Below are 115,343 nucleotides of genomic sequence, written 5' to 3' on the forward strand. Positions count from 1 at the left end.
CAGCACTGGGCGGCGAATTCGCCGGAGTCGATGCGTCGGAGACGCGGAAGGTACGTAAATGTACCGCGCAAAATCGATGCAAATCAATAGTGCGAAAGCCGCCCGAGCAAGAAACATCCTTCGGCCCATGGCAATTCCGATAAGGCCCATGTTTTCGCCGCCTTTTCAGGAATGCACCCTTTACATGTTAAGACTTCGTCGAACTGGTTCGCATGTTCGCCGCGATCCCTTGACTTTGCTTTTTGCGAGGCATTCTCGTGTGTATCAAAACGACTCTCGAAGGCCTAAACATGCTCGCAACCGGCATCGCCGCGTTATCGATCCTGTTTCTATATCGCCGATCAACTCGTACGCGACTGTCAAAAGGCGTTGAAGGAGAACGATCCGTCGAGGCCGAGCTGCGCTCGGTGCTTGATTGGTTATGTCCCGGCGAATACCGACTGTTCGGCGGGTTGATCGTCGAGCACGCGCCCGACACGGACTTCCCCACAGCTGAGATCGATCATCTAGTCATCACACCGTTTGGCATCTTTGTGATCGAGACCATAAATTGGTCAGGGAAGATCGGTCGTTCTGCCGCGCACGACCGCGTCACGCGCACCGCTCCTGGCGGAGCGATATCGGAGAGACGCTCGCCCGTAGCTCAAAACACTTCGAAAGTCCGGTACATCTAATCGCTCGTAACACCGATTCGGACCGTCCACTCCGTGAGCGTATTTTCCGACACAACTGTTGACCTTGATCCGCGCCTTCCGCAGAGCGTGGTCCGACGCGACGATCTTCGACAATATCTAAGAACGGCCTTTCGCACACACGAAGAAACTAAGGCGCATCCGGTACTCGTCGATTTGGCATACCAAGCTGTATTTCGCAATGCCATTACGGATCCGAAGGCGCGCAAAGCTCATGTGACCCGGATTCAGAGGTCAGGACAGGCGTCGTTTGTATAATTAATTGGTATTTACCCTAAAGCTTTTTTCACACCGGTCGTAATCCTTTTAAACCAGCGAGCCGACCGGTCCGTCCAAAAGGCGCTCCAAATCGACCCCTTTACGCCGACTAGCGCCTCATAAAGGCGCGTAGTCTTCGTCCGCGTATTGATCGCCTGTGCTGGAGACCAATAAAAACATAATGATTGACTTTCACACACCTACTCGTAGTTCAGAACACGACGGACGGAGCTTTGCTGATCGTTTCGCCGAACTGCTATCCACGAAAGCATTAATTAACGTTCGTTTCGTCGACCCTGACCCATTTAGACCGCTCTTTTCGGGCGTCGTCGATGACGAAACGCTTAGATCTATAGTCCGCGACGCGAGCGCGATTCTAATTCCCGAGTCCCTCTCGGCAAGTCTACTGATCGGCGTGCGTATGACGCAGATTTGGTTCGTCCTGCGCAACGGCTTCGTGGCAGCTGGCGAAGGCACCGAAAAGGCCCACAAGCGTGCGGTGCAACTGATCTATCGCCTCGGAAGTGCCACTACCGGTTATGCAACCGGCACGATCTACCTCTATTGCCGCGCGTTTGGACTTTTCGCGGTTTGTCCGGAATTGCTAAGCGTCTTCCCGATTTGGGAGATTGGACAGCTTCTGGGCAAGCGATTGTCGACGTTACAAGCCGCTGTGCTTGAAAAGCAGCGCAATCCATCGCTTTCCCGTGAAGAACTGCGAGAGCTTGTTCTCCGTCTTGAGTCGACAACAGTGCACGGCGCGTGACGCCTCTGCCACGAAGTCAAAACCCCCGTGATAAGGAGTGATAGCGTGTCCGATATTATCGAAGCCGACGAACCTCTCGAGTCCGAAGAATCGCCTCGCGATCTCGTGTCTGCCCCATTTGAAATCCCCGGCACTGACGACGACGCGCTCGTAGAAAGACTGTTTCAGTCGTCCACGTCGAAGGCGAGTGGCCCCTCGCGACTTACTCGCGTGCGAGCACTTCTTGAGGGAGTGCTCGACGAGACTGGGGTTCACGTCATCGCCCAAGCCCTCGACGACATCGATACGTCACGTCGTCGAATTCTTGCAGAACACGTTGCAATGGGCAGCCGCCTCGAGCAAATTTATCAGGTCATCTATTCGTGGCTGATGAAAGAGGGCGGCGAACCGAAGTCAGCGGCTCGCCTGGCCAGCAAGCTCCTTTATAGGTTCGGAACAGCAGAGCTAAACGTTAAACAGCCGACCGTCTATCTCTATGTCCGCGCCTATCGCCGTTTCTCCGATAACCACGACGCCCTCCACTTGTTCAACATCGGTGAGTTGAATGTCCTCATCGGGAAGAGCGATGAACAAGTTGGCGTCGCAATCGAGGAAAAGAAGGCAAACCCAGACATGTCGCGCGACGAACTAGTCCGACTGGTGAACGAGTTGCAGTCCGACAAGGAAAAGGCCGATATGCGCGTCGAGGCGGTGCAGCAAGAGCTCGTTAGCACTGTCGATACGTTGCAAAATCAGCAGCTCGATGTAAAGCGCCTCGAGCGCGAACTGGCCAAGCTCAATGAAGAGCGCGACTCGGCGTCAAACGTCGTCTCGAAATTGCAACTCGAATTGACTACACGCAGCGCGTCCATCACATCTATGGAGCGCACGATCGTCGATTTGAGCGCAGATCTCGCGCGTAAGGAATTGGACCTCGAGACTGCAAGGACAGAAGCGCAGACAGCCGCAACAACGTCGGCGGCGGCGCCACAGAGTCTTGCCGCACTGGAAGATGCGATCGAAGCTCACAAGAGAGAGCTACAGACGCTTTCGACACAGATTTCCGAGAAGCGCGCCGAGATTGATCAGCAGTCCCAGCAGCTTCGCACACTTAATTCAGCGTTGACCGACGATAACGCAGTGTCCGCTGCCGTCGGCGAGTGCATGCTTCATGCGGAGCGCTTCACGTCGACCTATAAGTCTCTGCGATTGGCGCTGAGTGCGTCGACCGATCAAACGCGCTATTCGGCGCTCGTGAACGAAGTCAAAGCGACGTTTGCGACACTTCTCAACGAGATGACTGACGGGAGCGGTGCCAACCATGCTTGAGGACTCCGCCCACCCATCAGATCGCTTGCTGCTACCTCGTTGGATCGCGGAGCGCATTCGCCACTTTAACTATCAGGTCATCGACTGGATCGACTTGTCGCTCAAAAGTAGCCAAGCACCCGAGTCAGTCTTCAAGATTTCAACCGAAGACATTGAGAAGATCCGCGAGCCTGCCTCCGACAAAGCGAAGCTCCTCGCGACGTCGTTCTTGATGGTTGAACCCACGTTAAGCAAGGTCGAAGACTGGGAGGCCTTAATCGACGCGAGAACGACAACGCAGATCTCGTCGCTGACCGATGCATGCCCCTCGCTCGGACAGGTCACTCGGGCAACGTTCTATTATCAAAATAAGGCCTACATCTCGTTGCTCATCGAGGTGCTCAACATGAGCTTCGTTGCCGCGCCGATTTGCGGCATCAGCCTCGACGTAGCCCGCTTCCTTCTTCAGGTTCCGCAGCATCGTTTGGAAAGTGCCATTGCGCGATCGGCATTTCCTCTTTTCCGCTGGAGAATTACGGTACCGCTGTTTTGGCACGACCTTTCGACCGGCACCTTGAAAGGCGAGTCTCTAATGCACTATCTGATGCGCGGTTCGCCCGTTCGGATCGACGATCTTCCCGCGGCCGAGTTGATTGGTGACCGCGGCTTTACCCGACTCCAAGCTGAGACGTATGCTGACTTCTTCCTTCGACTCGGCGCTCGCGCATCGACCGTGTCAGAGAGCTTCCATATGACAGCGACGGCCGCGCGCTCAGCTTACAAGCGCATCCATGACGAATCATCGCCAGTGGGCAAAAAGCCGACTTCGGTCGCCTGGTATGTGGAGAGCTCGCGCAACCGTATGCATGCAACCGTGTTCACCTGGCTGTATCGTGCAGCACTGGGCGCCGGGGCAAACGCTCCCGAAGCACATATCGCGGCGTATGCGCTCTATCGACGGCAATTCGGAGGCGACTTCGTGCTTGCGCTCGAGCGCGCGTGCAGTCTCACGAGAACCATGGCAACCGACTCGACGCTAGCCGTCGTTGCGTGCCGTTCGTGCGGTACACCGTACATCATCGCGAACAACGACACGAAGGTCGAATTACCGAACCGGTACCACTGCCCTGTTTGCACCAACACCCTGAACCATGGGCGTGGGCGCGCGAAGGGAAAAATCGACAAAACCGATCCGAGCTAGCGCTAATGGACGACTTCGCATACATCTTTAGGGACAGCGTCGCTGCGTATCTTCGCGGCGACGGCGACCATCGCTTTCGTGTCTATGATCGGTACTATCGTTCACGCAGGCTCGAGCTCAAGGAGCGCTTTGAGCTTGAGACAGCCAATGAAGAGTATTCGGGTCGATTCATTGTTCATCGACGGTCGGTTCGTTCGTTTTTTCGATCGCGGATTGTGAAACGGCTTGGCGGTGCCGCGATCTTCGTCACTATCGGATGGCCACTGGTGTGTTTCGCTGGCGGAGCGCATCCCTACATCACCTCCGCAGTGCTGTTGGGCGGCTTCATCACGATGAGACGCGCGGTTAGAAAAAGGCGCTGATGATGCATCATTTTTCTTCAGATCGCTCGTCGATCAATATGCTCGGTCGCTTACTCCAAGGCGCGAAGGACGCACCGGCACTGAAAGTCGAGGTTCGGGCGAATGGCGACACTTCGCTTGGCCACGCTGCCGTCCAAAAACTCATTCAAGACTTACGCGTGCGAAGGATCGAAACATTCGAGCTTCGAATGGGCGCGAAGACGATGCATGTGATCGTCAACTATTTTGGCGAATAACCACATATCGACTCGACACGCGACATGCTGCCTCGGGCGTCGACGTTCGTTTAATTAAAGAATTAATAGTTATCGCCGTTATCGCAGATACCGTGATCTAACGGTTTTTCAATTACCGTATATCTAGACGTTATGCAATCTCACTCGAACGGAAGATTAGCTTTTGTCCCGGCTGCGGCCTTGCTCGCCAGCATCGCAGTGGCCTCCCTTGCCGGATGCAGCGGCAAAGAGGACGCGAACAAGGGGAATTTCTCAGCGGCAATTCAAAAATTCCTCGACACCTCGCCAGCGTCCTGCGCTGGCCTGCCTAAAAAGGAAGCGCCCTTCTGGGTGGAGAAGGAGGAGAGCATACTTTTCGCTGATGCACAGAAGAAAGCATCTGCACTCGCAACGGCTGGACTGTTGTCCGCAAATGATGCAGTCATCGTTGCGCCGTACGGCTTCAACAAGAAGATTGCCGTCACTCAGTATTCGTTGACAGACAAGGGCAAGAGCTTTCTGGTCAAAGGCGGTTCGGGAAATGTTGGTCAATTCGACGCCTTCTGCGGCGGAAAACTCACTGTAAAAGAGATTTCGAATTTCTCGAAACCGAGCGACGCCTTCGGCAAGACAGTTACTGAGGTGAATTTCCAATTTGAACTGCGCGATGCCCCGGATTGGTTCAGAGATCCAGCCATTCAAAGCGCCTACCCGACCACGGCTGTCGGAGTAAACAAGCCGGGATCGGGAAAAGCCATTTTGGTTCTCACCAACGACGGTTGGGTGCACGAAGCACTTTTCCAACGTAACGGTGGCTGAATCTCAACGACGCGAAGTCCTTGCTACTTTTGCTCGTTGGCTTAGCGCGGATAGAACTCAATGGATTGCCCCGACGAAGCGGAGAGTATTAACTGGAATCGCTCACTCTTGCGTTGGCTTGACTTTGAAACAGACTCGGTAGGATGGATTTAGGGATGTCGGAAACGGCACCCAATCCAAGCAACTCAGACCCTGGGAAAACAAAAATGAACGCATCACACCTTCGACTCAGCCTGATCGCTATCGCTTCGACATTCGCTCTCGCCGCATGCGGCGGCGGCGGTGGCGGCGACAGCTCGAGCACGGGCGCTGCAACGCCCCCAGTTACCCCTCCCGCAGCGACCGTCAACGTCTCGGGTTCGGCGCCAGCTGTCAGCGGCGATCCGGTCGCAGGCCTGCTCATTCCACAGGACTTCCGCCCTGCTTCGCCGGGTTCGTGGGACATCCTGTCGGAGAATCTTGCAGTCGCAAATCTGACCTCGCAATCGAACGGCGCTTACACAAAACTCGCGATCAACAACAGCAGCGCGAATGTGATTCAGATTACCTCCGGGACCGTCTCGGACGTCGCGGGCGACGGCACGTACGCAATCGGCCGCTGGACGAACGGGGTAACGACCTCCGGCTCACTTTCGGCGAACCAGGGCGTTCACTATGTCGTCGCAAAGCCCCTTAATTTGACAACTAGCGGTAGTCTCGCGACATGGAATTGCACACTGGCAAGCGCTACGAAGCCGACGGCTGTATCGGGGGCGGTGGCGCCGGGTACGTTGAACTCCGTTACCGCGAACGTGAATGTAGGCGGTCTCGGTATCAATTCGATTACGTTCAATGTTTCAGTTGGCAGCGATTCGAGCGTTTCGATCACGAAGACAAACGTATTGCCGGGCAACTTCCTTGGCGACGGATCGACTTATGCAATGTCGTCGGAGTTTGTCGGTACCGACCCAAGTAACCCCATGCTGGCAATCGGGTACGCATTGCATCTGCCGACCACAGGTGATGTCAACGGCGTCGCTGTTCTCCAATGCCATTAACGCTGAATATCTGCGCTAACTGAAAAAAGGCCGGAGAATTAGACTCCGGCCTTTTTTCATTTGTTAGCCTCCTCCGGTGTCTTGCGTAACCCAATTGAGCACGTAGAAATAAGGCAAGTTGCTAGGGCAGACCGGTGAAGAAGGATCGTTATTGTTGTACGGCATGTAGTACGGGGTTATCTCCCACCCCGCCAAAACGTATGAGTAGCTCCATCCGCCGACTGACGTGCAAATGCCGAAATACTGTGTCACGCCGGAAGATGGCATATAAGAGCTACCGACCGCTGCGCCGCCGTCACCGCTCGCAGGATGCCATAGCCCGTCGTTTTGGCATGAAAGACTCTTGCCCGTGTTGTCAGATCGAATCGCGCCCAGCCGCTCGCCGGCGCATGACGCACCCGCTGTAGCGTAGCCGCCCCCCACGGCAGTGTTAACCGATCCTGCAGACGTCACCGTCTGACCGCTTACAGCGGCCGTCGCCACAACTTGCCCGGTGAACACCGACCCGCTCTGCATTTCGCCATTGATGTTTGCGGAGCCAGTGACCGCTAGTGCGGCACCGGTGAGATTGCCACCCGCCGCAACATTACCAGCAGCGTTCATGTTGCCGAGCGAGGAGACCTGTCCGCCCTGCACCGTGCCGTTCGCCTGCATGTTCTTGGCGTTGCCGATGCTTTGGTTATTGGCGGGCATGTCGCCTGTCAGATCACGCGACCCATTGCGCGGATACAACCCGTCGACGACATTGCCGAGGTACGACGACGCACCGACATGCATCGCGAGCACACCGGCACTCGCTGGCGCAACCGGGTTCGGCTCATTCCATTCATTTCCAAGCCCGACGATCAAGTTAGGAGATTCAGCGTACGACATGCCGGCGTCGGCACCCGCGATGGCGACGGCCTGAGTCAGAACGTCTTCACGCACTCGGCCGCTCGTGTCGCGATACGGCTGCGTCGAATAGATGATGCCGTTAATCACGCAATCGGTGCTCGGGCAATTCACGGGCGTGAGCGTGGTTGCAAAAGTGAGCTTCAAGGGCGTGATTTCGTTGAAGCCAATCGGTAGCAACTTCAGCGCCTTCAGGTCTGCGACGGTCGGCTTGAGCGGCTGTTCAATGTTGGCCGAAACTATGTTGCCAGGCGGCCCGGCCGACAACGTGGCCGCTGTGTTGTCCGAGGTCGACAGCGCGGTGAAGTTATCGAAGATGTATGTGTTCTCGGCCTGCTGCAACGTGGCCATATACTGCCCCGTTGCCTGTGCCGTCACCGCGTCGATTGCGTCGTTGTTATTCTGAACGGCGTACGTCAGCGCGATTGCGCCGACTATCAGGCTCAGCGCCTGCTCGCTAAGAAACATAGAGGTGCCCGGGGAAGTGAACGCGTCGCGTCGACGCGGATGGCCTTACATCGCATCCTAAAGAAATCGCGAGCCGCGCGGAGGCGCAAAAGCTCGCGATTTCGGGGGGTCTTTTCGACCGAGTGGCAGACGACTTACCCCATCACAAACACGAGCGTGTTGTCGTCGTTGGTGCAGTTGATTTTCGTTTGATCGGCCTGACCGCCGACAGCCTTTACCACGTCACCATTGAGCAGGATCTCGCCCGCGCTGTTGGCGAAGGCAGAGACCAACGTCGAGCACGACAGCGCCGGCATGCTGGTCACCGTGTATTGCACGGAGTCGTTCGGGTTCGTCAACTGGCCCGGCTCAGCTGTGAAGTTACCGCCACCCGGCACGACCGTCACGTTGCCAGCCGCATCCTTGAGCGACGTGCGATCGATAAAGTAGCCGTTGTTGTGGAGCACGTTGTTCGAGACGACGCCATAGTTGCCGGCGAACCCGCTCTTGACCTTGCCCGCAACGGACGTCAGTTCGCTCGCGAGATTCTGGCTTTCCGTGTCGACCGAGTTGCTCCCGAAGACGGCGTAATAACCGATCGCAAGCGCAACGGCGAGCAGGAGGTACAAGCCATATTCGACCAGGATCGTCGCGCCCGCTTGATTGCGCGTGCGTCGGTTCAGCTCGGCAATCGGATCGTGCACGATCACCGTGGTGTCACGTGCCGCGATCATGTCGTCGTTGATAAGTTCGTTGTTCGTCACGTCATTTGCCTTCATGGATTACCCCGTTGGATTGGAAAGGTTGAATGTGTATTCGATTGCCCGACTGTCCCACGACGTCTATCGTCCGTAGACGCGCGCGGCCCGCGCCTTCATTGACATCTCTTGCGTGACCTGATAGCTCGAGAGCGACAACACCACCATCACAAGCAACAGCGTGACCGTCAGAAACGTCGTGATGCGCGATGCCTTACGCTTGATCTCGTGCGGCGCGGTCTTGATCATTTGGTCACTGACCGCCTCGAGCAGCTTCGATAAGTCCTCCTCGTATTCGGATCTGTCCTGTATCCGGTGCAAGGTGCGTTTCTCGAACATGCCCGTGTCAAAAACCTTTGCCCCGATATGCGGCGTGTATTCGAGCTTGTGCAAGATGCGATCGACGTGATGCCTGAGCCATGGATATGCGCGCTGGCGCATCTCTTCGAGCGCAGGCATGAGCGTTTGGCTTTCTTTGCCGCCCCAGCGCTTTGTAACTGCCGAGAGGCCGGCCAGAAACTGCGCGCCCTGAAACAGCCGGAATATCTGGTAAAACAGCACGTTCTCATCGAGCCAACTGCGCATCCGGCCCGTGTACCGCGTCATCGACCAGCTCACGGAGGCGATGAGCCCGGCCTCGGCCACAAGCAGCACCCATCCCCACGACCGAACCAGCGCGCCCCACGAGTGAAACGCTTTCCCGAGCGGCCCGTATTGATCGACCGTTAGATACACCGACATCGACGCTTCAAGCCGTGGCTCCAACACGAACGCGTATACGCCGAGGTAGACCTGGATAATGAGCACAGTGATCGCGATCGCAGCCATCATGGCCGTGACCATTCGCCGTGTTTCATCGAACGCCGTCAGATTCTTCGAGAGTGCATACAACGCTTGCTGAAGATCGCTCGATCGCTCGCCTACGCCCAGCACCGCGAGGTCTTCGTCGGGAATGGTGCCGCGCAGGATGTCGCTAAACGTTGCCGCCTGTTCATGGCCGTCGATACCCTCGTAGCGCGCGAGCCAGATCGACGAAAGCACGCCCTTCGGTTCGTCCGGATAGCGCTGCGCATCCTTCGCGAAGAACTCCGTGAAAGGGACGCCCGGGTTCGCCTCCATGCGCGACGCGAGATCGAAGTAATACTCGGCGCGCTCATCGCTGAATCGATACTTGACCCAGAACAAGCGCCGGCCGAAAGCGCGATCGCCCGCGTTGTTAAAGCGACGCGTGACGCCGTTCGCAACGCCTTCGAGCTTCGCTTGAATACGACTGAAGAGACTCATGCCGTAACCTCCTCTGCCACTCGCGACGTTGCGGCCAAGCGCGACGCCGTAGCTCGGTCGACGAACACTCGCTGTTTCCGCTGATCGCCCTCGTACACATCGAACGAACCAAACTTCGCCTCGACCACGCGCGGATCGATGAGACCCTGCGCGACCTTGTACATCGCCATTTCGTAGACCGACTTGCCAGTGCAGTCTTCTTCGTGGAAGCCAGCGGTGCGCAATGACCGCAGATAGCGTCGAAGCTCGATACCGCGGTCTTCGCGAATCAGCATCAACGCCTCCTCGTCCGGCTCAAACATTTCGGCGACGACCGTGCGGCCAAGCAGTCCGTTGAACATTTCCGCGGGCAGGCCGGGACGCGAGCAATGCGAGCAGCCGTTGAGGTTGCGCACGCGCATTGCGTCGGCATCAATGCCGAAGACGCGCTCGACGCGACGCAGGTAGTCGTTATCCAGCAGGGATGTCGCCTGCAGTGCACAGTGGGGACACGTAACGCGGATGAGCGCTTGATAGACATACAGATTGATGAACCCAGGCGTGCCGAGCACGGAACGCGGAATGCGCAGTTCGCTGTCCGACAGCCGATCGGCAATCCCCGGCGCCGACGGCGCGTGTACGCTCGATAGCGCGCGCAGACCGGCACCGGCGATGTCTCTAAACAGCGACGCCGTGGCGAAGTCGCGAATCTCACCGATGAAGACCGCGTGCGGTTTCTGGCGCTTCATCATCCGCTTCTGGACGATGAAAGGATCGGTTTCCGCATCCTCGTCGTCCATTCGGCGTGCAACGCTCACGGCATGCATGCCCGGGACGTCGATTTCGTGCGGGTCTTCGATGCCCCACTTATTCCACTCGCCCGGCAGCTTCGACATTTGCGTTGCGAGGGTGCGAGTCTTACCGGAGCCCACGACCCCGGCATTGATCACCCCGCCACCGTGAAGCAGCGTGTTGCGATCCCAGAGGAGGTTTTGCTGAGCCGTGAAACCGAGCGCTTGGAGCGTGCTGAATTCTTCTCGATGGTCCTCGAGCTGCATCCGCATGGTCGTGACGTGGCCATCGACCGTTTGCTGCGAGCCCCAACGAAACGAGAGTTTCTCGCCGTCGATCGTGGCACGAATGCTTGTCTGCTGTGGCAGCGTCATGCTAAACGAGCTTTGAGCGCCGCCGCGACCCTTCTGCCAAAGGTACGCCATCGTTTCAATCAGGTCCGGCGACTTCGGCCGAAACTCGCGCGGTCGCACCATGTTGTCGTCGATACAGAACGCCACCTGAGAGAATGGCCTGGCGTCAGCGATTTCGAACTGAAGATCGGACGCCTCGTATTTCCGTGCGAACCGCACCACGTCGGTAAAGAAGCCCCAGAACGCATTCGTATTCTGCGATCGCGTCAGTTGTTTGAACGCCGCTGCATGATCAGTGCTTTCGACCGACCCGCGACCGAGCGCCACCATCACGGACGGCAGCGCGACGTAGTAAAACGGCTCGGCCTTCTCATGCGTGAACGACAAACGCTGTGCGATTTCCTCGACGATGTCCGAGCGCAGCTCTTGCTCGAGCAATACGATCGCTGCGACCGGGCGCTTGCCGTCCGCACCCGCCGGGCTGATCTCGATCGGACAGACCTCGTAGCGCAGCGACTGACCGATACGAAGGTCGTCGTATAAGGCACGGCTGAACACGGGTAGGTCGTCGACGTGTTCGATGCATTGCTGCGCGCGCGCAGTAGCCGACTTCGGGCTAGCTTCTGAAAATTCAACGTCAACAGCACCAGCCCGTGACACGGGGCCGTGTCGGTCGACGACGGGCGTGTGCGCGGTAAGCACACGGATGCCGTCACTGGAGCCGCCAGCTGTGTTCTCCACCACGGAGGCGCTGCGCGTTCGGAAGAAACTCATTGCTCCCTCGCTTGTTGTTGCGCTTGCGCCTGCATAGGCACCGGCAGGAATACCGGCGGTGTTTGCTCGCCTTGTGCTGCGGCGGGAGGAACGGGCATCCCCGAAGCCACGGCCTGAGGCGGCAGAGGGGAGCGTTGTGCGAGGGCTTTGCGCGGATCCGCGGCCGACTCGACAGCTTTGCCGTCGTCGATCTCGGTTTCCGCAAAGACACGTTCGCGCCCCTTTTCGAGCGTGGTGCCCTCGACCGTCACGGCGACGACCTTGTAGCCTCGAATCGTCGCGCCCCTATAGGCCGGATAGACGATGCCATTCCAACGAACCAGCGACCGCAGCGATGGCTTCATGCCGATGGCGCTCGCGTCCAACCCGTACACCGCAGTGGTCGCGGGCGGCGTCGATTTCGGGGCATCGCCAACTGGACCCGAGCTCGGTGCGACTGGGCCGGTCGGAAAGCCCCCTTGATTAGCGACACCGGCCCCGCCGGCGCTCGCTTGTGCTTTGGCGAGCGCCGACAGCATCGTGCTTTTTGTTGTCTGCGCATCGATATCGATCAGCTCCCCAGCCGTCGTACCGGCATGAGCCGTAACCGAGACGACGGCGAGCGCCGCGACGAGAATCCGATAGTTGGTTTTCATGGGAGTGACTCCTATTGCTTGGCGTAAACAGAACCCGATGCCACGAGCATGAAGACCGAGGACTTCAACCCCGGCGTTGTCTTTCCGTGATAGTCGAGATGGAGATGTTCGAGCGTGACGTTGTGCGGGAATTGCGCGATGAGTTCGGTGTTTCGAACCGGACCCTTCACTTCCCACTTCGCCGACTGCATCGGCGTGATGCCGAATCCAATGGGCACGGCGCGCCCATTCGGAAACAATCCAAAGCGACCGACACTGGTGTTGGTGGAGGCGGCCGCGATGTCGCGTAATTGCGTGCCGAACGTCAAATTGGCGTCGTACACCGACGCCGGATTTAATAGCCGCTCGGCGAGACGTTGAGCTCCACCGGTCGGCGCCGCGAACACGACGCTGATTTGCTTGCCGTCCGTCGAAAGCGTCGGGCGTGGCCATTCCTTGGGAGCCTCACCGACGAACGACTCGTTGGTGGCCTGCGCAAGTTCTGGCTTGAAGAGCACAGCGCACTGGAGCGTTCCGCCCGATGCCGCGCAGTCCATGCCCGAGAGATGCCAGCCTCCGACCGCGAACGGCATGGTCCGTAGCCACTGATACCAAGGGCCCACAGCGCTCGCGCCGAGCGACATTGCGCTGAGTTGGATTGACAGTTGCTTTTTGTACGCCTCGGCCGCTCTCTGCTCAGGGGTCACGCGATGCGCGAGCTCCTGGTACTCGGACCATTTCGCGTGACCAACCTTTGCGCCAAACAAAACGAGGATGACCCCGATCACGACCGCTTTGCGCTTCTTCGACGACACGATGCGGCGCGGCTTACGCATGAGCGCGGTCGAGGTCGCGGCCGTGGCAAGCTGCTCGAGCGACAGCGCATAAGTACTCGAAACTTTGTCCGCGCCGATCACATCGACGAGTGCCTCGTTATTTCCCGCGAGCACGAAATTCGATCCGCACACTTTCGCGAACTCTTGCGCGCGCTCGGTCACCACCGACGCCTCGTTGAGGACCACGTCGAAGCCGACGCGCGGACGACCGCGCACAACTCCGATCATCAAGAAGATCGGCGCGCTTGCGCCTTGCTGCAGTCGGTACACGAAGAGGCTGTTAGCACCGAGATCGGCCATCGATGCAAGCGCGGCGGCGGCCGCATAGATATCCTTCGCCGGCACATCGCGATCGGTTGCCGCGAGAGCGCCCATATGTAGCGCTCGGCCGTCGTGCCAAATCGTCTTCGCGTTCATGTCGCGAGCCACACGCGCGGCCATCGTCGCCGGATCAGCGTCGTCGATCAGCGGCTTCCACGAAAGACCAAAGGCGAGCTTCTTGCCGTTGACGTCGAGAATCACAGGCCGGCCCCCAGATCCTTGATGCTGGCCGTCATCAACACGAGCGTGAACGTACGCGTGTGATTGGCCGTCTCGGAACCACCTGCCCAAACCGGGAGCTTCGCGCCGAGTGTGCGCTTGTCGTACTGATTGCTCGTCTGGTCGAAGCCGGTCACGATCACGGTTTCGCCGTTGTGCATCGGGACCAGCGTTCCGCCAATGCCGTTACCGGTGATGTCGGGCTCTTGCACTGTCTGCTGATTCGCCCCGCTGCCCGAGTTGAATTCGGCGAGATCGTTCAGTTGCGACGAGTCGAAACCCATCGTCAGGTAGATGTCGTTTTTCGTGATATCCGGATAAACGACGAGCTTGAAGCCGACCGAACCTTGCGACGTCGTGATGCCCGGCACACCGCCGGTGCCACCCGCCGTGGCGGTCGCCGGCGTCGTGCTGCTGACATAGCTGAAGAGTTTGCGGCTGTTCGTGCTTCCTGAGTGACGATTGCGAACCATCATCGGCGCGCCCGTCGACGTCTTCACGTGGCCGATATCGCTCAGCGCCTTGATAATGCCGCTCGTCCCCTTGAAGCTACCGCTCGTGAGATTCAGAGCGAGGCTCCCTGCATTGGCGCTAACCAACGACAGCGGAGCCGTGGCCGCAAGCGAGAAGCCCGGTACCGACGAGAGCGCCTTGCTCAAGAGGACATTCCAATCAACACCGGCTTCGCCGTCGTCGTTGATCGTGACCTGAACCTGTTCGAAATTCAGTTGGACCGCTCGCGACAAGATGCCGATCTGATCTTTCATGATGTCGTCGGCGCGCTCGACGGCTTCTTTCGTGTCAGTCAGCGTGATCGTGCCCGTCGCATAGTTCGCGTCGACACTGCCCGCCTGCGTCATCGCGGGTGCAAGGCTTTTCTTGAGTTCGTCGAGCTCGTCGAGATCCTTGACCTCGGACTTGTTGGGCTGATCCGTCTGCGATTGCTGGACCGAGCCGCTCGACGAACTGAGTTGCTGCGTCGATTGCTGGAATGTCGTTGTGAACGAGTCCTTGGACGGCGCGACGGGCACCTTCCACGTCTTCGTCGTCAGACGATAGAGGCGGATGACGTTCTTGTCCGAGTCGTATTCCCAGTTGATCGAAAGGCGGGTCGTGATCAAGTCAAGGATCTGGGCAAGCGGCATCGCCTCCTTGTCCCTCAATTGCACCGAGTCGGGCGAGTCTGTCGACGCAATGCCAGCTTGCATTCCATTGGGCAGCGGCGAGCCATGCGAGGGTGCCGGCCCCAGTGCCGCGAGCGCCTTTCCACTTCCACCGCTCGACTTCTCGTTGGACTCACCCTTGCCCAGTTGCAACGGCAGCAACATCGCCATCGGGATATACACGTCCGGGGCGACCTTCACGGGAATACCGGACGCCTTAAAGATACGTTCAGCGGCAACCGCGAGCGTCACCGACGGTTCAGGAAACAGCACGACGGTGTTCACATTGCCCTGGAGAGCCAGCGGCAGCGTTACCGATCGTGCGAGCGGCACCGCTTTGCCTGCCAGATACGGCTTATCGACGTCCTCTTCCGCCTCGATCGAGGCGCGGTCATGTTTGACGGACGCGACGAACTGATCGCTGACGGATCCGTACGATTGCAGTGCAGTGTCCGTTTCGTGTTTGGTCTTCATCGCGAGCTCGGGCGAAACGCAGCCGGTGAGCAAAGACGCAACGACAAGTGCCGCGACGACGGGGCGGAGGGCAAACTTGGAGAATGTCATCGGCGAATCTTCCTTATTGAGCGGCAGCAGTGCGGGTCGGGTCACATTGCGTCGTGAACGACACGACACGCATCGTGTCGTTCGAGTAGAAGCACGGCTTGATCGGGGTATCGGTCAGTTCAGTCGATCGCAGTGCGCGACGAGCGGCAGATTTGAAGTCGCTCGTGAACGTGTCGTCGCCCACGATCGGCACGTCCTGACCGTAGCTCCAAACGAGCTTCCAGCCTTCTTGTTGAGTCCAGTGGTCGAGCAACTGGCGGAAGTTGGTGTCACTCGTATTCACGCTCCATGTCTTGGCGGGAGCGGTCGTTGGGGTCACCGCCGTAGCGGTCACGTCAACGGTTGCAACAGCCGTGGTCGTGACCGTTCGCAACGTCGAAACTGGAGCGGACGCCACAGCGGCCGGCGATGTCGATGCGTCGAGCACGCGAGGCGCAGCCGGCATCGGCGATGCGGATGTCTGCACTTGTGCGCCACTTGTCACTGAGGACGACGACGAAAGCAATTGCCAGCCATCCCCTTGCGGCGCAGTAGGTGGCGCAACGGGCGCTTGCGAGGCGAGGGCGTTGCCGACCAATGAAACGGCGGCAAGCAATGTGAATCGAAGAACTGTGCGGTTCATAGTCTTGGTCCCTAGCGGCCCTCGCCGCGCAAAACGTTGTAGATCTGAGTGGCGTATCGAATCTGTTTGTCAGGGGATGTCGCGTTGTACGCGCCCACGGCATCCCACGTCCGTCCATAGCGATCGAAGTTCGAAGCGAGGATCCAGGCGCCGATATAGGCGCTCACACACGCGTCGAACAGACTCGTGCGTGTGACCCCGAAGCGCTCGAGCTTCGGTAGCCATGACGAGTTGATCTGCATGAGACCGAGATCGTCTGATCCATTTGCGTTATGGTTCACGGCGCGCGGGTTCATCCCAGACTCGTGCTTCGCGATCGCGTGCAAAAGCGTCGAATCGACACCGTGATAGTTCGCCGCGTCGTCGAGGCAGTCCGCGCGCGAGACATTCGCCGCCGAAGCAGCGAAGCAAGCGAGCGCAACTGCAACGTGGTACTTCACGACGCGGCTCCCGAGCGCTCGTAGAAACGCACGACGGGCTCGCGCTTCACGTCGAGCACAGCACCGTCCGCGACAATGGTGAGCTTTTCCGGGGTTCCATCGAACTTGAAGTAGCGTCCCTTCTGCTCGCCATGACCAATGTGATTGGCGTCAAAGACGTTGACGTGAATGACCGAGTCGGAGAACTTGAGGTAGGTCGCGCCATCCTTGTCGAACACCGCTTCGAGGCCGGCCGTGTTGTCTTTGGCGAAGACGAAGTCCACGTTGCGCGTGCGTGCGACTTCTACACGCGTCTTACCGTCAGACACGAAAAATCGATCGGCACGATTGAACGTCATCACATGCGCGGCTTCGTCCCATCTCGGTTTCAACGACTTCCCGTCCGCGTCAGTGACCGTGAGGTCCCCGGGTTTGCTCACGAACCGCAGTTCAATGTGCGCGTCGTCACCATCACGAATGGCGTCGGCGCCAAACGCGCTCGCGAGCGTCGGCGCAGTCGTTGACGGCGAGGCGCTCGCTGATGCGGACGCGCCTTGCGTCGATGTGCTCAACGAAGGTGCGTCTGCAACGACCGTCTTTACGGTCGGGTCGGCGATCGCAGGAGCGCGGCTCGCTGCGTCGTAGTCCATGCCGCCCGACTTCGGCGCGCTGTCGCGCAGTGAAATGTGCTTCGAAGCAAAATCGACCTGCGCGTACAAGCCCGATTGCTTCATTAGCCGATCGAGCGCCTGCATCCAGTTCTCGCCGTCCTTGGTCGCGAACGTGACGCTGTTCGTCAGATCGATGTTCTTCATCGCAGAGCCGGACCACCCTTGGGGCACGAGCGCCTTCACAACGCCAGACAGCGGAGTCGTCGTTGCGAGCGGGCGCACCGCATCAATCGCGCTGCGCTGGCCAACCAGGATGAGCCGATCGGAGAAGCCCGCGAAATTCCCCGGAAGATCTCCGTTCGCATTACCCGGCTCGCCCATGAAGCTGTTGCCTTTGCGCCAGGTCGCGCTCACCGTGTCACCGTTGACCATGTATTGAAACGAATCCGGTACCGACGGAAGCACGACGTACGGACCCTCGCGGTGCGCGCCGGCAGCGACAACAAGTTGGCCCGCCCGCGGTTGCACGTAGGTATTTGCACCGTCGTTGAACACGAGTGCGGGCCGGTTCGCCGTGCTGGCCGCGATCTGATAGTCAAAGTCGAACGGATCGGTATTGGATGCGAACGCGTGTCCGCACATCAACGCTACCGAAAGCGCAATGAGTGTTCGTTTCATAGACCGAGGTTGACCTGATGAAGATGGGCAACAAAGCGCGCAAGGTATGCGGCGCCGGGGGTTGGGTTGGCACTGTGGTAATAGGCGATCGCCTTCACCGCGGAGCCCCTCTTGCGGTAGTTCTCGTTGAGAATGTCCTCGGCAACCGCGATGTTTGTTTGTGGTGCGAGCGCCGCCCATGCCGACGCAAAACGCTTCGAGTGGTAGCACCAATTCACCTGCATCAATCCGACGTCGAAGTCACACCGCTTTGCAGCCAGTAGGTATTGGATTGCCGAATAGGCGTCCTGCCGCGAAGCGAAATAAAAGCCTTTGCCGGCGACGTTTAAAGTCCAGGGCCAAGGGCGACCCGAGAACGCCGACTCGTTGAGCGCGACGCTGGCAAGCAAAGAGGCGTCGACACTCGAATGCATCAGATCGAATGGCGTCTTGGTCGAAGCACACGCCCAACCACCACGCCCCTCGGCGACTGCGGCTTGCGCCTCATCGCTGAGCACATTGGGCCGAAGCCATCCGGACGCGATGAACGAACGCTCGACCCTGGCGACGTCGAAAGCCGTTCCGATCATCGGAGCCGATGCCGCTTTAAACGCATCGATACCGCAGTAGTAGACCGGCTCGCCATCCAACTTCGCGACCGTCATCTCACCCGTCGCGCGGTTCGCGACTAACACCTCGTTTGGCGCAATGAATCGCTCAATCGTCGCGCCGTGGGCGAGAGACGAAAGCGCGAGCGATGCCGCTACTGTCGCGATCGTGGTCTTATTCAACATACGGCTCCATCGTGATGTCACGGTTGAGCCGCAGATAGAAGACTTGAGCCTGCTTGGTCGTGATCGTCGGCGGGATTTGCAGATTGCGTTGCATGACCGTCTGCGAAGTCTGAGCCGCGACCTGACCCGCCGTCGTGCCGTATGAGGTCACTCCGTTGGGGCCGACTGTTTGCGCCGTCGTCGAATTGTCGAAACGGTGCTCGAGCACAGCGATGAAGAGCGACGTGCCGAAGATCTTCAAGAAATGATTGTTCACATCGCCAGACACGCCGGTGTAACCGTTCGGGTCCCCACCTTGCATGCCGAGCAGCGGCACGATTTTGTGGTTCGGCAGCGTCAGGCGAACGCCTGCGACCTGGATGCTTTCTTGCCCCACCGCGATGTCGCCGCTGTACTTGAAATACAACTGCGTGCCTTGAGGAATAGCGAGACACTCGCCACGCTGACCCCCGTAGATGTTCTCGGCCACAGTCGCAGTGCCGTCGCCCGGCAGATCAGAATCGAGCGCGTCGTTGGATTCGACTTTCACCCGGAACCCCATGGGGACCGTGCATTTGGGCAACTGAGCGGTGATGCCTGTCGAGTCCGGGAGGGATTGTTTGGACGCAGAGCTCAGAAACTGCTCGCGACGGGCGCTGTTGCCGGCCGCTGTCGGTTGTTCATTCGGCGCTGCACCGGCGAGCGCTCGCGCCGCGTCGAGTTGCTGTTGCGCGGCGACCTGCCCTTTCGCCAGCGCGGCCATCGGATCGGGTATGTCGTCCGCCGGACTCGCCGGCCCTCGCGAATAGTTTCCCGACGACTTGCCGCGCTGTGCGAAGAAGCCGCTCGTGAAAATGTTGTCTTGCTCGTTATCCTTGGCGAGTTGTTCTACGTGGCCGTCCTTGCCCAGTTGCGGTTGGAAGTCGCCCGCCGTCAGCGCCGGTTTAACGCCTTGGTTCTCGCCATTTGCGTTTTCCTGATCGCGTTGCGCACGTGCAGCCTCGTCGCGCGCCTGAGCCTCTTGCGCCTTGATCTGTTGCTCGAGGTCGTTGCGCACGTCCGGTACTGCAGACGCAGGCTGAATCTGTGCGGCCTTCTTTGCTTCCGCGTCAGCCTGTGCCTTCGCTTCGCTTTGAACCTGATAGTGAAAGCCAAGAATGCCAATCACGGCCGCGGCGATTGCCCCGACGCCGAAAATGATATTTCGTGGGATCTTGCCTCGACGCAGCGCGGCCTTCGGATCTTCGGGTGTAGTCGACATTGCGATCCCCGCTCAAAACAGACCGAAGAGACGCTTGGACTTCCGTTCGACCGTGACCTTGTCCTCGCCGGATTGCAACACCACTTCGTCGGCAAGTCGCTCGATGACGATGAATCGGCCACGTCGAATGAAGTTGGGCGTAACCGTGTCGCCGTGTTCCAACAGCATCGGAATCGGCCAAATTTGGGACGATTCGGGGATGCGCATATACATGAACTTGCCATCGTCGAAGACGAGGTCGGGCTTGAAGCCGGCCGCGCCACTGACGGTGTAGAGCGTGTTCATCTTCTCGGGCGTCACGCCCGGCAGCACAGACTCATCGACCGCAGCAAGATCCGATGAGGCGGCACTCCCCTCCCCGGCCCGGCTAGATGTCGATCCCTTGTTCAGCTTCGTCAAAATCGACTCGCCGTAGCGAAACTTCACGCGCTGATAGAACAGCCCGCCCATGGGTGAAGAAACGAGCGTGAAATCGTATGTGCGCTTGTTCGTCACGACCTCGAGCGTGTTGACGAGATCGGGCTTATGGGGCTTCACATACACGTGGTTCGCGCCGTCCGTATCAATATCCCATTGCAGCGAGTCTGCGAGCGCCGGGTCGGATGCGAGCCGTTCGTCCTTGGCGAACTCGATACTTGTTGTCTTCAGCGGCGCAGTCAGAAGCTTGAAGATTTGATCGTCGCTGTAGGGAAACACGGCAATGCGAGCGTCTTCCGGCATGGTGACGGGATCGGTGCCGCCGTTGTACGGGTTAGCCGGGTTCATGATCTCGCCGATATCGCCACTTGCCGGCGAAGGAACACTGGCGTGAGGGCCGGGCTTGGCCGAAGCAGCGCCAGCGACGGCCACTGTCGCGACGGTAACGATCTGAAGGAGGCGGGACAAACGACGCATAGCTGAGCTCTCGGATGGCCGACTAGGCGGCGTTTTTCTGGACAGTGAAGAAGACGGGATGAAAGCCGTAGGGGTTCAGCGTGACGGCGTCGTCAGCCGTAACGGGCGTGACCTGATACCGCATCGTGAGCGTGTAGTGCTCAACGATCGGCTTCGCGCCGTATGACTCGATCGTTGTGGTCGTAAAGTCGACTGCGACGGTTGAATCAGGGAGGATGGTCGCGCCGCCAAGTTTGGGCAGTCGCACCAGCTTGGGGTTTTCGGTGATGCGCTTGAACGGTTGATCCTCGTCGAGCCACGTGCGCAACTGATCGACTGCGGCGCCATTCATCTGCTGCTTGACGGTGTTCACGTTCAGCGCGAGCCGCGAGTCTTGCAGATGAGGTGTAAGAATTGGCTCGATCGTAAAAAGACGCGTCACGATATCGCCGGCAGACCACCGGACGGCCTGATCGTCAGGCTGATATTGCGAAAGCTTGCGAACGATCGGTTTGCCTTGGACGTCCGACGAGACACCGACAACCGTGGTTACGGACGGCGGAGGATTACGTGTCCAAACGGATCCAGCGGCAATCACGCCAACGACGAAGGTCGCGACTTTCCAATGGTTCGCCTCGAGACGGCCTCGCGTCTTCAAATCGAAGACGACTCCATTGGGATCGTCCTCGGCGTACATGCCTGGTGCTTTTGCTATCGCACTCGCAATGTCTTTCTTTTTGAACAGTCGCACGATCCCCGACCCCGAAGTTGTCTGGGGTGTATTGGATCAACGCGACCTGATCGTGGGGGGCGAAAAGCTACCCGATTTACCGCAGCTTATCGAGAATAGGTGGGAATAATTATTTTAGGGAATTTAGAGCGACGCGTACTCTTAACAAGAAGTGGCAGCATTCCTGATAAGAAATCAATGACAAGTCCCTTATCGTGTTTGCTGTGAACTTGTGTCTAGAAGCCGCAAGGCGCTACGTTGTGCAGAAGAGAGCAGACGCATCGTCGAATGCTTCGTAAGCGCGTGGGCATCCCGGGATTTCAATCGCGGACGTCGCGTTGCATTACCGAATCAACGCGAATTTGCTGCGACGCTAGATAGCCACGCGCGATGCCAGCGATGTCGTCGCCAGCGCACCCTCACCCGAAGCACTGGCCGCGTGTGTGCCGCTGCCGATCGCGCCCTCATCGCCCGCTCCCACGCAAGACATCGTCGTCGAGCTTCATCCCGGCGCGACGACCGTTACCTTGCGGTGGCCGGTGAGCGCGGCCAAGGACTGCGGCCAGTGGCTACAAGGCTGGTTGCGGTCAAACGACGCGTCCGAACGAAGGCGTTCAGCGCCAACGCTCTACCTCGACCGGGCCGCGCAGTGCTTTGCCGTCAGCCCGTACGCGCGTGACTGCAAGCGTCTCGACGCCTCAATCGCCAAAATCGTCGCCGCGGACTTGATGGGCTAGAGCTTGTGAGGCGATCGGCGGACCAGCAACGAACTACGAGGGCTTCAACTTTGACGACTTCATCTGCACAAAGACGTATCCCGCGAAGGCGTCTTTCAAAGCTGAGTGATCGTCGAAGCTTGTCGCTGTCAGGCTTGCCATCGGATCAATATTCAGTCGCCTGAGCGTGAGCTTCCCCGCTGGCGTGCGCTTGTACAGTCGACGCCAGTCTTCCTGTTGCTCAGCTGACGCAGATTGGTAGACCTCCCACCCCTGTCGAATCTCGTCGTTCTGGCGATCACGCGCGCTCACGTCCTGAGCCGCCGCTTGCAGAGCGGTTTGCGTTTGAGTGTGACTTTTGGCCGCTGCAGCTTCTTGCTCTCGTAACGCAAGAGACTGCTGGACTTCGACCATTTCGCGCTCGGCGTCTGACACGACCCACCCTTCCTTGAGTGCCTTCATAAAGAAGCCGGCCGGGCTCTTCGTCACCTTTCCAAGTTTGAGGCTGAAGCGGGTGCGATCGATTGCTTGTTGTAGCCGCTCGTCAGAATACGTATCTCGATTGCCGGCGATCTGATTGAACTGCGTGGTCGAGAGACCAAACTCTTTCTTTAGCGTTTGATAGATCGCTTGGGCGTGCTCGTGCGTGTGCAATACGCGCTCTGCCAGATCCTTGCGAGAAATGCGAAAACGCAAGCTGCCGATCTTGCGCGAGCCCGGAAGATTGCGGGTTTCATAGCCAATCGCGAGGTCGGACACTTCGTTGATCTGCTGGACCGCAGGATCCAGCCAGTCACGTTTGAAGTATTTGAAGATCTGGGCGTTGGCGCCCATCTCGCCCTGCCATCCCCGAAGATCATCAAGAGGAATCCATTCGGTCATCGTCTCGTCCGCGAAGGGCTGAAGATGGTCGTACATGACACGGGCATAGGAGAGCGTGAACATCGACGTGATACGCAAACTCAGCCAATGCGATTTGCCGGCACCGCGGATGATCCCGGTCAAATCCGGGGGCACGCGAAATTGAAACCGTCCGCCCTGATACGAAATGCGTCCGATCAACTGAGTCGAGCCGAACGGTCGATCTCCATGCTCGTCGGCGGCAGTCGTCGCCTGGATTAGCGCCTTCTGCGCCTCGGTGATGACCTGCTCCAAGTGCGCGTTGTTGCGACTCGAGTACCGCATCAGCCACTTGAAGTAATCAAGCTCCACCTCGTAGAGGTCTCGCGGATGCTCCTCTTGGGCGACAATGAAATATGCCGCGTCAATGAGTCGTCGGGCCGCAACGCCAAGGTCAACGATACGGATCAGGATGTTGTTACGGGCAAAGCCAATATCGGATCGCGCGTGCTCGACGCTGACTCCTTCGCTCGCGCTCTCCTCGAACAATGCGAGCGCAATCTGCCGGGATGTTGCCAGCTGCCCTGCTTTTGCCATGCATCCCTCCCGCGCGTTCGAATGGGAATCTAAGATGGGTGGTACGTTAGCCGCGAGAAGGTGAAGTGTCAATCATTTCGACCTCACCATACCGCGGACACCTTCACAATTTTCCTCACCATTGGCCTTTTCACCTCACCTTTGCGCCAAATTCCCTCACCTCGAGCGCCAAGACTTCTCACCTTGCCGGGGAATACGCCTCACCTTCGATCTCAATAAACATCACCTCCGACACACCTCACCTCACCTTGCTAACGTAAGCATATGTTTTTGCAACATATTTGTTTCTCGGTTGGTTGTTGGTTAGTTTCTTTGTTATAGAAATACGAACAACCGTATCCATTGGGTGCGGCGGTGACGAAAACCGGCGTGGGGAAACCATGAGACCGAGTGAGCAGATTTTCGAGTTTTGTGTCGGTGAAATCAGGGTGATCCAAACGTCTCATGGTGAGGCGTTCTGTGACGGGACGAAAAGGCAGCCGTTTTTGAGCTCTTTAGCTCGTCAAAGGTGAGGCAAATTGTGCCTCGCGTGCGAGGTCGGGGATTGCCGCGCAGTGGGCTGCGTCACAATTAACCTCACTTTGCTTGCGCTGCGTCCGTATCAATCGGTGAAGGACGATGGAATCTTTGGGCGCAAACGTTGGTGGAGCGCCGTGCGGCCTAGAAAGATCTACATTTTTCTGGAGTTTCAGAGGTTACATCGCTATTCTACGGTTCAACTGCATCGAACACAAAAGCGTGAAAACGCTTTTATAGCTCGAGCAAAACACCTCACCTTTGAATCGTAAAGGACGCTTCCCATGAAAATGAGTGAATTGCCGGCTGTCGATAGGAGCGTCAAGCTCTCGCAGCTGGGTGAATTCGCAAAACGTTTGTCGGTGATGACAGATGATTTGCGAGACCAGATTCTTGCACCTCGGCCAAGAAAAACGCCTCCCCTCTTCACTATCGGTGAGCTAACCGAAATGTGCGGTGTTGATCGTCAAAAGATTAACTATCTAGCCACAAAAGAGGGCGCCGATCTACCCCCAGGCCAAGTGCATGGGACGGGCCGGGCGAGAGTATTTACCCTGGCAGAGGCTAGAACGTGGGTTCAGCGCGTAAGCGACATATACCAGACGGGGCCGGCTGGAGACGGCAGAGCTCACCGCGGTCGCGTTCTGATTACGGCGAACTTCAAGGGCGGCTCGTGCAAAACGACGACAACGATGTGTATCGCCCAGGGTTTGAGTTTGCGCGGACGCAAAGTGTTGGCAATCGATCTTGATCCGCAAGCGTCGCTGTCGGAGCTCTGTGGGCTCTACGCTGAGAAGGATGTGACGTGGGAGGACACCGTTCTTCCCTTCATCTACGATCCATCGCTCGAAGGTGGTTTGGCCACGAAAGTGCAGACGACCTACTGGGATGGGCTCGACGTTATCCCGGCACATAACTATTTGCACGATGCCGAGTTTCATTTGCCGACGGCGCAAAAGGAGAATCCGGGATATGAGTTTTGGTCGGTGCTCAGACGTGGAATCGAGCCCCTGCTCGCGCAGTATGACTACATCATTTTGGACACGGCGCCTTCCCTGTCATACATGACCTTGAACGGACTAATGGCAGCCGATGCAATGGTGATGCCCTTGGTCCCTGAAAGTCTCGACTTCATTTCGTCGGTTTCATTTTGGTCCCTCTTTTCGGAAGTGGCCGCCGGATTTGTCGAGCACGAGCTGGACAAGACCTACGACTTTATCTCCGTACTGCTTTCGAAGGTGGACTACGGGACAACGTCGTCGGCTCCCGTCGTTCGCTCCTGGGCCCAGCGAGCATACGGTGACTGGTTATCGACAACCGAGGTACCGGTCAGCTCGGTGATGAGCAATGGTGCTCTAGCTTTTTCGACTGTATTTGATCTTTCTCGAGCGGATGGCGTCGCTAAGACGCTTGCTCGGGTTAAGCAACCGTTGATCGATTATTGCAAGTGGATCGATGACCAGTTCGTGGCGCAATGGAGGGCGGCAGCATGAGCAACTTGCGAGAAAGAATGATGAGCAAGACCGCAGATCTTCGTGCGGCCAAGGACATCGAACTCGATTCGCAGCAGGAAGCCAAGCCTGCGCCACGCACAGCGCCGGGTATGGCGGCGGCGCTTGCATCGGCGCAGAAGCGCGTCGCTGAGTTGGAACAAGATTCTGCGGTGAGCGAGTTGTCGGTATCGGACATCAGCCCGAATCCTTGGCAGCCGCGTCGTGTGTTTAACGCGACGAAACTCAACGAGCTCGCCGAGTCAATTCGTGAAGCTGGGCTGGTTCAGCCGATCGTGGTGCGCAGGGCACCTGGTGGATACCAGATCGTTGCCGGCGAGCGTCGGTGGCGCGCGCATAAGCTCATCGAACGGGAAGCAATCAAAGTCGTGATCGTCGATCTCTCGGATGAGGATATGGCGATGCTGGCGCTTGTGGAGAATGTGGTGCGTGACGATCTCACGGACTATGAGATTTCGCGATCGATACGCGCGACGGAGAAGGAGTTTCCGAATCGCAAACGGATGGCTGAGGCTCTCGGAATCTCGCGCGGAGAGTTGTATCGATACTTGGCATTCGCAGAGCTGCCTGATTTTGTCGTTAAGGATCTTGACGAGCAGCCTCGTCTGCTTGGCGGCAATGCTGCTCAGGACATTGTTGCATCCCTTCGCAATCGGGGCACAGAGGTAGTCGAGGAAGTCAGGAGTCTATGGAAGCAGGTCGTCACGGGTAAATTGGATCAGACAAAGCTGGCTCGCGCCATCAACCAAACCCTGAATAGCGATGGCCGCCGGAGTGCCGTTTCCGATAGAAACATTGAGAAGATATTCTCTGGTAAGACTCAGGCCGGTTCGATCACGAAGGATTCGGGAGGGCTGACTGTGAAGATTAAGGCTGGCGTCCTTACGGCAGAACAGGAGGCAAGCATCAGAGACCTCATAGGGAAACTCTTTTCTGCGAGTGAGTGAGCGTTGTCGATGTCGACAATATTGAGCCCGCGGTTGCGGGCTTTTTTGTGTCTCTAATAGAGACACACCTCTATGCACGGGGTGCCGGATGGGGGAGTCGAAGTCATGATGTCTCTATTAGAGACACATGACTTCGGTGGCGATGCGAGTTCGTGTCGCACTTTTTCGAATTGTTCTTGGAGTGTCTCTATTAGAGACACTCATGTGTCGGACGTGCGCCAGCTTGCGCGAACAGACTGGCAAACGCGCGCGCGAATAGGTGTATTGGTGACCTCTCCGTGCTCGAAACCGACCGACGCGTGAGCGCGTCGGGACTGCACTAAAAAGATGTGGTCGGCGGGCGGACGAAAAACCACGACGACTCCGGCGGTCGAGTGTCTCTATTAGAGACACTCGACAAGTCATACCTAAGCCGCCCGCTGCGGTTGCCAAATCCTCGAATGTCTCCCGCGCTACCCTAGTGTCTCTAGTAGAGACACTTCCTGACGATGAGTGTTGCCAGCGACAACTAGCCGCAAAGACATCTCCGGACGAACCTCCGGCGCATGTGGAACCTACCTGACAGTGCCACTCCGAACACTCGGCCCGTTTCTCGTGAATGACGGCACCAACCCAGAACCTGCATTTGTCATTTTGAGCCCGGTGGATGGCTCGCGGGCGTGCACGTGGAACGAGGCACCGACGAGGCACCGACGAGGCACCGACGAGGCACCCGGTTTTACATGTGTACGGGGTCGATTCAGCTACGCCGTCACACGTTCACGAAGTTGTGAAGAGACGCCAACAAAACCGTCTTCGGGTCCACGAGAGCTTGACCGAAGAAAGAGGCTAGTCACGCCGCCCAACCATAGGCGACTCCGCTGACTGAAATTTGGTTCCACCCGAGGTTGACTCTGTCCGGCCGCTAGCCGCGCTGCACAGGTCCTTGCGCGTATGGCGACTCGGGATAGATAGGTCCGAACTCAGGGGATACGCGAAGCGTCGAAATGCGGATCACGAAGGCCACTGGCTGCGCCGCACCACGCACTATCGAAAGCCGTGTCCACTCGATGTAACCCGCTTTTGAATCAAGAACCGACGAGAGCACGGACCAATCCGTCCCGCGTGCGGTACAAGCACTTTCCTGGCGGCGACCGATTCTGGCCCTTAGCATCGAAAAAATTCATGCTAAATGCGACATCGACGGGACATGCGAGCGAGACTGGACCGACTCCAATCACGTGAAATTCGTCTGCCAAGACCCAGCGAGCACGCAACGAGCGAATGTGCCTACTCTGCGAGAAGGTCAACAAAATCGAAAACTAGAGCACCTTAGTCGGGCTAAGCCGACGGTATCTCCGCCGAGGCCAATATCTCGCCGCCTCGCGCAATGCGAGCAGCAGAAGTTGTCGCAACACTTTTGGATAGCCGCGCTCAGACTTGGGCCTGTCCTCGTGAAGTTAGGATCGGCTTTTTGCCGTTGCGTGCCCGAAAGCCTGACTCGAGCAGCAGACAAAGAGTGTCGAAGTACGTTGAAATCAACCTGTCCCTAATAATGAGCAGGCGAGCGATGCAGGTACGAAAATCGACAGGTGAACGAGTAACCGATACGGAATGCAACGCGATAGCTATGAGTGCGTCACAGGGAACCGCGACGAATAGTCAGAACTCATTGGCGAATAATCTTCGCAATCGCGAGGCCTCGAACGAAACTTACCTGGCGATGAAGCTCGCTTCGCCATGGGCTCTGCACCGAAAGACGGACACCGACTGCCGCCTGTCACGCGGAGAACAAGCTATGTAGCGTTGGCGAGAAATGGGGTAGTTTTCAAGCGATCGCAGGAAACGCGGCATTTCGTGAAACAATCGAATACGTTCTATAAATGCTCGAAAGCCACGTTCAGCCGAAGGTTTGCGTGCTTTTAAAGGCCAATTCGCACCAATGTTTCACGGCCGCGCGCGTCCCAGCGAGGTGAGCACGAATAGAGAACGGTTCGTGGGCATTACTTGCGAGCCGCCAAGCAAATCGTATTGAATGATACGTAATGTGTCACAGGAATGGGCTTTCCAGCCAAGTTAGCGAGCGTAGATCCCGCCAATCGCCTGGACTGACACTTCTCTGCCGCCAAGCGCGACGCCGCTGCGCTTCCCCCTTAGGATTCTCGCGCGCGATGGGGTTACGTGAGCGAGCGGCGACATCGCGGACGATTCGGAATATGGCGTTGCGGGGGAGAGGAGGGGATGACTTGATGATCTTTCGCTCGCTAGCCCTGTGTGTATATTGAAGCGCAATCCTGGCCGGCCCGTCGGATAGCACCAACAACCAAGGCGGCGGCGCGCGCATTCTCGAAGCATGTGCAGTCCCCGGGCCTCAAGAGACGTGGGCTCGAATTTCACGCTCCGCAGGGAAGGCCGATCCCTCGCCTGAACGCTTCAGACACACCCGCCCGGTGACACACAACGAGTCGATAGGTCGAGGCTACCCGACTGAGCTTGGGTAAATCCGCCAGGTCAAGTAGACGTATGCAGCCAGCAACTCGGCTGCGACGCAGGAGATCGGATGCGGTTTGCCCAGAAAGTCAACGCGTGGGAGTTCCTTGCACATCCGCCACCCGCGCGGCGCCGACAATTGCGCCGTCACTTGCTTCGAGCAGGACTGCCAGATGCTCACCCGCAACGCTGTTCGCATTCAACGTCACCATCGCGCCCGACCATTGGCCAATTGGTACGAACTCGCGCACGACGTTAGATTCGGTGAGCGTGCGGCCTGCGTTCTCTCCTCGTCCAACCGGCGTGACGCGACGCGTGTCTTAACCCACGAGTACAGCGCGTGCGTGTCCGGTTCCCGCTCCAATCGTCACCGAAATGTGACCGCCTTCACGTGTTCCGCTCACCGTCGCAGCAGTATCGATGTTGCGCACCGCTTGATCGATCGCATTGTTGGCCGCAGTGCGATTCGATCCCACGACTTCGACCTTGCCGTCGATAACCATTTGCGGCGTGTATTCAAAGCCACGAAAGCGCTGAGCGTATCGGGCTTGGCGTGCATCGGCGTCGTCGAGCGAGAAGGGATCTTTCCACCCGAGCTGATTCCAATACGTGACATGAAACGCCAGCGGCAGAACGTCCGCACGCGTGTCATTCAATTCCGATAGAAAGCTGTCAGCAGGCGGACATGACGAACAGCCCTCTGATGTGAACAGCTCGACGACAACGGGACGCGGCGCAGCCGCGAGCGCGTTCGTCGCCAGTAGCGTTGCTGCGCAAAGCACGGTGAATAAGCGAGCCATCATGGCCTGACTCCAGATATCGTCGATGTATGTATTACGTTCGCCCGCCCGGCATAGTTACAGCAAAGCTCGCGCGACGTGCGACGCGTATAAATCTTCACAACGCTGTAACCACGTTCGCTTCCACGACGAATCCATAAGTACCCGATCGACATGGTGATCGACATGGATACGATGAAAGCGGAACCCGCTCTTGCGCACACAATCTCTGCGCGCGATCCCCAGATTCACCCGATATGGCTGCGCCTCACGCATTGGATTAACGCGTTCGCGGCGCTGATCATGATGTTTTCCGGCTGGCGCATCTACGATGCGTCGCCCGTGTTTCGGGACATCATCATTCCGCCGGCGATTACGCTGGGCGGCTGGCTCGGTGGTGCGCTGCAGTGGCACTTCGCGGCGATGTGGCTCCTGGTCTTCAACGGGCTCGTCTATCTCGCGATCAATCTGGCGAGTGGCCGGTTCACCGCAAAGTTTTTTCCACTCTCGCCGCGTGCCGTGTTGTGCGATCTCGTCGCTGCCCTGAAAGGCAGGCTCTCGCATGCCGATCTGGGGCATTACAACGCGGTGCAGAAGCTTGCGTATCTCGCCGTCATCGTTGATCTGATGGTGCTCGTACTGTCCGGGCTCGTAATTTGGAAGTCGGTTCAGTTTCCGCTGCTGCGCGCACTGATGGGCGGCTACGACAACGCGCGCATCGTTCACTTTTTCGCGATGTCGGCAATGGCGGCGTTTGTCGTCGTGCATGTCGCGATGGTCGCGCTTGTACCGCGTTCGCTTTTGATCATGTTACGTGGCCGCTGATTCGTTGGAACAAACGACATGAACATCAAGGAAGCACGCCTTTTCACGCTCGACCGCGAAGCTATTCTCGCTGATGCGCGACGCGAACTGGATATGCCAGCCCGCCGCCGGTTCGGCAAGCAGATGCTGACGGTCGGCGGCCTGTCGTTGCTGACCGGCTGCTCGATCACCGACAACGACTCGGTCAACAAGTTTCTCACTGCGGTCTCGCGCCTGAACGATCGCGCGCAGGCGTTGCTGTTCGATCCGAAGTTACTTGCGCCGACTTACACCGAAGCCGAGATCACACGGCCGTTTCCTTTCAACGCGTTCTACGGAATCGACGAAGTTCCGGAAGTGAGCGGAAGCGACTATCGCCTGACGGTGAGTGGTCTCGTCACGGGACAACGTACCTGGTCGTTGCCTGAACTGTATGCGCTTCCTCGGGCCGAGCAGATTACGCGGCATATCTGCGTCGAAGGTTGGAGCGCGATCGGCCGCTGGGGCGGCACGCCGTTTAGCGAATTCCTGCGTCGCGTCGGCGCGGACACCTCGGCGAAGTACGTCGGCTTTCGTTGCGCGGACGATTACTACGAAAGCATTGACATGCCGACCGCGATGCACCCGCAAACGCTGCTCACGTTCGACTACGACGGCGAGCGTTTGCCTGCGAAATATGGGTACCCGATGAAGCTGCGGATGCCAACCAAGCTTGGCTACAAGAACCCGAAGCATATCGTCGAGCTCTTCGTGACCAACAAATACCCGGGCGGCTATTGGGTCGATCAGGGCTACAACTGGTTCGGCGGTTCCTGAATGGATTCAGTTTTCGGCCCCGGCATATGCCCGGCGGCCAATATCACCCACCAAGGAGATCAGAAATGAAACGAATCATCACAGCAGTATTCGCCGCGACAATCGCAATGGCCGCATCTACGGCGTTCGCGCAAGCAAGCGGCGCAATGGCAAACGATGCAATGGGCAAGGATGCAATGGGCAAAGACGCGATGGGCAAAGACGCGATGAAGAAGGACAGCAAGATGAACAAGGACAGCAAGATGAAGAAGAACGACGCGATGGGCATGGACCATCCTGCATCGGGCGCGATGTCGAAGTAACCGAGGTGTGTCATGGGGCGGGTGACTCACCCGCCTGGCGTATTTTCTCGCTGGCCTTCGGCCAGACTCCCTGACACGTTGAGAGCGAGTGCTATGGGAAGAATTGATCGAGATCGTCCGCATCAAACTGTCGTCGTATCCGGTACGGACGATACGCGCAAATCGCTCAATAGTCCGTTGGTCGATTGCGCAGCATCTCGTAGGCTCTCCGCCGCGCGGCCATCTTGCTTCGATCAGGAGGATCGTAGTCTCGAGAACGTTCTCGCTGCGCCACTAGCTCCCCCTAGATTTCGCAATGGCGGCCGTCGGCATAAGCGTGTCAAGCCTTCCCGACAGCACACGGACAGCCTCGCCGCGTCCGCGCTCTTCCAGCAGCTCGCGCAGGAGCGACAAAAAGTGGATCAGATCAGAGGCGGCGTGGCGGGCAAGAAACACGGCGATCGTGTCGTCGACCTCGCTGGCGATATTTTCGGGGGACAGCCTGCTACCGATGTGAGAAGAATGCTTCGCCAACTCTCCGCTGTACTCCATGCGGCAGCGATGATGCTCACGCGCAATACTGGGCCGTGCTTTCATTGCGTCCTTCCAGTCGGCCACCGCTGGCCTTCGCACGGAAACGCGCAGCGCCGATGGCGCCGAGCACGCTTTCCGATTTATCCGTAACACGGATCCGTGACGTCGATTCTCCTACCGAAAGGAGTGTGTGCGTCGGCAATTGCATTCATGAGCGAGAGCCGCCACGTCGTCCGGCATTCTCTCCAATACGAAAACGCGCGTCAGCCGCCTTACGCAATCGCGTGAATGCATCTGCGAAGGCCTCGGACGCCGAGCGGAACCGCGCGGATGGCGGTGGAACAGAGCAATACCCACCGCGATCGGTCATGCGCAGGGCCTGCGTCGCGATATAAAACCCGGACTCGACGTCATGGGCTACGACAACGTGCAGCTCGGAACCGAGGTACGCAACCGTCTTTCGTTCCACGAGGTGACTCTCCCTAACACGCTGCGCATAGCAGCTGTATGTAAGCCTATATGCCTCCCAAGTTGTGTCGGCCGATCGTGACCGAGTTGCGTCGACTGGCATGACCTGGGTATCGATGACGTGAATCGCCGAGCTATCAGTTGACCTTTTAGCTATCAGCTTTGCGTCGGCAGCGCGAACAGCGTGCAGCAGCTGCGGTCCAAGAATCGCGCGCCAAAGTCTGCGCGGAACAGCGGTGGAATCAGCTCGCTGTCATGCGAGTGAGGTAGTCCAAGTGCAGCCACCAAGACATGTCCCGCGGACTCAGTGACGGGAACCCAAGAGGGGCGCAAGGGATGCGAATTGACGACGTGCTGGATGCGATCGGCATGTCTCTGTCGACGTGCGATACGCTTTTTTTGTGCGTGATGACAACTGACTGTACGGCCCCGTCGCGAAGACTGTCAATCGATATCGGGTCCGTTCGATGCCACCGCGCTCGGGATCGAACTTACAAAGTATTCTGCGACAGAACACGGGCTTCGGCACACACTAGCCACGACTTGCCGATCGTCGGCGAGCCACTTGGGGAGATGATCATGGCCAAGGGCCAGCTTCGTAGCAATCGCGAGCCGAAAAAACCCAAACAGCCCGCGAAGCCGGCGGTGCTTTCCAAGTTGATTTTTCCAGTCAAAGCCACAAAGCCTGTGGCGAAAGGGACGAAAAGCCGCTAGAAGAGTGTGCTTCACCCGAGCGAGCGACGAGCTGGCCATTGTCGAAGTATCAGGTGCCGTGCAAACGAGGGTGAAGCGTGAAATTCTATGTGAGCTCGAACGGCGACGAGTGGTTGCTCAGTCGCACATCAGGTGGTGAGTTGCGTGTGACGCATGTGCCAAACCATGCCTCAGGCGGAGGTGCATCCGAGACGAGCGTGAAAGCCTTTTTGTCCGGCGACCGCTCGGGCCCTGAGCATGAGGCGCTGCGAGACTTGATGTCGCCGCCGAGCCGAGTACACGACGGCAACAGGGATTCGATTTCGTCGAATCACGAAGCTAGCGCAACGACGCCGACGTCTCTTGGCGAAAGTGGTGTGGAGTGTCGGCCGGACTCGTTGTTACTTGCCGTCGTCCGAATTCGGACGCTCGGGAATCGACAGATACTCACAAACGCCAGCGGATTCTTTTTCAAGAGGTCGGGGCGTCTGTTTCTCGTGACGAGCCGACATGTGCTGTGTGACGAAGATAGCGGTCACTTGCCGGACGCAGTGGAGATTGAACTGCACATTGACGTTCGCAATCTTGGCCAATCCATATGGTTCTCGATCCCCTTGTATAACGATGGGGTGGGGCTGTGGCGGCAGGCCGAAGACGGCGGAGGAACGGTAGATGTTGCGGTGGTGGAAATCAATCGCGATGTCTTACCTCCGCGCTCATTCATTTGCTTCTTCGAGCCGCAGCACCTGCTCGTGCCTCGAGGCGGAATCGAAATAGGTTCGTCCATTCTGATCGTGGGCTTTCCATTAGGATTTCACGATACTCTCCATCATCTTCCCGTCGCTCGCCATGGAATTCTTGCCTCCGCGTTTGGATTCCGGTTTCAGGGAAACGGCGTGTTTGTCACGGATGCGCGAATGCACCGTGGAACAAGCGGCGCTCCCGTTGTCGCGCGCGACGAATCTGCCCTCACAACAGACAGTGAGCTTCCATGGATGTTGCTGGGCGTCCACTCTTCGAGCATCGACATGAGTAGTCGTGACGTCGATGCAGACGATTCGCTTGGCCTGAATAGCGCTTGGTACGCGGACGTGCTGATGACGTTGACGGGGAACTAGTTCGTTTGGATGAGTAACAGTTGGTGGGCAATGCGAGTGGCAAAGTATTCGATCGCGAAAACGCCGAGCGGAGTCCGTTGTCGCGAATTGACTCGCACACGAAAGCGGCGCTGAGAATATTGCGCCTTCGCCTTTCACTGGGGCGGGGCTCACCAGAGTATGTACTCCGCCATGAGCCTGTCTGCCCGCGCAATGGAATGGAAGCTGCATCTGAGCGAGACAAATCCTGCGCTTAACGTTCGGTCGTCGCGCACAGGCGCCTTTGTGCGGAGCGGCTCTCAAAGCGCAGCGTGTGGATTCAGGGCAACATTGATCGACTGGCAGCTACCTCGGATGCATACTGGTTCGCTTGCCGGCCTGACTACCTTCCTTTCCTGACGAGAGGGGAATTCCCGCGATGCTTGGACGGCGATAGCCGTAAGTCACGGCCCGACCTTCCAATCCGTAGTTTCAACCGGTCAATCACGAGGCGGCTCTCGCGACTCCGAATGGAATGCGCAAAGATGAAACCATCGCCGGTACGTTTCATTCGACTCGCGGATCACTCGCGGCTACCACTGGTAGCGCGCGTGTGCTCTGCGCAGTCGAACTAGTTTCGCCCCCTTGCCTGTGCAAAGACCGCAGGAGTGATGTCGCTCAGTTGCTCGACGCCGAAGAATTCAGCGATTTGACGCGTCACATGCACGCTGAAGGGCCCATCGAAGTCACTGAGTTCGGCGCTGCGGGCGGCAATTAGAACATCGGTCGTCTCGTCGTCGTCGCGTAAAGCTTGCACTTCAGAAAAAGTGAGATCGAGCACATGGTCGGTGACGTCGACCCTTCGCGTGTCGCCAATGTCGATCGCGCAGTTGTTGGACCACCTCTGTAGATGGATTGCGGCCCAGATGCGCTTGTGAGTTTGCAATTTACGTCCTTGTCCCAAGATTGCGCGCTGGAACTGCAGTGCGAGTGTGTGCGAAGCGGTTCGTGATTTCAGTGGGAAACACGCGGTGTTCGATGGTACCGCGATGTACGTCTGCATGCGACCGAGGAGGACGGAAATCGTACCGCCGGAATCATCGCAAACGCGTGCTAATTCTCCGACGTTCGGCTGACGTTACATAGCGCTTCAAACCGAGCCTCCATTTCACTACTTTATCGTCCCGGACCACGCATCTTTATCGTGGGAAAGTCAGTGACACGACGGATGACAAGACGTGCTCGTTGCAACTAACACCCGAGGATTCGTGCGGCCTAGCAGACGGCGCTGATGCGCCGTTATAAACTAGCATTCAGGAGCAAGACAGATTTGTCTAGCTTATTCGAGCCTTTATCGGCTGTCCGGTCGGCGATGAATCGACTGCGCTTTCTGGCCGCGAATAACAGAAGCGTCCCACGTTTCGATTTTCGACGCGCCCTACCGTGGGGCAATTCAACCCCAAACGCTTGCTAGAGAAGGCTGTCTAGACCTCTGTTCACCGATTTGAGACACATCTAGCAGCGGGTGATTTTTGCTCCTGCGTTGCTGTCCCGGACCATCGGTGCATCCCGGTCGTTGTTAGCCGTTGACGTGCATCCATAGTTGCCCCAGCGGGACGGCCGGGGGATGCGGAAAAAACTTGAATTGGTTAAGCAGCGAATCCCAGACTTTTCCCGTAACCCGAAAGGGCTGAGTGCGTATCGTCGCGGTTAGAGGCGTGAGTGACGCTGCAGCGTTGCGATTCGAGCCGCGAACCGAGCGCATCCGCGCAGGAAGTCGGTATCGCTTGGGCGCATGCGTGGGTCCGCGCCCGCGAGTGGGGCTGAGGGTGAACGCCACCGCGTTTGTAGTTTGTCGCGATTCGGCGTTGACAGTACCAGCCTGCGTAATCGGGAGCATGACGCACCAGGTTTAACGCGGACTTCGGGTCGCTCTCAGCTGGTGGAGCGCTCGGTCAATCTTGTTTCGTTGCCGCTGCGTCGGGGGACCACTCAACGCCGGTTCGCGTTCGAGCAACTCTACGTACGAGTCCCACGACTGGTTTGAAACGCCCGCCGGCGCACCGTTACACATGCGTCTTACCTATTCGGCCCGGCGAATCGTCGCACGCAGCCTGTGGACTTCCCAGCGAAGCTCCAACATGACCGACGAATCGACGTCGTCAATTTTCGCGAGCCTGGCTGCGATAAGGGGTTCTCGGCGCATGGTTTGAAATCGGCGATATACTGTACAAAAATACAGTATTTTCCTCGCGACATGTACCGCACACGACCGAAATTCGACCCTACCGAATCGGCCCGCCGTTCTGCATCCTCGCAAATGGAAGAACAATCTCCGTCGGACGGGTATTTCGGAATATTGCACTGCATCAAATTTGTTACGCTGGCGCAAGCATCACACCAACCTGTAGGTCTCAGCCGCACAATCTGGGAGGCGAACCATGGTTCATGACGCCGATATTGCAGCAACCCTAATGAATCGATGGGGCATATCCGGCAACAGTAGAGACAGCACTCTCGAGCTTTTAAAAGAGGGCCGGCTACAGTTCACGATCGAGCGAGGACTCTTCGAAAGCGGTGTCCCGTCCTTCCGCCATGGAATCGAATTCGAGTGCTTGTTGTTCGGAGACGGATCGCGTGTGCTGCGGCTGGTGGACTCCAACAAGGCGAGCGGTCTTACGCCTTGGTCGAGCGTCGCTCCAGCGAAAGCTATGCCGCATGCGGCGAGTCTCGGCGCAGCCAATCGAGGCAATCATGACCGACCTCGCACTGACAGCACCACTCTATTCGCCGACTGAAGGTGTGCTCTTCTCGGCTTACGGGTTCGACCGCGGGTATGTAGGTTGTACGCTTTCATTTGAGGCCGCGCGAGCGCCCTGGCGCCGAGTATCGAGACAACAATGCTGCTAGCGTTCAAGCTCAACCAACAGCTGATTGTGCGCGTAGTCGGCAGCATGCCGGTACCACCGGATGGACAGCGCGCCGTGCTAAAGGCAAGCGAGTTGGTCTGAAACTTTCCGTACTCCACCGGAAGGGGCCTCGCGCCCGCGCGTTCCCTTGGTTGCGAAAAAGCAAGCGACTGCAACAGGATGTACTAGCGGCCATGCTCGGGCTACGTCACCGAGTTGAGCTCGACTGCGCCTGTGGTCAGACCTCCGGGAGGATCGCGCCTGGATATAGAGCGTGAAATCGAGCATCGCTCGAGGACAGCGGTCGCGCGAACACCTCGGCTCGGTTGGGAAATGACTCCCCCATTTCGCCGCCCGGCATAGCGCCCGATAAGATGGTCTGACCCCAAAAGTATTTGTTGCACTGCGTCGAAAACCCGCCTATAACCATCCATATGGATGGCGAATGGATGGAATCGTGAAAAAATTGACGACCGGGCCGAAAATCGGTGACTCAGAAAAGATCACGATCAACTTGGGCCCGGTTGATCTCGGCCAAATCGATCTTCTGGTCGAAGAGGGCTTTTACGCTAACCGCAGCGACGTGATCCGAACGGCGATTCGCAACCATCTTTCGTTGCACGCGCAGGTGGTGCGCGAAACCGTCACGCGGCGCGCGCTGGTCTTGGGGCTTCAGCATTTCTCCAAACAGGACCTCGAGGCGGTTCGCGCTGCCCACCAGCGCCTGAATATCCATGTGCTGGGCCTCGCCAGCATCGCACCGGATGTCTCGCCCGAACTCGCCCTCGCAACCATCGAAAGTGTGGTGGTTCTCGGAGCGTTTCACGCGTCGCCTGCCGTTAAGGCTGCGCTCGCCGATAGATTTCGCTAGCCGGATCGTTACCCAGGAACGGGGAAAAATGCGATGAAATTGAACGAAGGATTTTTGAGTTCTATGCGCGGCGCGATGGCGTTACTGCGCGAACATGGTCCCGCCAAGGCGACGGAAGCCATTCAACGTGCGTTGCACGCCAACGTCGCCGACAAGATGTATGACGTCGATTCGCATCAAACTGGGCAGGGCGCGTCACTCCCGTCATTTGCGAATACGGCGAACGAGCGTTTCGCGTTCGGCGCGGCAGAAGAGTGCGTCGATGTAGAGGATCTCGGGCATGTCAGCACGCATAGATATTCGAACGCCGCTGGCAGCCGTAAATATCGGTTATATGTGCCGCCGCGTGAAAACGACGATGCGCTCCCGCTGATCGTGATGTTGCATGGGTGCACGCAGAGCGCTGACGATTTCGCCGCTGGCACGCAGATGGACGCGCTTGCTCAACGACATCGATGTCTCGTTGCGTATCCTGAGCAGCCAGCCCAGGCAAACCCATCCAAGTGCTGGAATTGGTTCAAACCAGAGGATCAAACTCGCGAGAGCGGTGAGGCTTCACTGATCGTAGGAATTGCGCGCGAAATTGCTTCGACGCTCAATGTCGATCGGGACCGTGTCTTCATCGCTGGTTTATCTGCGGGTGGAGCGATGGCGGCAAATATAGTTGACGCCTATCCCGACGTCTTCGCCGCTGCCGGCGTGCATTCGGGTCTCCCAGCGCGATGCGCGCACGATTTGCCCTCCGCGCTTGCGGCCATGAAGGGTGGACGCCATCCATGGATGGGGCGCGCTGGCCACGAGACACACGCACCTCGTCGACCGATGATCGTGTTTCACGGAGACGCGGATACCACGGTTAATGTCGCTAATGCCATGCGAATCGCACAGGGCTTCGACGCGAGGCTGGACATCGACGGTGGGATACGCGCGCAGAAAGCAGGTAATCGTGCCTCCAAGGCCTCGCGGATAATATCAAGCAATGGCATCGACGCAGAGCTATGGATCGTGCATGGTGCTGGGCATGCGTGGTCGGGTGGCAATGCGCAGGGAACGTTCACGGATCCACGCGGGCCTGATGCAAGCGCAGAAATGCTCCGATTCTTTCTGGAACATCCGAAAGAATCGTAGTGCAATCGGGAGCGAAGGCGATCGAAACAGGCCTAGATTCTTCTAAGATCTGGTTCGCCGTTCTCAGGAACGGAATGCATACTCCAGCCGACGATAACTTTCGATTGCCGGGCCTCGATGTCAGCGCGAGGTGGACTACCGTCGCCGTCGTAAATGGAGGGCCAAACGTAGCGGCAACTGCGCCTCTGCATCTGCGCGATGAGCGGTGGATTTGCTGACGCAGACTTGCGTACTGCGGATGCCTCGCGGGTTAGCCCGGTCTCGCATCGCACAATGCGCGCTTCTCAACGTCCCAATTGCGCTGATGGCACGCTGTTGCGCGCAAAGCGGACGCGGACAGTGCCCACGGGTTAGCGCGGTCTATTGTCCTGAGCGTAGACGCGGCCAGAACGGGCATAAACCGCTGATAGCAAATTGTGGATGCCACGTTGGTGTCGTTCATGGGGCCATCGCAATGAATCTCAGTACGACGTCGTTATCTGGAACCGTCGGTTGCTGCGAGGCTCTTGCCGCAGCGGGCGCACACGCGGATCAACGCGACGACGAGAGTCGTGCGTGCGGAGAAGATGCTTTCAAACTCTGCAGCTCGAAAATTCCTGACGAAGACAAGGTCGTAACGTGTATGAAGCGACACGTCAGTGAGTTGTCACCGCAACACCGCGTGTACTTTGTCGCGAAGAAAACGTCCGGGTCGTTCATGGCGTGCATTGGTCTTACCGACAAGATCGTTGCGGAACGTAACGAATGCAGCCGCGCCGGAATGAGAATTTTCTTTGAATGAACTCGCGCATTTTGTGCCTGCGCAACGTCGGCGGACTTGACTTGGGGCGGTAGCTGTTGAGGATCACCTAAGGATGCGCTAATGTGCTCGACTGTCAACCTCGGATGCCGTTGCGTGGGCTCAAACGCTTAGTTCTCACTTCCGTATTCGATTGGCGTCAGTCGCGAAGCTTCTCGTGCCGACTCTTCCGCGCAGCACCGGGCTGCGCAGGCGACTTCGTTGGCGTTGGATGTCGGTGCCGAGTTGTAGGCAGTTTCGGGTTGTACGATGAATAGAACGCGTGAAACGCATCCTGTCCGTTCGCCGGCTAAAGCATGCCGAACCAATTGCCTTGCAATCAGCGATGCATGAATCCACTGTCGCAAGACAGCGAAACGGGCGTGGCGTGCGAAGCAAAGGCCAACGCCCGCTGACCGGACGTGACTACCAAGTCCGCATCTCGTCGTCACACGGATCAATGGAAGCTTCCACGCGCACGTCAAAGTAAAGCGAGCATGAGATTGCAAGCCTTTGTTCCCGTGCGTTGGGAGCGGGCACATCGGAGCCGTTCGTCTCCTTGGCTGTCGAGGGCCGGCCATGAACTGGCTCGCCGCTCGTCGCCGCGGACATGGCGCGGCCGGAATAGGCTAGCGAATTTACGGCACGTGGGGCTTGTAGCGAGACCCCATCTCTCGATCGACTCTTTTCCAACTTGGCGATGAATACGGCTCATCGCCAAGCGACGCATCAAGAAAAGCAAGGTTCCAACCGCTCTCTGCTACGTGCGGCGCATTGCTAGGTACGTCCCCACTCTCGAAAAACCGGCTGCGAATCGTGACTGATGCACGCGCTCCTTTCGGGTAGGCCGCATTTAACGCGTCCATGAACCCTGTCATCGATCAGCCACGGATGGCGCACCATCCGGCTGCGTCAACGCGAGCAATATGCGAACTAGCAGGTCCATGTCACCAGGCTTGCCGCAGAAGGCGTCGAAGCCCGCTTTTCGATAGGCCAGCTTGTCCGAGTCAAAGCTAACTGCCGTCCACGCTACGGCGGGGCAGGTAACGCCGCGGCTTCGCAATGCCCTCAACACATCAACGCCGCTCATGTCCGGCAGTGTAATGTCCAGGAGGACAACGTCAGGCTGTGCAAGTGCCGCGGATCGAATCGCCGAAGCACCATCGAGCGCCGTCGAGACGGCGTATCCATGAAGCGTGAGCACAATGGAGATAACCTCCAGGGTGTCACGATTGTCGTCGACTGCGAGAACACGGACGGGCACATGGGCGGCTTGACGCCCTCGATTCCATTGCTCGCCCGATAGAAATCGTTGTGGCATACGGGCCTACGTGTTGTTGCATTGATCTTTGGTGCGTCGTGATCGGGCGCGTCGATGGGCGTACGTCGCAGCGATGGGGCCTTAAACAGGGAGTATCGAACGCACCGCGGGGGCAAGGTGTGCTCACCGCCATGGCGCAAGGCATGTCACCCCAATGGTCCGCCTTCCCCCTTGGATCACACCAAGGATTGCGGCGGGTTTTACGAGCTCGCTAGGCTTGCGTGAGTTCTTGGCCATGGTAGTCTCCGACAAGTTGCATCCACGCATTCGTCGAAGCGATTCGCGTGCCCACCTCAATATATCGAGGTCCGGTTTTGATCGCTACACGACCTCGGGACGAGGATTCGCTTCGACTCGAGCCGCAGATCGCAAGGACGGCGTGTGCACGGCGACGGCAATTGCGTCAAGTGAAGAAGAAAATTCCGTGCGCGCTGTCGAGGAAGTGACCACAATTCTGGCTACGCGCCGACATCGATAAATTGTTTTAGTCGCAACAGGCATCGCATGGGTAAAGCATTTGAATATCGAGGCTTCTATGTCTTCGTGTATATCGAACAATCTGAATGGCGCAGTACGCAGGGATCGCGCGAAGTGGGTTATGTACCCGTGATTCAGATCGCAGAGCGCGACGAAATTACTGAACAATCCTCACGAATTCGCGTTGGCAACGTAGCCGGAAACCCTTTTGGGTCGGCGGATGCTGCAATGGACGCGGGCGGCACGGCAGCGCGAAAGTTCATCGCAGACATGATCGGACACAACGTGACGCAGGCGTTTGCCTGGAAAGAACTGCCACTCCACTGACTACCGCGACATGTCGCTGGTTTTTACACGGCTCCGCTGGGTAGGCCAAGTTACGCGGCGCAATCTACCACGCATTCTTTCCCGCGACTCGAGAGGCTCGCCTTTGACCCGCGCCTCAATGCGCCCGACGCGTGCTGACGTGGCACGTCCCGTGCGAAGACTGCATCGCGACAGTCTCTCTCGCGGCACGTCGCACCGCGTCCTAGCCGGGTTCGTTCGAATCCGAGACTCCACACTAGTCATTGACTTCCTTTCAGGGAGTGCGTGGTGACTTGTATCTACCGTTGAGTGATTGCCGCGTCACGTGGCGGGCAACGCTTTTCCTCAAAAAAGGAGAACGCGATGTTTGCTCATAACAAGCGCCTCCAATACACCTTGCGTGTGGCAGCGCCGAATCCTGGTCACGCCAATTTGCTTCTCGAACAGTTTGGCGGGCCGCAGGGTGACTCGCCGCAGCCTGCTGGTACTTCACACAAGCCGTCGCTGAGGATGACCCTGGCCGGAAAGACATGCTCTTTGACATCGCCACGGAAGAATTGAGCCATCTCGAAGTGATCGGATCTATCGTCGCGATGCTCAATAAAGGCGCCAAAGGCCAGTTGGCGGAGGCGGTCGAAGAAGAGGCCGAGTTGTACCGCTCTCTGACAGGGGGAGGCAACGATTCGCACATCACTGCGTTGCTCTATGGCGGGGGGCCAGCATTGACCAACTCGGCGGGAGTGCCGGACCGCTGCCTATATCGATACGATTGGAGAGCCTACGGCGGACCTTCGTTCGAACATCGCTGCCGAAGCACGGGCGAAGATCGTCTACGAACGGCTAATTAGCGTCACTGACGATTCTGGCATACGTGAAGCGCTCGGTTTCCTAATGACCCGCGAGATTGCCCATCAGAAATCGTTTGAAAAGGCTTTGCATTCAATTCAGCCAAACTTCCCGCAGGGGAAACTCCCGGGCGACCCCAAATTTACAAGCGTCTACTACGATCTGTCGAAAGGTGCTGACGCCCGTGGTCCTTGGAACGAAGGCAGTGACTGGGAGTTCGTTTCGCACCCGGAGCCCGCAGTGGACGGTGGCGATGGCACGGCAACCGTGAACGTTCAGGAAGCTGATCTCGATGTGCTCAAGGCGATGGCCTCTCGTACCGCCTCGGATACGAGCATTGACCCAACGACGGGCGCTGATTTGGGCTCGGGCGGGGCGACCGACAGCATATAAAAATAGGCAGTTGTCATTGGGCACCGTCGAGGGTGGTGCAATGCCCTCGGTACCGCGGGGGCGGGCGCGATTGTTGCGCAACGCTCTCGCCGCGCCACTCCTTGAGACCGTCGACATGGATATGCACAACGACTCACCCATCTCCGAATCCGAAGCACAGACCAAGGCCGCAAGCCGCACGTTCGGCGAGTCCATCGAGGAGGGCGCTCCGTTTCCGTTGGGCGCGACCTGGGACGGCAAAGGCGTGAATTTCGCGTTGTTCTCTGCAAACGCCACCAAGGTCGAGTTGTGCCTGTTCGATGATGAAGGACACACGGAACTCGAACGCATCGAACTGCCCGAATACACCGACGAGGTGTTTCACGTCTACGTCCCGGGCCTGCGGCCGGGTGCCGTCTACGGCTACCGTGTCCATGGACCCTATGACCCCGGGAATGGTCATCGCTTCAACCCGAACAAGCTGTTGCTGGACCCCTACGCCAAAGCGCACATCGGCGAGCTCAAGTGGGCGCCGGAGATTTTCGGCTACACCCTCGATTCGCCGGAAGGGGATTTATCGTTCGATGAACGCGACAGTGCGCCGTTCGTTCCGAAGTGCAAGGTCGTCGACTCCACGTTCTCGTGGTCTCATCCCGAGCGCAGCGCGCTCGGCTGGGATAGTGTCGTTTTTTACGAGGCCCATGTCCGGGGCTTCACAAAAAAACACCCGCAGGTGCCGGAGCGGCTGCGCGGTACGTTCGCAGGCATGGGCGAGCCGGTAATCGTCGACTACGTCAAGAGCTTGGGCGTCACTACCGTCGAGCTCATGCCGATTCATACCTTCGTCAACGACAGCTATCTGCTCGACAAGGGCCTGACTAATTACTGGGGTTACAACACAATCGGCTTTTTTGCCGCCGACCCACGGTATTTCTCCGGAGAGATCGAGCAGCTTGCCGAATTCAAGCACATGGTCGACCGCTATCACGAGGCGGGGCTCGAAGTCATCCTCGACGTGGTTTATAACCACACCGCAGAAGGCAACGAGCGCGGCCCGACGCTGTCTTTCAAGGGGATCGACAACGCTTCGTACTATCGGTTGCTTCCCGATCAGCGCCGCTTCTACATCAATGACACTGGAACCGGAAACACGCTGAACCTCTCGCATCCACGCGTGCTGCAAATGGTGACGGACAGTCTGCGCTATTGGGTAACCGAAATGAAGGTCGACGGATTTCGGTTCGACCTTGCCACCATTCTCGGGCGTGAACCCCATGGGTTCGACGAGGGCGGTGGTTTTCTCGACAGTTGCAGACAGGATCCGGTGCTCTCCAGTGTGCGACTGATTGCCGAGCCCTGGGACTGCGGACCCGGGGGGTATCAGGTCGGTGGATTCCCGCCGGGCTGGGCCGAGTGGAACGATACGTTCCGCGATACAGTGCGTTCGTACTGGAAAGGTGACGAGGGGAAGGTCCCGGAACTCGCAAAGCGCATCACAGCTTCGGGCGACAAGTTCAATCGCCGCGGCCGGAGGCCGTGGGCCAGCGTCAACTTCGTCGCCGCCCACGATGGCTTTACCCTGAACGATATCGTGTCGTACAACGACAAGCACAACGACGCGAACGGCGAAGACAACAAGGACGGACATTCCGACAATCGTTCGTGGAACATGGGCGCCGAAGGCCCGACCGACGATGCACGGATCGAAGAAGATCGTGAGCGTCAGAAGCGCAACATGCTCGCAACGCTGCTGCTGTCGCAGGGCACGCCAATGATCCTGGCCGGTGACGAGTTCGGGCGCACGCAAAACGGCAATAATAACGCTTACTGTCAGGATAACGAGATCAGTTGGGTCAACTGGGAGCAGATCGATGACCGAGGGCGCACCCTGACGGAATTCGTCCGGATGCTGACGACGCTTCGTCGCCGGTTGCCGGTTCTTCGACGTGCCCGCTTCTTGACCGGGGAATATAACGAAGCGCTCGGCGTAACCGATGCGCGGTGGCTGTCGCCCGCCGGTGAGGATTTGTCTCAACAGCAGTGGGACGACGCTTCGATGCGATGCTTTGGGCTGGTCGTCGATGGCCGCGCTCAAGCGAGCGGCATCCGCAAGCCGGCGTCCGACGCTACGCTGCTTTTGATCTTCAACGCGCATCACGACGTCGTTAATTTCACCCTCCCGGCAATTGCAGACGTAGATCACTGGACGTGCTTGCTCGACACGAACGTACCCATTCGCGGCGAACTGCCTGCGTTCAAATCGAGGGACACCTATCAGGTCACCGGCCGCTCGCTCCTAGTGTTTGCCCTCGAAGCCACGAGTCATGAGACGCAGCAAATATTCGACACACTTGAGTGTGATCTAACGGAAAGCTAATCCGCGATGATCGGCGGCAGGGTATGCGAGCGACCCATGCGATAGTTGCTGCTGGCCGAAAGAGCTGAACGACAGTTGCCCTGACTCGCGAACTACACGACGGCCGGGGATTTATCGCGTTGCGTAGGGAGATTCGCAGTATGGCAGATCTTAAATCTGCATACATCGGCGAGAGAATTCTTTCGGATTTGTGGACATGCTGGTCGACGAAGCGTGAGATGGTCGGTTGCGCTACCCGGGGGAGCGCCGCACCGATGACGCTGAATGTCTGAGGAATGCATCGGATCACTTACCGATTTGATGAACACCTTCCACTAGGATGATACGCGTGCGACGGAGTGGGAATGCGCAAGCTTGCCACTCGATACGAGACAAGGCATCTCGTCCAAAACCTCTAGCACATCGCTGTAAATTTCTCAAGTGAGCGAGGTGAACGTCGGGGCACTTATAGATTCTGTGAAACCCGAATCAACGTGTTACGCGCTAGCCCCATTGGTTGATAGTAAGGCATCGATATCATTCGAAATCCTAACTAGGGAATTCAAGGAATTTGATCAAACGCAAGAGATGCAAAAAAATGTTTTCCTTGGAACCTCAATCCGGTCAAGTTTCTTCCGTAAAGAGGTTAGGGGTCGGGAAAACAGGAGAACGTCATGAACATGACCGTCGGTAGAAAACTTGCAGCAGCATTCGGTGTGGTGATCGCAATTTCGTTGATCGGGAGCACTATATCGATCATCAATTTCATGCACCTTAATCAGGCAAATGGCTGGAACGTCCACAGCTATCAGGTTCTACGAACCAGCGACGAGATGCTAGCCAGTATGGTCAACATGGAAACCGGGGTGCGCGGGTTTGTGGCGTCGGGCGAAGAGAAGTTTCTAGAGCCCTACAATGCGGGCAAGGCCCGATTCCAAACGCGATTTGACGAGGTTAAGTCGCTGACGTCCGACAACGCAATGCAACAGACTCGTTTGGCCACGCTCCTTGACATGCATGAAAAGATCAGGAACGTGGACGAGAACCTGATAGCTTTGCGGCGAGACGTCAACAGCGGTAAGCAACCGGCGAGCGCTCTGATCGACTATTTCAAACAGGGCAACGACAAGCAGGCTATGGACCGGTATCGATCCGTCGCGACTGAGTTCAATCGGGCTGAGGAAACGCTCCTTGACCAGAGGTCGGACGCGGTTGCGGCGCTTAGCACGTCGACGAAGTTGACGTTGTCAATATCCGGAACAGTTACAGTCCTCTTGGCGGTGATCTTGGGAACCCTGATCACGCGGGGAATCATCCGTGCTCTCGGGGGCGAGCCTGTCCAGGCAGCAGAGGTGGCGAGTCAAATCGCAAAGGGCAATCTTGCTGCCAAGGTCTCGCTTCATGGCGCTGCGCCGGCGAGCCTGATGAGTTCGCTCGAGATGATGAGACAACAATTGGCTAGCGTCGTCGCCGACATTCAAACCTCCGCCGAGTCGATTCAAGTGTCGGCGTCGGAAATTGCCGATGGCAATCAAAACCTGTCACAGCGCACAGAAGAGCAGGCAGCATCGCTAGAAGAGACTGCTGCGAGTATGGAGCAGCTAACCGCGACAGTTCGGCAAAACACTGAAAGTGCGCTCCACGCTAATACACTTGCCGGGTCTGCTTGCGACGTTGCGACGAAGGGTGGACAAGTAGTGGACGGCGTCATCCAAACGATGCAATCGATTTCGGACAGCTCGGCGAAAGTCGCTGAAATAATCTCTGTTATCGAGGGGATCGCGTTCCAAACCAATATCCTCGCGTTAAATGCCGCTGTTGAAGCCGCCCGAGCAGGCGACCACGGCCGCGGATTTGCCGTCGTAGCGGGCGAAGTCCGTACCCTTGCGCAACGGAGCGCGTCCGCTGCTAAGGAAATCAAGAGCTTGATCACTGACTCAGTTAGCCGAGTCGCAATCGGGGCCGAGCAGGTGCAGCGAGCCGGTACGACAATGGGCGACATTGTCAAAGCTGTGCGCCAGGTAACCGACATAATGGGCGAAATCGCGGCGGCTTCTGCCGAGCAAGGAAAGGGTATTGAGCAAGTCAATGTCGCGGTCACTCAAATGGACGAGGTGACGCAGCAAAATGCAGCTTTGGTGGAGCAGGCATCGGCCGCGGCTCAGGCGATGGCCGAACAAGCAAACACACTGCGGGACGCAGTTGCTGTATTTAAAGTCGGGCAAGCGGAGCATGCGTCAAACACCGCCGTAGGTTCATCGCGGCGCGAAGGCAATCCTCACATGTTGACAGCGCGGCGTGCTCTGGCTTGATGCGCGCGCATCGATGAAGTGATCGGTGTTCACAACCGAAAAGTTGACCGGATATGAAAGATCAAACTGAGTGGGACTCGTGTCTAAAGGGTTTGCAGGAATTAGTTAGACTAAATGAGTTGGCTATGGCGGCATTTGGGGGGCAGTGCTGCGCATTGAAAGGGATGATGGACGCTGTCCTGATGTTCCTCTCTCCGGCGCAGCGCGAAGAGCTTAGGAATGTGCTTCGAAAGAGGCAGCTCGACAGCGAGCCAATATGTGGGCATACGGAAAATAGGGCGTTTTTGACTGCCTATCACGGCGAGCTGGCGAGTTTGCTCAACAAGATCGACCGTCAGCCCGCAACTATTTGACACAACGACCGTACTAGAGTTTTGTATCGGGCGCAGCGTTCGACTGTGCAGCTTATGATCGCTGACGTGCGATCGATTGCGGGATCTGCGTGGGCTCGACTCGAGGTCATGAACGAAGGCACTGGCCTCGGGCTATATCGTCAGGGGCGAACGAGCCGGTCGGCGTACGACGCTTAGGACGTTCAACTGGCGCGAACGCCACGGCTTGTGTGCGGACAAAAAAGGGCCTTTCGAGGTTCCCTTGTGTGCCTTTTAGTTTTGGCGATTTACGACGCTAGCCGGCGCATCGATGAAGTGCCCAGGTTTGTCGCGCCATCATCGTTGCTCACCGGCGAACGTTCGCGGTCAATGTGCCCGGCATGGGACGTCGTAGTTAGCGGATTCGCCTGTTGTCTGAACGCGTCGCGCCATCAATGTCGGACAGGGGAAATTTGGGGAAAGACACGGTTCTGAAGCGATGGGCGAAGGCAGAGCCACATGGAACATTGTGTTCAGCGGCCTTGTCTGAGCAACAGCTTCTCGAGTAGCACATTGGCGTTCACGGGCTTGGGAAGGTGGTCATCGAAGCCGGTGTTGATGGCCGCGTCTCTGTCCTGCAGCGAAGCTAGGCCGCTGAGCGCTAGCGCATAAATGCGCCGCTGGCCACTTTCTTGCCTTCTCACCGCCTGCATCAGAGCGTATCCATCGGTGCCCGGCATCGCAAGATCGCTTACCAGTATATCGAACGAGCCCGCAGCGAGACATGTGAGTGCTTCGCCGGCACCGCTCGCCGTCTGTACTTGCGCCCCTAGGCTACGTAGCAGGTGCGCCAGCGCCTCTTGCGACTGCGCGTCATCGTCAACGAGCAACACGGACAACCCGTTCAGGGTTGGCGGATGAGTAGAGGCCGGGGCTTGCGATTTCTCGTCGCTGATCGCGGTACTTTGCACCAGCGGCAGGCGCACGGTTAGCCGCGTACCGCGACCTTTACCTTCGCTGTTGACCGCTACTGTGCCCCCGTGCGCTGCAACCAAGTGCCTGACGATCGACAGGCCTAATCCCAGTCCGCCGTATTCGCGTGTGCGGCTTGTATCCGACTGCATGAAGCGATCGAATAGCTGCGACAAAAGCGCGGGCTCGACGCCGATACCGTTGTCAACAACGGAGAGTTCGACCAGCGTGCCCAAGTTTGTCAGTGCAACCTCGACCCGACCGCCTCGCGGCGTAAATTTCAGCGCGTTTCCGATCAGGTTGGACACCACCTGCTGCAGTCGGCGAGCATCCCCGTTCACGACGGCCTGATCATGCAACCCGGAGGAGAGCAGCGCTAGTCCCTTCGCTGCGGCTTCCGGCCGAAGACCTTCCACGACAGTACGCACAGCGGCCGCAAAGTCAACCAGCTGCGAGTCAAGCGCAAAGCGGCCGGAAGTGATTCTTGATACGTCCAGCAAGTCGTCGATCAGCGCTGCCTGTGATTGGCAATGCTGCAATATTGCGCTAACCGCGCGCTCCCGCGGGGTCCCCTCGACCTCGGAACTACGTTCGCTCGTCGTTTTCAGAACCGCTGCCCAGGCGGCGATAACGTTCAGCGGCGCGCGCAGCTCGTGCGAGACGATGGCGAGGAAATTGTCCTTGGCTGCGTTGGCCCGCTCAGCGTCGCGCTGGGCAGACCGTGCAACTTCGATGGCACGTTTGAGCTCGTCAATATCCTGTACGGCAAGCACGGCGCCGTCGATGCGGTCATCTGCGGTTCGATACGCGCGCACGTTGACCAGCCACCAGCGTCCTTCGTTGTCTTGGTACTCGCGCTCGACCTCCGTCAGTCCCTGGACGGCGGACTGCACCATGCGCTCAATGTCAGCAGCTGAGAACAGGCGGCTCAGTTGCGCCATTGGCTGGCCAACGCTGTCGGGCGGGAGACCGAACAGCGTCTGCGCCTGCGGCGAGAAATGACGTAAGCGAAGTTGCTTGTCCAACAGTACAACGGGCAGCGGGATACCTTCGACCAAGTTGGTCAAATCATCGTTGGCACGGTCGAGCTGCTGATTTCTCGAGCTGAGTTCGTCGTTTAGTGAACCCAGTTCTTGGTTTGCCGACTCGAGTTCTTGCTTGGCTAGCAGCAGTTCTTCGTTCGCGCTTTGCAGCTCTTCGTTCGTGCTCAACATCTCCTCATTGGCGGTGCGTAGTTCCTCGTTGGCCGACTCAAACTCGGCCACCACCGATTTCAACTGCGCTTGTGTTGCCTCGAGCTCGTCGGATAGCGTAGCGACTGTGCGCTCGAGTTCCTGAACCTGACTTCCTTTTGAGCGCGTGTCATATCCTGAGTCATGCACGGAAGGCGCTTCCTGTCGCAAGGGCTGCAGTGTCACCATGAAATGCGGCACGAGATCCTCGCCGCCCAACGGCAGTACTTCGAGCGTAAAGAGCTTCTCTCCGAGCGCGACGCGTTCTCGTCGAATCGTCTGACCCGTCCGTCTCGCCTCGATCAGCGCCGTGCGCACCGTCACATTTAGCTCGGGGCGGAGCAGTCTCGGAAGGGCGAGCGAGGCTTCTCCGCTTGCCGGCGCTATGAAATCCGCCACATTGCCGCGAAAATGCACCACGTTTGCCTTCTCGTCTACGACGAACCCGGGGGGCGCATAGCGCTCCAGCGCGGCGCGGGTAGCGGCTTCGATTACCGGATCGATTGGTTGCGTCCGGCGAACTGAAGGTTGATCGCCTTCGCTTGCCCACGGTCGTAGTGCGTTAGTCGGAAACACTGCTTGTTGACGCCTCGCCACCGCAACTCTGCGATAAAGGTGCGGCGCGCCCGCGTGTTCGAATCCTTCAGCCGCCGACGCCGCCTCCGCGCGCCCGAGAAGCACGAAGCCGTCCGCGCGGCATGCATAGTGCAGCGCTTCAAGCACATGTCGCTGCGCTTCTTTGCGCAGATAGATCAAGAGATTGCGGCAGCTGACAAGACCCATGCCGGAGAAGGGGGCGTGAGTCAACACGTTGTGCCGCGCGAACACACACATGTCGCGAATCGACTTCCGCACGACGTAGCCGCCGGAGGTCGCGGCGAAGGTGTTCTCGCGAAACCCCTCCGGTACATCTTCGACCGAACTTGAACTGTAGCGGCCGGCGCGTGCGAATTCGATCGACGCTTCGTTGATGTCGGTGCCGAAAATCTGTACCCGGCGGTGAAGCCCCGCGCGGTCAAGCGCATCCCTCAGCAACGTCGCGATGGTATAGACTTCCTCCCCCGTCGAGCAGGCCGGTACCCAAACGCGGATCGGATCGTCCTTCAACTCGAGCAGACCGGGAATCACCGACTGGCGTAGCACGCTGACGAATTCGGCATCGCGAAAGAACGCGGTGACGCCGATCAATATGTCGTCGCGCAATGCCGCTGCTTCACGGGCATCGCTTCGTAGAAGTTGCAAGTACGCGCCGACATCGCGATCCTTTTGCAGCAGGACGCGGCGAAGGAAGCGGCGACGCAGGTTTACGCCCTTAACGTAGCCCAGATTGATCCCAGTCTTCTGCTGCACGATAGACAACGCGCTACCGAGTTCGTCGTTGTCTTCTCGTGCTTCCGCACCCTCGTCTAAGCGCGTTGAATCACTAAATCGCTGCACCAGGCACGCGACGATGTCTTCGGCAGGCAGTACCTCATCGACAAGACCGGTGTCAATCGCGGCGGAGGGCATGCCTTGGTGACTCGCGGTCTGCGGTTCTTGCGCGATTGCGAATCCACCGGACGCCTTGAGGTCGACAAGGCCTCGTGCTCCATCCTCGCCCGTTCCAGAAAGTATGACCGCCCCGCTATTTACGTCTGGATCCTGCGCGAGCGAGGCTAGGCAGGCGTCAATGACCAGATTGGGGCCCGCTTGGCGGCGCGTGAGTCGAAAGTGTCCGTCCAGCGCGATCACGCCGGCGTTTTCGGGGAGCACATACACCCGCCCATGTTCGATTTTGCGTAGGTGAACCAGCTTCTCGACAGGTAGACGACAATTGGTCTGAAGGATGTCGGCCAGCCGGCTTTCTTCAGAGGGATCGAGGTGTGTGATAACGAGCGTGGCAAAGCCGGGATCAGGGGGAAGTGCTGCGACAATAGCGCGCAGGTCATTCAAGCTGCCCGCCGATCCGGCCAAGACAGCCACCCTCAACAAGTCTGAAAACTTCGCCCCCATCTGCCTTACTCCTGCTGATTTCCGATAGATACAGTCGATTGCAGCACGTCTTGCAGCTTCTCGCGCGGGAGCGAGAGCAATCGCTGTTCCCGCGCCGCGCGTGGATCATTCGCCTGCGACGCGACTGGCTGAGGCGCCGAAGCAGTGGGGGCGTGTCGGATCGTAGAGCGCGGATGCTTACTTCAAGCGGCCCCGAGCGGACTCGCGGGGACAGGCGCGATAGCGTCGTAGCAAACGGCGGCGAACACGGTCGGAAAACATGAGCGAGCTCGCCCGTGGAGAGCGCCACGCGGGGTAATGCTGCCGAGCGGCGATGGCCGGAGCATAACACTGTCTAGCGCCGGCGAGTCTACGGCCGAAGGAAGGTCGCGCGAAGGCGTTTTGCGACCATGCGCGCCGCGGCATGCGAAACGGGTGTCCCATGCAAGGTTCGTTGGAACCGACAAGGTAACCTCCCTCACAAGCGCCTCCGCGACTCCAGTTCTATGTTACAAGAGAAGCCGATCAGGCAGCGCAGAGGCCGCGGTTGAAGCACAAGGGGAAGCATCCTCCCTGATTCGACGGGACAAGCTCACGTCTAGCAACTATTCAGTCTTGAGCATGGTGTGTTTGGTAAAGTCTGGCGCGAAAGCTGGTACGGTGTTGTCTGTTGTCTCGGGGATTCGGCGGTCGCGCCGACTTCGAGGAAGCGCGCGATGCTGACACTCGATTGGTTATCTCCTCGTCGTTGATTGCCGGCCTGTTGAGCTACGACACGAGTCGGCGCGAGAGAGCACGCAGAAAAATTATGCCCGAACAAATGAGTATTTTGAGTTGCGACATCGTCGCCGTCGCCGCACTGGCCGTGGGTCAACCGTGGAATACGTATGCCTTCCAAACTTCGTCGCAATCTTCTTGCGCAAGCGGAAATGCTTGCTCTCGTTGTCGTATCGGAGCTTTTTGTGAGGCGGACGACCGGTCAATGGATGGCGGTGGACGAGCTCGTCGAATGCTCAAATCTTTACCTGGTAGATCGCGATGATGTGATAAGGCGATCAATGATCGCAAGCCGCGCAGGCATCGTCGCGCGAGAAATCGAGCGCGTCGATGCCTTGTCTGTTGATCATCCCGACGATCTCTTGGAAATGTTCGACTACGGAGTAACGCTAAATCGTTCGCATCCGCGATCGCTCGACGTTTACACGCGTTGTGTCGCCCACCTTATGGAGACGCGTTGGGATTTGTGAACAGGGCCTGAAGACAGGGTAAGTGGAAAGATGCCGTTGAGGCCGTTGTTGTCGCGATACCTGGCATATTTCTGCCGCGCGGCTCTTGTCAACAAATCCCGTGAGGGCACACCAATTCGGCGATGCATTTTGCTTGACACTAGGCCGCAATGGAATGCGCCCGCTCTCCGGCGCGAAAAACTTTCTGCACGCAAGGTGCTAACTACGTTTTTTGCACGAACATGCCGTGGGCGCCATGAAGCTTCACTCGTTACCTTGACGGAGCAGCGACAACAAAGCCATCGCTGCTCCACCGGGCATCACGCAGACGCGATCTCAACTCGTCGCGGTTTTGCTTCTTCTCGACGTGGGATTGTCAGAGTGAGTACGCCGTTTTTCAAAGACGCTTCGACTTTTGATGTGTCGAATTCGTCGCTGACGGTAAACGTGCGAGAAAAGTAAGGCGCGCGAACCTCGCTGTGGGCGAGTTGCAGGCTTGCCGGAACGTGCACGACAGACTCTGCCTCAATGGTTAAGCTGCCGTCATGGACCTTCACTTCGAGCTGCTCTTTCGAGACGCCCGGCAAGTCTGCCCACAGGGTGACCTTATGACGATCTTCAACGATGTCGACGCTCGGCGTCAAAGTCTGCCGGCGATTCTCCTCTGCTGCGCGCTGACGTACCGCCGCGCCCTGCTCACGTTCTGCAATTTGGGTGCTGGTGTAATCGCTCATGGTGTCACCTCATTGAACGGTAATCGAGCGCGGCTTCGACGTTTCGCGCTTGCCAACTGAGATTAAAAGACAGCCATTCACATACTTGGCCTGAACTTTATCCGGGTCTGCTTGCTGAGGGAGCTCGATAGCGCGGCGGAACGAACCGGTAAAACGCTCCTGCGCGTACTGTCTGGCCCCTTCGGGAAGTCGGTCATATTCCGTGTCCCGTTGGCCGGAAATGGTGAGCAAGCCCTTCTCGATGGACACGTCCAGCTTGCTGATGTCGAGTCCCGGGGCGAATGCCACGATCTCTATGGATTCGTCGGTCGACCCGACGTTGACTTGCGGGAACTTGCCCACACGTGTCGAACGAAGACTCGTGGGAAACCCGCCGAACAGGCTGGACATTTGGCGCTGCAAACGGTCCAGCTCACCGAAGAGGTTCGGTGCAATAAACACATCACTCATTTTCGCTCTCCTCCCGCGAGGCAAGAGGAGGCAGCATACGCGCATCATCTTAGCTGCCCCCATGCCGCGGACAATCAAGTTGAAACACGCAGCGCGAGACTGAAAGCGGCTGCCCTGTGGGGACGGAAGTAAGGGCGTCGAGAGGCCTTTCAAGGCCGCCGCAGAAAATTTTTTAGTTGAAATGTAGCCCCCGACTTCATGGATACACCAGCCCGCTAATAGCGCTGCTGCAAGTCAAAAAAGGCGATAGGTTGCGACGGACTCCTCCGTTCATTCTCCTAGCGCCTATATCACCTGGGCGCTGTGTCGCGAGTCCTACGCCGATGAAGAGAGGTTTTGTTACAAATATCCGCGTTTGATAGCTCTTGAAATTGTTGCGGGCACCTCTATTTCGGTTTGCGCCAGACAATGGGCGGACTGCACCGAGGCTTCCCGCGCCCCCGTAAAGCCTTAGCAGATAGGGGCGCCAGAAACGGAGTACTGACGAAGGTGCTTGGGCACTGGGCGGCTTCATCGCTGCCTGACGCAAGCCGTACGGCGTGACTCGTTGACGTTTGCAGGTCGCGCCGATTATCCGTGCAAAATAGCCATGAAACTGAACCTCATCATTGATTCGAGGCCGCTGGATGTAGAAGTCGATGACGTTGTGGCGAGCCTACTGGCCGTGCGGCTAGATCTTCCCGCTGGTGCTGAGAACCGCGATGCCCTTGCAAGCTATCTTAGCGAGAAGGGTGCGCCTTGGACTCTCGACGAAGAACATATGCGCAGGCGCATCTTGCGAAGACTCGTTTTGGACATTGCTGATCCAGTGCTCGTGATGCGCCATCTCATGGCAGACGGATGAGCCTCGTTCGGCCGTGTAGATCCGGAAGAGCGGTGCGTTCGAGCTATCTGATTTCAATGTGTGTCATTTGATCAAATCATGACATCCAGCAAGTCTCGTCTGCCGTCCCGACTTCCCGCAGGGCTGCACAGCAGGAACTATCGCCGATTTGTTACAGATCTCGGTCGGTGAAGAACTTACCTGCAAAGTCTCCCTCGACATGGCAGCGCTAGGCCATGGCCACCATAACATGGGATTCAATAAGCGCGGCGCGACTGCCGATGAAGGTCTTCTTCGAGGGCTTCCGATTCGGGCTGGCCAGTTACTTTCACCGTTACGAAGCGGCGTGGACCTTGGCGCGTGGAACAGAAATTCCGGTGCTATATTGAAGCCGGATCGAGGGGCTGCGTCCGGTCATACTCAAAAATATTCTGCGCATCATGTTTTCTCGAAGGTCTTCAGTTCGGCGAGCTTGAGCGCGCTTGTGCAGGTCTGCTCGACGACCGTGCCGACACAGCGTTTATCTCCTCCGTGCTGCTGTAAGTTCGAACGCTAGCCGCCCACTTTGTCGCGGTGCGTCTTCCGGTCGTCACGACTGCATCGTCAATCGGAGCGGCGTGTATCCGAATCATCGACTTCGCAGTTGTCTCCTCGCGAACAAACGGCGATCCATGCGGCTATGTTATCGAGCGTATCGGTTGACATCGAGCTTGCGCCGACGATCCGGATTTTATCGAGGTCATTCGCCAGAACGACGTCTTCAAGCTCGCTAAGGCGCGACCGAAATGGCCAAGTAAGGGGTTGTCCGCCCGCGCGAACTATCAGCCTCGTAACTCGCCAGCTGTTGGCACAGATTCGCCCAGATGTCCGCTAGACTCGTCGCAAGGAGATCGATTTCACTGCGCGCAGTGTTGCGGTTCCGTGCAGCATGAGTCCTTTGTCATCAGCGCCGACGCGTTGGAGAATTTGAGATGACCTTCGCGCTGAATCACTGCCGCCGCCGAAGCAAAACGCCTCGTGTACGCGAGCAGCATGCTTTCGCCGCGAGTTAGCTATAGCGAAACGTGCGTGCGCCCTTGAATTATTTTGGAAGGGTCCTATCTTGGCGTGTAGAGAAATCTGAGACGGAGGAAATCTTGGAATTCGACACCGACTGGCTAACTCTGGGCAGGCACCGAGTGCGGTTGCGCTCAACCAGGGGCTTCCCGTCCGAAGCGATGCGTGAAGTAGTAGAAGTGATACGCATCGCTGTCGACAGAAACATGAGCGCCCGTGCGCGGTTGGTCGAGGTGACCTGCCGACAAGAGACAAACTATAGCGTCATGATCGGAACCACCCTGGCCGAAGACAAGGTCTTCGCACCGCAGCTTGAAGCGTCGGGGGGCAGTCGACTTAAAACAACGAGGCCATGTCGACTTCAAACTGCCCGATTTACCGTAAGCGCTACACGCGCTCGAGTGATGGATTGAAATGGCTGGGGGTCGATTCGTTGCTCTCGAGGTGTCGTCAGTCGCGTCGACGCATCGTCGACGAAAATCAGTCGCGAATACGTTGGCGTTCGTTCGTCGAACCACACGGAGATCCTCAAATCCGCGCCCATCGTCAGACACTTGAGCATCTCGGTATCCAACACGACGCCGTGCCGCTCGCGCAACTCTCGCTGGCGAAAATCGAACCGAACTCGCGGCGGCACTCACGAACGAGCGAGTTCTCGATCTTTCGGTCCTTCAACCAGGTGATGGTTGCTGGTGTGATGCCGATGCCGTGAAGTGAGCGCCATGAGCCATTTGCGTTGCCTCTCCTGTGTCAGGCGCCCGGTCTGACGTTCGCCGATGCCGGTGCGTCCGACGCCACGCAATGGCATTCGCAGGCCTTCATCGATCGAATGAACGTAAGACGCGCGAACTTGGTCATTCTAACCGTCCGATCCTTGGGATCAGGTTCGTCGCGCCTTGCAATGCCGGACAAGAATGTTCCGAAACGCGCCTGACGTGCAACATGTCCATCCTGGGGGGCTAGGACACCACTTCATGGAATTGATAGGACAATTGAGTTTTCAGCAATGTGTAAACCCTGAACTATCGATTTTCCTCGCCGGAGCCATTCAGCGGGCGTCTGTAATGTCGATATAGAGGTTGACGCATAAACGCCGCAAGCACAGGAGTGGTGAAGCATGACCTTCAGACAAATGACCATGAGGACCAGTCTCGCGTTGACGTTTGGCATGCTCGCGATAATGGTGTTGCTCGTATCGGGACTTGCGATCAATGCCCTGAACGAAGCGAACGAACGCTTTGCGGGTTTCGTCGGAGGAATAAACGCGCGAGCCGAGGCTGCTGCGTCGGTGCGAGCGGCGGTGGACGACCGCGCCATGGCAGTACGCAACCTAGTGCTCGTAGCGTCGCCAGCCGACATCGAAGTAGAAAAGAAGGCGGTTAGCGATGCCGAGCAGAGAGTAGAGACGAGTCTCGCGCGATTCGATTCATTGGTATCCGGCGCTACCGACATCAGCGACAAGGCACGCGGGCTCGCGGCGGAGATTTCTCGCGTCGAGACACTCTATCGGCCAGTAGCTCTAGAAATTGACAGGCTTGCGCTAGATCACCAGCGCGAGGCTGCCATCGAGGCTATAGACACAAAGTGCAGACCTTTGCTTGCTGCTCTAATAAAGGCGACAAACGAGTATGCGAGTTATACCGGTCAGCGGGCAAACGCAATGGTCCTGGAGTCAGAGAGGCACCTCACCGGCCAGCGCAATCTGCTCCTTGGCATCTGTTTCGGTGCCATCGTGATTGCGGTTGCATCAGGTTTCTTAATTACACGCGCTCTGTTGCGCGCCCTCGGTGCTGAGCCGATAGTATTGAGAGAAGTCACAAAGCAGGTAGCCGCCGGAGACTTAGGCCCCGTTATGGGCGCGCAAGATGCACCGTCGGACAGCGTACTTGCCTCAATGAGTGCGATGCAGCTGAGTCTCGTCAGCTTGATCGGAAAGGTTCGAACGTCGGCAGACAATATTGCGATTGGGTCGAGCCAGATTGCGTCGGGTAATCAGGACTTGTCCTCGCGAACCGAAGAGCAAGCGTCGGCCCTACAAGAAACCTCGTCCAGTATGGAGGAACTGACAGCAACGGTGAGACAAAATGCGGAGAATGCGCAGCGGGCGAGTGCGCTCGCGGCGAGTGCATCGGAAATCGCGCAGAAAGGCAGTGCAGTCGTCGGGCAGGTCGTGACAACGATGACGAGCATCAACCAGAACTCGACGAAGGTCGCGGATATCACCGGAATTATCGAAGGCATAGCGTTTCAGACCAACATCCTCGCTCTCAACGCAGCTGTTGAGGCGGCTCGCGCAGGCGAGCAAGGGCGTGGATTCGCTGTCGTGGCGAGTGAGGTGAGAAATCTTGCACAGCGATCTTCAGTTGCGGCTAAGGAGATTAAGGAGCTTCTCAATGCTTCGGCGAAGAGGGTTCAAGATGGTTCAGAACTCGCTGACGCGGCCGGCATAACGATGAAAGAAGTTAATCAGGCGGTTGCACGTGTAACGGATATTATGAGCGAGATCGCTGCGGCGTCCGGTGAGCAAAGTCGTGGCATCGAGCAAGTCAGCCTTGCGATCACCCAAATGGACGAGGTGACACAGCAAAATGCAGCCCTAGTAGAAGAAGCGGCGGCCGCTTCGGCGTCGCTCGAGACCCAGGGGCGACAACTTACGGAGGCGGTCGCATTTTTCCGTGTGGGCGGTGGTTCTTTGCGGGCATGACACCGGGACAATCGAGGCCGACGCCGACTGGTCATCTTCGATTCACCGACTTTGTGGCGTAATGTGCCCACAAAAGTCCGCGCCGCATACGTTGCTTGGGTGAGCCGATCGTGACGTATCTCAATCGGATACGCCGCCAACAGTGATCTAGGCCGGTGACGAGGTCGGACGCACGCCAAACGGCAACAAGCCAGCCTACGACCATCACAACGAGATCGGTTGGATCCACCATGGGCAGGCGGATAATGAGGCCCGCCTCTGATGAAATTTGTGCGGATGCTGATTACGCTTTGTCGCCGGCTACCCTTTCTGCGACGTGGCCGCTGTTTGACCGAGGGGTTCTAACGAGGCAACCGGCGTCACCGATGCGCCCGGCTGTCACCGCTTGCAGAAGACTTGTCTCAGCAGCGCTGCGGTGGCGATTCGACGCGGGGCTTTTGACTTGTCATCGATGGCCCGGCTTAGGCGAGAGGGAGTCGCAAGTAGACGTCCGAAGCTACGCAGCAATTGATGTCGAATGCGCATTAGTTCGCCGTGAATCTCCGGAGTCTAAGGACGCAGTTGATCGAGGGCATGCCTAGGCTGCAGACAATTGCCATACAGGCCTATCGTTAGCCGCGCGGGCCGATAGGTGAAGGAGCGACGCCGCCGCAACTGGTCGTTGTCAAATTGGCGCTATACGGACGAGTGGGCGCGTTTCCGCCCGATGTTTCCGACCCATTGGACGTCGCGACCGGTCGGGCTTGAGGCTAGCCGCAGGATTCAGAGGTATTCTCATGCCGAGAATACCTCACAGCGCGCGCTTTTAGCGCAACGTAGAATGGCGACCCAATCGAACACAATTCCCGCATACGCGGGATAGGATTCCAATTCGAAAATTGGGGTAACGCAGCTATGAAAGCCTTCGGCCCAACGTTGGCTGTGATGTTCCTGTTTATCCCCGCCACGCATGCAGCGCCGGCGTGCCCTCAATATCCGCCAGTGATGAACGTCAGTGGACCGGAGTTTTATTCCGATGCTAAAGGATCGACTGTCGATCCTGCCAAAGAAGCGGAGCTCGGTCGGGATCGGCAACCCATCAACGACTTTCTTTCGTACGAGACGCAGTCGCTCGATGGCAAGCCAGCGTGGAGCAGGCTGACGGATCTCTCCTCAACCTGCGCCAATCTGTTGTTGCAAACCTGGGCGGCGGCGGACGCCATGGCGACGACGGTCGATGCGAACGGGCGCTACAGCCGTGAGGGCGGTGTTGACAAAGGAGAGTTTACGCGCGGCATGGTGATGCTCGCATTGAAGTTGCGCGCGCAAGGACAGGAACTGGGGCCGGAGGTCACACCATGGCTTGGGCACTTGGTGAACGAAAAGATCAAGGGAGATCGTCAGCGTCTCGCGCAAGGAAACAGGGAGGGTAACCTGTGCTACGAAGATGGAGCGACTGCGGCAGGTTATGCCTTGCTTACGAGTGACAGGGACGCGTTCGATTTTCAAAACGAGGTGTGGCGATACTTCCTGGCGTCCGTTCACGACGATGGCTATCTCGATTCCGAACTTGTCCGTGGCTCGCGGGCGCTGATCTACCACGATCGCGCCTTATCCATGTTGCTGGCCCTGCGCGAAATTCGAAGGACGTTGCACATCCCGGAAACAGCAGAGGACCGGTCCAAGCTGAAGGCATTATCGGATCTGGTCGGTCGCTCGATCTGTCATCCCGAACAAATGGCGACGAGAGCCGGCGTTGTTAGCGAAGAGGCGATAGGTGCCTGGGGCTTTCGCGTGCAGCCGACCTATGGCGCTGATCTCGTGAATTCTGATTGGCGACAGTGCGGCATACCGACGCCCAACCTAGTCGATCTCAATGGCGGCGGCGATCTTGACAAGATGCGCAAGGCTCTCGACGAGTTGGCCGGCACCGAGGCACGGCAAGGCTCTGCCGCACCTGGACGCTAAAGGTTGCCACCATCGCAATTGGTGGTCGGGCGGCACAACATTCGCCGGCAAAGCGGACATAGGCGCACGCGTTCAAGTGGGCAGCCCGACCGATCTGGAGCGACCGCGTGACCGCTCACGTAGCCATTGTTAATCTTGGGATCCAGACGGGGCGCCGCTAGTTCGCTAGAGACGAAGCTGGCCCATTGTGCGATAGGTGCGCGTTGACCCTCACGCTGAGCTTTAGTTGCAACATGTATGCGGCGGGACTCGCGGCAGCAGCGCGCTCGAGGTGTGGACCTCAAGCGATGAGCCCACCTCCGACGGTGCACGCGACTTCTGCTCGAGATTCGAGCCCGGCGCGATGGGTCACGTCCAGGGAATGTCCATGGTGCAAAAACCTCGTCTCCAACTGGCTGCCTGACAAATTGTGTAGCGTCCGCGCCCGTCAAAAGCAAAACCACCTGAAGCTCGCCATCAGCATCGGCATGCGGACCTGGACAGACCCCTGCAGTAACCAAAGGGGCGATGTCCCGCCTGGTGGCTCCGAATATGTGGCCAGGCGGATCAAGGCACTACGTGGCGAACTCACCTCTAGATTCGGATGCGTCTACTGCGGTGTGAATGTCTACCATGGCCTGATGAATGCCCGCGCCAGAAGTGGCAGGCAGTTTCGAAGCCGATTCTCAAGTGTTTCCGAACGTGCGACGCACCGATACGGAGCCCTTTGTTCCTCCACCGTCCGCCGCCGTCGAGCGACCCTGTTGGCCGCTGGGCGCGAAAGACCTAGGCTTGTTCGATGCGGTGCAGATACACACCAAGTTCTCTTCCCGCGGAGCACGTGGACATCAGGGGCTGGCACCGCCCTTTGTCGAGTTACGTGTCCGTCGTAACTGATCTTGTGCGGCACAACCACATCCATTCGCGCCGATCATCAACGCTGCCTCATCGCATGGGGCGGGCGTCGCTTGAATGGACAAAGCCGAGCACAACATAGCGCTCCTGAAGCCTGCGGCCGACCGGCCGACCGACCCGGCCGTCTTCGCCACCTGGCACACCTTTGCCACGTCCAACCTCCCTGCGAGTTCGCCCCGAGGCGTTCGCACTTCTCGTGTCTGCGACGTTGTACCCACTGAGGGACGGACCAGGGACTTGTGACGAACGTCGCGACGGCTGGCTGGCATCAAACGCCGGTATGTGCGGCGAACCTCGTAGGGGCCTTGGTGGCGGCGAAGTTGAACGATTCAGGGCATATGCCGAACCGTCGATCGGGGTTTTCACAAACTTCAGTTCGTTTGTATCCGTGCCGATAACTTATGAAATAGTCTCGGCTCGGTCAGGCATGCTCGTTCTTCATGGAAAAATATACCGACACGTCGGTACCTTAATTGCGACCGTGCTCACAACGGTCTTCGCGTTATCCTGTGCGTGGGAAATCAGGCTCGAAAGCTGGACCATGCATGCCCTCGGGCTCAGTTATGAGCAATCATTTGAGGCCGCCGAACGTTGGCGCTTCATCCTCACGTCGACGACGTTCGCGGCCATCGCGCTGATTATTCCCTCAGTGTGGCTGGGGCGCTCACTTCGCATCCAGAATGATGGATATCTGGCGCTAAGACGTGAGGAGGCACTAAGCAACGAACTTGCTAGCCATGACCCACTTACGGGACTCCTTAACCGACGCGTGTTCCGTGAGCATCTAGCTTCCGTGCTAGAGCAGACACCTCGCGCCGCTGCCATTTTCCTTGTCGACCTTGATAGGTTCAAACGCGTGAACGACAGTCATGGCCACGCCGTAGGAGACAAGGTCTTGTGTGAAATTGCGGAGCGCCTTAGCGATATCGGAATTGAGACAGGTGGTTGTGTTGCCCGTATTGGAGGAGACGAATTTGCCCTGCTCATCGACGACGACAACAAGGGAAGCCTTACAGCGTTGGCAAAACGCATCCTGACGGGCGTTTGCGCTCCACTCGAATCACTGGCACACATGACCTCGGTGGGTGCGACCATTGGAATAAGCATTGCTCATATCGATGCCGTGCACCCCGACACGCTTATGCGTTGTGCTGACCATGCGATGCACCGAGGAAAAAGAGCTGGCCGCGCCGCGTTTCACTTCTATGATCCGAGTTACGAAGAAGCACAGAAGCTTGACAGCCAGTTTGAATCTGATTTGATACTTGCTGTGGAGCAAGGCGGGATAGAACCGTTTTTTCAACCGGTCGTCAGTCTGCCTCATCGGAAAGTCGTTGGATTCGAAATATTGGCGCGTTGGCATTGTCCTCACCGCGGAATGCAGATGCCGGCGGAATTCATTCCGTTCCTGGACCGTCTGGGCCTGCTCCCCGAAGTGACGTTTTCTTTGTTGAAGCAGTCAATTGCCTATGCGGCGCGATGGCCCAATCAGCTGGTGTTCGCAATCAACGTTACCGCGTCGATGCTTGAAGATACGAGTTTTGCGGATCGCCTATACGACGCAGTCATCCAGTATGCGTTTGTACCAAGCAGGCTGGAAATTGAAATTACTGAGCAGGCACTTTTCTCCAACCTCTCAGCGGTCCGGGACAACCTGGTGAAGCTGCGATCATTGGGAATGAGCGTCGCACTCGACGACTTTGGGACCGGCTATTCTGGGATCTATCACCTGACCCATCTTCCGATCGACAAAATCAAGGTAGACCGCTCGTTCCTCAACCGGGAGGTCGCGGGGCACGCTCAGATTGTCTCAGCCGTCGTCGGGCTTGCGAATGGCCTGGGCGTCAAGACGACCGCTGAGGGGGTTGAGGACGAAGACGTGGTTCTTTGGCTTTGTAGCCTCCGCTGCGATTTTGCGCAGGGGTATCTTTTCGGGAAACCGATGCCGGCTAGCGACGTCACGTTCCTGTTCCAGGATTGCGGCGAAGTGCTAGAGCCCCTGCGTGGAGAACACAGAGTTATCGAGCCACAGTCATAGTATCCGTGTCCTGCGGACCATAGCGAAAACGCTTGTGCCCGTAGCCGTCATGTTGCTTCGTCGGCTCACAACACCTGTTGCGTTGGACGGTGCGGAGCAGCCGGTTCGAACATGAGCCAGACTTTGTGGGCGCGTGCCATGATCGACACACTGATGTGTCCCGTTAAATCCGGTCGGATAAAAGTGCTAGTCTGACGACGTAAACCTTCTGGGAATGTAGGCGGTCACGAATCGCAGACGGTTCTCAGTCGAACAGATCGTCGCGGTGCTCAAGCGGGCCGAGCTGGGCATGCCGGTCGCAGAGCTCACGCGTCAGGTCGGTATTTCGGAGCAGACGTTTTACCGCTGGAAGAGGGGCTTCCCCGAGCGCGAGCTCAGGCAACTGCAGGACGAAACTGCCAAGCTCAAGCGGGTGGTCGTCGCGCTGACGCTCTACAAGTTCGTTTTTCAGGACGTGCTTCCCAGGAAATTACCCTGCCCATGTCGAAGTGCGGTTCACGTCGCATTTGGATCCTGCTCAATCGCGAAGGCTGGCAGGTGACCAAGTATCTGGTCGAGCGCGTGTACTCGAAGGAGGGCTTGGCGCTGCGCGGCGAGCAGACTCGGCGTCACAAGATGATGGTGCGACGTCAGCGGCGCATGGCGCCTAGCGCCGCGAATCAGGCGTGGAGCCTAGACTTCATCTCGGATCAGTTGAGCAATCAGATACGTTTCCGCGCGCTGACGATCGTCGATGTGTTCACGCGCGAGGCGATGGCCGTTGACATGGATACGCGGCTTCGCGACGAGAACGTGGTGGCTGCGTTCAATCGATTCGACGCGCAACGGGGGCGGCCTTTGTGCGTCGCCGATAACGGCAACGAATTCTCGGGGCGCTTGGTGGACGTGTGGGCGGATCACCACGGCGTTCGGATCGACTTTAGGCGGCCGGGTAAGCCCACCGACAAGGCCTTGATCGAAACCTTCAACGTATCGTTGCGTGACGAATGCTTGAACTTCCACCGGTTCGACTCGATCGAACACACGAAATCCATCATCGAGGCCCGGCGCCATGACTACGACGAGAGTCGACCTCATATGGCTCCCAACAACGTTCCGCCCGCCGTCTTCGGCCGACAGACGCTGTTGCAAGGGAAAGGCCGGGCACTAAGCGGTCGCTAGCTTGCATCGAAAATGGACCGGAAAAACGGGGAACTTCAAATTCGCCGTTATCTTCAGATCTGCACGGTCCACATTCCCCGGCAGGACTCAGCGATATCGATGCAGGTTGGGGCAAGTAGGCGTGTCATACACGCAAGTAAGACGCGGTACCTTAAGTAGACGAAAAGTCCCTCGCCTGGCGAATGACCGGCCAGCGTGTCCACGTATGAAAATGATCTCCGAGCGACAGGACGTCGTGCCCGAGCTAGCGTCGTTCCTCACGCAGATAGGGGTCGCCGATGCTTGCAGGTGCGCCGCCACCGTCTTGCGTTTTCAACGCGACCCAGATCATGACGCCAAGCGTGATCAGGTACGGGCTCATCAGTACGAAGTATTGGGGCAACGCGACGCCGCTGGCAGCAAGTTGAGGGATCAATGCTTCGATGCCGCCAAACAGCAAAGCACCTGCGAGCGCCCGCCAGGGTGACCAGCGCGCGAAGATCACTAACCCGATCGAAATCCAGCCGCGTCCCCCCGTCATACCCGGAATCCAGAGTTTGGTGCTGACGAGCGAGATATAGGCGCCCGCTAGGCCGATGAGTGCCGATCCCGCCATCACTGCGACGAACCGGTAACGAAGCACTGCAATCCCGGCTGCGTCAGCGGCCTGGGGATTCTCGCCGACCGCGCGAAGTCTCAGTCCCGATGTCGTCCGGTACAGGTAGCTGGCGACCGCCGCAAAGATGAGCGGAGTCAAATAGACGATCGCATTTTGCTCGAACAACCGCCGGATCCACGCAACCGGAACAAACGAGGCCGGGTCGAGCACACCCAGCCCAGCCACAGGGTGATTGGTCCATCCCAGCATGGTGCCGATGAGTCCCGTACCGCCTTCGCACAGGAATACGATGGCGAGGCCCGAGATGATCTGATTGATCCGCAGCCATATGGTCATGATGGCGAAGAGGCTCGACACGACGCTCGCGCCGAACATCGCGACCAGCAAGGCCAGTTGGGGATGACCCGTTGCGATCTGCGCACCGATTGCCGCGACCGCCCCGACGAGCATGTAGCCCTCGGCGCCGAGCGAAAGCACCCCTGAGCGCTCGGTCACGATCAGCCCGAGTGCCGTCAATGCGAAGGGCACGGCGAAGTCGGGAACGCTTGCGAGCCAGATCGTCAGGAAGTCCATGTCACTCGGCTCGCGTGGCAACAGGTTGAAAGCGATGACGCACGAGAAAGTCCGAAGCCGCGACACTGATCACAAGAATGGCCTGGATCAGTTGCACCATGGAAAAAGGAACTTGATAGAAAACCTGCAAACTTCGGCCGGCAACAAACAACACGGCGACAAGCAGCGCGACACCCAATGCCCCGAGCGGGTTGTTGCGCGCAAGAAAGGCGATCAACACGCCCGAAAAACCGTATCCGCTGTAGAACGACTGAGTGAGCCGATTTTCCTGTCCCGCGCAGATCAACCATCCCGACAGACCGGACAGCGCGCCGGACACGAGGACCGCGCCGATCAGCAAACGTCTCAGGGGAACGCCGACGGCACGCGCCACGCTGTCGTTGGCATGGATGAAGCGTAGATAGAGACTCGCGCGGCTGCGCTCGAGTAGCCACCATGCCGCGAGCACCACGGCGACCGCGACGAGCAGTGCGCTGCTGAGTCCGCCTGCCAGCGTCGGCAAGCGTTCGAACGCCGCATATTGCCGGGAATGCGGAAATGCGTCATTCGGATCCTTCCACGCACCGTAGAGCAGGAATAGCAGGAAGTTGCCCGCGACATAGTTGAGCATCAGCGTTGAGATCATCTCGTTGATACCGAGGTGCAGGCGCAACGCGAGCGGTGCGATCACCCATGCCAGGCCGCCGGCAAGGGAGGCGAGCGCCATGAGCGCCATGCGTGCCGTCGGCGAACCGACGTCGTGTATCGAAACGGCGGTGGCGCACACGGCACCCATGATCATCTGGCCTTCGAGGCCGAGATTCCAGAAGCGTGCACGAAATGCGATCGCCGCTGCGAGACCCGTCACGATCAGCGGTGCAGCCTGGAAAAGCACCGCGCGCAGGCTTTGTGCATCGAACAGTGTCTGTACGATGAACTCCGAAGCCAGATCGCTCGGCGAGACCCCGGCAGCAACCAGGATCGCGCCGCTGATCAGGATGCCCAACGCGAGGGCAGCCATCACGATCGCGATCCGCCGGGTCGGCCCGATCTGTTGGCGGATCTCGATCGTGTAGCGTCGTGAGAGCCATGGGATCGACGATTTCAAAGGGCGCTGGTCCGCTGACGTTGCGCCGCCCAGGGTGGATCGTTTAAGAAACATGAGATGACACAGATTCGGAGGTCGGTGAGAGATAGGTGTGCGCCGCATCGGACGCGTCCGATATGCTCTGCGCACTCGGGGCATGGCGTCCGGAGATCATCGCCTCGCCGATCGCATGACGGTCGGCGGGCGCGTCGAACTCGGCGACGATCGCCCCGCGCGAAATCACACCTACTCTGTCGGCTAGACTCAGTATTTCGTCGAGATCCTCGCTGATCAACAGCAAACCGGCGCCCGCGTCGCGCGCGGCGCGCAACCTTTCATGAATCTGCGCCGTTGCACGGACGTCGAGACCGCGGCTCGGGCTGTGCGCGACGACGAACCGCAGATCGCGGCTGAACTCGCGCGCAATCACGAGTTTCTGCGCATTGCCGCCCGATAACAGGGCGACCTTCTGCGTCACGGTACGCACACCACGGACATCGAACGCCGAGATCGCCGCTTGTGTCTCGGCATCGAGCTTGCGACGATCGATGCGAAGCATGCCGCCATAGCGGCCCTCCTGAAGGTGGGCGACACCAAAGTTGTCGGACACCGACAGGGCGCCCGCAAGCGCGAGCCGATATCGATCCGCAGGAATCACGGCCAGACCCAGCGAGCGGCGTGCTTCCGCGCTCAACCCGGACAGATCGCCCACACCTGCCAGCTCGATCGTGCCGTGCGTAATGGAAAGCAAACCCATGATCGCCGCGACGATCTCGCTTTGCCCATTGCCCCCGACACCCGCGAGGCCGTAAATTTCGCCCGAGCGCACCACGAGGTCGACGTGATGGAGTGCATTGCGCGGGTCGCTGGAACTGCTGGAGCCCGTCGATTCGCGTGATCCCCGGGCACATACGCCCCGCATCGAGAACCGAACTTCACGAGGCGTGCCGGGCCGGCGCTCGGTCACCGGCAGCGCTTCGCCAAGCGCGGCCGCGACGAGATCGCTCTCAATCGTTGTTTGTGGGTCGAGTGTTGCGATGGTGCGCCCTGCGCGCATGATGGTCACGCGATTGGCATGGCGCTGCACGTCGGCAATCTTGTGCGTCACCAGCGCGACCGCGGCGCCTCGTCGGGTAAGCGCCTTCATCGCTTCGAGGAGGCGGCCGGCCTCCTGATCCGTCAGCACCGCGGTCGGCTCATCGAGAATGACGATACGCGCTCCAGCGAGCAGTACCTTGAGAATCTCTGCACGCTGCTGCTCGGCGATCGACAGCGTGCCAACACGGCGGTCGGGGTCGATGGCGAATCCAAGCGCATCGGCTTGCGACACGATCGCATCGCGTAACGCCTTGAGGCGATGACGGTGCGAACGAAAGTCATTGCGTGGCATGCCGAGCAAGACATTCTCTGCGACCGTGAAGGTCGATACGAGCTTGAAATGCTGGTGGACCATGCCGATCCGGTGAGCGGCAGCGTCGCGAGGACCGGTGAAACGCACGGGATTGTCATCGACATGCATCGAACCTGTTTCGGGCGCATACAGGCCCGCCGCGATGTTCATCAGCGATGATTTTCCGGCGCCGTTTTCTCCTAGCAAGGCGTGGACCTCGCCCCAATGCAAGGCAAAATGGGCATCGTCGAGCGCGACGAATCCGTCGAACGTCTTGCGGATACCGGTGAGTCGGAGTGCGTCAACCATCGTGTAGGCTCGTCGCGCAGGTCTGTTATTTTTGAGTGATGACGCCGGGCACAAACCAGTCCATCTTCCAGAGATCGGCATCCGACAGGACTTGTCCTGCGGGCACACGCAGCTTGCCGTCGCGATCGGTGATCGGCCCTTGATAGATCTGCTTGCCGTGAATGATCGCGTCGCGCTCGGCGAGGATGATCTTTTTCTTGTCGGCAGGCACGGCCGCGCCGAGTGGCGAAATGTCGGTACCGCCGTCCTTCATCTCGATGAATGCTCCGTACGGCGCCGGCTTCCAGTTACCCGCCTCGATCCGCTTGATCTCGGGCACGAGGAACTTGTCCCAGACCCAGACTGACGAACACACCGTCGCTTTGGGCGCGAATTCGCTGAGATCGCGATGATGGCCGGTGCCGTAGACGCCACGCTCTTGCGCCACAACCTGGGGCGTTGGCGTATCGACGTGCTGTCCGATCACATCGGCACCGTGGTCGATGAGCGCCATCGCAGCAGCGCGCTCCTTGACCGGATCATTCCAGGCGCCGGTGTAGACGACGGTCGTTGTTGCGTTCGGATTGATTTTGCGTGCACCCAGCTCGTAGGCGTTGATCGTCCAGTTCACGACGCCAAACGGATTCGCAGCGACAAAGCCGAGCTTGCCGGTCTTCGAGACCGAGGCTGCCGCCATGCCGCATAGATACTGGCTTTCGTAGGTGCGGCCGTAGAACGACTCGAGGTTCGGGCCGTTCGTGGTTCCCGATGCGTCGAGGAATGCGACCTCGGGATGTTTGGCGGCGAGGGCCTTGAACGCGTCGGAATAGCCGAACGCGGTTCCGATAATGATGTTGGCCCCGCGTGAGATAAAGCGTTCGACGACCGGGTCGATCGCCGATGCATCTTCAGGGATGCTTTCGACGAACATGATCTTCTGACCGAGCGCCGCTTCCATTTTCTGGCGTGCTTCATCGAAGGCCTGGCCCCATCCACCGTCGTTCTTGGGACCGAAGTCGAGCATTGCGATCTTGGGTTTGTCTTTCAGTGTGAAGCCGTCGGCGATCGCCTCGGTCGAAGCCAGCGCCGCGAGCGAGGAAAGGACGATGCCGGTGAGCAGCTTTCGAAGCATGGAGTGCCTGTCGTCGTGAAGTGAGAATGTTGTGGAATCTCGAACCCGAGTGCTCGCTGCGCGTGAACGTCGTGACTCATTGCACGTGTGAGCGACGTGCCTGCTCGATCACGTGATTGATCCGGAACACATTGCCCTCGGGGTCGAGCAGGACGGCCTGATACCAGTTGTAGTAGGTCACGTAGGGCGCCTTGACGAGCGTGGCGCCGCTTTGCTGAGCGACGGGAACGAGGCGATCGACATCGGCCTGAGTATCCACGTCGAAGTTAAGCAAAAACTTGATGCCGCGCGTGTCGGCATATTCGTCGAGATGGAGCAGCCCGTATGCGTCGTGCGCGTTAAAACCAATGCACGTATGGCCCGCATCGATGCCCCGGAAAATCGGCGAGCGGATGGCTTCGACCTCGTCGAACCCGAAAACACGTTGATAGAAGCCGCTGAGCGCCACGACGTCGCTCGCAAAGACATTGACATAGGATAGGTGGGCCATGGTTACGCTGCTTTGGTCCCGCCGAACGTGGTTTGCTTGACGAATTTGGACGTTAGATGATCGCCGGAGGAAATAGGTGCGTATTTCGGGCGCTCACCAGGTGCAAGACAGCTCGGCAAGCATTCGACCATCGCGTCGTAGTTCGGCTGGTGAAAGAACACAAGCGATAGCCTCCGATTGGTGCTCGCTTTGTCGGCTGGCGGATTGATCACGCGATGGACGGTCGAGATCCATTGATCGTTAGTCCACTGCATCATGAGGTCGCCGATATTCACCACGAGCGAGCCTTCGATCATCGGGACATCCACCCAGTCGCCGGCCTTATTGAGCACCTGCAGTCCTGTGTCATCGGGACGCACGATGGTGAGACTGCCGTAGTCGCTATGTGCGCCGGCGCGCAACTGATTCGGCAACGGGGTCTCGGTCTGCGGCGGATAGCTCAGCACGCGAAACATGCTGATGTGTTTGTCGATGCGCGCGTCGAAGAAGTGCTCTGGCAGGTCAAGTGCAAGCGCAAAAATGCGCATGAGCGAGCGCGACAGTTCGCTCATCACCTCGAAGTACGAGTCCCACGATTCCCGAAAGTCCGCGATCTGCGGATACGTATTCGTAACGAAGTGCGGTCCGGCCGCCGGGCCTCGATGATAGTTGTCGTCCGGCACATTGGCAGGACCGATCGAGAACGATTCCTTCAGATCGCCCGGCGCGGCTTCCTCGAGGCTGTACGAGAGTCCTTCTTCCGACACGGCGCTATAGCCCCGTACTGCATCGAAGCGCGGGCGGTCGACCTTGCGTTTGTCCGCAAGAGGCAGCGCGAAGAACGTGCGGGAAACGGCCGACACGCGATCGATGAGCTCGACCGGTACCCCATGGTTGGTAATGACGAGAAACCCGATGCTCCGACAGGCGTCGTCGACCTGACGGGCAACGCTTTCGCGTCCCTCTGGTGTTCCCTCAAAGTACGGGGCAAGGTCGATGACGGGGACTTGAAGCAACGTCATGGAAAGCTCCTGATTTGAATGAGCAGGGGTGAGTGCTCATGTGAGTCACCCACACGCACTCGACATCCCGGGTGTGTGTTTCATGTCTTTGGAACGGGGCAACGTTTGCTCCGCGGCGCGGAATCTCAGGCAACGTTCGTGCCATGTGTTGACCAAATGGTCAACTTGCAAGGCGTGGTGCGTGTGGCGCCGTACTTGACGTGGCGCAGCGAAGCGCGAGGGGGCGTCGACGATGGTCAGCGTGGTGCATGTGGAGCATGCGTGCGGTGCACGGGTCGGATCAGGGTGTGGAGATGACGGAGCGCGCACCAAGATGGATGCAGATCAGTTTGCCATTGCATTCAGGCGTGCGAGCACATCGGCGCTGTCGGAGACTTCGGCGAACTCATAGGCCATCGTGGTCAACGCGATGCGTTGGACGTCCTGTGCCGACACAGGGCCAAAGCCCATGTCCGGATAGGGCATCGCTGCGTTGGCGTCGGCGAGTACAACGACTTTGTATTCGCGGTGCACGGCATCGCGCACGGTTGTTTCGCAACATACATTGGTCACCGTCCCGCAGATCACGATGGTGTCGACGTCTCGTGCACGCAGGATCGTGTCGAGATCGGTGTTGTGAAATCCGCTATAGAAGAGTTTATCGACCACGATATCGCCACGCTGCGGCGCGAGCGCGTCGATGATCTCGATGCCCGGTCCGCCGCGGGCGAGGATCTCGTCCACATTCGGATACAGATCGCGCATGCGTCCCGTGTCGGAGCCGTCTCCGCGCACGACGTGACGCAAATAGATGACAGGCATGCTTGCCGCACGGAACACGTGAGTCAACGCACGGATCGGTGCCACGATATCGGCGGTCGACGGCACGTACAGCGCACCGTCGGGTTCACAGAACACGCGCTGCATGTCGACAACGATGAGCGCCGTGCGCCGGAGATCAAGATTCCAGCGGACCTTCTGGTTTGGAATGGGCATGGGATGAGCTCTGTAAGCGGGGAGTCTGCGCACGACCTCGTCTGACCGGTGCCATGCAATCGAGGAGGTTACCGCGTGCTTTGCGCTCGGGCACTCACGTCAAAAAGGTGTTGTGCGATGACGAAACCGAAGTGGTTCAGGCTGGCTTAAATATGCCTGCTCCTTTGTCGTGCGGACCCGTGGGCTGATCTTCAATGGAAAACCCGCGGCGCTATTTGACAACCACTTGACGTTGATCCCATAGAACTTCGACAAGGCTCTGTTCGAGCATGTGGCTGCTTGCGGCTCTGTGCGAATTCGCGGCGTTGTGCGGGCGCTACCATGCAGGCGGATTGCCGTGACGATTCACTGTCCTATTGACAGGACAGTGAATCGCACATCGATTTCACTGAAAAAGTTATTAATCTGTGTACATTTATTCACCGGCTGCACGAGTTCGGGTGCTGACCCGGGCCTCGGCTCCAGTCGCGTGAACGCGAGGTCGTCGATTCGCAACCCGTAATTCGCGTCGTCTCGGCCCGACTGCCGTCGACTCAAAGCATGCGCCCGGCCGTCTGCCTCACAGAAGACGCGATCGATAGCATCTGCCACGACCGTTCCATGCGCCACTGCCGAGTATATGACGCCGACGTTCCTGGAAAGGTTGGCTATTCAGAATGTGATGCCGATGGACGGTAGCCGTCCCGAGACCGCCGCCTGACAGAATTTTGTAGAAAAAGAACGCATGGATTTGTTCGTGATTGATTGACCGAATTTAATTTTGGAAGTGACATGGGAAAAATGAAAGTTTCATCCCGCCTGGGCATTGGGTTTGGGCTGGTTTTGAGTTTGCTTTGCCTTTTTTCCGCACTTGGTTTTTATGCTGGAAGCGAGCTGAACGTTAGGCTGAGCAATATCGTCCAAGTCAATAATGCCGAGTTGAATCTAGCGAACGAGATGAAATTCTCCGTCCTCAATCGCGCGCTGGTCATTCGAAATATTCCGTTGCTGACGGATGCCGCCCAGGTTTCGCGGCAGATTTCACTCGTCGACCAGGAGGCCGCCATCTATCGCGACGCGCATGAGAAGTTGGGCCGTTTGTTTCGGGAAACCGAAGCGACTGAGCGCGAGCATACGCTGTTTTCCCAAACCGAGCGGGACGAGGCCGCAGTGCTGCCCGTGTGGGCGAACGTGATCTCGTTGGTGCGGGCCAACGATATGGCTGCCGCGATCAGGGTAATCAACGATCAGGGTGCGCGACCGAGGCAAATATGGACCACCCGACTCGACGAGCTCAGCGAATTCGAAAGCAGCCTGAATGATCAGGCTGCGGCGGAGGCGATTGCGATTTACTCGCGCTTGCGGCTGGCTACGTGGATCGCGGTCACTCTGGCGCTGAGTATTGGGATTTGCGCGGCGCTACTGATAGCGCGCAGCGTTCTCCGACAGTTGGGTGGCGAGCCGGCCGACGCGCAGGACATGGCCCGCCAGATTGCGCAGGGCGATTTGTTGCAGGGAATCAAGATCAAGGAGGGCGACACAAGCAGTTTGATGGCCTCGCTCGAACTGATGCGCCAGCGGCTGAGCGTGATCGTTGCGGGCATCAAGGCAGCCTCCGAGTCCATTGCGACGGCGGCCGGCGAAATCGCGCAGGGAAACGTCGATCTCTCACAACGCACGGAGGAACAGGCTGCATCGCTCGAAGAAACCGCGGCAAGCATGGAGCAACTGACTTCCACGGTTCGACAGAACAGCGAAAACGCGCGCCAGGGCAATGCATTGGCCTTGAACGCGTCGCAAAGCGCGGCTTCCGGCGGTGACGTCGTGCAAAAGGTGGTGTCGACGATGGGCGATATCTCGGCCAGTTCTACGCGCGTCTCGGAGATCATCTCAGTGATCGAGGGCATTGCCTTTCAGACCAACATTCTTGCGCTCAACGCGGCCGTCGAAGCTGCACGCGCCGGTGAACAAGGACGAGGCTTCGCAGTCGTCGCTTCCGAGGTGTGTATGCTTGCCCAGCGAAGCGGTACTGCCGCCAAGGAGATCAAGGAACTGATCGTCCGTTCGGTGGACCACGTGAACGCGGGCGTAAGTTCGGTTCAGGAGGCCGGTGTCACGATGAGCGAGGTGGTTCGCTCCATTAAACGTGTTACCGACATCATGGGAGAGGTCGCGTCTGCCTCGAGCGAGCAGAGCACAGGCATCGATCAAGTCAATATTGCCGTGGCGCAGATGGACGAGGTTACGCAACAAAACGCGGCGTTGGTCGAACAAGCCTCCGCAGCCGCGCAGGCGATGTCGGAGCAGGCGCGAAGCCTTCGCGAAGCGGTGGCGATCTTTTGCGTCGACGAACACTTGGATGGCGAGCATGGCGCCAGCGGAAGCGGAACTGTTGTGCAAGTTGCCGCGACGAAAACCGAGTTCGCCGGGCGTGTCGCTACGAAGACCGCCCTGACGAATGGGTCGCGAAAGCGCGCGTCGCTTAAGGGGCAGGACGCGGCCTGGCAGAGCTTCCAGTTTCGGGCACGCATGCCGTTTCGATCTGGCCACCCTCGATCCCGTCTAATTGTGACGCTGCGATGCGCTCCGAATCAGTGCGATCCATTGGAGTGCTGACGAAGTTCGCGCAGCTTTTTGCTCGCCCGGGATGTCTCTCGATTAGGTAGATACTCAGAAAGTTAAGAAACGCCCTCGCGGAGGCCGCCATGTGCAGGCGTGACGGCAGGACTGCGAACAAGCGCGGAGCGTGCAACTGATATGCTGGCGCAAGCAGGCAAAGCTCGCCACTATCGAGCGCGCTTTCGCATACGCTGAACGGAACCTGGGTCGCGGCGATCCCGGTCATGGCGATCCGCATCAGCAGAAAAACATCATCAGTTTCGAAGATTGGCTGATAAAGGATGTCGACTCTTTCGTTGTCCGGTTGGATCATCCGCCACGTTCCCGTGCCCTGGCCGCCAGTGAGCTTGCCGACCGCGCGGATGTCCGCGAAGGAGTCAAGCGTGTCAAAAGGCCCGTGTTCATCTATGAATGCAGGGCTTGCGACCAGCACCTGTTCGCTCGCCCCGAAGTCTCGGATGATGAATGATGAATCGGCCACGGTCGACCGCACCCGAAAGGCAATGTCGTAGCCCTCACGAATCACGTCCACTTGGCGATTTGTCAAATCGAATTCCATCTTGACATCGGGATATTGCCGCATGAATAGCGGCAGTAGGGGAGCGAGAAAGAATCCTCCCACAGCGGTCGGACAGCTGATGCGCAGGCGACCGGCGGGCCGACTGCGTGCGTGCTTGGCAACATCGTAGGCCGCGCGCGACGCCTCCAGCATGGATTCGCAATGCTGCACCATGGCATGCCCGATCTCCGTGACCGCGACGGCGCGCGTCGATCGCTGCAACAGACGGACACCGAGTTGCCGCTCGAGGGCCTCGACTCGACGGCTGATGAGGGATTTGGTGACGCCCAACGCGTGTGCTGCCTGGGAGAAACTGCCATGGGCAACGACGGCGGAGAACAAGGCCAAATCATTGAGATCATCCATTGCAAACAACTTCCTTGAAATGCGCCAAAATCTGCTAACTGATAGGAGTCCAGTATCCTGAGGCAACTCCCAAAAACATCGTACACGGATTGGCCTCGCTCAGAAAAAGCGTAGTGTCGAAGACTCGCAATGGAGTCGGCCTCGTACGTTCGGGCCGCGAGACAAAAATCCTTACAACAAGGACGCTTGCGACGCTTCACTTCCGGCCATGTCTGTCGACCCTTTAGCAGAATGGCTCGTCCGGTACTGAGCGTCGCCTCCAACTCGAAAGTCTCAATCGAACCCGGGGACACTCGGGAATCGAAGGCGCAGGCGATTCTAGTGGGGTCGTTAAACTCGCAGAACCTACGTTTTTTGAGTCGGCGTGCCGGCGCAGCCAGGCCATCGATAGACGAATTTTGTTCGGTCTAAAATCGTTGTGATCCATGTATGTGGATCTGTCAAAGCCCAGGGAGCGCCGAGTGACGTGCATCGCACAACTTTCAGATATTCATGTCCGGCCTCATGGTGTCCTATATGAAGACGCCGTGGACTCAAACGCGATGTTTTTGGCGGCCGTCAATTCGCTGAACCGCGTTCGACCCGAACCTGACCTGATCGTCATCTCTGGTGACCTTACTGACGAAGGGACCGAAGACGAATATCGAAAGCTACGTGAATTGCTTGCCGGGATAAGTCGACCTTTCGTGGTCATACCCGGCAATCACGACAACCGCGACAGACTACGGACTGCATTCCCGGACCACGAGTGGCTGCCTACCACGGGCCCGCTTTCTTTCGCGCTTGATGTGGGTGACGTACGCCTCGTGGCGTTGGACACTTCAGTTCCCGGACTCCATCACGGCGAATTGGATGTCGAATCCCTGGCTTGGCTCGACACTGAACTTGCCGAGCACCGCGGTCAGGCGGTGGTCATCGTCATGCATCACCCTCCGTTCATGACGGGCATCCCATATCTGGACATCTATGGGTTGCGAAACGCGGATGCATTCGCAACGGTGCTCTCGCGCCATAACAACGTAGATCGTATTCTTGCAGGACATGTCCATCGCTCAATGCAGACGCGTCTCGGTAGCGTTCCTGTCATCACCTGCCCGAGTACGGCCACACAAATCGCGCTGCGGGTCGAAGCGCACGCTCAGCCCGCCTCTTTTCTCGAACCACCCGCATATATGCTTCACCGCTGGACAGGTCGAAATCAGCCGGCGGTCTCTCATTTGTGTTACGTCGGACGCTTCCAAGGCCCGCTCCCCTTCGCGTAAGCGCCTCGTCGAGACGGGGATTGCCGAGGTCGGTGACAGCTGTGCGGTGGGTGTGTTACCCCCAGAAGGTAAGGATGGGCACGGACTTTGGCTGCCCTGGCTTCAGTCGTTCACGCGTGGGCGGCGGATCAACATCAGCGCAGCTGCTGCCGCAATCAGCGTGACTGGAATGCTCGCGCCGATAACAACGGATGCGCTGCGTCCCATCGCAAGCAACTGTCCCGCGGCGAGTGGGCCCACCACCGAGCCCATTCGTCCCACGGCGACCGCTGCGCCGACGCCAGTGCCGCGCATCGAAGTCGGGTAAAAGGCGGCGGAAAGCGCGTACAAGACCGACTGCCCGCCGATCACAAACATCCCCGCAAAAAACGCAGATGCAGTGAGTGCCATAAATCCCGGTGTGGTGGAGAGCGCGGCGAGCGATGCGATGATGCCGGCGTACATGCCAGAAACGACGACGGCGCCGCGCAAACGGTCCATCAGCAGGCCGATGAAGAGCGCGCCGAGGCCGCCGCCGATGTTGAAGAAGATTTGCACGATGCCGACGTCTGCGCGTCCAAGACCGCGCGCGGCCATGAGGGAGGGTAACCAGTTGAGCAGGAAGTACAGGACGATCAGCGTGCAGAAGTAGCTGATCCAGATTTGCGCTGTCGAAAGCGCGCGGCCGTCACTGAACAGCACCCGAAAGAGGGAGGCGGGCTCGCCCCTCTCGCCGTGCGTGGCGCGACTGAAGGCCTTTGACTCGGGCAGGAACGCGAAGAGCAGCGGCACGAACACCAGCGGCCCCGCACCGCCGACATAGAAAATGTGCCGCCACTCGAGATCGCCCGCACTCACTATGCCGATGACCGAGGCGATCACGCCGCCGAATGGAACGCCGCAATACATCACGCTCACCGCCGTATTGCGCACTCTGGGTGACACGGCTTCGGAAGATAGTGCGATGAGGTTCGGCAATGCGCCGCCGAGGCCGAATCCCGTGAGCACTCGAACGGCAACGAGAGCGTCAAAACTGGTGACGAGGGCCGTCGCGATCGACAGCAACCCGAAAATGACAACCGAAAAAGCCAATACACGCTTGCGGCCGATCCGGTCCGCCAGTCGGCCGCCGAAGAGTGCGCCGGGCAGAAGCCCGAGAGTTCCAGCGCTAAATGCAAGTCCCATCTGCGTGACGGACAGGCCGAACTCGCGCGCCATGCGCGGCGCGGCTACGCCGACCGACTGCAAGTCGAGGCCTTCCAGCAACGCGATGGCGAAACAAAGGCTAAGGGTGGCAAGCGCCCCAGTGTTCACGACAGACCGTGTGTTCATGCCGTCTCCTGGCAATACCGTTCTGGTGGTTCTCATGTCGGTTAGTCAATCGAATACATTCGACTGGTAACCAGGCTTCCTGAAAGTTGGCACGACAATAAAATGTGCCGTCCGTTCGGCTGGATTGGCGTATTTAATATCAGGCAACCTGATTAAGACAAGTAAAACGAGTTCGGTGAATACCCGACCTGCTGCGTCCGGGGCGACCCCATTGGCAAAGCACTTCCGCCAAGGGTTTGTACCCAGTTCGCATCGCTTGTTTTATCAGGTGGCTTGATACTAGAATGAGTGTCAGGCTACCTGATATGCAAGTGATTGTATTCGTGCAGTCGCCGCACTCGGGAGACACACTCACACTTTGCGTCGCCAGGCGCTGGAGAAAAGGCATGGCAAGCTATGAAGTTCGCTGGAAAACTGTTGATGTGCGAGTCGAATCGGGCATCGCATGGGTGATGTTTAATCGTCCGGAGAAGCGCAATGCAATGAGCCCGACGCTCAACAGCGAGATGATTCAGGTCCTCGAGACGCTCGAACTGGATGCGGATGCGCGCGTGCTCGTGCTGACCGGAGCAGGCGACGCGTGGACTGCCGGTATGGACCTGAAAGAGTACTTCCGCGAAGTCGATGCAGGTCCGGAAATTCTTCAGGAGAAAATTCGCCGCGACGCCTGCCAGTGGCAATGGAAACTCTTGCGCATGTACGCGAAACCGACTATCGCAATGGTGAACGGATGGTGTTTCGGTGGTGGCTTCTCGCCCCTCGTTGCATGCGATCTTGCCATCGCGGCGGACGAAGCGGTCTTTGGCCTGTCCGAAATCAACTGGGGCATTCCGCCGGGCAATCTCGTGAGCAAGGCGATGGCTGATACCGTTGGTCATCGTCAGGCGTTGCATTACATCATGACAGGCGACACGTTCACCGGTCCCGAAGCCGCTGCAATGGGTCTCGTCAACAAGAGCGTGCCGCGCGCGCAACTGCGTGATGAAGTGATAGAGCTCGCGGCGAAGCTGCTGGAAAAAAATCCCGTGGTTCTGCGTGCAGCCAAACACGGCTTCAAGCGTTCGCGCGAGCTGACTTGGGACCAGAACGAAGATTACCTCTACGCGAAGCTCGATCAGGCACAGCTGCGCGATCCCGAGCAGGGCCGTGCACAAGGCCTGAGACAGTTCCTCGACGAGAAGTCGATCAAGCCGGGTCTGCAAGCCTACAAGCGTACCGACCAATAAGCGCGGTTTAGGAGACTGCACCGTGAACGAAGTCAGCATGCTGATCGGCGGGCAGGATCGCGCCGCGTCCAATGGGGCGACATTCGACCGCCTCGATCCTGTGGCGGGTGTTGTGGCCTCGCGTGCGCCGGCGGCAACGCTCGAAGACGCCGACGCGGCCGTCGAAGCGGCCGCCCGCGCGTTTCCTGGCTGGTCTGCGCTGACACCCTCGGAGAGGCGTGCGCGCCTACTCAAGGCTGCCGACATCATGGATGCGCGTACCGGCGATTTCGTCGCTGCGGGAATTCCGGAGACGGGCGCGACGCCGAACTGGTACGGCTTCAATGTTCACCTTGCCGCGAACATGCTGCGCGAAGCGGCAGCGATGACCACGCAGATCGACGGTAGCGTAATTCCCACGGACACGCCCGACAATCTAGCACTCGCGGTGCGTCAGCCATGCGGCGTTGTGCTCGGTATTGCTCCGTGGAACGCGCCCGTGATTCTCGGCACCCGCGCTATCGCTATGCCGCTCGCCTGCGGTAACACCGTCGTGCTTAAGGCATCAGAAGCTTGTCCGGCTGTGCACCGCATGATCGGCACCGTGCTTCAGCAGGCGGGGCTCGGAGACGGCGTCGTCAACGTCGTCACGAATGTGCCCGAAGACGCAGCGGCCATCGTGGAACGGTTGATCGCTCATCGCGCGGTGCGGCGTGTGAACTTCACGGGATCAACGCATGTCGGGCGCATTATCGCCATGCATGCGGCAAGGCACCTGAAGCCCGCACTGCTGGAACTTGGCGGCAAGGCACCCGCGCTTGTGCTTGACGACGCGGATCTCGATGCCGCGGTCGAGGCCATCGCGTTCGGCGCATTTTTCAATCAAGGACAAATCTGCATGTCGACAGAGCGCATCATCGTGCATCGAGGCGTCGCCGATGAATTGGTGGAAAGGCTTGAAGGCAAAGCGCGCACGCTCGTTGCGATGGCACCGACCCGTGCGGGCGCAAAGCTCGGAGCGCTCGTTGATATGAGAGCCGCGCAGCGCATTGCGGCGCTCGTCGAGGACGCCCGCGGCCACGGCGCGAATATAAGGGCGGGCGGAGCAATCGACGGCGCAATCATGCAGCCTACTATCGTGGACGAAATTACGCGGAAGATGAAGCTTTACTCGGAGGAATCGTTTGGACCGGTAGTTACCGTGCAGCGCGTAGACAGCGACGACGAAGCGGTGGCTGCGGCAAACGACAGCGAGTTCGGTCTGTCGGCGGCCGTCTTTAGCCGTGACATCGCGCGTGCGTTGAATGTTGCAAAACGAGTTGAATCCGGCATCTGCCATATCAACGGCCCGACGGTGCATGACGAAGCACAGATGCCCTTTGGTGGCTTGAAAGGAAGTGGATATGGCCGCTTTGGCAGCAACGCATCCATTGCAGAATTCACCGATCTGCGCTGGATCACTGTTCAGACCGGCAAGCGCCGCTATCCCATCTGATTCGACGTGCAGCGATAAGCCATCCGAAGGCAAACGTGTGAAGGCAGATATCGTATCTGGCGTCATACAACGCTCGGGACGATGCTAGAGACATTTGGCGGAGACAAATAGTGAAATTCGGGCCAACTCGAGAGAAAGGCGTAGATGAGCCGAACCTGGCGGACTTGCCGCATCGCGAGGTGCGCATCGGGCGCCCAAGCATCGTCGTTCGTCAGAATGGCGATTCCTGGTATATCCGCACGCGAGAGTCGCTCGGGGCGTATCCGGAGCGATTCACAGACAGACTCGTGACCGGCGCGAAAGCGCATCCTGAGCGCTGGCTCGTCGCACGACGGGATGGAAGCGGCGCTTGGAATAGCATCAGCTACGCGCAGATGCTGGACCGGGCACGGGCGATTGGGCAGGCGTTGATCGATCGCAAGCTTTCGGTTGACCGGCCGGTCGCAATTCTGTCGGGCAATGACCTTGAACATCTACAGCTTGCGCTCGGCGCGATGTGGGCTGGCGTGCCATACGCCCCGATTTCGCCGGCATACTCGCTAGTGTCGAGCGACTATGGCAAGCTGCGTCATACGTTGGAACTCCTCAAACCTGGGCTCATCTTTGCGGCTGACGGAGATGCGTTCGCAGCTGCTATCGATGCAGTGGTGCCGGAAGACGTGGAAATCGTGTGCGCGACGGGTTCGTGCAAGCGACCATCGTCATCGTTCGCACAGTTGATCTCGACGCCGCCTGCAAGCGTCGACAAGGCGCAGCGTGCTGTCGGACCAGACACTATCGCGAAGTTCCTGTTCACATCGGGGTCGACCAAGCTGCCGAAGGCCGTGCCGACAACGCATCGCATGCTGTGTAGCAACCAGCAGATGCTACTCGAGACCTTCCCCGCGTTCGCCGACGAACCACCGATTCTGGTGGACTGGCTTCCGTGGAATCACACATTCGGTGGCAGTCACAACGTCGGTATCGCACTGTATAACGGTGGAACGCTGTACATCGACGACGGAAGACCTGTTCCTGGAAAGTTCGAGGAAACGCTACGCAATCTGCATGAGATCGCGCCGACGATTTTTTTCAACGTGCCGAGGGGGTGGGAAGAGCTGGCTGCTGGGCTCGAAACCGACGCGCTGCTGCGCGAGACCTTTTTCTCTCGAGTTAAGGTGTATTTCTTCGCGGGTGCGGGGCTTTCTCAGGCTGCATGGGACAGGCTCGAACGGGTAACTGCCCGTTACTGCGGCGAGCGCATCCGGATCATGGCGGGGCTTGGCATGACGGAGACATCGCCGTCGTGCTTGTTCACGACGGGCTGGATTATGCGAGCGGGATACGTCGGTGTTCCGGCTCCTGGCTGTGACGTCAAGCTGGTTCCAGTGGATGGCAAGCTGGAAGCTCGGTTCCGAGGCCCGCATGTCATGGCCGGATACTGGGGCATGGAAAGCAGTCAGAGAGAGCAAAGCTTCGACGAAGAAGGTTACTACCGCAGCGGTGACGCGCTCAAGTTCGTCGATCCAAATCGACCAGAGCTAGGGCTCATGTTTGATGGCCGCATTGCTGAGGATTTCAAGCTGAGTTCGGGGACATTCGTCAGCGTTGGGCCCATGCGTGCCCGAATTGTTTCGGAAGGTGCGCCGTATGTTCAGGACGCCGTCATCACTGGGATGAATCGTGACGAAGTAGGCGCATTGGTCTTTGCCAGGTTCGACGAGATTCGAAAGCTGGCTGGTTTGCCGCCTGACCGGAGCAGTCACGAAGTCGTCGAAGCGCCGGCGGTGCGCGAGTTCTTCACGACCTTGCTTGCACGATTGAACGAGCAGGCAACGGGTAGCGCAAACACCATTGCGCGCATGCGATTGCTAGAGGTACCGCCGTCGCTCGATCGCGGCGAGATTACGGACAAAGGCTCGATCAATCAATCGGCGGTGCTGAAACACCGTGCGGCGATCGTCGATGCCTTGTACGATCGTAGTCAATCCGATGCCCAAGTGATCCTCGCACGGGCCCTTCGCACCGATGCGCAATAATATCGGGGACTCTCCAAGCCTACTTTAGCGTTGCGATGCCGACCAAAGCGCCAGCAAAAAAAGCCCCATCTACAACGAAATCCACCCGTGTTTCGCCGAGCAGGACACGGGCGCGGCCACGCCTAGCCTACTTGGTTGGAAGCCTGGATCGCGTCCTCCGTCGTAGGATGACCGAGGCACTCACTCCTGTGGGGCTCACTCTCGCCCAATTTACTGCTCTATCCGTGCTCGACGCGCGCGGCGAAGCATCGAACGCGCAACTCGCGGAACGATCCTTTATCACGCCGCAGTCGGCCAACGAAGTCATGAGCGTAATGACTGAGAGGAACTGGATCACACGCGAACCGGATCCCAACCACGGGCGCATCGTCGTTCTGCGGCTAACGGACGACGGGCGTCGCGTGCTGCGGCTGGGCATGGAGGTCGTTCGCACGATCGAAGACCAGATGGTCAAGGACATTGAGGAGAACGACACGACGCTCGTGCAGAACTACCTCGAATTGTTCGAGCGAAATCTTCGTGGTTGATTCCACTGCTTGCGAGCGTGGGGTCATGCTCGCAAGCGATGTCTCCGCGCACTTCGGGGCCCTTGTGACTAGAGGATGCAATCTGCCGGGGAAGAGGAGCACACCGGCCAGTACGCTTGGTTAGCGCCGAGGCGGATTTAAGACGCACTGTTGTTAAGTCCCATTTGGCCGCGCGCGAGTTGCGGGCCGTCCGGTGCGAAAAAGTGGGCGCCGCTCGAGTGTCGTCGCCTCGCTCAGGGTCGCTGATTCTTGGGGCAGCGGGTGTTTTGAGAGGTCGTCGCGCCGCGCGCCACGCGCCACGGGGCGCGACGTGACATGCCGTCGGCGTTCGAAGCAATCCCAGATTCATTACGAGTCGTCAGGGGACGAAAACGTGACGACGGAGGTGTGACCGCGAGCGCGGATTTCGCGTAGGCGCTCATCGCTGAGCTGCGAGGGAACGATGCTCGCAATCAGTCCAGTAATCAGCGCAGTCGTTCCGCGAGCCTGGACGAACTGTCGTCCGATCGACCTTTCAGATCCCCTCACAAGCCGCTCGTGAGTATCGTTTAGGGGCAAGAGGACCCTGCAAGACCTCACCAAGCAGGTTAGTGCGAAGGTTTTCAACAGAATCGGCCAGAAAGCGTCGTTGGTTTGCGTCGCCGGCGAGACGTTGAGATGTCCCGTTTGGCGCACGAAGCGGACACCCAAGTCAGGCGATGGGACTTTTTTCGATGGGCCGCGGCCGACTCGTCGTTGGATAGATCGGAAAACGCAGCGCCTTCGCAACCCAAGAAAGATCCGAGTCGGGGCCGGTCCCGACTCGACGCAGGGGCGTCTCGAAAAGGTCCTGGAGAAACACTCCAATGACAATCTCCGATACTCACCCTGCACAAGATAAGCCGGTTGTCAGTCGTCGAACCGGTTTGATCGAACTGACGATCACTCGGCTCTAGATGCGGCCGGCGTGCATTGCAGAAATCACACGTTTATCGGAGAAGTCGCGGGCTACGTTACGCTCCAGGCACTCCGTCTGGCTGGCCACCGTTGCGGGTCAGGGCGTCATGAAAACGTGGTTCCTGCGCTGATGCTTGCCCATGGAGAGAAGGTAGCAAAAGGAGTTGATTGGTATGTCTCTCAGGGCTAGCCAGATCATTCCAATACCGGGGCCGCAGGAAAATCCACCGGAATTCGTGTGGTGGAATGTAGGTAATTCGTAACGGTCTTGTCACCAATGGCGACGATCGTGTCCACCAGATTTTCCTTGGTCCAGTTCGCAGCGAAGAACGCTTCGACCGCGGCCGGATCGACGTGGCCACGGCTTTGCGCGATGCCCTGGGCCAGACGGGCGAGGGCATCGAGCTTACTGTCGAAGCTGGCACGGCCGCGGCGAATTTCGATGATTTGCTCGTCGGAGAACCCGCTCATTTTGCCCACCATGGTGTGAGCTGCGAGGCAGTACTCGCACTCGTTCACTTGACTCACAACGAGGTTGACCACTTCTCGTGCCTTGCCCGATATCGTGCTTTTGGCGCTTTGCAATGCCATATAGCTGGCCAGGGCATTTCCCGAATGCGCCATGGTGGCGAAGAGGTTGGGCACCACACCGAAGCGCTTTTCGAGATTGTCAAAGATCGCTTGGTTGACTGAGCTTACTTCTTGGCGGGTGGGAACGTTGATGGTGGTCACGGTGAATTCCTTTCGATGGTTGAGATGCGATAACGCACTGTGACTGATTCCTCCCGATTGATATAGAGGGGGTTTGGAATTAACATTTAGTAGTTAATGGAATATATGTGGCACACATGGACAAGCTATCGGCGATGCAAACCTTCGTAAGAGTGGTCGAGTCGAGGAGCTTTTCGGCTGCGGCGAACGAGCTGCACGCCACCCAGAGCGCTGTCAGCAAGCAGGTGGCGGCGCTAGAAAGGGCGCTGGGGGCCAACTTATTGGTTAGAACAACGCGTTCGCTTGCACTGACCGAAGAGGGGGAGCGCTACTTCGTGCAGGCGCGCAGGCTAGTGGCGGAAATTGCCGAGGCCGAATCGGCCCTGAAGAGTGGTGAGGGGCAGTTGCGCGGCTGGATCCGAGTGGCCGCCCCGGTGGGCTTTGGTCGTTTGAAGCTGATGCCATTGGTGAGGTCGTTTATGGCCGCCCACCCCGATGTCAGAGTCGACCTGCGGCTGCACGACAGCTTTATCGACCTGGTGGACCAGGGAATTGATGTCACGGTCCGCATTGGTGCGCTCGACGACAGCACGCTAGTTGCCCGGCGCGTTGGCGCTTCTCAGCTCATCCTTTTGGCGCACAGCGATTATGCGCGTGCGCTTTCGCCAAGGACTCACACTCCCGTTGATCCGGAAGACCTGCTTGCGCACGAATGCATCGTCTACACAGGAATGTCCAACAGCAATTCGTGGTCATTTACGGCAGGGGCTGGCGCGTCAGCCGCGCGGGGAACTACTCGCACTGTTCGTGTCGAGGGGCATATCCAGACCAACAGCAGTGAGGTGCTACGCCTGGCGGTAGTGACAGGAATGGGTATTGGCTACGCGCCCACCTGGCTATTTGAGAACGAGTTGGCGAGCGGAGAAGTTGTGCGGCTGATGCCATACTGGGATTCGCCCCAATCGCCTATTCACCTCGTGAGTCCGCCGGAGCGCAAGCACGCGGCAAAGGTCAGAGCCTTTGTCGAACATGTGTCAACGGTATTGGCTTAAATTGGCACGCGCCGGACTGCCGTGTGTCACGTCTTAAGATGCGGCCATCGCAAGCTACGCATCACGGCAGGCGCGTTAGTTTGGCAAGGGCGATCCCACCCGCATTTGTCAGACGGACGCACGGGGTGGAATAGCCCGCTGAAAGTCCGGACACAGCAACCTACTTAAACTAGCGAGTAGGCATTCGACTGTGGTGCGACACGAAGCATGAGGCCTCGGATGGAGGCGCAGTGCATGCTCGCTTCATCATTGTTCACTCGCGGTAGCGCTTGCGATAGAGAACCCGCTGTACGACCAGCGGTAGCCTAGGAAGGCATCTGAGGCTGGCAACGGCTTTTGATGAAGCCCTTCTGAAGTTCGTAGTCCGAAAGCGTGTGCCGTCGTGAGACGGCATATGGAGGCTCCGAGCAGCGATGGGGGCCGAGACGCGTGGCTGACTGGCAGGGATAACGAATGTGAACCGTTGATAAACGTCGTCATATGCAAGGTGCCAAAGCTGCTGATAGGCATTAACCAAAACGGTGCGTGGACGGTTGCTCCGCTCACAGTTCGGAGCACGTCGTCAGCAAGGTCCACCGGCGAAAAGACGGGTCCTAAACCGGTCGTGTGATGGAGCGGGAACGTGGCAAGCCCGTACGGTCGCCCACGAGGCAGACGAACCGCAAGGCGAGTTGTCGACTGTGCGGGTATGAGAAGACGGAAAAAGCGAATGCCGGGCCGTAACGGTTCGGATAGAGGTTGCAACATTACCTCACGTGAAAGCGAGCAGACTTCCGTTCGGTGTTCCAGCGTGAAGCCGTCGAAGGACTCCATCGAGGGAAGCATGAGAGAGCACCGTTCACGGTGTCTGCGCCCTCCGCTGCGGCGGGAGAACTTTGGCAAGGCAACGCGCAGACGGCAGATTCTGCACCGTCGGTCACATTTTCGTGTGGCTTCAGGAATGCTTGAGCCGTATGCAGGGAAACTTGCACGTACGGTTCTTAGGGGAGGTTGCAGCGGCGACGCTGCAGCCTTACCCGCTTTGATCTTACCCACGTTCGGTGGGCGCTCTGACTTGAGCAACGGTTAATGTTTCGAAGCGTAGCGGCGCTTCGTAGCCAATCGTCGAATGACGGCGCTAGCGGTTATAGAACACCCCCATGTACTCCAACAGCCGTGCACGCGCCTGCTCACGAGTTTTGTAGTCGCAGTGCATGACCAGCTCATTTTCAAGCTGTGGAAGAAGCTTTCCATGGGCGCGTTGTCCCAGCAGTTGCCCCTGCGACTGATGCTTTGGCGAATCGAATGCCGGTTAAGCAGCTCTCTGTAGTCGACAGCCGAATATGCTGTTCCCTGATCAGAGTGCAGGATGGAAGGCACGGCTCCGCGCTTGTCGATTGCCATGTAGAACGTATCTACCGCGAGCCGGCAATCGAGCTCTTCAAGGGGTTTAAGGTGATGTGAAGTTCGATGCGGTGAAGACTCGTCTGGGTCTTGTCAGTGCACGCTGGCGCGACGAGCGACCGATGATTTTCGTAAGCAGCCTGAAGCAGGCGCACGGGAGCAAGGCGACCTTCGCTCCTGGGTTCGGACGTACTGTCGCCGATGCCGTCGTCGCGTCTTGCTCGGCGTATCCGTACTTCAGTCGGAAGAGAATCACCACCGCGGATGGAAGCGAGGTCGAACTGATCGACCGCGGATACTGCGCGAATACCCCGACTCTATCGCCCAGTTTTCACAATGACCCATCGCGGTCGCCAACAGAAACAGGCGCCTAAAGATAGCAGACCCGCCCATTTGATAACACTTACTCCGGTTTGGCTCATTAGAATCTGCGCGACGGGCTTCGAGCGCCTTTGGCAAGGGTTTCCCACCTCGCTCGGTGTGTCTGCTGGCCGGCCGTATTCGCGGCTAGAGAAGGCGTTCCGACCGGTTCTGGCAGGAAAGTTAAGGGTAGACTGCCGCCATACATTGAGCCATCCTACCTAAAACGCATTTCGCAAGCGCTTTGACCAACTTATCTCGGCGAGAAGAAATGATGGAGGACAACACGTCCCTGCTCGCGACGGCAACTCGGGCCGAGCTTCGATACAGGCTGGAAAACGCACTGGAGTGTGGGCAAGTTTGGCCGGCCTTTCAGCCAATCGTCGATCTCCGCTCCGGATCTCTGGCCGGTTTCGAAATTCTTGCCCGTTGGAGTGATCCTGAAGCGGGCGAAATCAGCCCCGTGCAATTCATTCCAATTCTCGATAAGCATGAACTCGTCGATGCCCTCCTAGAGGGGTTGATGCGCTCGGCGTGCACAGCGGCAGCGCAGTGGCAGGGTCGTTTCTTTCTTGCATTTAATGTGACCCCTGGTCAGCTTCTCAGCGATGATCTGCCAGAGCGGCTCAGTGTTTTGGCTTCGCAAACAAGTTTTCCGTTAACGCGCACTCAGCTTGAGATCACCGAAAGCTCCTTGATCTCCGACAGTACCGCGGCATTTCGGACCCTAGACCGGCTCAGCAAGATCGGTGTAGCCATCTCGCTTGACGACTTCGGAACGGGATATTCCAGTCTCGCCCGACTTGAGGCCTTTCCATTCCGCAAGCTGAAGATTGATGCACAGTTCGTTCGTGGACTGGAATACGACAATCGCAAGCGGCGGATCGTCTCTGCGGTCGTGGGCTTGGGACAGAGTCTTGGCATTACGATCGTAGGTGAGGGCGTCGAGACCGACGCCGAGGCAGCGATTCTGCGAGCTCTTGGATGTCCTCTAGGACAAGGGTGGCTTTATGGCAAAGGCGTGCCCGCCTCGGAGGCAAGAAAGGTCTGCGAACGCCTTGCGGAGAGGGCGGCGCCAGTCGCTCTCCTTGACACCTCTCCTTTCCAGCAGCTTCACCAGTTGGAAGCCCTCTATGACCAGGCTCCAGTCGGACTCTGCTTTCTCGATTTACATTATCGGCACGTACGCGCCAACGATATCTTTGCGGCGATGCACGGCGTCACCGGTCGCGAATTGGAAGGCAAGACGATTTACGACGTCATGCAAGGTGAAACCCTCAGGCGGGTTGAGACGGTATTGAATAAGGCGCTTGGACCCGATCCCCTACCGCCGCAGGATTACCTCATAGGAAAACGCGAGTACCGCGTGTTTGCTCAAAAGGTCAACGAAATTGGCGGGGAGAACATCGGTTTTTCCGTTGTTGCTATCGACGTAACGGAACAGAACCGTGTCTTAAGAACACTTAAGCAAAGCGAAGAGCATTTTCGTCATGCCGTGGAGTTGAACCCCGATATCGCGTGGGCGACGAATGCCGAGGGCGACCTTTATTACATCAGTCCGACATTTGAAGATTCTCCCAATGATACGATGCAGTGTCGTATAGATCGATGGCTGGCGAAGATGCATCCTGACGACCGGGCGCGCGTTCGTTCAGCATGGCTGCAATGGATTCCCACTGGTAAGCCCTGGGAAGTTCAGTTCCGGATAGCGTGGCCGGATGGGACGTACCGCACCGTTTTGAGCCGTGCGCGTGCTCATCTCGACGTCGAGGGGACGGTTCTTGGTTGGTACGGCGTAATCTCAGACCGGGCGCCTGGATAGCGCCTGCTCAAATTCATACCGCCATCGCTTCAATCGGAACTCGCGGCTTGTGCCGCAGTCTCGGCGGGGAAGTCCCTTTCATACGGAAAGGCTCGTCACCGATTTCGTCGTTCCTACTGCCGTGTGTGTGGCTCCGATCGAAACAAGTCATCGCCGTACGCATCAACAGCCAAGCTGACCTCTTTTAGCATTGGCGACTCGCTGCAGCGACGCCTCCAGCGTCGAGACAACCTCAGAGGTGTGCTCAATTAGAGCGGGCTGTGCGGCGGCAGCCGGTGATAACGTAGACGTGGCTGGCGCAATCACTCCCAGCGCAAGGACCGGCACGATGCTCCAATCACCTGTGCGCAGTCATTACTTCCGGCGGCCAGTTCCACGGGGATAGCACCTTTTAAAACGCATCACCGACACGACACCGGCGATCAGCAGGAGCGCAACCGTCTAGCCTGGGCGAGCTCAGAGCATGTTCCGGAACGCCGACGGGTCCAGAGTGATCGATCGCGGCAGAGGCCACCAAGTTCGCGCATAAAGAGGTGCTTCGCGACATCCAGTCCGTAAGTCGCGGCATTCATTTAAGCCCTCCTTTCCACGAGGTACCTTTCTGAACTCACCAGCGGCACATTGTTGCCGATCGGCCCCGGAGAGCGCGATCGGGTCTATCGTGCTCGGCGCCCGCAGGGATGGGAGTGTCCATTCCATCTCGGTCGGCAAACGCCGAACGTCATCGGACTGAGCTTGGCCGATGAGCAGTCACTTGTTCCTTGCGCTACGCGGACATGCGGATGACGGCTCCGGCGTCGTGAAGCGCAATCGACATCTCTCAAACTCAAAAGTCTGCCGCTGGTCATTCGAGCACGGCCGCTTGATCGTTGACCGGTGGAAAGAGTTAAGAAGGTCGCCAGAAAAGAAACGAAAGGCTGACACCTGCGCGTGAATCATCGGACACGTCTCGAAGCCGTGACCGCGCCGCCCATGCCCATCGGACGGCCAAACGCCGCGGGCCCGCCCCTCAAGTCAGTTGTCTTGATCATCTTTTAATAGTTCCGATAACCGGTCAGACGCGCTGAGGGAGGAGCACCAAGTCGGCCGCCTCCTCAGCATCTTTGAGGAGCGTCTTGCGCGGTGTGCCTAATTGCGCGCGCATGGTCAGCCCACGCGCTAAATCAGTGACCTGGATTGCGCGCGGGGCTACCGGGAAGTCGGACGGGATCTCCCCCGCGCTGATTGCGTCCCGGAATCGGCCTTCCACCAGTGCGACGCCGCCGGTGGCCGCGTTTTGCAGGAATTGCCGAACCTCAGGGTCGTCCACAAGCGGCGCGACGCACAACAGAAGGCAGCCCCGGGCAGACCCTTTCTCGGTCGCGCTTTCGACGGCGTACCTCAAAAAGCCCGGGATCGCGTCGCGAAGACTCTGAGGCGAGAGGAGGGCTTTCGCGGCAGCCGCGCCTTTCCGTTCTGCGTACCCCTGAAGGACGCGCAGGAATATCGCCCGCTTGTCGCCAAAGATGGCATACAGGCTCGGCCGTCCCACCCCCATACCGGCAACGAGATCGTCAATCGTTACACCGTCGTAGCCTTTCGACCAGAACATCTGAGTCGCCTTTTCGAGCGCCCGCGTCTCGTCGAAGCTGCGCGGTCGACCCCGCGGCCTAGGACTATTTTGAATCATTTAGTTCAAAACTCGTTGACAATTTTCATTGTTCAAATATATAACCGAATAGTTCTAAATTAACAAGTCGTTTCCGGCTTTACGGGGTTTCGCGACTCGGCTTTCACCTTTACCAGACAGACGCCTATGGAACATTCGATCGCGCTCGTCACCGGCGCCACCTCCGGACTTGGTTATGCCGCATCTCGCATTCTTGCCGAAGAGGGTTGGCGCGAGATCATCATCACCGGACGCAACGTGGCTCGGGCCAAGGAAGCCGCCGCTCAACTCGCAGCGGAAACCAAAAGACAAGTCTTCACGCCGCTAGGGCTGGATTTAGACACGCCGGCCAGCGTTCAGTCCGCGCTTGCAGAGCTGGTCAAACAAGGTCGGCCGATCGATTTCCTGCTGCTCAATGCCGGCTTGGTCCCAACCAAGAAGCGCGTGATCACCGCGGCGGGTGTTGAAGCATCTCAGGCCCCGCTGATCGGCCATCATCAACTGACTGTCGGGTTGCTTCGCGCTAACGTTCTTAGCGCCAACGCGCGGATTGTTATCGCGGGCGCGGAGCCTGCCCGGGGCGGCGTACCCATGTTCAAGTACACCGACGTGGACGCATTCGCTGCCAAATACCACCAAGGCGACCTGACCGCTACTATGGAAGCCCTGCTGCGCAACGGGCCGTACGTGAAATACGTGCCCAATAATGCGTATGCTGACGCAAAGCTCGTTATCGCCTGGTGGGCCGCAGCGCTGGCCCGCCGTCTGCCCTCCGGCATGGCCGTGTACGCCGTATCGCCAGGCGGGGCGACCGACACCAAGGTGGTGCGAAATGCTGGCCCTTTGTTGAAGTACCTGTTCATTCCCATCGTGAACCTCATTCCCGGGATGAATCAGACGCCGGAAACCGCGGCCCGTCGATACCTCCAGGCGTCGGAGTTCGGAACCGACGTCTCAGGGCAATTTTTCGCCTCGGCTCAGGGGAAATTCTCAGGCCCAATCGAGGCGCAGCTCCAGCCACACCTCCATGATGGCGCAAATCAGGAAGCCGCCTGGCAGGCCGTCGTCAATGTCTCCGGCGTCAATTTCCCGCCTATCAGACCCCTGTCGTCGATGAATCCGCCGAAAGAGAACGGCTCGTCGTGACGTAGAAAAAGTACGTCGTCTTTCGCAGCAAGTTGAGAGCGGGCTGAGGGAAAAGCCCCATCGCGGCTGAATTGATCCAGGTAGGCTGAATCAGCAGGCGATTGCGGCGCTCCATGATTGCTGCGGATTCCACGACGTTTTGAAATGGATAGTTCAAAATTCATTGACCACGGCAATCGCGTCTATTATCGTACCAAACAGTTAAAAATGTGCGGCGTGGCGCAGTGTCACAAGGGGAATACACATGGAACGGTACCAAGGGAAAAAAGTTTTGATCATCGGCGGCACCAGCGGCATGGGGCTCGCTACGGCGAAGATGCTTATCGAGGGTGGCGCGCACGTTCTGGTGACGGGTCAATCGCAGGCTGGGCTGGAACTGGCGCGGTGCGAGCTTGGGAATGACGCTATTGTCGTTTCAAGCGATGCCCGGTCGTTGACGGCGATCGACGCTCTGGCCGTTCAGGTGAAGGCCGAGTTCCACAACTTCGACCTGCTTTTCGTCAACGCCGGGTTCAGCATTCCAGCGCCCCTCGAGAGCGTGACCGAGGCCATCTACGACGAGATGTTCAACCTAAACGCCAAGGCACCGTTCTTCGCGGTCAAGAAGCTCGCGCCCTTGATCAACCGGGGAGGTTCCGTCGTCCTTACCACCTCCGTCGCTAACGTCAAAGGATTGCCGGGCCAAGCTTCGTACGGGGCCGCGAAGGCTGCACTGCGTAATTTCGCCCGGGTGCTTGCCACCGAACTTCTTCCTCGGGAGATTCGCGTCAACGCGGTGTCGCCCGGCCCCATCGAGACGGGCATTCTCGAAAAGATGTTTCCCACGGAGGAGATGCGGTCTCACGTGAGGGAGCACACGCTCGGCATCATCCCGATGAAGCGCTTTGGGACCTCGGAGGAGATCGCTAGGGCCGTCCTTTTCCTCGCGTTCGACGCTACCTTCACAACTGGCGCCGAGATCCCAGTCGATGGAGGCTGGTCGCAGCTCTGAGTTCGACCCGTCGGCGGAAAAGGGCCAACCTCGCCACGACCTAAGTAAGAGCCATTCATGGCACGCATAGCGAAGCCTTGGGAAAAATACGCCGTGCCATGGCGGCCCTCGGGCCTTCCTGCAAGCAATGGACTCCACCGGCTTCGACTACACGCTCGATCGCATCGAACGCCTGGAACAGGCGCCCGGCTGAAGGGGCATTGCGTTAGGGCCGGGCCTCAGCGGCCGTCGAAGCGCAACAGTGAAAAAGGTAACGAATGTCCTTATTGAAAAACAAGATCGCCGTGGTCACGGGGGGCAGCAGCGGCATCGGCCTCGCGACTGCCAGAAGATTCGCTGAAGAGGGTGCCTATGTATTCATTGCCGGTCGCCGGCAGGCCGAACTCGACAAGGCGGTCGCAGAGATCGGGAAGAATGTCTCTGGCATAAGAATCGACATTTCAAAGCTCGATGACCTCGATCGTTTCTACCAGGCCGTCGGTAAAATGGGAAAGATCGATGTGATTTTCGCCGGCGCGACCTTCGTCGAAAAGCAAATGACCACCACGGCATCGCCCGAGCATTTCGATAGGACCTTCGACACCAACGCCCGCGGCACTTATTTCACCGTTCAAAAGGCGTTGCCTTACCTGAACGACGGTGCTTCTATCATCCTCGTGGCGTCCGCCGGGAAGAGCAAAGGACTTCCGGGCCGCAGCACATACAGTGCCACCAAGGCAGCGATTCGGTCATTTGCCCGCACCTGGACCAGCGAACTCAAGGAACGGCGGATCAGGACCAACGTGCTGAGCCCTGGCGCGGTCGACACGCCGATGTTCGACGATCAGTTCCCGTCCAAGGAGGGCGCCGCCAAGGCCAGGGAGCAGATCACCGGGATAACGCCTTTGGCGCGTTTGGCGCGTCCCGAGGAGATCGCTTCCGCAGCGTTATTCCTGGCGTCGGATCAAAGTAGTTACATCGCGGGTATCGACCTTCCCGTCGACGGCGGGCTGACGGCGGTCTAGGGCAGATAACCTCCTCACGCGACATTTGCTTTCTACAAAAGCGGATGACCGTCGTGGGCCGTCCTTTGCAGACCCGACAGGTCGCTGAGTTTTCCCGGGAGGTGCCGGTCGGCTATAAGTGGGCGTTGTATCTGTAAATTAAACTTCCGAGCGGTGGCATAGAATCGTCATCCGAATTCGCCGCTGGCGTGGGCCGGCAGGACAACGGCAGTTTCGTTCGCGATTCATTCCATCGATCACTTGGATTGCGAACCGTCGATCGGCTCACTTTTGCGTCTCGAATTCGCCCGCTCCGACACGGATTTCAATGACGTTCAACGACGCATGGGCTGCAAAATCGCCCCCGCTACTAACTCGATACAATAAGAACGATGATGTCGACGTACGGAGAGCAAATCGTTGGTTCGCGAGATGCTGACCACCCTCGCATACGATCGGTAGCAGCGCGAGATTCAACACGCAACGAATGTATCAAGTCCATTGCGAGGCAACCTGATGAACGAGTACGCGCAACGCATCGTGCTGTTGACGGCCGAGGAGCAAATAGTCCGCCTCGGACAACAACTAGTCGACTCGAATCAGCGGATGCTACGGACGCTGGATGAAGGGGGGGACGTGCAAGCATCGGTATTTGCGGCCGCCACCCTCTGCCGAGAGATGGCAGCCTGGAAGCGCATCCGGCGTCAGGCATTGAAACATTTAGCACGCGCTGCTCTTGGCGAACTCATTTCATTGCGACAGGCTCGCGTACCATAGGGATTGCCATCGTGTTTGGGCCGCGCTGATCCGGACCTTCGCATCCGGTAACCGTGCAACACGGGGTTGCGGTCAGCGGTGCTGGAATGCGCTCCGAAGACTGCAACCCCGCTGGCTATCGGCCATCCCTTGCATCTCGGGTGCCGGCCCCACAAGAACTGCGCGTGAATATCTGAGCGTGTCGCGTGGCACGCTCAACACTAAAGTGCTGAAAGAGCAGCTAGGAACCATAGCGGAGCGGAGGCTTGTAAGTCCCCGGTGCGGTCTGTTCGTTCGTCGCCTTGCGAGGCCGGAGAGGTCGTGGCGTTCGACATTAGCGCGACTTGTCCCCCTGGTGAAGTTCGTCCCACCGCGGCCGATGACTCTGCCGCGCCATGGTGTAGATGGCCACGATGGCCGCGGCGATGCCCGATGCCGCACCGACGCCGAGTGCCCAGCGTGGACCCACATGATTCGCCACCCAACCCACGATAGGTGCACCGATCGGCGTACCGCCGAGCGCGATGGCCACGCGCAGCGCCATCACCCGTCCCCGCATGGCGGGCTCGGTTGTGAGCTGCATCAGGCTGTTGGTCGCGTTGGTGAAGGTCAAGGCAGCTGCCCCAATGACGACCAACGCAGCGGCGAACAGCCAATAGTTCGGGGCGGTCGCGGCCAGCGTGCAACTGAGTCCAAAAATTGCGGCACCGATCATTAGCGAGATGAACCGTGGCCGATCGCGGCCGGCGGCAAGCAGTGCCCCTGAGACTGTACCGATGGCCATGATCGACGACAGGAGGCCGTAGCCACGTGCATCTGCGCGGAAGACACTGACGGCCATGGTTGAGATGAAGATCGGGAAATTCAGTCCGAACGTACCGATCAGGAACAACATGACCAAGATCGCCTTGAGGTCTGGTCGGGACCATACATAGCGCAATCCCTCGGTCAGACTCCCCTTTGTTCGGTGTGCTCGTGCGTTCGCATGCAGACCGGAGATACGGAGCAGAAACAGGGATGCCAGCACTGCAAGGAAGCTGGCCCCGTTGAGCATAAACGCCCAGCCGGTGCCAACCGCGGAGATGACCACACCGGCAATTGCGGGTCCGATCATTCGCGCCGCGTTGAACGAGGTCGAGTTGAGCGCGACTGCGTTTGGCAGGTCCGCATCGCCGACCAGTTCTGCCACGAAGGTCTGACGCACGGGAGCATCAAAGGCCGAAGCGCAGCCAGACAGAAAAGCGAATACATAGACATGCCAGAGCCGGACGCTACCCGTGACGGTGAGAAGACCCAGTGCCAAGGCAAGAACCCCCATCGTCGCCTGGGTCGCTATCAGGAGCTTGCGCTGGTTGTAATGATCGGCCGCGAAGCCGGTCCAGGGAAGGAGCAGGAGTTGTGGGCCGAACTGGAACGCCATGACCGCGCCCACGGCCGATGCATCGTGACGGGTGAGTTGGGTGAGGACTAGCCAGTCCTGGGCCGTGCGCTGCATCCATGTTCCGATATTCGAAACCAGCGCCCCGGCCGCCCAGATCCGGTAGTTGAAGTTCCTCAGCGAACGGAAGATGCCCGTTGCTGCCGCGCTCACGAATGCTCTCGCGTATCGCCGCCGTGGAAGCGGCCAAATAGCCGCGCGGAAAGTAGCCCGATGGTCAGGATGCCGAGCCCGAATGCGACGGCATCGCTCGTGCGCCTCAGGTCGAGATCGCCGAAGCGAGAAATGAGCACGTAGCCGATCACCAGATTGAGAAAGCCCCAAAGAACGTTCACCGTGGATGAGGACAGACCTTGTCCTGGCGGCTTCGCGAACGGACTCTGGAACGGTTCTCCCATTGAACCGGCCACGAAGTGCGGCACAGCGTTTGTGAAAAAGGCGCCGCCGAAGAAGTAGCAGACAAGATGAAGCCATACCATTTTCAGTCGCTCCTTGTTGACAGTAGGTCGACGACGTCTTGAGCCGTGCCCGTTTCACCCAGCTTCGGAAAAACGTTCTTGATGCTGTAGTCATGCGCCTCGGAACGTGCGTCCGTCATCGCGTCGAGGACCAGGGTGACATTGAAACCGTGCTCATAAGCCTGGCGCGCAGTTGCCTCGACACCCGTGCCGGTGGCGACACCAGTGATGACGACCTGGGTGACGCCCAGCGTCTTTAGCTGGCTTTCGAGACCGGTGTTTGCGAAAGCGCCCCAACTTCGCTTCGTCACGACGATATCGCTGGGCTGCCGATTGAGTTCGGGGATTAAGTCAGTCCAACCCGCCGAGAACGATCCGCTGTGACGCTGCCGCTCGGTACGCCCCGGCGCTACGCCGGCAACGTTGACGAGAACGACCGGCAGGCCGCGTTCGCGAAACGCATCGAGCAGTGCACGCGAACGATCCACAATCTCGTCGATGGGATGAATAAAGGGGGCGCTGACGATGCCTTTTTGCAGGTCAACGATGATAAGGGCGGTATTCGGGTCGAGCGTGGTGAGGGCCATGCCATTTCCTGAAACAGGTGGTGTTGGTTCAGAAGTCGGCGAGGCGCTGCAGTAGCTTCACTGCAGCCGCGAGTTCGCTTTGTTCCTGCGGGGATAGTTGCGCCTGCAGGGCACGGACCAGCCAGTCTTCTTTGGCGGTCCGGCTCTCCTTGAGGGTTTTCCTAAAACCGGGTGTCAGGTCGACGAGGGTTTGCCGACCATCGGTGGGATCGGGTTTGCCGCTGACAGCCTTCATAACTTCTAGTCCAGCCACCGTGATACGCATGGACTGCGGACGGACGCTTTCTGCACGGGCCAACGCAGACACCGTGGCAGGCCCGTCGCGATCCAGGCGGAGAAGCACCGACTTCTGGGCGGACGTGAAGTCGCCCGGATGAGCCTGTTCCCGCACCCGTCGAATCAGTTTGCCTAGTGAAATGCGCAATTCACCGGCTAGCGCTGCCGCCGATGGTGACTTCGATGTAGGTGATGACTTGACCATGCTGAGAACATAACATTAATACAGAGTAACTGTACAGTTCATCTGTATTAATAAATGGACGGTGGGCCAGCGGTGCGACAAAGCAGCTCGCGGTAGGCGACTGCGGCGTTTCTCAGTCGACCAACTGCTGCGACGATCCGATGTCGCGAATCTGACAGACTTTGACTCGGTTAATGACGACGTTCATTTGTCACGGCCGGCCGGCGAACCTGACGAGCATTTCACGTGTCGGCAATCGGGGAAGTGTTCGGCCGCTTAATCCGCATTCGCAGGCGGAGTCGCGGTCGCGGAGGGTGCAATTCCTCGCTTCGGGTACGATGCTTAACGTAAAAAGCAGCTCCGAGGACAGGACCTGGATAGATACTTTCGTGAGATGGATGCCCAAACCTTTGCGGTCAGGTCGGAGAGGGTGTAGCTGATGCGCCAGAAAACCGTGTAGTTTCCAGCCACCTCTGGTGTAACTGGACCGCGGGGCGAAACGCAGTCCCGATAATGCACGAGGGAAGATGGAAGGGACGTGGGCGTCTATGGTTTGAACGACGCGGCGATGGGGATGCACACGGTAAAGGTTGCGCCGCGGTTAGGGCCTTCGCTCGCCGCGTCGATTGTTCCTTGATGAAGCGTCACGATCTGCTTAACCAGCCACAGACCCAGGCCGAGTCCGCCCGAGCGCCCACTCGGGCGATCTGCAAATTGCTGAAACCGGTCGAATACGTGTGGCAATGCCTCTGGTTCAATGCCGCGTCCCGTGTCGTGCACGGTCAGGGTGACTTCGCGATCTGTCGCGATGACCGACACGTCGATACGCCCGGCATCCGTGAATTTGATCGCGTTAGTCAGCAGGTTGGAGATGACCTGCCGCATGCGACTGTCGTCGGCCAGCGTCCGGCACGGCGAAATGTCCGTTGCCTGCAACAAGAGGCCTTTGTGCTCGGCGGCTTTGCGCATGTCCTCGACCACGATGGCAGTGAGAGCGCCGAGATCGACGGGCTGAAGATTGACAGAGAGTTTGCCGCTCGCCACAGCGCCGCTGTCGAGCAGGTCATCGACCATATGAGACAGTTGCCGCCCGTTGCGGCGGATCGCTTCGCTGGCTCGAGCAACGACGGATGGGTCGGCGACAAGATGAAGCAATTCACCCCAAGAGACGATGGCATTGAGCGGCGAGCGTAGCTCATGCGACACCGCGGCGACAAACTCATCCATTGTCCGTGCAAGCGCCTCGCTACGTTCGCGGCTTTTTCGCTCAACGTCGGCTCGCGCGTCGAGCTCGAGCTCGTGTTCCTTGCGTGCGGTAATGTCAAGCGTGAAGCCGATAACGGAGCGCAGGGCGCTGTTTTCGTTGAGGCGCCCCATGCCGCGAATCAGGACCCAGCGATGACCGTTTGCGTTGCTCACCGCGACCTCGAACTCGAAAGGCAGGCCCTCCGACACAGCCTTCGAGCTAGCGGCGATCCGCTCAGCATCGTTTCCGAGCAGCTTTTCGAAGGAACAACCGGACACGTCCTCGATCGCCAGGTCGATGCGGCACCGTTCGCTGCACGCGATTGTGCCTGTCGTCAGATCGAGCTGCCAGGCGCCGACACCGGCGAATTCGAGCACCTGCTCGAACTGTAACCGGTGCTCGTCGACACGTTCATGCGCTTCTTGGGCAAGCAGCGTCTTCAGGCGCGCGTGAGAACGCATCTGAGCGCGTTCGCGGCGCTCGCGTTCGACCTCGAGGATACGCAGGGTGACGTCATCGAAGCGGAGCGCGACCAGCGGCGGCCTGGAATCGGCGGCGGACAAAAGCGACGCCTGGATCTGCCAATATCTCGACGCGTTGCTCCGATCCGGGTCGGGCTGCGCCGACTGCGTGAAGCGGAAGACGGGGACACGCCGCACGCGACCCGCGTACGTATCTTCAACGAGCGCGGTGATCATGTCGCCGCGTTCAGCAAGCGCTTCGATCCGATTGATCTGCTGTGATCCGAACCCGGCGTCGCCGACGCCGAATAGAGCGCGGCACGCCGCGTTGGCCGTTTCGACCTGCAACCGAGCGTTAATAACGAGGTAAGGGTCGGGAAGCCGTTCGAACAGAAGCGCATCGACGGCGATCGCGTCAGATATCGGCGTTCCCATGACCGTTCCGAAGTCCATCAAGTGGCGAAAGCGGCAAAAAAGTCACATCGGGACATACAGTTCGCGCCACGCATAGTCTTCCTTACCGGGTAGTGAGGTTGGCGATCGTCACGAGAAAGGCGTCCATAGACGCCGGCTTTCTCAACACTGCGTTCCATAGCAGGCTGGAGGTTACCGCGACGTGCGCCGAAGTGTGTAACAAAATGGGGACTTTGGCCCACTCGGGGTTGTTGCGTACTAGCCGGCAGAGCTCTGCGCCATCCATGCCCGGCATCATGAGGTCGGTAACGATCAGGTCGGGCAGCTGGGCGGCGAGGATCGTGAGGGCCGCGTTTCCATTGTGCGCCCGATCGACGAGATAGCCGACGTGTTCAAGCGCAAAGCTCCACACCTCAAGCAAATCCGGCTCATCGTCAACTATGAGGACACGCTTCATGACCTGCTCGCGGCCATTGCCGGGGTTAAGGGATTAGAACTCCGCAACCCGCCTATCAGGCGAGTCCGGTCACATGCTGCCGTCTTCTGCCTCGGCAGGGCCTGCGTGCCTCACGTAGCTCGCGACAAGCTGTACGAGCTCCGCCGGCGGATAGGGCTTTTGCAGCATCGCGGAAAACAGATGCCGGTCAGCTTGCGCGATGGCGCCAGGCACTGCACTACACAAGATGATCGGCAGGTGTTTGAATTCGACACTTGCGCGTAGCACCGTCGCAAGCTCCAGTCCCGACTGGACCGGCATCATCAGGTCGGTGATCACTAGCGCAGGACGCACGCGAGCAATGACCTCACGTGCCTCCTTTCCATTGGTCGCAGGATAGACGCAATAGCCCTCGCTTTCGAGCAAAAATGCCAGAAAGTCGGTGACTAGCGATTCATCGTCGACCGTGACGAGGTTAGTCATGCGCGGGGCCCACGCTTTATCGCTTGAGTGCCCCGTCGTCGGTCACCGTACCATCAGTCGGCATCGTCCCGACGATACGCAGGCCTTCGCCGGAGCCGTCGATGGCAACCTCGGCGACGGACGTGTCGAACAGGCTGTCGCGAACCTTCAGGATCGTGATGCTACGGCGCAATGTGCCGCCGACCCGTTCATGCTGCATGCCGATCACGTTGTCGAGCTGGCTCAGGATTTCCGGAGATGGGTTGGAAATCCAGGGGCCCGAGAGTTCCTTGACCTCCCACGTCGAGACTGTAGTCACCCCGGTCGCCCGGAGCTCATTGGTCAACGCGGCAAAAAATTCGACGATGCGGTGCGGCTCGACGGTCGCACGTTCGAAACCCGCGAGGCCGTCGATGAACAGGCGTTGCGCCTTGGTTTCGCGGACCGCATACAGCAAATCGTATGCAAGCTTGTCGAGAAGATTTTCCGTGAGCGGACGCCAGATCACGGTGAGCGCTCTCGACGCAATGAGGCTTTCGAGGTCGATGCCAAGAGCGCGCGCTTTCGCGCCGAGGCGCTCAGGCGTCTCGTAAAATCCGAAGTGCACGCCCGGACTTTGCGGCGTGGCGAGCCGCAGGAAATTGACGCCCCAGGTGGTCTTGCCGCTACCTGCCGGCCCCACCAGCACCGACACCGATGCCTCTGGCAGTCCGCCGCCTATGCGCTCGTCGAGTCCCTTGGTTCCAGTCGTCAGGCGCTTGGCATTTTCCGGAATTCGTTCGCTGGTTGACGGAAATGCAAGCGCCGATTCCAGTCGCGGGTAGATGACGATTCCCCGGCCTGTGATCTCGAATAGATGAAACCCGCCGAGGGCACGGCTCCCACGCGATTTCGCGATACGGATATGGCGCGCCGTGCGCGAGCCGAACACACTTTCTTCAATCTGGATCACGCCGTCGACCATGGTGTGCTCCGGGCTTGACTCGTCGATGCGTGCGCTTGTCAGAAACAGCACGGTACAGCCCGAGAAAGCGGCGTGACCCTGCAATTCGGCGACAAACGTCTTGATGTCGAGGTTGGTCTGCCCACTTTCGCGTGCGTTAAGGAGGCCGTCAAGTACCAGCACGGTCGCCTTGAGGCGCATCAACTCGTTGCGAAGCATCGTGACGAGCGCTTCGAGTCCTTCTTCGCGCAACGTGCGAAACAAACTGACGTAGGTCAGATCTTTGCCGACGCGCGAGGCTTCGAAGAAGTCGAGCGTTGAGAGCGACTGAAACAGCCGGTCATGGGACTCGGCCAGCAACGTGACATACAGTACTTTGGCGCCACGGCTCGCCTGCGCGAACGCAACCTGGTTTGCTAGAATGGTCTTGCCCGCACCCGGGCGCCCCTGCACGATGTATGACGATCCGGCGATCAGTCCGCCGCCGCAGATTTCATCGAGGCCTGGAACGTCGCTGCTCAGCCGCGCTAGCGTCTTATTCATTGCCGAATCCAGAAAAAGGAAGGTGGTGACGGGTGGCCCGGTGCAGCGCTTCGCGACCACGCAAACGCTCGCCTTGCGGCCCCGTTTCTCCCAAGCTCGGCAGTCTACTCGATTCTGTCGCGGAGGCAGTATGAAGACGCGACGGCCGATGGAGCTACCGGTAAAATGTGATTGACCTCAGCTCGAATCGCCCACCTTCTTTAAGGTCGACAATCAAGCATGGCCCATATACAAGCCGACGCGGATTGCGGTCGCGAACCGATACACGTTCCGGGTGGCATCCAGCCGCACGGTTATCTGTTCAGCTTCGACGACGCAGGACACATCGTGCAGGCAAGTGCGAATACCCGTGAGATTTATCGGCACCGCTTGCCGCTCGGTGCCGCGCTCTCGGAAATCATCGGCGACACGCTGGCAAGACAAGTGCTCGAAGCATCTGGCGTAGCCTCCTCCGAGGGTGTCGCCGCCTATCTCGGCACGATAGATATCCCTGCCGCGCCGTGCAATGCGAATTCGGGGCGTTTTGCAATCGTCATGCACCGCTACGGGGGCGTGCAGATCGTTGAACTCGTCCCCGCAATGGGCAATATTGACTCTTTTTCGTCGCTCTACGCTTTAGTGCGGTCGTTTGTTACAGATGTCCAGCGTGCGTCCACCGTGAGGGAACTCTGCGAGATCGCGGCGATGGAAATTCAACGCGTCGCAGGGTTCGGCCGTACCCTCATTTACAACTTCGATGACGAAGGCCATGGCCACGTGATCGCCGAGGCGATCGAGCCGGGCTACGCGTCATACCTCGACCAGCGGTTCCCCGCGAGCGACATTCCTGCTCAGGCACGCGAACTCTACGTCAAGAACCGGATCCGGCTGATTGCCGATGCGAACTACGTCGCCTCGCCGCTCGAACCGACACTTCACCCGCTGACCGGCGAGCCGACGGATCTGACGTTTGCGTCGTTGCGCAGCGTGTCTCCCGTGCATATCGAATATATGAAGAACATGGGTACGCTGTCGTCGATGTCCATGTCGATCGTAGTCGGAGGCAAGCTCTGGGGCCTCATTTCGTGCCATCACGACGCGCCTCGCGTGCCGGCGCTGGAAGTACGGTCCGCGTGCGAGCACGTTGCGCAGGTGTTGTCGCTCCAGATTGAAGCGAAAGAGACACATCAGGGCGCATCGCATCGTTTGCTCTTGCGAGAGCGTCTTTCGAAGCTGCTTGCGCGCATGGCTGAACCGGAAAGCTTCGTCAATGCACTCGTCGAAGGTGAGGCGGACCTCGTCGAACTGACCGGTTCGGCCGGCGCAGTGATCGCCTTCGAAGGCCGGTTGTCTTCGATTGGCGCAGCTCCGGAAATAGCTACAGCGGAGCGGCTGATTCAGTGGCTCGATTCGACGTCGCCGGATGTTTGCGCGACAGACTCGGCTGCGACGGTGTGCCCTGAGGTGGGCCTGCCGCCCGAGTGTGCGGGCTTTCTTGCGTTGTCGGTTTCAAAGGTCTTCCGCAATTACATCATCTGGTTCAGGCCCGAGTTCGTGCGCACGATACGCTGGGCAGGTGATCCCCGCAAAAAGGTGGCAGCCGATGACTCGATGTACTTGTCGCCGCGCAGAAGCTTCGAAGCGTGGACCGACACCGTGCGCAATCGCTCGAAGCCATGGAGCGCGGCTGAAATCGAGATCGCCACTGAATTCCGGACTGCGCTGCTTGATATCATCTTGCGACGCGCGGAGGAGATTGCGCAGCTCGCGCTGGAGCTCGGTCGGGCCAATAAGGAACTCGAGGGCTTCTCGTACTCGGTATCGCACGATTTGCGTGCGCCGCTAAGGCATATCGTCAGCTTCACGACGCTGCTGAGGGAAATTGAGCACGACCGGCTGTCGGAGCGCGGCCGGCAATACGTCGATCGAATTGCCACTGCAGCGCGCTTCGGGGGTAGGCTCGTCGACGATCTGCTTTCTTTCGCACAGATGGGGCGCGCCGCTATCAAGGCAAAACCGTTCGACTTGCGCGCGGTCGTCGATGCGATCATCGCGAACGAGGTCGATTCAGGCGAGGCAGGGCGCATCCGCTGGACCATCGATGCATTGCCGCGCGTGAATGCCGACATGGTCTTTATTCACGTCGCGATGAAGAACCTGATAGAGAATGCGGTGAAGTACACGCGCAAGCGCGACGAGCCGACCATAGAGATCGGTGCGTATCGCGGGGAGGGTGCACTCCATGGCCAGGACGTGATCTTCGTGCGCGATAACGGAGCAGGTTTCGATATGAAATACGCAGACAAACTGTTCGGGGTATTTCAACGCCTTCATCGCAATGACGACTATGAAGGCACCGGCATCGGCCTGGCGAACGTGCGCCGGATTATCGAGCGGCATGGCGGCACTACGTGGGCGGAGGGCGCTATCGAAAGAGGTGCAACGTTTTACTTCTCGCTGCCGCGGCAGTTTCGTCCCGAGGCTGGCGCGAAAGCCGAGACTGCGAGCGCAGCGCTGGCGCGGCTCGCGGCCACGGGCAATCTCACGCCGATCATCGGCGAGCGTAAAGAAGATACACAATGATAGACGCGTTGAAACCTATTCTTGTCGTTGAAGACGATCCCAACGATCTCGAGTTAATTCTGATTTCGCTTGAGCGATGCCGGCTGGCGAATCCCGTCGTCACGGCGCGCGATGGCGTCGAGGCGCTGGATTTTCTGACGCGCCGCGGCGATTGGGCCGGTCGCGCCGACGAACACCCTGCAGTCATCCTCCTCGACAAGAAACTGCCGCGGCTCGACGGACACGATGTGCTTAAGGCGATACGCAAGGACGATGAGTTGCGTTACGTGCCCGTTGTCATGCTGACTTCGTCGAGGCAGGAGTCCGACCTGCTGCGTAGCTACGAACTCGGCGTCAACGCCTACGTGGTCAAGCCGGTCGAGTTCAACGATTTTCTACAGGCGATCAACGACCTCGGTATGTTCTGGGCGGTGCTCAATGAGCCGGTGCCGCGATGGCCGTCGATGAGCGCAAGGCTCGCGACAAAAGGAAAATAGGCACGAGATGGTCCGACGGCCATAACAAGATCGTCGCGGTTAAGCGAGGAGTCAGGGGCGACGGTATCATTGCGCTTGCGCGAGCCAGCGTAGATCACCTCAGGTTTTTAAGTGGTAGATTTGCGTCGCGCGCTGGCCAATGTCACTCACACCAATACGCAATACATCGTTGATATTCTCGCCTCCGGTGCAGAATCCAAAGCTGCTTGCGGGCTCGGCTCGGGCACAGGTTAGACGTTGGTGGCGCGTTCGGAAAAGGACGTCGGATAGCCTCGTGCCGAAGTGCTTGTCAGCTATCGCCGGGGGTGTTGCTTGCGGCACAAGGTCGATCTCTCGCGGCCCGCTGACGACCTCGCTGCCTGACTCGATGAGGTTCACCAGATGACGTTCGGGTCGTTGCCACCACGCGCAACCTGGAACGTGCGCCGTCGCTCGAGGTGCTCGGCGCCCCGGAAGTGACGCTCGAAGCCGCTGATTCTCCACAGCGCGTGCGTGATCTACGCCGCGATGCCGTTGACGCAGTGCTGAAGCTGTTGGGCAACGGTACGGTGACAGGTTCATTGAACATGGTTCGCTGGCATGACCACCTTTTGTCCGGCGGATTTTCTGCGTGGTACCGATGCGATTAGCGGCTTCATGCCCGTGACCCAGAGGCCGAGCGGAATGGATTTCGGCGTCTTCGGCGGTTTCATGTTCGGGCAGCCGCGCTTCCGACGGCCGAAATTCCTTTGCGTCAGAGACCGCGCGGATCAGGGTTTTTACAAAGCTAGGGCAGCACGCGTCTTTCGATTTGACGAAATAGGCGAAGCACGTCGACTGATGGAGAGCGTCAGCGCGAACGGAAAGATTGTCGTGCGTTTAGCGATTGCCTACCACTGAGATTGCCAAGCGTGTGTTTTGAGGGCACGGATGTCGTCAAGCTCGTAGACCGAACGCCCGGCGCAAGCTTTTGTCGACCTGCCCGAACGGCGCAAAGCGACGCAAGACGCTGAGCAGCCTCGCTCGACCGTCAGCCGGTTGTCGCAGACGGTGCGAGCCGCGCACGATCGAGAGAATCTTTTTGGCAACCACGTCGGGAGGCAGGGCCTCTCTGATCTGCTGCCGCACTGCGTTCATGCTATGGCCCAAATCGACAGCGTAGTCCTCGATCACGGCCTGGGTTTGCATCGCATTCGAGTCCAATCCCGTTCGACTGAAGCTGGGCTCAACGAGTACGACTCGTACGCCGAAGGTTCGCACTTCGTGATCGAGCGACTCCGAGAGGCCTTCCAGCGCGTGCTTGCTGCTCGCGTAAAGCCCCATGAATGGAGCAGGCAGGAAGCCTAGTACGGAACTGACGTTGAGGATGAGGCCGCTGCGATTGCTTCGCATGGAGGGCAACGCTGCCCTCATGACACGCAACACTCCCAGGACGTTTACATCGAACAATGGTTTTGCTTCGGCGTCACTGGTGGCTTCGACGGGGCCCATCAGAGAAGTGCCGGCGTTGTTGATCACAATGTCGATTCGGCCGGCTTTCTCAAGCACGCCGTTGACGGCCGATACGACGGATGCATCGTCTTGGACGTCCATTTGTACGAACTCGACACCGTGCACCTTCGTAGCGGTATCAGGCCTCCGAACGCCGCCGAAGACGCGGTAGCCCGCGTTCGCCAAGACTCGTGCAGTCGCGTTGCCGATACCAGACGACGCACCCGTGATCAGCACCACGGAACCTTCTGTTCTCATATTCTCTCCATAGAGCTCACAACGCCTGACGTCCTGCCGATTGGCTGTAGCAAACGGCGAAATGTGCTCAGCGCACTTCAAGCATGATCTGCGCGACTTCGTCGGCGGCATCGATTTGCGGCCAGTGCCCGGCATCTAGCGCGTGCAGCGAAACATTCTTCCCCTGCGATTGAATGTGCTGCGCAACGCTCAAATGAAGGTACGGGTCGGCCTTACCCCAGATGAGATGAACCGGAACGTCGGAGCGCCTGAAGTCGATGATTCGAGCCGTGTTCGCGGCCACCTCTTCATGCAAGTGCGACGTCATCTGCGCAAACGCGGCGGCTGCGCTCGGCTGTTGACGGAAGTTGTTGTCGATCACCGGGCCAAGGAACTCAAAGTAATTCACTTTCTGCGCGTCGGTCAGTCCTTGCTGAAGCAGGTTGCGCTGGAAATCGATCAGCCACGCAAACTGTTGCGGGCTTTGCAGGAAGTGCATCGCCAGCGAGCGCAGTTCCCTGTTTGAAAAAAGTTCGATGAGTTCGGGCACGCGCAGGCCGGGTGAATTGCCATAGAAGGCGTTCATCACGACAACCGCGCATGTACGATCGGGATGCTTGAGCGTGAAGTTGATGGCAGCGGGTCCGCCTGCATCGTGACCGACAGGAATGATCCGCTCGAGCTTGAGTGTCTCGACGACCGCTTCGAGGTCTGCCACTTGCTGCGGGAAACTGTATTGCGCGCCGACTGGCTTGTCGGACCCACCGAAACCAAGGAAGTCGACGGCGACCACGCGCCGCCCGGCCGAAACGAGGCGAGGAATGAGCAGGTCGTAGATGTGCGAGTCGTCGGGAAAGCCGTGCAGCACGACGAAGGCGGGGCCCGCGCCGGAGAAATCGCGCACGTACAAGGATCCGCCGTCACGCTTGACGCGATGCTCGACAAACGACGGTAAGGCAGGATTGGTGATTGCCATGTTCAACTTTTCCTTTTTGATTCAGGGATCGGGTCGTTACGTGCGGGACGCGTCGTTATTCGTGGTCGCCGGGATCTCGTTCGCCACGTGCATGAGCGCCTTCATAAAGCGCTTCGAGTCGGGGCTTCAGTGCGCTCAGGTCGTAGCCTGCCTCGGTAATTCGTTGCAGGAGAACGTCGGGCTCGATCGAGGCACCGACCGATAGCGCCCACAACGTGGCTGCTCGGACGCCCGTGCGGCAATAAGCGATCACAGGGCCTTCCGATGTCTCCAGTGCGGCGGAGAACTTCGCCGCGTCCTCGGCTGTGGCTTTTCCGGGAAGAATGGGAATCGCGGTGAAGCCAAGTCCCGCAGCATGGGCGACATCGCGCATTTCAGCGATTGTCGGCTGCCCCGGCTCCTCGCCATCGGGACGGTTGACGATGACGGAGAGAAAGCCTTGAGCTTTTGCTTGTCCGATATCGGCGATGCTCCGCTGAGGACTGATCGACAGGTTCGCTGCAAGCTGCTTGGGATTCATCGGGAACCTTCTGAAGAGTTGATGCAGGGAGGAGGAGGGCGGGGCGCGGACAAAAGAGGCTTCGTCCTATCGCCCTGGGTTGTTGCCGTACCGCCGGCGCTTTGCGATTCGGCCGGCAATGGACTCAGCACGCATTTCAGCCGTCAGATCGTATCCAACGGAATCCTAAGGTAGCGTCGGCCGTTGTCTTCGACGCACGGCAGCACGCCGGCGCACATATTTACCTGGATAGCCGGAAGGATCAGCTTCGGCACGGCCAGCGTTGCATCGCGCGCCTTACGTGCGGCGACAAACTCGTTTTCGGTCACACCTTCGCGAGCATGGACGTTCGTCATACGCTCGGCGCCGATGGTTGTTTCCCAGACATAGTTGTCGCGTCCCGGCGCCTTGTAGTCATGGCAAAGAAAGAGCCGCGTTTCGTCGGGCAAGCTGAGGAGCCGTCTGATTGATCGATAGAGTTGACCCGCATCGCCACCCGGAAAATCTGCGCGCGCCGTTCCGTAGTCCGGCATGAACAACGTGTCTCCGCAAAACACCGCGTCGCCGATCACATACGCAACGTCCGCTGGCGTGTGGCCCGGAACGTTGAGCACGGTGCACAGAAGGCCTCCAATCGAGAACACCTCGCCGTCGTCGAACAAATGGTCGAACTGTGATCCGTCTCGCTTGAATTCGTGCTCGACGTTAAAGATGTCGCCAAAGATCTTTTGAACAGCGGTGATGGCCCGACCGATGGCGATCTTGCCGCCCAACTTCGCTTGCAGAAAGGGCGCGGCGGTGAGGTGATCCGCGTGCGCGTGTGTTTCGAGCAGCCACTCAACCGTTAGCCCCTCGGACTCGACGTATGCAACGATGGCTTCGGACGACGCCGTCGACGTCCGGCCTGAGGGTGCATCGAAGTCCAACACGGAGTCGATAACGGCCGCTGTCAGTGTGACTGGATCGTGTACGACATAGCTCGCCGTGCATGTCGCCTCGTCGAAGAACGAGCGTACGATCGGTGCGTTGCGCCTACGCGCCCGAGTCTCTGCAATGCTGTCGCAGGCGTGTTCAAGCGGCTGATCCAAGATGCTTCCCCCAAACTCGATGTGCTCGAAGCGTATCGGAACGAGGACGCCGAATATTGGATAAAGCGACGGTCGGATGTACGAAACGCTGCAAACGCCCCAGGTTTCTGACTTGCAGCTTTGGGGACGCTGCGCGTCAACGCATGCGTTATCGCGTGCGATTGTGCTGCCGCCAATCCTTCGGTCTGCAACCGACCAGACGGACAAACACCCGAGAAAAATGACTCTGATCGAAAAAGCCACAGTCGGCGGCGATGGCGGCAAGGCTTGCGTCCGTACCACAGAGTTGTGTTTTCGCACGCTCGATTCGACGCCTTAGCAGCCATTGATGCGGGGAAATCCCGGTTGTCTGTTTGAAGGCTTCGGCGAAGTAGCTCGCGGAAAGATCACACTGGCTTGCGAGATCAACAATGGACGGGTTGCCATTGAGATTGGCCTCGAAGAAATCGACGATGCGTCGCATCTGCCATGGGGCCAGCGCAGGCCGCCGGACAGGTCCGGAGGATGCGCTTGCACCATATCGGGCGATAACATGTTCGAAAAAGGCGATAGCCAGGGCGTCAACGAGTAACGAATTGACCTCGCTGGGCTGTTCAAGAATCGACGCTAATGTCTTCGAGAAATGGAACAGCACGGGATCCCATTCGCCGAAGCCCTCCTGCACGAGCCCATGGATACGCCGCCGACCTTTCTGGTAGACGAATTCGTCAATCGTACGCTGCGAGAGGTAGAGGCGGATGTTGTCGAAAGGCTTATCCAGGCGGCGCGTGGGTCCATCGCGTAGGTCAAGCAGACAACACCAGCCGGGCTTGCCAGCGTCAGCGGAGCGCGAGATTGGCTTGCCGGAGTAGCGAATATCAGGGTCCGGATTTGCAATGAGTGGAACCTGGAAGATAAATGCTTCTTCCGGTTTTACGGCGAGCGAGCGACCTGGTTGAGCGCAAACATTGGTCAACCGCGAAAACATGACGGCGGGCGACTGTGCCGCCACCCCGGCCCGCAGCGTCGGCACGTTCTGTAGGGAGAAGCTCTTCGCGAGAGTCGCCTCGAAAGAAGGCGGCTCATAGCCAATCGGACCCGTCTCGTTCATGCGCATTTCCCGTGATGCTGATCTGTCGGCGTTAAAGCTACAATCACCGTCGTTCCCGCCGTAGTTTCACGGCAAATTGAGTGACGGGAGAGCAGCTTAGCTCAAGTCAATTAATTTTCTATACCGGCACCAGCCTTGGCTCGCGCACGCCAGCTTTCACTCAGTCGAGGCAGCAAGTCGAACTGACAAGAACTGGCGCGTGTCCGCTTTCGAGATGAGCGACGGACATCCATGGCTCAATGCATGTCGACCGAAACATGAACGGTCATAGATACCTGCGCTCAAGCGAAAAGACGAACGGCAGTTTGCCGCAAGATGGTGGCCGTTAGGCTCGCCAAATGCCGACCAGCGCGCAAAGTGCGACGACGGCCAGCGGTGGGACTTTCCACCGCGAGAGCAGGAGAAAACCGATACCTGCGATACCGAAGTCGATACTGGAATGAACTGCGCTCGCCCAAACGGGCGAGTAGAGCGCAGCGGCGAGCAGGCCGACGACAGCGGCGTTGACGCCAGAAAGCGCTGCGGCCATCGAAGGCCGGGCGCGAAGCGTGTGCCAGAAAGGCAATGCGGCAAGCACGAGTAGCAATCCCGGCAGAAATACTCCCGCCGTCGCCAGCAGTGCACCCATCCAACGATTCGGTGCCGAGCTCTTCATCCAGCCAAGCCATGCTGCAAACGTAAAGAGGGGGCCGGGCACGGCCTGCGCGGCACCATAACCGGCCAGAAAATCGCCTGGACTTACCCAGCCCGTTGCGACCGTTTGTCGTTGCAGCAGTGGAAGTACCACATGGCCACCGCCAAATACGAGAGCGCCGGAACGATAGAAAGCGTCGAAAACTGTCAAGGCGCGGTTTGCGTCCAGGCGCGCCAGCATCGGGAGTCCGAAGAGCAGACCAAGGAATAGCGTCAACGCCGCCATCCCCGCGGCGCGGGAAATGCCGAAGCCGCTCACTTCGCTCGTCAGGTCCGGACCAGGCGTCAATCGGTTCGTCCGGCACAGCACGAACCCGAGCGCCGCGCCGAAGACGATCACGATGAGTTGCGCATAGTCACTCGACGTTACGCTGACGATGACGACGGCGAGGACTGCGATGACGACGCGTTTGATGTCGGTGCAGAGGCGGCGCGCCATTTCCCAGACCGCCTGAGCAACGACCGCGACAGCGACAAGTTTCAAGCCGTGAACGAGACCGGTGCCAACGGAACCACCGAGCCGCGAGGCGACGCTCGCAAAGGCTAACAACAACGCCACGGACGGTATCGTAAAGCCGCACCACGCCGCCAACCCACCGAGCCATCATGCGCGTAGCAGCCCGACTGAAAACCCGACCTGGCTACTCGCCGGTCCCGGCAGGAATTGGCAAACTCCAACCAGATCGGTGAAGACCTCTTCACCCAGTCATCCTCGGCGAACGACGAACTCACGCCGAAAATAGCCGATGTGTGCAATCGGTCCGCCAAAGCTTGTCAGGCCCAATTTAAGGAAAACCGCAAACACCTCAACGGCGGCGAGGCGTTGGGACAATCGTGATGAAGTGATACCCGTGCTCATGATGCTCCGGCGCATTGGTAAGCGCCTACTAGGCGCAGTCTTGCTACAGGCTACCGGCGAAGGGTGAACAAGTCACCCGTTTGCGCGCGATTCTATACCCGCGCCCCTACACGGGTTCGGCGCATCGCGATAGCTCCCCTTGGTATATGGAGGCCTCGCTTGAGTCACACAATCTACGAGAAAAAGAAGCGGCTCAACCGCATTCGACGTATCAAGGGGCCGATGCAAGCCATCGAGCGCGCACTTGAGGAAGAGCCCAGCTGTAACGATATGCTGCAGGTGATTACGAGTTGCCGGGGAGCGATTGACGGTTTGCTGGGAAGTCGTACTCGAGGACCACATTCGTGCCTATATGGTCGACGCCAGCGAAGGCGGCGACGACGGCGAAGGCAGCGCTACCGAGCAGTTGATCGACGTGGTTCAAAGCTACTTCACGTAAGAGACATGATGAATGATTTCCAAGACGTCGCCTTCGGTGCGGGGACGACCATATTTTCCAGGGCGCATCTCACGAAGACAATGGGTGCAGGACGTGGATGGAGGTTTCGCTACGCAGTGCAATGTTGGTGGCCGAAATCGTCGGCGGAATGGCAGACTCGGCGACCTCGCGGGTTTTACCAACCAGCGTGCTCGCCATGATCGCGCTGCTGTTCGGCTACGAAGCCGTCTCGCGGTTTTTCTCGCCCGTTCCGATTCATTTGGGTCAGGCCGTACCCATCGCGGAATTTGGTCTGCTGGCCGACCTCGCGAGCGTATGACTGCTGAGCGACGATCCATGCCCACAGTCCCGCCCGCGGACATGGGCACGGTCACGACGTGTTCAAGGCTATCGTATGCTTGGCGGATGGCGAACATCAATTCGAGTTCGAAGAGCATCAGCACGAGCACGAGCACGAGCACGTTTGCGCGGAGCCGGCCGCAAACCGCGACCACAACATCCGCTCGGCGTACAGTCACGTCATCGCGGATGCCGCGGTGTTCGTACCGGCGACTATCGGCGTCGTGCTGGCCCAAGAGTTCGGCGCGGTCTGGATGAACCCACTCGCGGGTGTGATCGACGCCCTGGTGATTGCGAACCGATCGTAGGGCTTGATAGGTGATACGGGCGGCATCCTTCTAGACGTGAACCCGGAGCGTCGCCTGACCGAGAAACTTCGTCACGTGAGCCCGGACAATGGAGACACCGTACTTGACTTGCACCTATGACCAGTCGGTTCCGGGCGCCTGAGTGAGGGGATATCGGTTGTTACACGAGAAGCGCGGCACAGTCCGGCCTTCTATCGCACGGTACTTGGGCGGTTTAAGAGATATCGCATTTGACGGTCGAACTGAATCCGGCGCGCGCGGCCGTGTGAGCGATAGCAGGCAGCTAACAATACATCGAACGATTGTGGCGGCACACTTTTGTGCGTCTGTTTGCCAAGTTGATTGTTGCGAGCGACCGCTTTCGCGTGGCTGGCCTGCTGGCAGATTTTGCCGTTGG

Annotated in this window: 86 protein-coding genes and 9 pseudogenes; 47 read left to right on the forward strand and 48 right to left on the reverse strand. The window is 58.6% G+C overall.

The genetic code is table 11. From position 1 onward, the window contains the following. Positions 1-290 precede the first annotated feature (290 nt). From ACMFWR_RS31325 to ACMFWR_RS31360, 8 genes are all read left to right on the forward strand, one after another. Entirely contained in the window at positions 291-674 is a 384-nt protein-coding gene (locus ACMFWR_RS31325; RefSeq protein ID WP_413197676.1) for a nuclease-related domain-containing protein, read from the forward strand. 433 nt (positions 675-1,107) lie between these two features. Continuing rightward, entirely contained in the window at positions 1,108-1,716 is a 609-nt protein-coding gene (locus ACMFWR_RS31330) for a hypothetical protein (protein ID WP_413197677.1), read from the forward strand. Positions 1,717-1,761: 45 nt separating this feature from the next. Continuing rightward, entirely contained in the window at positions 1,762-3,024 is a 1,263-nt protein-coding gene (locus ACMFWR_RS31335; RefSeq protein ID WP_413197678.1) for a hypothetical protein, read from the forward strand. Next, entirely contained in the window at positions 3,017-4,204 is a 1,188-nt protein-coding gene (locus ACMFWR_RS31340) for a FlhC family transcriptional regulator (protein ID WP_413197679.1), read from the forward strand. The genes ACMFWR_RS31335 and ACMFWR_RS31340 overlap by 8 nt, the downstream gene beginning before the upstream one ends. A gap of 5 nt (positions 4,205-4,209) precedes the next feature. After that, the gene (locus tag ACMFWR_RS31345) at positions 4,210-4,566 is read left to right on the forward strand and encodes a hypothetical protein (RefSeq protein WP_413197680.1); all 357 of its coding nucleotides are present in this window, start codon (positions 4,210-4,212) and stop codon (positions 4,564-4,566) included. Next, on the forward strand, positions 4,566-4,802 hold the full coding sequence (locus ACMFWR_RS31350) for a hypothetical protein (RefSeq protein WP_413197681.1): 237 nt from the start codon (positions 4,566-4,568) through the stop codon (positions 4,800-4,802). The genes ACMFWR_RS31345 and ACMFWR_RS31350 overlap by 1 nt, the downstream gene beginning before the upstream one ends. 180 nt (positions 4,803-4,982) lie before the next feature. Beyond that, positions 4,983-5,600, forward strand: a complete 618-nt coding sequence (locus tag ACMFWR_RS31355; protein WP_413197682.1) for a hypothetical protein — start codon at positions 4,983-4,985, stop codon at positions 5,598-5,600. A gap of 206 nt (positions 5,601-5,806) precedes the next feature. Continuing rightward, positions 5,807-6,637, forward strand: a complete 831-nt coding sequence (locus ACMFWR_RS31360; RefSeq protein WP_413197683.1) for a hypothetical protein — start codon at positions 5,807-5,809, stop codon at positions 6,635-6,637. Positions 6,638-6,700: 63 nt separating this feature from the next. Here ACMFWR_RS31360 and ACMFWR_RS31365 read toward each other — a convergent pair whose 3' ends face one another. The 14 genes from ACMFWR_RS31365 to ACMFWR_RS31430 form a co-directional block, all read right to left on the reverse strand. Then, positions 6,701-7,870, reverse strand: a complete 1,170-nt coding sequence (locus tag ACMFWR_RS31365; protein WP_413197684.1) for an adhesin — start codon at positions 7,868-7,870, stop codon at positions 6,701-6,703. A 260-nt stretch (positions 7,871-8,130) separates the two neighbouring features. Beyond that, entirely contained in the window at positions 8,131-8,754 is a 624-nt protein-coding gene (locus ACMFWR_RS31370) for a type 4 pilus major pilin (RefSeq protein ID WP_413197685.1), read from the reverse strand. 63 nt (positions 8,755-8,817) lie between these two features. Then, positions 8,818-10,017, reverse strand: a complete 1,200-nt coding sequence (locus tag ACMFWR_RS31375) for a type II secretion system F family protein (protein ID WP_413197686.1) — start codon at positions 10,015-10,017, stop codon at positions 8,818-8,820. Then, positions 10,014-11,915 carry an ATPase, T2SS/T4P/T4SS family gene (locus ACMFWR_RS31380; RefSeq protein ID WP_413197687.1) on the reverse strand — a complete coding sequence of 634 codons (1,902 nt, stop codon included), beginning with the start codon at positions 11,913-11,915 and terminating at the stop codon, positions 10,014-10,016. The genes ACMFWR_RS31375 and ACMFWR_RS31380 overlap by 4 nt, the downstream gene beginning before the upstream one ends. Next, on the reverse strand, positions 11,912-12,550 hold the full coding sequence (locus ACMFWR_RS31385) for a hypothetical protein (RefSeq protein WP_413197688.1): 639 nt from the start codon (positions 12,548-12,550) through the stop codon (positions 11,912-11,914). Before ACMFWR_RS31385 ends, ACMFWR_RS31380 begins: the two co-directional genes overlap by 4 nt. A gap of 11 nt (positions 12,551-12,561) precedes the next feature. Further along, a complete protein-coding gene (locus ACMFWR_RS31390) occupies positions 12,562-13,887 on the reverse strand; it encodes a hypothetical protein (RefSeq protein ID WP_413197689.1) in 1,326 nt (441 codons plus the stop codon). Continuing rightward, complete coding sequence (locus ACMFWR_RS31395; protein WP_413197690.1) at positions 13,884-15,632, reverse strand: protein PilN; 1,749 nt, start codon at positions 15,630-15,632, stop codon at positions 13,884-13,886. The genes ACMFWR_RS31390 and ACMFWR_RS31395 overlap by 4 nt, the downstream gene beginning before the upstream one ends. 13 nt (positions 15,633-15,645) lie before the next feature. Then, the gene (locus ACMFWR_RS31400; protein ID WP_413197691.1) at positions 15,646-16,254 is read right to left on the reverse strand and encodes a toxin co-regulated pilus biosynthesis Q family protein; all 609 of its coding nucleotides are present in this window, start codon (positions 16,252-16,254) and stop codon (positions 15,646-15,648) included. An 11-nt stretch (positions 16,255-16,265) separates the two neighbouring features. After that, positions 16,266-16,694 carry a lytic transglycosylase domain-containing protein gene (locus ACMFWR_RS31405; RefSeq protein WP_413197692.1) on the reverse strand — a complete coding sequence of 143 codons (429 nt, stop codon included), beginning with the start codon at positions 16,692-16,694 and terminating at the stop codon, positions 16,266-16,268. After that, positions 16,691-17,962: a hypothetical protein gene (locus ACMFWR_RS31410; RefSeq protein WP_413197693.1), complete on the reverse strand. Its 1,272-nt coding sequence runs from the start codon at positions 17,960-17,962 to the stop codon at positions 16,691-16,693. Before ACMFWR_RS31410 ends, ACMFWR_RS31405 begins: the two co-directional genes overlap by 4 nt. Then, positions 17,959-18,735, reverse strand: a complete 777-nt coding sequence (locus ACMFWR_RS31415; protein ID WP_413197694.1) for a lytic transglycosylase — start codon at positions 18,733-18,735, stop codon at positions 17,959-17,961. The genes ACMFWR_RS31410 and ACMFWR_RS31415 overlap by 4 nt, the downstream gene beginning before the upstream one ends. After that, positions 18,725-19,975: a TrbI/VirB10 family protein gene (locus ACMFWR_RS31420; protein ID WP_413197695.1), complete on the reverse strand. Its 1,251-nt coding sequence runs from the start codon at positions 19,973-19,975 to the stop codon at positions 18,725-18,727. The genes ACMFWR_RS31415 and ACMFWR_RS31420 overlap by 11 nt, the downstream gene beginning before the upstream one ends. A 12-nt stretch (positions 19,976-19,987) precedes the next feature. Continuing rightward, positions 19,988-20,869: a TrbG/VirB9 family P-type conjugative transfer protein gene (locus tag ACMFWR_RS31425; RefSeq protein ID WP_413197696.1), complete on the reverse strand. Its 882-nt coding sequence runs from the start codon at positions 20,867-20,869 to the stop codon at positions 19,988-19,990. Between the two features lie 22 nt (positions 20,870-20,891). Continuing rightward, positions 20,892-21,545, reverse strand: coding sequence for a type IV secretion system protein (locus ACMFWR_RS31430; protein ID WP_413197697.1), 654 nt, complete (start codon positions 21,543-21,545; stop codon positions 20,892-20,894). A 476-nt stretch (positions 21,546-22,021) separates the two neighbouring features. On the opposite strand from ACMFWR_RS31430, the gene ACMFWR_RS31435 reads away from it, so the two are divergent. Continuing rightward, the gene (locus ACMFWR_RS31435) at positions 22,022-22,315 is read left to right on the forward strand and encodes a hypothetical protein (RefSeq protein ID WP_413197698.1); all 294 of its coding nucleotides are present in this window, start codon (positions 22,022-22,024) and stop codon (positions 22,313-22,315) included. A gap of 33 nt (positions 22,316-22,348) precedes the next feature. On the opposite strand, the gene ACMFWR_RS31440 is transcribed toward ACMFWR_RS31435, so the two are convergent. After that, positions 22,349-23,731 carry a replication initiation protein gene (locus tag ACMFWR_RS31440; protein WP_413197762.1) on the reverse strand — a complete coding sequence of 461 codons (1,383 nt, stop codon included), beginning with the start codon at positions 23,729-23,731 and terminating at the stop codon, positions 22,349-22,351. An 800-nt stretch (positions 23,732-24,531) separates the two neighbouring features. Here ACMFWR_RS31440 and ACMFWR_RS31445 point away from each other — a divergent pair. Both ACMFWR_RS31445 and ACMFWR_RS31450 read left to right on the forward strand, forming a co-directional pair. Next, positions 24,532-25,740 carry a ParA family protein gene (locus ACMFWR_RS31445; RefSeq protein WP_413197699.1) on the forward strand — a complete coding sequence of 403 codons (1,209 nt, stop codon included), beginning with the start codon at positions 24,532-24,534 and terminating at the stop codon, positions 25,738-25,740. Next, a complete protein-coding gene (locus tag ACMFWR_RS31450) occupies positions 25,737-26,705 on the forward strand; it encodes a ParB/RepB/Spo0J family partition protein (RefSeq protein WP_413197700.1) in 969 nt (322 codons plus the stop codon). The genes ACMFWR_RS31445 and ACMFWR_RS31450 overlap by 4 nt, the downstream gene beginning before the upstream one ends. A 2,558-nt stretch (positions 26,706-29,263) precedes the next feature. Here ACMFWR_RS31450 and ACMFWR_RS31455 read toward each other — a convergent pair. Then, positions 29,264-29,977: pseudogene (locus ACMFWR_RS31455) on the reverse strand (DUF1223 domain-containing protein). 162 nt (positions 29,978-30,139) lie between these two features. On the opposite strand from ACMFWR_RS31455, the gene ACMFWR_RS31460 reads away from it, so the two are divergent. The 3 genes from ACMFWR_RS31460 (at position 30,140) to ACMFWR_RS31470 (ending at position 31,875) form a co-directional block, all read left to right on the forward strand. Continuing rightward, entirely contained in the window at positions 30,140-30,778 is a 639-nt protein-coding gene (locus tag ACMFWR_RS31460; protein WP_413197701.1) for a cytochrome b/b6 domain-containing protein, read from the forward strand. An 18-nt stretch (positions 30,779-30,796) separates the two neighbouring features. Continuing rightward, positions 30,797-31,573, forward strand: coding sequence for a molybdopterin-dependent oxidoreductase (locus ACMFWR_RS31465; RefSeq protein WP_413197702.1), 777 nt, complete (start codon positions 30,797-30,799; stop codon positions 31,571-31,573). Positions 31,574-31,638: 65 nt separating this feature from the next. Beyond that, complete coding sequence (locus ACMFWR_RS31470) at positions 31,639-31,875, forward strand: pentapeptide MXKDX repeat protein (protein WP_413197703.1); 237 nt, start codon at positions 31,639-31,641, stop codon at positions 31,873-31,875. A gap of 273 nt (positions 31,876-32,148) precedes the next feature. Here the strand turns inward: ACMFWR_RS31470 and ACMFWR_RS31475 are convergent, their stop codons facing one another. Then, positions 32,149-32,451, reverse strand: a complete 303-nt coding sequence (locus ACMFWR_RS31475; protein WP_413197704.1) for a hypothetical protein — start codon at positions 32,449-32,451, stop codon at positions 32,149-32,151. A 1,196-nt stretch (positions 32,452-33,647) separates the two neighbouring features. On the opposite strand from ACMFWR_RS31475, the gene ACMFWR_RS31480 reads away from it, so the two are divergent. Further along, positions 33,648-34,667, forward strand: a complete 1,020-nt coding sequence (locus ACMFWR_RS31480) for a S1 family peptidase (RefSeq protein WP_413197705.1) — start codon at positions 33,648-33,650, stop codon at positions 34,665-34,667. Between the two features lie 589 nt (positions 34,668-35,256). Here the strand turns inward: ACMFWR_RS31480 and ACMFWR_RS31485 are convergent. Beyond that, positions 35,257-35,571, reverse strand: coding sequence for a hypothetical protein (locus tag ACMFWR_RS31485; protein ID WP_413197706.1), 315 nt, complete (start codon positions 35,569-35,571; stop codon positions 35,257-35,259). Between the two features lie 2,408 nt (positions 35,572-37,979). Between ACMFWR_RS31485 and ACMFWR_RS31490 the strand changes: the two genes are divergently transcribed. The 3 genes from ACMFWR_RS31490 to ACMFWR_RS31500 all read left to right on the forward strand — a co-directional run bounded on the left by ACMFWR_RS31490 (position 37,980) and on the right by ACMFWR_RS31500 (position 40,314). Continuing rightward, positions 37,980-38,405, forward strand: coding sequence for a CopG family transcriptional regulator (locus ACMFWR_RS31490; protein ID WP_413197707.1), 426 nt, complete (start codon positions 37,980-37,982; stop codon positions 38,403-38,405). A 33-nt stretch (positions 38,406-38,438) separates the two neighbouring features. Next, positions 38,439-39,533, forward strand: coding sequence for an alpha/beta hydrolase family esterase (locus tag ACMFWR_RS31495; protein WP_413197708.1), 1,095 nt, complete (start codon positions 38,439-38,441; stop codon positions 39,531-39,533). Between the two features lie 454 nt (positions 39,534-39,987). Then, positions 39,988-40,314 carry a hypothetical protein gene (locus ACMFWR_RS31500; RefSeq protein WP_413197709.1) on the forward strand — a complete coding sequence of 109 codons (327 nt, stop codon included), beginning with the start codon at positions 39,988-39,990 and terminating at the stop codon, positions 40,312-40,314. Positions 40,315-41,185: 871 nt separating this feature from the next. Here ACMFWR_RS31500 and ACMFWR_RS31505 read toward each other — a convergent pair. Then, entirely contained in the window at positions 41,186-41,632 is a 447-nt protein-coding gene (locus ACMFWR_RS31505; protein WP_413197710.1) for a response regulator transcription factor, read from the reverse strand. Between the two features lie 504 nt (positions 41,633-42,136). On the opposite strand from ACMFWR_RS31505, the gene ACMFWR_RS31510 reads away from it, so the two are divergent. The 5 genes and pseudogenes from ACMFWR_RS31510 (at position 42,137) to ACMFWR_RS31530 (ending at position 48,654) form a co-directional block, all read left to right on the forward strand. After that, positions 42,137-42,436, forward strand: coding sequence for a hypothetical protein (locus tag ACMFWR_RS31510; protein ID WP_413197711.1), 300 nt, complete (start codon positions 42,137-42,139; stop codon positions 42,434-42,436). A gap of 342 nt (positions 42,437-42,778) precedes the next feature. Further along, positions 42,779-43,654, forward strand: a pseudogene (locus tag ACMFWR_RS31515) (manganese catalase family protein). Between the two features lie 121 nt (positions 43,655-43,775). Further along, on the forward strand, positions 43,776-46,010 hold the full coding sequence (gene glgX / locus ACMFWR_RS31520) for a glycogen debranching protein GlgX (RefSeq protein ID WP_413197763.1): 2,235 nt from the start codon (positions 43,776-43,778) through the stop codon (positions 46,008-46,010). A gap of 653 nt (positions 46,011-46,663) precedes the next feature. After that, a complete protein-coding gene (locus ACMFWR_RS31525; protein WP_413197712.1) occupies positions 46,664-48,301 on the forward strand; it encodes a methyl-accepting chemotaxis protein in 1,638 nt (545 codons plus the stop codon). Positions 48,302-48,354: 53 nt separating this feature from the next. Continuing rightward, positions 48,355-48,654: a hypothetical protein gene (locus ACMFWR_RS31530; protein ID WP_413197713.1), complete on the forward strand. Its 300-nt coding sequence runs from the start codon at positions 48,355-48,357 to the stop codon at positions 48,652-48,654. A gap of 491 nt (positions 48,655-49,145) precedes the next feature. Here the strand turns inward: ACMFWR_RS31530 and ACMFWR_RS31535 are convergent, their stop codons facing one another. Next, on the reverse strand, positions 49,146-52,808 hold the full coding sequence (locus ACMFWR_RS31535) for a CheR family methyltransferase (protein ID WP_413197714.1): 3,663 nt from the start codon (positions 52,806-52,808) through the stop codon (positions 49,146-49,148). Between the two features lie 866 nt (positions 52,809-53,674). On the opposite strand from ACMFWR_RS31535, the gene ACMFWR_RS31540 reads away from it, so the two are divergent. After that, positions 53,675-54,034: a hypothetical protein gene (locus ACMFWR_RS31540; RefSeq protein WP_413197715.1), complete on the forward strand. Its 360-nt coding sequence runs from the start codon at positions 53,675-53,677 to the stop codon at positions 54,032-54,034. A 299-nt stretch (positions 54,035-54,333) separates the two neighbouring features. Here the strand turns inward: ACMFWR_RS31540 and ACMFWR_RS31545 are convergent, their stop codons facing one another. Then, the gene (locus ACMFWR_RS31545; protein ID WP_413197716.1) at positions 54,334-54,747 is read right to left on the reverse strand and encodes an Hsp20/alpha crystallin family protein; all 414 of its coding nucleotides are present in this window, start codon (positions 54,745-54,747) and stop codon (positions 54,334-54,336) included. 9 nt (positions 54,748-54,756) lie between these two features. Next, a complete protein-coding gene (locus ACMFWR_RS31550; RefSeq protein WP_413197717.1) occupies positions 54,757-55,197 on the reverse strand; it encodes an Hsp20/alpha crystallin family protein in 441 nt (146 codons plus the stop codon). Positions 55,198-55,786: 589 nt separating this feature from the next. Between ACMFWR_RS31550 and ACMFWR_RS31555 the strand changes: the two genes are divergently transcribed. The 6 genes and pseudogenes from ACMFWR_RS31555 to ACMFWR_RS31580 all read left to right on the forward strand — a co-directional run bounded on the left by ACMFWR_RS31555 (position 55,787) and on the right by ACMFWR_RS31580 (position 65,820). After that, on the forward strand, positions 55,787-56,041 hold the full coding sequence (locus tag ACMFWR_RS31555) for a hypothetical protein (protein ID WP_413197718.1): 255 nt from the start codon (positions 55,787-55,789) through the stop codon (positions 56,039-56,041). 1,115 nt (positions 56,042-57,156) lie between these two features. Next, positions 57,157-57,399: pseudogene (locus tag ACMFWR_RS31560) on the forward strand (hypothetical protein); the annotation flags it as partial. A gap of 794 nt (positions 57,400-58,193) precedes the next feature. Next, entirely contained in the window at positions 58,194-59,780 is a 1,587-nt protein-coding gene (locus tag ACMFWR_RS31565) for a methyl-accepting chemotaxis protein (protein ID WP_413197719.1), read from the forward strand. 894 nt (positions 59,781-60,674) lie between these two features. Continuing rightward, on the forward strand, positions 60,675-61,727 hold the full coding sequence (locus tag ACMFWR_RS31570) for an alginate lyase family protein (RefSeq protein ID WP_413197720.1): 1,053 nt from the start codon (positions 60,675-60,677) through the stop codon (positions 61,725-61,727). A gap of 1,321 nt (positions 61,728-63,048) precedes the next feature. After that, positions 63,049-64,659: a putative bifunctional diguanylate cyclase/phosphodiesterase gene (locus tag ACMFWR_RS31575; protein ID WP_413197721.1), complete on the forward strand. Its 1,611-nt coding sequence runs from the start codon at positions 63,049-63,051 to the stop codon at positions 64,657-64,659. A 256-nt stretch (positions 64,660-64,915) separates the two neighbouring features. Beyond that, a pseudogene (locus tag ACMFWR_RS31580) lies at positions 64,916-65,820 on the forward strand (IS3 family transposase). 244 nt (positions 65,821-66,064) lie between these two features. Here the strand turns inward: ACMFWR_RS31580 and ACMFWR_RS31585 are convergent. The 7 genes from ACMFWR_RS31585 to ACMFWR_RS31615 all read right to left on the reverse strand — a co-directional run bounded on the left by ACMFWR_RS31585 (position 66,065) and on the right by ACMFWR_RS31615 (position 73,333). Beyond that, positions 66,065-66,991 carry an ABC transporter permease gene (locus ACMFWR_RS31585; RefSeq protein ID WP_413197722.1) on the reverse strand — a complete coding sequence of 309 codons (927 nt, stop codon included), beginning with the start codon at positions 66,989-66,991 and terminating at the stop codon, positions 66,065-66,067. Position 66,992: 1 nt separating this feature from the next. Then, complete coding sequence (locus tag ACMFWR_RS31590) at positions 66,993-68,132, reverse strand: ABC transporter permease (protein WP_413197723.1); 1,140 nt, start codon at positions 68,130-68,132, stop codon at positions 66,993-66,995. Beyond that, positions 68,122-69,756 carry an ABC transporter ATP-binding protein gene (locus tag ACMFWR_RS31595; RefSeq protein WP_413197724.1) on the reverse strand — a complete coding sequence of 545 codons (1,635 nt, stop codon included), beginning with the start codon at positions 69,754-69,756 and terminating at the stop codon, positions 68,122-68,124. Before ACMFWR_RS31595 ends, ACMFWR_RS31590 begins: the two co-directional genes overlap by 11 nt. A gap of 25 nt (positions 69,757-69,781) precedes the next feature. Beyond that, entirely contained in the window at positions 69,782-70,867 is a 1,086-nt protein-coding gene (locus tag ACMFWR_RS31600; protein WP_413197725.1) for a BMP family ABC transporter substrate-binding protein, read from the reverse strand. 76 nt (positions 70,868-70,943) lie between these two features. After that, a complete protein-coding gene (locus tag ACMFWR_RS31605) occupies positions 70,944-71,357 on the reverse strand; it encodes a VOC family protein (protein ID WP_413197726.1) in 414 nt (137 codons plus the stop codon). A 2-nt stretch (positions 71,358-71,359) separates the two neighbouring features. Beyond that, entirely contained in the window at positions 71,360-72,358 is a 999-nt protein-coding gene (locus ACMFWR_RS31610) for an isopenicillin N synthase family dioxygenase (RefSeq protein ID WP_413197727.1), read from the reverse strand. A gap of 324 nt (positions 72,359-72,682) precedes the next feature. Beyond that, complete coding sequence (locus tag ACMFWR_RS31615; protein ID WP_413197728.1) at positions 72,683-73,333, reverse strand: cysteine hydrolase family protein; 651 nt, start codon at positions 73,331-73,333, stop codon at positions 72,683-72,685. Positions 73,334-74,104: 771 nt separating this feature from the next. Between ACMFWR_RS31615 and ACMFWR_RS31620 the strand changes: the two genes are divergently transcribed. Beyond that, positions 74,105-75,928: a methyl-accepting chemotaxis protein gene (locus tag ACMFWR_RS31620; RefSeq protein ID WP_413197729.1), complete on the forward strand. Its 1,824-nt coding sequence runs from the start codon at positions 74,105-74,107 to the stop codon at positions 75,926-75,928. 67 nt (positions 75,929-75,995) lie between these two features. On the opposite strand, the pseudogene ACMFWR_RS31625 reads toward ACMFWR_RS31620, so the two are convergent. Further along, a pseudogene (locus ACMFWR_RS31625) lies at positions 75,996-76,856 on the reverse strand (LysR substrate-binding domain-containing protein); the annotation flags it as partial. A gap of 425 nt (positions 76,857-77,281) precedes the next feature. On the opposite strand from ACMFWR_RS31625, the gene ACMFWR_RS31630 reads away from it, so the two are divergent. Beyond that, positions 77,282-78,118 (forward strand): phosphodiesterase, encoded by an 837-nt coding sequence (locus ACMFWR_RS31630; protein WP_413197730.1) that lies wholly within the window; start codon positions 77,282-77,284, stop codon positions 78,116-78,118. Between the two features lie 102 nt (positions 78,119-78,220). On the opposite strand, the gene mhpT is transcribed toward ACMFWR_RS31630, so the two are convergent. Continuing rightward, positions 78,221-79,429, reverse strand: a complete 1,209-nt coding sequence (gene mhpT, locus ACMFWR_RS31635; protein ID WP_413197764.1) for a 3-(3-hydroxy-phenyl)propionate transporter MhpT — start codon at positions 79,427-79,429, stop codon at positions 78,221-78,223. A gap of 386 nt (positions 79,430-79,815) precedes the next feature. On the opposite strand from mhpT, the gene ACMFWR_RS31640 reads away from it, so the two are divergent. The 4 genes from ACMFWR_RS31640 (at position 79,816) to ACMFWR_RS31655 (ending at position 84,674) form a co-directional block, all read left to right on the forward strand. Beyond that, positions 79,816-80,655 (forward strand): p-hydroxycinnamoyl CoA hydratase/lyase, encoded by an 840-nt coding sequence (locus tag ACMFWR_RS31640; protein ID WP_413197765.1) that lies wholly within the window; start codon positions 79,816-79,818, stop codon positions 80,653-80,655. A 22-nt stretch (positions 80,656-80,677) separates the two neighbouring features. After that, positions 80,678-82,129, forward strand: a complete 1,452-nt coding sequence (locus ACMFWR_RS31645; protein ID WP_413197731.1) for an aldehyde dehydrogenase — start codon at positions 80,678-80,680, stop codon at positions 82,127-82,129. Between the two features lie 110 nt (positions 82,130-82,239). Then, positions 82,240-84,147, forward strand: a complete 1,908-nt coding sequence (locus ACMFWR_RS31650; RefSeq protein ID WP_413197732.1) for a feruloyl-CoA synthase — start codon at positions 82,240-82,242, stop codon at positions 84,145-84,147. A gap of 35 nt (positions 84,148-84,182) precedes the next feature. Next, a complete protein-coding gene (locus ACMFWR_RS31655) occupies positions 84,183-84,674 on the forward strand; it encodes a MarR family winged helix-turn-helix transcriptional regulator (protein WP_413197733.1) in 492 nt (163 codons plus the stop codon). 1,131 nt (positions 84,675-85,805) lie between these two features. Here ACMFWR_RS31655 and ACMFWR_RS31660 read toward each other — a convergent pair. After that, on the reverse strand, positions 85,806-86,342 hold the full coding sequence (locus ACMFWR_RS31660) for a carboxymuconolactone decarboxylase family protein (RefSeq protein WP_413197734.1): 537 nt from the start codon (positions 86,340-86,342) through the stop codon (positions 85,806-85,808). 116 nt (positions 86,343-86,458) lie between these two features. Here ACMFWR_RS31660 and ACMFWR_RS31665 point away from each other — a divergent pair, with 116 nt between their 5' ends. After that, positions 86,459-87,373: a LysR family transcriptional regulator gene (locus ACMFWR_RS31665; protein WP_413197735.1), complete on the forward strand. Its 915-nt coding sequence runs from the start codon at positions 86,459-86,461 to the stop codon at positions 87,371-87,373. A 1,065-nt stretch (positions 87,374-88,438) separates the two neighbouring features. On the opposite strand, the pseudogene ACMFWR_RS31670 reads toward ACMFWR_RS31665, so the two are convergent. Continuing rightward, a pseudogene (locus ACMFWR_RS31670) lies at positions 88,439-88,765 on the reverse strand (DDE-type integrase/transposase/recombinase); the annotation flags it as partial. Positions 88,766-89,387: 622 nt separating this feature from the next. Between ACMFWR_RS31670 and ACMFWR_RS31675 the strand changes: the two are divergent. Continuing rightward, positions 89,388-90,938, forward strand: a complete 1,551-nt coding sequence (locus tag ACMFWR_RS31675) for an EAL domain-containing protein (RefSeq protein ID WP_413197736.1) — start codon at positions 89,388-89,390, stop codon at positions 90,936-90,938. Positions 90,939-91,992: 1,054 nt separating this feature from the next. On the opposite strand, the gene ACMFWR_RS31680 is transcribed toward ACMFWR_RS31675, so the two are convergent. Then, entirely contained in the window at positions 91,993-92,607 is a 615-nt protein-coding gene (locus ACMFWR_RS31680) for a TetR/AcrR family transcriptional regulator (protein WP_413197737.1), read from the reverse strand. Positions 92,608-92,733: 126 nt separating this feature from the next. Here ACMFWR_RS31680 and ACMFWR_RS31685 point away from each other — a divergent pair, with 126 nt between their 5' ends. The 4 genes from ACMFWR_RS31685 to ACMFWR_RS31700 all read left to right on the forward strand — a co-directional run bounded on the left by ACMFWR_RS31685 (position 92,734) and on the right by ACMFWR_RS31700 (position 96,483). Further along, positions 92,734-93,732 carry an SDR family NAD(P)-dependent oxidoreductase gene (locus ACMFWR_RS31685; RefSeq protein WP_413197738.1) on the forward strand — a complete coding sequence of 333 codons (999 nt, stop codon included), beginning with the start codon at positions 92,734-92,736 and terminating at the stop codon, positions 93,730-93,732. A gap of 244 nt (positions 93,733-93,976) precedes the next feature. Then, complete coding sequence (locus ACMFWR_RS31690) at positions 93,977-94,723, forward strand: SDR family oxidoreductase (RefSeq protein WP_413197739.1); 747 nt, start codon at positions 93,977-93,979, stop codon at positions 94,721-94,723. Positions 94,724-94,980: 257 nt separating this feature from the next. Next, complete coding sequence (locus tag ACMFWR_RS31695) at positions 94,981-95,727, forward strand: SDR family NAD(P)-dependent oxidoreductase (protein WP_413197740.1); 747 nt, start codon at positions 94,981-94,983, stop codon at positions 95,725-95,727. A gap of 495 nt (positions 95,728-96,222) precedes the next feature. Continuing rightward, on the forward strand, positions 96,223-96,483 hold the full coding sequence (locus tag ACMFWR_RS31700; RefSeq protein ID WP_413197741.1) for a hypothetical protein: 261 nt from the start codon (positions 96,223-96,225) through the stop codon (positions 96,481-96,483). 313 nt (positions 96,484-96,796) lie between these two features. Here ACMFWR_RS31700 and ACMFWR_RS31705 read toward each other — a convergent pair whose 3' ends face one another. The 8 genes from ACMFWR_RS31705 to ACMFWR_RS31740 all read right to left on the reverse strand — a co-directional run bounded on the left by ACMFWR_RS31705 (position 96,797) and on the right by ACMFWR_RS31740 (position 103,910). Next, a complete protein-coding gene (locus tag ACMFWR_RS31705; RefSeq protein WP_413197742.1) occupies positions 96,797-98,053 on the reverse strand; it encodes an MFS transporter in 1,257 nt (418 codons plus the stop codon). Further along, positions 98,050-98,379, reverse strand: a complete 330-nt coding sequence (locus tag ACMFWR_RS31710; protein ID WP_413197743.1) for a hypothetical protein — start codon at positions 98,377-98,379, stop codon at positions 98,050-98,052. The genes ACMFWR_RS31705 and ACMFWR_RS31710 overlap by 4 nt, the downstream gene beginning before the upstream one ends. A gap of 2 nt (positions 98,380-98,381) precedes the next feature. After that, a complete protein-coding gene (locus tag ACMFWR_RS31715; RefSeq protein WP_413197744.1) occupies positions 98,382-98,945 on the reverse strand; it encodes a cysteine hydrolase family protein in 564 nt (187 codons plus the stop codon). Positions 98,946-98,973: 28 nt separating this feature from the next. Then, positions 98,974-99,426 carry a MarR family winged helix-turn-helix transcriptional regulator gene (locus tag ACMFWR_RS31720; protein WP_413197745.1) on the reverse strand — a complete coding sequence of 151 codons (453 nt, stop codon included), beginning with the start codon at positions 99,424-99,426 and terminating at the stop codon, positions 98,974-98,976. Positions 99,427-99,951: 525 nt separating this feature from the next. Further along, complete coding sequence (locus ACMFWR_RS31725) at positions 99,952-101,547, reverse strand: ATP-binding protein (RefSeq protein ID WP_413197746.1); 1,596 nt, start codon at positions 101,545-101,547, stop codon at positions 99,952-99,954. An 82-nt stretch (positions 101,548-101,629) separates the two neighbouring features. Next, a complete protein-coding gene (locus ACMFWR_RS31730) occupies positions 101,630-101,983 on the reverse strand; it encodes a response regulator (protein WP_413197747.1) in 354 nt (117 codons plus the stop codon). A gap of 69 nt (positions 101,984-102,052) precedes the next feature. Next, entirely contained in the window at positions 102,053-102,445 is a 393-nt protein-coding gene (locus ACMFWR_RS31735) for a response regulator (RefSeq protein ID WP_413197748.1), read from the reverse strand. 16 nt (positions 102,446-102,461) lie between these two features. After that, positions 102,462-103,910 (reverse strand): RAD55 family ATPase, encoded by a 1,449-nt coding sequence (locus ACMFWR_RS31740; RefSeq protein ID WP_413197749.1) that lies wholly within the window; start codon positions 103,908-103,910, stop codon positions 102,462-102,464. 219 nt (positions 103,911-104,129) lie between these two features. Here ACMFWR_RS31740 and ACMFWR_RS31745 point away from each other — a divergent pair, with 219 nt between their 5' ends. The 3 genes from ACMFWR_RS31745 (at position 104,130) to ACMFWR_RS31755 (ending at position 107,827) form a co-directional block, all read left to right on the forward strand. After that, positions 104,130-106,472, forward strand: a complete 2,343-nt coding sequence (locus tag ACMFWR_RS31745; protein ID WP_413197750.1) for an ATP-binding protein — start codon at positions 104,130-104,132, stop codon at positions 106,470-106,472. Between the two features lie 8 nt (positions 106,473-106,480). Further along, positions 106,481-106,948: a response regulator gene (locus tag ACMFWR_RS31750; protein ID WP_413197751.1), complete on the forward strand. Its 468-nt coding sequence runs from the start codon at positions 106,481-106,483 to the stop codon at positions 106,946-106,948. Positions 106,949-107,527: 579 nt separating this feature from the next. Further along, a complete protein-coding gene (locus ACMFWR_RS31755) occupies positions 107,528-107,827 on the forward strand; it encodes a hypothetical protein (RefSeq protein WP_413197752.1) in 300 nt (99 codons plus the stop codon). Positions 107,828-107,863: 36 nt separating this feature from the next. Here the strand turns inward: ACMFWR_RS31755 and ACMFWR_RS31760 are convergent, their stop codons facing one another. The 6 genes and pseudogenes from ACMFWR_RS31760 to chrA form a co-directional block, all read right to left on the reverse strand. Next, entirely contained in the window at positions 107,864-108,676 is an 813-nt protein-coding gene (locus tag ACMFWR_RS31760) for an oxidoreductase (RefSeq protein WP_413197766.1), read from the reverse strand. A gap of 67 nt (positions 108,677-108,743) precedes the next feature. Further along, entirely contained in the window at positions 108,744-109,631 is an 888-nt protein-coding gene (locus ACMFWR_RS31765) for an alpha/beta fold hydrolase (RefSeq protein WP_413197753.1), read from the reverse strand. Between the two features lie 55 nt (positions 109,632-109,686). Continuing rightward, complete coding sequence (locus ACMFWR_RS31770; RefSeq protein ID WP_413197754.1) at positions 109,687-110,151, reverse strand: TIGR01244 family sulfur transferase; 465 nt, start codon at positions 110,149-110,151, stop codon at positions 109,687-109,689. A 143-nt stretch (positions 110,152-110,294) separates the two neighbouring features. After that, positions 110,295-111,221: an MBL fold metallo-hydrolase gene (locus ACMFWR_RS31775; protein WP_413197767.1), complete on the reverse strand. Its 927-nt coding sequence runs from the start codon at positions 111,219-111,221 to the stop codon at positions 110,295-110,297. A 145-nt stretch (positions 111,222-111,366) separates the two neighbouring features. After that, on the reverse strand, positions 111,367-112,308 hold the full coding sequence (locus tag ACMFWR_RS31780; protein ID WP_413197755.1) for a helix-turn-helix domain-containing protein: 942 nt from the start codon (positions 112,306-112,308) through the stop codon (positions 111,367-111,369). A 325-nt stretch (positions 112,309-112,633) separates the two neighbouring features. Beyond that, positions 112,634-113,860 (reverse strand): annotated as a pseudogene (gene chrA / locus ACMFWR_RS31785) (chromate efflux transporter). A 159-nt stretch (positions 113,861-114,019) separates the two neighbouring features. On the opposite strand from chrA, the pseudogene ACMFWR_RS31790 reads away from it, so the two are divergent. Beyond that, a pseudogene (locus ACMFWR_RS31790) lies at positions 114,020-114,299 on the forward strand (metal/formaldehyde-sensitive transcriptional repressor). Positions 114,300-114,307: 8 nt separating this feature from the next. Next, positions 114,308-115,215: pseudogene (locus ACMFWR_RS31795) on the forward strand (cation diffusion facilitator family transporter). Positions 115,216-115,343: the final 128 nt, after the last annotated feature.

This window comes from Pararobbsia alpina (assembly GCF_965118125.1).
In the GTDB taxonomy this organism is placed as follows: domain Bacteria; phylum Pseudomonadota; class Gammaproteobacteria; order Burkholderiales; family Burkholderiaceae; genus Pararobbsia; species Pararobbsia alpina_A.

Excerpts from the sequence above, each read along its gene's own strand:
- ACMFWR_RS31325 (WP_413197676.1), top strand. The coding sequence starts at position 291 with ATGCTCGCAACCGGCATCGCCGCGTTATCGATCCTGTTTCTATATCGC.
- ACMFWR_RS31340 (WP_413197679.1), top strand. The coding sequence starts at position 3,017 with ATGCTTGAGGACTCCGCCCACCCATCAGATCGCTTGCTGCTACCTCGT.
- ACMFWR_RS31345 (WP_413197680.1), top strand. The coding sequence starts at position 4,210 with ATGGACGACTTCGCATACATCTTTAGGGACAGCGTCGCTGCGTATCTT.
- ACMFWR_RS31350 (WP_413197681.1), top strand. The coding sequence starts at position 4,566 with ATGATGCATCATTTTTCTTCAGATCGCTCGTCGATCAATATGCTCGGT.
- ACMFWR_RS31360 (WP_413197683.1), top strand. The coding sequence starts at position 5,807 with ATGAACGCATCACACCTTCGACTCAGCCTGATCGCTATCGCTTCGACA.
- ACMFWR_RS31370 (WP_413197685.1), bottom strand. The coding sequence starts at position 8,754 with ATGAAGGCAAATGACGTGACGAACAACGAACTTATCAACGACGACATG.
- ACMFWR_RS31375 (WP_413197686.1), bottom strand. The coding sequence starts at position 10,017 with ATGAGTCTCTTCAGTCGTATTCAAGCGAAGCTCGAAGGCGTTGCGAAC.
- ACMFWR_RS31380 (WP_413197687.1), bottom strand. The coding sequence starts at position 11,915 with ATGAGTTTCTTCCGAACGCGCAGCGCCTCCGTGGTGGAGAACACAGCT.
- ACMFWR_RS31385 (WP_413197688.1), bottom strand. The coding sequence starts at position 12,550 with ATGAAAACCAACTATCGGATTCTCGTCGCGGCGCTCGCCGTCGTCTCG.
- ACMFWR_RS31395 (WP_413197690.1), bottom strand. The coding sequence starts at position 15,632 with ATGACATTCTCCAAGTTTGCCCTCCGCCCCGTCGTCGCGGCACTTGTC.
- ACMFWR_RS31400 (WP_413197691.1), bottom strand. The coding sequence starts at position 16,254 with ATGAACCGCACAGTTCTTCGATTCACATTGCTTGCCGCCGTTTCATTG.
- ACMFWR_RS31410 (WP_413197693.1), bottom strand. The coding sequence starts at position 17,962 with ATGAAACGAACACTCATTGCGCTTTCGGTAGCGTTGATGTGCGGACAC.
- ACMFWR_RS31415 (WP_413197694.1), bottom strand. The coding sequence starts at position 18,735 with ATGTTGAATAAGACCACGATCGCGACAGTAGCGGCATCGCTCGCGCTT.
- ACMFWR_RS31420 (WP_413197695.1), bottom strand. The coding sequence starts at position 19,975 with ATGTCGACTACACCCGAAGATCCGAAGGCCGCGCTGCGTCGAGGCAAG.
- ACMFWR_RS31425 (WP_413197696.1), bottom strand. The coding sequence starts at position 20,869 with ATGCGTCGTTTGTCCCGCCTCCTTCAGATCGTTACCGTCGCGACAGTG.
- ACMFWR_RS31430 (WP_413197697.1), bottom strand. The coding sequence starts at position 21,545 with ATGTACGCCGAGGACGATCCCAATGGAGTCGTCTTCGATTTGAAGACG.
- ACMFWR_RS31440 (WP_413197762.1), bottom strand. The coding sequence starts at position 23,731 with ATGGCAAAAGCAGGGCAGCTGGCAACATCCCGGCAGATTGCGCTCGCA.
- ACMFWR_RS31445 (WP_413197699.1), top strand. The coding sequence starts at position 24,532 with ATGAAAATGAGTGAATTGCCGGCTGTCGATAGGAGCGTCAAGCTCTCG.
- ACMFWR_RS31450 (WP_413197700.1), top strand. The coding sequence starts at position 25,737 with ATGAGCAACTTGCGAGAAAGAATGATGAGCAAGACCGCAGATCTTCGT.
- ACMFWR_RS31460 (WP_413197701.1), top strand. The coding sequence starts at position 30,140 with ATGGATACGATGAAAGCGGAACCCGCTCTTGCGCACACAATCTCTGCG.
- ACMFWR_RS31465 (WP_413197702.1), top strand. The coding sequence starts at position 30,797 with ATGAACATCAAGGAAGCACGCCTTTTCACGCTCGACCGCGAAGCTATT.
- ACMFWR_RS31470 (WP_413197703.1), top strand. The coding sequence starts at position 31,639 with ATGAAACGAATCATCACAGCAGTATTCGCCGCGACAATCGCAATGGCC.
- ACMFWR_RS31475 (WP_413197704.1), bottom strand. The coding sequence starts at position 32,451 with ATGAAAGCACGGCCCAGTATTGCGCGTGAGCATCATCGCTGCCGCATG.
- ACMFWR_RS31490 (WP_413197707.1), top strand. The coding sequence starts at position 37,980 with ATGGATGGAATCGTGAAAAAATTGACGACCGGGCCGAAAATCGGTGAC.
- ACMFWR_RS31495 (WP_413197708.1), top strand. The coding sequence starts at position 38,439 with ATGAAATTGAACGAAGGATTTTTGAGTTCTATGCGCGGCGCGATGGCG.
- ACMFWR_RS31500 (WP_413197709.1), top strand. The coding sequence starts at position 39,988 with ATGAATCTCAGTACGACGTCGTTATCTGGAACCGTCGGTTGCTGCGAG.
- ACMFWR_RS31505 (WP_413197710.1), bottom strand. The coding sequence starts at position 41,632 with ATGCCACAACGATTTCTATCGGGCGAGCAATGGAATCGAGGGCGTCAA.
- ACMFWR_RS31510 (WP_413197711.1), top strand. The coding sequence starts at position 42,137 with ATGGGTAAAGCATTTGAATATCGAGGCTTCTATGTCTTCGTGTATATC.
- glgX (WP_413197763.1), top strand. The coding sequence starts at position 43,776 with ATGCACAACGACTCACCCATCTCCGAATCCGAAGCACAGACCAAGGCC.
- ACMFWR_RS31525 (WP_413197712.1), top strand. The coding sequence starts at position 46,664 with ATGAACATGACCGTCGGTAGAAAACTTGCAGCAGCATTCGGTGTGGTG.
- ACMFWR_RS31530 (WP_413197713.1), top strand. The coding sequence starts at position 48,355 with ATGAAAGATCAAACTGAGTGGGACTCGTGTCTAAAGGGTTTGCAGGAA.
- ACMFWR_RS31535 (WP_413197714.1), bottom strand. The coding sequence starts at position 52,808 with ATGGGGGCGAAGTTTTCAGACTTGTTGAGGGTGGCTGTCTTGGCCGGA.
- ACMFWR_RS31540 (WP_413197715.1), top strand. The coding sequence starts at position 53,675 with ATGCCTTCCAAACTTCGTCGCAATCTTCTTGCGCAAGCGGAAATGCTT.
- ACMFWR_RS31545 (WP_413197716.1), bottom strand. The coding sequence starts at position 54,747 with ATGAGCGATTACACCAGCACCCAAATTGCAGAACGTGAGCAGGGCGCG.
- ACMFWR_RS31550 (WP_413197717.1), bottom strand. The coding sequence starts at position 55,197 with ATGAGTGATGTGTTTATTGCACCGAACCTCTTCGGTGAGCTGGACCGT.
- ACMFWR_RS31555 (WP_413197718.1), top strand. The coding sequence starts at position 55,787 with ATGAAACTGAACCTCATCATTGATTCGAGGCCGCTGGATGTAGAAGTC.
- ACMFWR_RS31565 (WP_413197719.1), top strand. The coding sequence starts at position 58,194 with ATGACCTTCAGACAAATGACCATGAGGACCAGTCTCGCGTTGACGTTT.
- ACMFWR_RS31570 (WP_413197720.1), top strand. The coding sequence starts at position 60,675 with ATGAAAGCCTTCGGCCCAACGTTGGCTGTGATGTTCCTGTTTATCCCC.
- ACMFWR_RS31575 (WP_413197721.1), top strand. The coding sequence starts at position 63,049 with ATGCTCGTTCTTCATGGAAAAATATACCGACACGTCGGTACCTTAATT.
- ACMFWR_RS31585 (WP_413197722.1), bottom strand. The coding sequence starts at position 66,991 with ATGGACTTCCTGACGATCTGGCTCGCAAGCGTTCCCGACTTCGCCGTG.
- ACMFWR_RS31590 (WP_413197723.1), bottom strand. The coding sequence starts at position 68,132 with ATGTTTCTTAAACGATCCACCCTGGGCGGCGCAACGTCAGCGGACCAG.
- ACMFWR_RS31595 (WP_413197724.1), bottom strand. The coding sequence starts at position 69,756 with ATGGTTGACGCACTCCGACTCACCGGTATCCGCAAGACGTTCGACGGA.
- ACMFWR_RS31600 (WP_413197725.1), bottom strand. The coding sequence starts at position 70,867 with ATGCTTCGAAAGCTGCTCACCGGCATCGTCCTTTCCTCGCTCGCGGCG.
- ACMFWR_RS31605 (WP_413197726.1), bottom strand. The coding sequence starts at position 71,357 with ATGGCCCACCTATCCTATGTCAATGTCTTTGCGAGCGACGTCGTGGCG.
- ACMFWR_RS31610 (WP_413197727.1), bottom strand. The coding sequence starts at position 72,358 with ATGACGTTGCTTCAAGTCCCCGTCATCGACCTTGCCCCGTACTTTGAG.
- ACMFWR_RS31615 (WP_413197728.1), bottom strand. The coding sequence starts at position 73,333 with ATGCCCATTCCAAACCAGAAGGTCCGCTGGAATCTTGATCTCCGGCGC.
- ACMFWR_RS31620 (WP_413197729.1), top strand. The coding sequence starts at position 74,105 with ATGGGAAAAATGAAAGTTTCATCCCGCCTGGGCATTGGGTTTGGGCTG.
- ACMFWR_RS31630 (WP_413197730.1), top strand. The coding sequence starts at position 77,282 with ATGTATGTGGATCTGTCAAAGCCCAGGGAGCGCCGAGTGACGTGCATC.
- mhpT (WP_413197764.1), bottom strand. The coding sequence starts at position 79,429 with ATGAACACACGGTCTGTCGTGAACACTGGGGCGCTTGCCACCCTTAGC.
- ACMFWR_RS31640 (WP_413197765.1), top strand. The coding sequence starts at position 79,816 with ATGGCAAGCTATGAAGTTCGCTGGAAAACTGTTGATGTGCGAGTCGAA.
- ACMFWR_RS31655 (WP_413197733.1), top strand. The coding sequence starts at position 84,183 with ATGCCGACCAAAGCGCCAGCAAAAAAAGCCCCATCTACAACGAAATCC.
- ACMFWR_RS31665 (WP_413197735.1), top strand. The coding sequence starts at position 86,459 with ATGGACAAGCTATCGGCGATGCAAACCTTCGTAAGAGTGGTCGAGTCG.
- ACMFWR_RS31675 (WP_413197736.1), top strand. The coding sequence starts at position 89,388 with ATGATGGAGGACAACACGTCCCTGCTCGCGACGGCAACTCGGGCCGAG.
- ACMFWR_RS31680 (WP_413197737.1), bottom strand. The coding sequence starts at position 92,607 with ATGATTCAAAATAGTCCTAGGCCGCGGGGTCGACCGCGCAGCTTCGAC.
- ACMFWR_RS31685 (WP_413197738.1), top strand. The coding sequence starts at position 92,734 with ATGGAACATTCGATCGCGCTCGTCACCGGCGCCACCTCCGGACTTGGT.
- ACMFWR_RS31690 (WP_413197739.1), top strand. The coding sequence starts at position 93,977 with ATGGAACGGTACCAAGGGAAAAAAGTTTTGATCATCGGCGGCACCAGC.
- ACMFWR_RS31695 (WP_413197740.1), top strand. The coding sequence starts at position 94,981 with ATGTCCTTATTGAAAAACAAGATCGCCGTGGTCACGGGGGGCAGCAGC.
- ACMFWR_RS31700 (WP_413197741.1), top strand. The coding sequence starts at position 96,223 with ATGAACGAGTACGCGCAACGCATCGTGCTGTTGACGGCCGAGGAGCAA.
- ACMFWR_RS31710 (WP_413197743.1), bottom strand. The coding sequence starts at position 98,379 with ATGGTATGGCTTCATCTTGTCTGCTACTTCTTCGGCGGCGCCTTTTTC.
- ACMFWR_RS31715 (WP_413197744.1), bottom strand. The coding sequence starts at position 98,945 with ATGGCCCTCACCACGCTCGACCCGAATACCGCCCTTATCATCGTTGAC.
- ACMFWR_RS31720 (WP_413197745.1), bottom strand. The coding sequence starts at position 99,426 with ATGGTCAAGTCATCACCTACATCGAAGTCACCATCGGCGGCAGCGCTA.
- ACMFWR_RS31725 (WP_413197746.1), bottom strand. The coding sequence starts at position 101,547 with ATGGGAACGCCGATATCTGACGCGATCGCCGTCGATGCGCTTCTGTTC.
- ACMFWR_RS31730 (WP_413197747.1), bottom strand. The coding sequence starts at position 101,983 with ATGAAGCGTGTCCTCATAGTTGACGATGAGCCGGATTTGCTTGAGGTG.
- ACMFWR_RS31735 (WP_413197748.1), bottom strand. The coding sequence starts at position 102,445 with ATGACTAACCTCGTCACGGTCGACGATGAATCGCTAGTCACCGACTTT.
- ACMFWR_RS31740 (WP_413197749.1), bottom strand. The coding sequence starts at position 103,910 with ATGAATAAGACGCTAGCGCGGCTGAGCAGCGACGTTCCAGGCCTCGAT.
- ACMFWR_RS31745 (WP_413197750.1), top strand. The coding sequence starts at position 104,130 with ATGGCCCATATACAAGCCGACGCGGATTGCGGTCGCGAACCGATACAC.
- ACMFWR_RS31755 (WP_413197752.1), top strand. The coding sequence starts at position 107,528 with ATGACCACCTTTTGTCCGGCGGATTTTCTGCGTGGTACCGATGCGATT.
- ACMFWR_RS31760 (WP_413197766.1), bottom strand. The coding sequence starts at position 108,676 with ATGAGAACAGAAGGTTCCGTGGTGCTGATCACGGGTGCGTCGTCTGGT.
- ACMFWR_RS31765 (WP_413197753.1), bottom strand. The coding sequence starts at position 109,631 with ATGGCAATCACCAATCCTGCCTTACCGTCGTTTGTCGAGCATCGCGTC.
- ACMFWR_RS31770 (WP_413197754.1), bottom strand. The coding sequence starts at position 110,151 with ATGAATCCCAAGCAGCTTGCAGCGAACCTGTCGATCAGTCCTCAGCGG.
- ACMFWR_RS31780 (WP_413197755.1), bottom strand. The coding sequence starts at position 112,308 with ATGAACGAGACGGGTCCGATTGGCTATGAGCCGCCTTCTTTCGAGGCG.